Consider the following 115,343-nt stretch of genomic DNA (forward strand, 5'->3'; position numbering starts at 1 on the left):
ATGCCAGATGCCAGACGGTGGCGCCCGCCCGCTACGCCAGGGACAGGGACAAGGACAGGGACGGTGGCGGCTACCGTCCCTGTCTCTGCCTCAAGGGCGGAACCACAAGCGTGTGGGGAAATTCGCGGCAAGGGCGCAGGAAGGTGCTCTGGACAATTTTATTTGTCGGTGGAAGACTGGAATTATGTTGGACGTTGCAGTCATTGAAAATGCCGCCGCCGCCGAAGCGGCGCTGGACCCCATCAGGGCCAAGCTGTTGGCGGAACTGCGCGAACCGGCATCCGCTGCAACAGTGGCTGCACGGATGGGGTTGCCGCGCCAGAAGGTGAATTACCACCTGAGGATGCTGGAAGGCTTCGGTCTCCTGGAGGTTTTTGCGGAACGACGCCGTGGCAATGTCACCGAGCGCATCATGGGTGCCACAGCACTTTCCTACGTCATCTCCCCAGCTGCGCTGCCCGGCGTGGCCCCGGATCCATCGCTGGAGCGCAACCGGCTTTCCGCCCGGTGGATGCTGGCGCTCGCCGCCAAGCTCGTGAGCGATGTGGGCACGCTGATCAGCGGCGCTGACAAGGCACAACTTCGTCTTGCCACCTTCGCCATGGACGGTGAAGTCACCTTTGCCAGCGCCGCGGACAGAGCGGCCTTCACCGCAGAACTTGCGGCCGGCACGGCGAAACTCGTGGAAAAATACCACAGCGAAAACGCAACAGGCGGTCGCAAACACAGGATCGTCGTCGCACTTCATCCCAGCGTCAAAACAACCCCACACATCACAAAATCTGCCGGCACACCCGGCCTCAGCAAGGAGTCATGATGGCCAAAGAATTCAAGATCGTGCATGAAACGGAGATCGAGGGGACGCCGGAACAGGTGTTTGAGGCCGCTCATGGCGGCACGTCCGGGTGGATGTGGCCCATGGAGATCGAGCCGAAACTCGGTGGCGCGGGGCCTTTTGGCAGCACCGTCACCGTGTGGGACCCTCCGCACCGATACTCCAACCGCATGGACGGCGAGGACGGTTTCTTCAACCAACTGGAGTTCGATATTTCGGAGCTACCTGACGGTAAGTCGTGGCTGCGCTACGTCCACAGCGGGGTGTTCTTTGAGGATTGGGACAACCAGTACGACGGCGCCGCCAAACACACCGCCTTCTACCTGCATACCCTGGGCCAGTACGTGCAGTATTTTGCCGGGCGTCAGGCGGCGTTCGCGGACGTTCAGGGACCCGCGGCTTCCGGGGCGCCGGAGGCCTTCGAAGCGGTCAAGCACGCGTTAGGGATTCACGACGCCGGAGCCGGGGGACATATCAGCGTCGCCCTTGCGGGGCTCGGGACCGTGGACGCCGTGGTGGATTACCTTGATCCGAACTTCGTCGGGTTGCGCACCGAGGACGCCATGATCCGCTTCTTTGGACGCAACGCCTTTGGCGCCGTCGTGGGCATGACAATTCACCTCTTTGCCGACGGTGCCGACGCAGAGATGGTCGGCGCTGCCTGGGGATCCTGGCTCAACGGGCTGTACAGCTAGCTGCCCAGCTTCAGGGCCTGCCAGCCACCCGTGCCGATCTGCAAACTGGCGCCCCACGAGTTGCGCAGGACCGGGTAATAGAACAAGTTGCCGTTGGTTGAGCGGGCTAGGACACCATAGCTGCCAGCTCCCACATGTCCGGCAATGCCGGAAATGTGGCTCATGGAACTCCAGCCGGTCCCCACCACTCGGCGGGTTTCACTGATGAATCCGCCGGAACCATTGCCGCGGTAGAGCAGCAGCTGCCCGGTGTTGGTGCGCGCGAGTAGGTCTTGCTTCTTATCGCCATCAAAGTCAGCGGCAAGGATGGTCAAAGCGCCCCAGCCTGAGCCAATCTGCTGTGGTGCGCCAAATCGGGTGCCGTCCACGTTGGGGTAGTGGCGTAGTTGTCCATTGGTGCGGCTTTTCGCGATGATGGAGGGGTACACTTGGCCGGTTTTCCACTTCGTGATGACAATGTCAAACTGCGCCCACCCAGTGCCAATCTTTTGCGCGGCCTTCAGGGTGCCGTTGGCTTGGCCGAAACTGACAGTGAGCCGGCCGTCCGCCCACACCGCGAGCAAGTCCTGGCGGCCGTCGTTGTTGTAATCCACTACGGTTAGCTGCTGAGCCCCGGCCCAGCCTGCGGAGATGAACTTGCTGTTCCACAAGTCACCGCCCTTGGCAGAAGGGTAGGCATAGAGGTTTCCGGCGGAGGTCACGGCGGCAATGTCGCCCGCTGCAAAGACAGGGCCAGAGCTCGGTGCCGGGGTGGGTTTCGGTGCCGCTGTGGTCGGTGCAGGGGTGGGTGCTGTGGTCGGCTTGGGCGTCGCCGGGTACCTGGCCAGGTTTCCTGCGACCACCGTCATGCCGCTCCAACCGGCTTTTGTGGTCTTGACGTAGCCCAGCCCGAAGTCGGTGAATCGCTTATCCATCAGTGCCGCACGGTGGCCTGGGGAATTCATCCACCAGTCAACAATTTGTTCGGCCGTGTTGTTGATGCCGATGATTTCCGAGTACGTGTCAAAGCCGGCCGGGAGGATGGACGTGCCGTAATCCGGGCGATGCAACTTGGCCATGTCCAGTGTGTCGGCATTAATTTGCCCGTTCAGCTTCAGGACCCACTCTTGTGAGCCAGTGCTAATCGCCGTGTTCAGAACCAGTGGGGCTGCGCCGTTTTGGGCCCGGTAGACGTTGGCCCGGGCTAGTACCTTCGCCACAAAAACGTCATTGGCGTTGGGGACGTAGAAGCCGGCCAGTGCGCGGGCCACAGGGCTCTTGGTGGGTTTGGCCGCTGCGGGGTCTGCCGTCATGATGGGCGATGACGAGGCAACGGCCGACTTCGTGGCACCAGCGCTGGGTGTGGCGCCCGCGCCGGGCTCGGCAGCGGCGGCAGGTGAGGGATCCGCCGTCGTACTCGGAGCTGCAGTGGAAGTCGGGGCCACAGAAGAAACGGGTGCCGACGGGCTTGTGGTGTCCGAAGGAGATTGTGCCACGGCAGGGGACAAACTCGAGGCCGCTAGGACGGCCGACGCCGCGACGGCGCACAGGAAACCGGTAATTTTACGCATGCTGAATCCCCCAGGGACTGTGATGGATCGTGGCACCCCGAGACAAGGATGCGTTTTCATAATATCCGGGCCGTCAATATCTACTGATTCGAGTGTCCAGATAACGTACGCTGAGCCGGCCATTTGCTCTCCAATGCGTACGTCATCTGGACACTCACCCGGGAATGAGGGCCGCGTCATGGTTGCATGCAGGCGATGCGTGTGTGAGCGTGGACTTGGCGGCCCACATCCATGGCCGCGGCACTTGATAAAGCAAAGGGGCTTTAGTCATGACAACGCAGATACCCACCACGCACTCACCTGAGGGAACTGTGGCGGACCATCCCATGTGGATTGGCGGAGATCCCGTCATCTCGTTGGGGGAGCAATGGCACGAAGTTCACAATCCCGCACGCCGGGAATCAGTGATTGCACGCGTACCTGCGGGCACCGTCGCGGACGTGGACCGGGCAGTCGAAGCCGCCCGCAAGGCCTTCCCGGCGTGGCGGGCACTGCATTTCACCGGCAGAGCCCAGGCCATGCTTGCCATTGCCGACGAGCTTGAATCCCGGATCGAGGAGTTCGCCCGGCTCACGGCCTTGGACACTGGCAACGCGTTGCGCACTCAGGCCCGGCCCGAAGCCACCAATCTCGTGGCCATGTTCCGCTATTTCGCAGGAGTTGCCGGGGAGGTCAAGGGCACCACCTTGCCCGCAGGTGAGAACCAATTGCAGTACACCCGGCTGGAACCGCTGGGCGTGGTCGCTGCCATCCTGCCCTGGAACTCTCCGCTCATGATTGCCGCGTTCAAGGTCCCCGCCGCGCTCGCCGCCGGCAACACCGTCATCCTCAAGGCCGCTGAGGACGCCCCGCTGACCATCCTGCTCCTGGCCGAGGTCTGCAACAAGCACCTGCCGGCTGGTGTGCTCAATGCCCTGACCGGCAGCGGTTCGGTCATCGGCGAGGCGCTGGCCCTGCATCCGGGCGTGGATAAGGTCTCCTTCACCGGATCCACCGAGGTGGGCCGGCGTGTGGGTGGTCAGGCAGGGGCCCGGCTGGCTCACCAGTCGCTGGAGTTGGGCGGCAAGAACCCTTCCATCGTGTTCCCGGATGCGCTGGCCTCCCACTCGCCCTCCCTGTCTGCCGCAGACGACGACGAACTGTACTCCGGCCTGCTGCTCGCCTCGCGCTTCACTCGTCAGGGTCAAAGCTGCACAGCCGGATCCAGACTGTATGTCCACGAGGATATTTTTGACGAACTGGTGGGCACTCTCAGTTCCCGGCTGAATGCGCTGGTGGTGGGCGACCCCATGGATGAGGCCACCGACATGGGTGCCGTCATTAATGCCAAGCAGCACGGCGCCATCAGCAACTTCCTCGAAGAGGGACGCAGCACTCCCGGCATGAAGGCCGTGATTGGCGGACACGAACCCGAGGAGGGGCCACTGACCGAGGGGTACTACCATGTGCCCACCTTGTTCACAGGGGCCCGCAATGATTTCAGGATTGCCCGCGAGGAGATCTTCGGCCCGGTTCTGGTGGCCATTCCGTGGCGAACCGTGGATGAGGTCGTCGGAATGGCGAACGATAGCAACTATGGACTGGCCGCCTATGTCTGGAGCCACAACCTGGACGACGCGCTCAATACCGCGCACCGGCTGGAAGCAGGCTGGGTGCAAGTTAACCAAGGTGGCGGACAGGTGCCGGGACAGTCGTACGGCGGCTACAAACAAAGCGGCATTGGCCGGGAGGTATCTCTGGAAGGGATGTTGGCCGGCTTCACCCAAACCAAGCAGATCAACGTGAAGCTGCGGGGCGCAGGTGCCTGAGGCCCAGACAGCCGGGCCGCACTCTGAGCTGCCGCACACTCAGCACCAGCCAGAGCTGCCGCTGTTCGGAATCAAGGTCATGGATCTCTCCCGCGCGCTCGCAGGCCCGTATGCGGCGTCGTTGCTCTCAGACATGGGTGCCACCATCGTCAAGGTGGAGAGTATCAAGGGTGGGGACTCGGCCCGCAGCTGGGCACCCTTCGACGGCGATCACTCCTTGTACTTTGACTCCGCCAATCGCGGCAAAAGCTCCATTGCCGTGGACTTTTACACACCGGCAGGCAAGAAAATCCTGTGGGATCTGGCCGTTGCCAGCGACGTCCTCATCGAGAATTTCCGGCCCGGCGTGCTGGCGTCAACGGGGCTCGAGCCGGAACTGCTCCGGGCTGCGAACCCCCGGCTGATCATTGCGTCGGTCACCGGGTTTGGACCTACCGGGCCGCTGAGCCAAACGGCCGGTTTGGACCAGGTGGCGCAGGGCATGAGCGGGCTTATGTCCGTCACCGGCTTGGACGAGGAGCACATGTACCGGGTGGGCGTGCCCATCGTGGACCTGGTCACCGGCATCTACACGGCCTTCGGTATTGCCTCAGCCTTGGCGGGGCGCAAGGAGGGTGGGGCTGGGAGTGCTGTCTCGGCGTCGTTGTTGGAAACAGGGCTCTCGCTGTCCGCCTTCCAGGGCCAGCAGTACTTGAGTACGGGGGAGGTGCCGGTGCCGCGCGGTAACAACCATCCGGTGCTCTCGCCGTACGGGGTCTTCAAGAGCGCCGACATTCCGCTGATTATTGCCGTGGGAAGTGAGAAGCAATGGGTGCAGCTGTGCGCGCTGCTGTGTGCGCCGGAGCTGGCCGAGCACCCTGATTACCTCACGAGCCGACTACGCACCGTGCATCGAGCGGAACTGAAGGAGCTGATCGACGGGCTGCTGGCACGCCAGACCGCGGCGCAGTGGCTGGCCGATCTCAGGGCTGAGGGCATCCCTGCCGGCCCCATTTACAACTACGCGCAGGCTTTTGCTGACCCCCAAGTGCAGCATCTTCAAATGGTGCAGACGGTACGCCGCAGCGACGGCACGGCCCTGCCGCTGCTGCGCGGCCCGGTTTCGATCAATGGCCACGCACCCGTTGTGGCGAAGGCGCCGCCCGCGTTGGGGCAGGACACGCTGGCCGTGTTGGAGGGGCTGGGACTATCGGCCGAGCAAATTGCCGGCCTGCTGGACGCTGGTGTGGTGCACGACGGCGCACCCTCCTCCCAGACCACCGCGCAGGTGCGCGGTGGCTGAGCGGGGGACGGGGACGCTTCGGGTTGAGCGCCAGGGTCACGTGGCGTGGCTGGTGGTGGACAACCCCTCCATGCGTAACGCCGTCACGGCACACATGTGGCAACAGTTTCCGCCGCTACTGACTGAACTGGAGGCCGACGATTCCGTCAAAGTAGTGGTGGTGCGCGGGGCTGGCGAGCACTTTTCTGCCGGGGCAGACATCGCCTCCGTGCAGCAAATCCTGCACAATCCCGCTACGGGCCACAGAGACGGAGGAGATGTCAGCGCCGCTGAGAACGCGCTGGCGCACTTCCGCAAACCCACCATTGCCGCCATTGACGGATATTGCGTGGGCGGCGGCTGGCAGATCGCCGGTGCGTGCGATATCCGGCTCGCCTCCAGCCGTGCCCGGTATGGGATCACTCCGGGCAAGATCGGCATTGTGTATCCGCTCTCCGGCATCAAGCGATTAGTGGAATTGGCCGGCCCCGCCGCGGCGAAGTACTTGTTGCTCAGCGGTGATCTGGTGGATGCCCATGAGGCGCTGCGGCTGGGGCTGGCTACCAAGGTACTAGACGTTGAAGCTCTGTGGGATGACGTGCATTCCTTTGCGCTCCATCTGGCAGCGCGCTCGCAGTTCTCGGCGCAAGGACACAAGGCGCTAGTCAACGCCCTGAGTTCAGGGGTCAGTGCCATGGAGGTAGAGCGGCTCAGCGGCTATTGGCAGGGACAAATGGCCATCAGCGACGACCCTGCCATCGGAGTAGCCGCATTCCTGAGCAAAGAAACCCCGGCGTTCACCTGGCTGCGCCCGGACGAGGGCTGAGCCTCACACCGAAAGTGGGCTAAAACATGCTCTAATGCAAACTTTGCACTTGTGCAAAGTTTGCATTAGAGCATAAAATGTAGTCATGCAAAAAACACCCACCGTGCCGCTCCGTGAGCGAAACCGCCTAGAAACGTGGGCACTGATTCACGACAAGGCCTCGGGGCTTGCCCTTGACGAAGGCCTGGCAAAAACCACTGTGGAGGCCATCGCCGACGCTGCCGGCATCTCCAAGCGGACGTTCTTCAACTACTTCGCCACGAAGGAAGACGCCATCATGGGCACCCAGCCCCCCACGCTCTCGGATGAGGCCGTGGCAGCGTTTCATGCAGACAGCGACGGTGATCTCTTTGGCCGCACGGTCCGGCTGATGGTTGCAGTGATTCGCTCAATGTTCCCGGAAGCATCGCAACAGGCTCGCCGCAAGGCACTCAAGACCAAATACCCGGAGCTGGCCCGCACTGTCTTTCTGCACGTCGCCGCCTCGGAGCTCCTGGTCGAATCAATCCTGGTGGACCGTTATGACGACGCCGATCCTGAATTTGCCCGTGCCGGCGTACCTAGCGGCCGTGACGGAGCGAAGGCCCTTCTGATGCTTGCCGGAACAGCTATGCGCTTCGCATTTAGCCGTGACCCAAGCGCCGTCTCCGCAGGCGAAAGCAAAGCCGTGGATGAGTCCATTGAAATTTTCCGAGAGGCAATCAAAGCAACCTTATGAGCAACCAAACCATTGTTGAAACTCCGGTCGACGCCGGAGAAAAACGAAAAATCGTCCTTCTCTTCGCAGGCCTCATGGTCACCATGCTGCTCGCCTCCCTGAACCAGACAGTCCTCTCGACAGCACTGCCCACCATGGTGGGTGAGCTCAACGGCGTGGAGCATATGGCGTGGGCCATCACCGCATTTATTCTGGCGTCCACCATCATGATGCCGGTCTACGGCAAACTGGGCGACCTGTTGGGCCGCAAGCCCATGCTGCTGTTCGCCATCTCCATCTTCACCGTCGGCTCGGTCATCGGTGCGCTGGCTCCGGACATGGGCACCCTTATTGTGGCCCGTGTGGTCCAGGGCCTCGGTGGTGGTGGTCTGATGATTCTCTCGCAGGCGACCATTGCCGATGTTGTTCCCGCTCGTGAGCGCGGCAAGTACATGGGTATCATGGGCGGCGTGTTCGCGTTCTCCTCGGTTGCTGGTCCGCTGATTGGTGGCGGCTTGACTGAAGGACCGGGCTGGCGCTGGGCGTTCTGGATGAATGTGCCGTTGGCAGTTCTGGCCATTTTCGCCACGATCTTCCTGCTGCACGTGCCCAAGGTTGTGCACGCCACGCGCCCCAAGATCGACTACCTGGGCATGATGCTCATCGCCATCGCAACTACAGCAATTGTGCTGGTTGGCACCTGGGGCGGTTCACAGTATGCGTGGAGCTCCCCGGAGATCCTGGGTCTCGCTGCCGCCGCCATCATCACGGGCGTGTTGTTCGTGTTAGTGGAACGCCGTGCCAGCGAACCGGTCATGCCCATGATGCTGTTCAAGAGCCGTAACTTCAACCTGACCACAATTGCCGGTCTGCTCACCGGGATCGCCATGTTCGGCGTCCTTGGCTACATGCCAACCTACATTCAAATGGCCACAGGCTTCTCGGCAGCCCAAGCGGGCCTGCTCATGATTCCTATGATGGGCTGCATGCTCGTCGTCTCGGTTATTGTGGGCCGTCGCGTCTCAACCACGGGCCGCTATAAAGTTGCCCCGATCGCAGGCTCGGTTATTCTTGCCGTGTCATTGGCGCTCATGGCCACACTCCACGCCGATTCACCCGTCTACCTCATCTGCGTGTACATGGGCATCATGGGCATCGGATTGGGTGCCAGCATGCAAATCATGACTCTGGTGGCGCAAAACTCCTTCCCGTTGAAGTTTGTTGGTACGGCAACTGCCGGGCAGAACTACTTCCGCCAGGTCGGTGCCACGCTTGGTTCCGCCGTTGTGGGCGCCATGTTCGCCACCCGCCTGCACGACCTCGTTGCCGAAAAGATCCCCGGGGGCACGGGCGGCGGCGGTGCAGCGTCCTTCACGCCGCACATTGTCAACACACTGCCGGATCCCCTGAAGAAGCTCGTGATCGAGTCTTACAACGAGGCCCTGGTGCCGCTGTTCCTCTGGATGGTGCCCCTTGCCGTCATTGCCGCGATCATCCTCTTCTTCATCAAGGAAGTGCCGCTGGCCACCAAGCTCGAAGGCGAATCCCAAGTGGACATCTCCACCCCCGAGATGGCCGAGTTTGAAGCTGACGTTATTGAAGCTGATCTGTTGCACGACGCCGGTCACGACCGTGACGTGGCACCGTCCCGGTCCAGCTCGGCCCAGTAAGTGACGGCCCAAGAAGGGCCCAGTAAGAATTGGGCCCGGTAACAATGGGCCAGTGAACAGTCAGCCAGCGCATGCGATGCGCTGGCTGACTGTTGCGGTTACCGGATGGTATCCCCTTCGGCAACGGCCACAGTCATTTAATCGATCGCCATTGGCCGAGACGATTTCCAAGCACATTTCCCACGCTTCTAGAAGTCACGTCCATTGTCTAAGCTCCCTGCCATGTGGCCGCTCTCGCAGCGACCCGTTCATCTCGATACTCGGTGCGGTTCTTTAGCGTTGTTGGTGCGCGGGCTGCGTGTGGGCTCTGAGAATCATCCCCGGTAGACTGGACGCAGCCAGTACATGCCGACGTAATTGAGGGTCTCTTGCCAGAATTTACTGCCCGATTTGCCACCGCCGCCGAGATCGCCGACTGGGACGCGCATGTCACCGCCAATCCCAATGGTGGCAACTTGTTGCAGTCTCAAGCATTTGCGGCCGTGAAGAAGAACTACGGTTGGGACACCCAATTCGTGGTCTTTGAAGGCGCCGGCTACGCCAGTTACAACCTGGTTTTGGAGAAATCCTTCCCCATGTTGGGCAAGCTGTGGTACCTCATAAAGGGCCCCGATACAGCTGATGCTGCTCATGTCCCTGCCATGCTGGCAGCGCTACGGTCCTTCGTGAAGCGGGCCAAGTTGAACGTCTTTGCCGCGAAAATTGAGCCTGACATTGTGGCCTCGGATGAGGCCCGCGCACTGTTCAGTGGAGCCGGTCTGGTCAAGGTTGACGACTTGCAGCCCAATGATCACACCGCAATCTTGGATATCACACCCGAATCCAATGAACTGCTCCGCAAGCTTCACTCCCGCGGCCGCAACGCGGTCCGCCGCGCCATCCGCGAAGGCGTGGAAGTGCGGCGTGCCGAACCCACCGAGGAAACCATGCGGACCCTCTACGGGCTCATGGAGGGCACCTTCGAGGCCAAGAATGCTGGCAAGGCACGTGAGTTTGCCTACTTCCAGCAGTTCTGGACGGAGTTCTGCAACCGAGGTCAAGGCCATTTCTTCTTCGTCTATGAAAACGATGTTCCCTCGGTGGGTGCCTTCGTCATCAACTACGGCTCCAAAGCCACCTACAAGGATGGCGGATCGCTACAGAAGCGTTCTCAGTACGGCGACTCGCACCTGATCCAATGGGAAGCCATCTTGGATATGAAAAAACTCGGAGCGGTCGAGTACGATTTCTGCGGCACGCCGCCCTCGGACCGGCTCAAAGATCCCACTCATCCGCATCACGGCCTTGGACTGTTCAAAACGAGCTTCACCAAGACTGTGACGGATTTCATCGGCTGCTGGGACCTCCCGCTGTCGCCCTGGAAGTACAAGATCTGGACTAGCGTGGGGGAGCGGGTGGCACGCCAAATCTATGTGCGCCGCACCGGAGGAAAGTTCTACTAAAGTATGTGGCGTGGGCCGGTTGGTGCGCCAGCGAGGCGCCAGCACCGCAGCGGGAATAACCGGTCGGGAAATTAACACGTTGGAAGGTAAATTGTGGGAGTTGACCGCTGGAATCCAGCGTCGGGGGACGCGCCAAAAAAAGAAGTACTTCAAGCACTGACCCCTGCCCAGGTTCGGGCCAACGCCACAGCTAAACGCATGCTCCGCAAGCTGGTGCAGGGGGAGGCACCGCCCACGGCGCCCATGCGGATTGTTGACCGGCTGGCTGGCAGTCCTTACGCCAACTTCACCATTCAGGTAGGCCAAGCCGAAGAGTCGGCGCGGAAAACTATAGACTTCGCGTTGCGACTGGCCGAGACCATGTTCCGCTACGGGGCGGGGGCCCTTGAGGTTGAGACCAGCATCATCGCCGTCACGGCAGCACTGGGTTTGCGCCACATTGAAGTTGATATCACCAACCAGTCGGTCATCATCAACTACGCTCCGCGAGATGCCGTGCCCATCACACTTTTGCGTGTGGTCAGGTCCTGGACCAACAACTATGCCGGCCTGGTGGAAGTGCACGAACTCGTCACCGACATTGCCAGTGGTGGCGTTAGCCGGGATGAGGCCTACCGGCGCCTGGACATCATCATCAAAAAGCCCAAGCCGTTCCCGCGGTGGATGGTTTCGGTAGCGGAAGCTGTTTTTGCTGCTGCCGTGGTGGGAGTCATTGGCGGCACGATCTTCGGCGCGCTCGTAGCCTTCGTCACCATCCTTGCTGCGGGGCAAACGGCCCGGGTGTTGGGTAAATGGCGGGTTCCCGATTTCTTTGTGACGGCCATTAGTTCTTTCATTGTCACCATCGTTGCCCTGCTGTGCTTTATGGCGAAACTGCCCTTGAGTCCATCCGTGGTGGTGGCCGGTGGCATCTTGCTCATGCTGCCCTCGGGGAGGCTGGTCTCGGCTGTTCAGGATGCTATTAACGGCTTCCCCGTGACGGCCGCCGGCCGGTTCCTCTCAGCCTTCTTGACCTTCGGCGCTATTGTGGCGGGTATTTCGGTGGCCCTTGTCACCGGTGCAGTGTTTGGGGCTGAGCGGCTCAATGTTGCCGAAACCATCACCGGCTCGCTGCACCTGGTGTGGGTGCTGGTCTTGGTTGCGGTGGCCACGGTGGCTATTTGTATTGCCGAGCAAACTGCCGTTCGTTTGGTACTGCCGACGGTGGCCGTGGCCCTGATCGGCTACCTGGTGTACTACTTCTGCATGTACCTAGGCTTGGGCGGACGGTTTGCGCCAGCGGTCGCTGCCGTGGTGATTGGCATGCTGGCACGCATCATCTCGCTGCGGTTGGGCGCCCCGCAACTGGTGGTGGCCGTCCCGTCGATCATCTTCTTGCTCGTGGGGCTCTCCATCTTCCGCGCCATGTTCGTCATGACGCTGACCCCCGAGGATTCAGTTTCCGGAGCGGTGGGCATCTTTAATGCCCTGATCGTCATTCTGGCCGTGGCAGCTGGCGTGGTCCTGGGCGATAACGCCGCACGGCCCTTCACCCGCAGCAACGGCCAGAAAGACCGCCGCCGCAACCGCCGCCGGTAACGGCCAGTCCTCGGGGAGGCCCAGCGGCACAGGCGGGCGTCCTGGAGCGAGGATGGATTTTGCTCGCGAGGTACGAGCGGGAAAATCTTACTGCTCGCGAGGGATGCCCGCCTATGCCGCCGAGCCCAGCTGGTATTGCCAGTTAGAGAATCTGGCCGATCGGCTCGCGCTTTTCGGCTTGGAAGTTGTCTTCGGTTCGGCCGTAGGCCCAGTATCCCGAGAGGGAGACTTGTGAGCGTTCCAGACCGCGCTGCTTGAAGAGGAGATCGCGCAATGCCTTCATGTATTCACGTTCTCCATGAACAAAAGCGTCAACAGTGCCTTCGGGCCACGGGCCGTTGGCTACCGCGTCCAGCAGGACCGTTGACTCGGCCGGGGTGGCCCCTTCGCGGAACAGCCAGGTGAGTGCAACGCCGTCGGGCTTGTTGACGGGCTGAATGTCAGCGGCCGAATCGACCTCAAGGTAGGCGTGACCGGTGGCTGTGGCGGGCAGCGACTCGATGGCCGCAGCGATGGCCGGCAGCGCGGCTTCGTCGCCGGCAAAAAGGTACCAATCGGCGTCGGGGTTGGGCGTGTAGGCGCCGCCAGGGCCGGTGAAAATAATGCTGTCGCCGGGGATAGCTGCGGCTGCCCACGGACCGGCCAATCCGGAATCGCCGTGCAGGACAAAGTCAATGGCCAATTCCTGCGCGGCCAGGTCCACCCAACGGACGGTGTAGGTGCGTGTCACGGGCCAGTGCTCACGCGGCAGCGTCTCACGCAGCGCGTCCAGGTCCACTGGCTCCGTGTACTCAATGTCGGGATGCAGGAACTGGATTTTCACATACATGTCCGTGGCATCTTTGGGTACAAAATTGGCCAACCCGGGGCCGCCAGCCACGATCCGCACCATGTGGGGGCTGAGAGTTTCCTTGCGCAGTACCTGCAGGGTGTGCTGGACACGGGGTTTGCCGCCCCGTCCAGCAGGGCGGGTGGCAGCGGTATTAGTTGTGGTCACGGTGAGCTCCTAGGTGCCGGGCGCTGGCCCGCGTGGGCGGCGCAATAATTACGCCAAATTAGGTTGTCCTAATGAGTCTAGGTCATTGGGGCAGCGCCCAATCGATCGGGGCGGCTCCTTGCGCTACCAGCTGATCGTTGACGCGGCTGAAGGGCTTGGAGCCAAAGAACCCCCGCGATGCCGATAAGGGGCTGGGGTGCGCCGATTCTATGACATCCGTCCCCTCCAGCAGTGGTGCCAGGTTTTGGGCGTCCTTGCCCCACAACACGCTCACCAGCGGTTTCTTCCGGGTGGCGAGGGTGGAAATGACGGCCTCGGTGACCTCTTCCCACCCACGACGGCGGTGCGATCCGGCCGCCCCTGGCGCCACCGTGAGTACCCGGTTCAGGAGGAGGACGCCCTGCTGGGACCAGGCGCTAAGGTCACCGTGGGCAGAGGCTGGGATGCCGAGATCAGTGGCGAGCTCCTTGAAAATGTTGTTCAGGCTGCGGGGCAGCGGGTAAGCAGATCTGTCCACGGAAAAAGCCAGGCCTACTGAATGTCCGGGGGTGGGGTAGGGGTCTTGGCCAACAATCAGGACCTTGACCTCCGCCAGCGGTGTGCCCAAGGCACGCAGCACTTGGGTGGGGTGGGGCAGGAAGCGAGTTCCGGCGTCGTACTCGTCGTGAAGCATGGCGCCCAGCGCACGCAAGGCAGTTTCCTGCGGGGCCAGAGCCGCGGCCCAATCCGGCGCCATCTGAGAGAGCGGATCGGATGTCAAGGCGGCCAAGGCCTGCAATTGGGTTGCATCCCAGGGAGCTGGGGCCGGCATGTCGAAAAGGCTGGGTTCGCTGTCCATAGTTCCATTGTGGGCCATGGTGGCCGCCGGTTGATTCCTCCACAGCAGGTAGTGATGAGCGTCTTATCCACCGCCTGTTCTTAGAATCCCAAATGACAGGGGTGTGATTCACCCCTTATCATTGACAGTGCGGGCTGGCGATTGCGGCCCGGGTGAGCGAGCGGAACGGAGGGCTATTGTGGCCGAAGCAGTCCAAGCGGAGCACAGCCCTGTGGACCCTGCCGCAGCACCAAAAGACCCGGCAATTCCGGCGGGCCTCAGCACGCGTGAGCAGCAAATGCTGGACCTTGAGCGCCAATGGTGGAAGTACGCCGGCGCCAAGGAGCAGGCCATCCGCGATATGTTTGAGCTCTCAGCGACCCACTATTACCAAGTTCTGAATGCGTTGATCGACTCGGAAGCCGCGCTGGCGTATGACCCCATGTTGGTCAAACGCCTGCGTAGACTACGTACGTCGCGGCAACAGGCCCGGTCCGCACGGCGGCTCGGGAACTAAACGCACGCCTTCGCCACCGAACCCACAAGGATGACACTGCACAATGAGTAATTACCCGCGGGATGAATTCGACGCCATCGAGGAGCACTCGGCGCGTCACGGCGTTCACCGTTCTTCCTTGGATCCCCAGCGGCGCTCATTGATGCCTTTGATGGTTGTTGGCGTCGTGGCACTGTGTGTGGGCCTGCTGGCCTTCTTCATCATGCCGAAGTTTTTCACCACCACCACCACTCCTCCCGTTGCCGAGGTGACCCAGAGTTCCACGGCTGCACCGAGTACGACGGCGGCCCCGGCCACTCCCAGCGCTGCGCCCACAACGGCTCCGGTGGAAACTCCGACTCCGACGCCAACCCCGGAGCCGACGCCCACCGCCGTAGTGGACAAGACCGTTCCAGTTGCCATCTACAATGCCGCAGGAGTCTCGGGCCTGGCCGCAACGTACGCAGGGCGGGTTCAGGCTGATGGTTGGATGGTTTCGCAGTCCGCGAACTGGGCCGGACAGCCCCAAGCCACCTCTGTAATTTTCTACAGTGACGTGGAGCAGAAGGGTAACGCCGAGGCGCTTAGTGCCTTGTTGGGTATCCCGACCTTGCTGGAGACGCCCGAGTTGGGCGTGCCCCTGGCCGTTGTGTTGGGTCCAGGCGCTTAATTTCCTGCTGGTTTTCTTCGGAATCTCTTAGTTGCTGCGCCACGGGGTTTCCTGCTGGTCAGCCACGGGAAAGCTAGGATTCTCGCGGGGGACATGGCGCTGCCGGTCCCTGACAGCGCTAAGCGCTCCCGCGTTCGCCGCAAGCTCATAGTGACGCCTGCGCTTGCACTCTGTGGTGTCGAGTGCTAATTATTGAGTTAGCACTCTAATGTGGCGACTGCTAATTATTAGCCGGTTTTGCCGCCAGAGTATTGAACTTTCCTCACTTGGCGAGGGTTCGCCGCTGGTGTAACTAGATCAGCAGCGGCTAATCCGTCCGTCGCGGGCGCCAGTTGAGGATATAGAAATCGTATAAATGACTGTCCCGAAAGGACTGAAGCCTCCATGGCCAAGCTCATTGCATTTGATGAAGAGGCACGCCGCGGCCTTGAGCGTGGGTTGAACATCCTCGCCGACGCCGTCAAGGTTACCTTGGGCCCGCGCGGTCGCAACGTAGTTCTCGAAAAGAAGTGGGGCGCCCCCACGATCACCAACGATGGTGTATCCATCGCCAAGGAAATTGAACTTGACGATCCTTACGAGAAGATCGGCGCCGAGCTGGTCAAGGAAGTCGCCAAGAAGACTGACGACATCGCCGGTGACGGTACCACCACGGCAACCGTGTTGGCTCAGGCTCTGGTCAAGGAAGGCCTGCGCAACGTAGCTGCCGGAGCTGACCCGCTGTCCCTCAAGCGAGGCATCGAGAAGGCTGTTGCAGCCGTCATCGAGGCGCTGCTTGCTTCCGCCAAGGAAATCGAGACGAAGGAAGAGATCGCCGCTACTGCGTCCATCTCCGCCGGCGACACCGAAATCGGTGCACTCATTGCTGAAGCCCTGGACAAGGTTGGCAAGGAAGGTGTTATCACCGTCGAGGAGTCCAACACCTTCGGCCTGGAGCTCGAACTCACCGAAGGCATGCGCTTCGATAAGGGTTACATCTCCGCTTACTTCGTGACCGACACCGAGCGTCAGGAAACGGTCCTCGAGGACCCGTACATCCTGATCGTGAACTCCAAGATCTCCAGCGTCAAGGACCTTGTTGCAGTTCTGGAAAAGGTCATGGCTTCAAACAAGCCGCTGCTGATCATCGCCGAAGACATTGAAGGCGAAGCACTGGCAACACTGATCGTGAACAAGATCCGTGGCCTGTTCAAGTCCGTCGCCGTCAAGGCTCCGGGCTTCGGTGACCGCCGCAAGGCTCAGCTCGCCGACATCGCCATCCTCACCGGTGGCCAGGTCATCGCTGAAGAAGTAGGCCTCAAGCTGGAAAACACCACGCTTGATCTGCTGGGTAAGGCTCGCAAGGTTGTTGTGACCAAGGACGAGACCACCATTGTTGATGGAGCCGGCGACGCCGAAGCCATCGCAGGTCGTGTTGCTCAGATCCGTGCCGAAATCGAAAACTCCGATTCCGACTACGACCGTGAGAAGCTGCAGGAACGTCTGGCCAAGCTGGCCGGCGGCGTTGCAGTCATCAAGGCCGGTGCCGCAACCGAAGTCGAGCTCAAGGAACGCAAGCACCGCATCGAAGATGCAGTGCGTAACGCCAAGGCTGCTGTCGAAGAAGGCATCGTCCCCGGCGGTGGCGTTGCCCTGATCCAGGCTGGCGTGACTGCATTCGATTCCCTGAACTTGACCGGCGACGAAGCAACAGGCGCCAACATCGTGCGTGTTGCCATTGACGCTCCGTTGAAGCAGATTGCCATCAATGCAGGCCTCGAGCCCGGCGTTGTTGTGGACAAGGTCCGCTCACTGCCCACCGGTCACGGCTTGAACGCTGCAACCGGCGAGTACGAAGACCTGCTGGCAGCCGGCGTCAACGACCCGGTAAAGGTGACCCGCTCTGCACTGCAGAACGCGGCCTCCATTGCTGCACTGTTCCTCACCACCGAAGCCGTTATTGCCGACAAGCCTGAGAAGGCTGCTCCGGCTGGCGGCGGCGGAGATGACATGGGCGGCATGGGCGGTTTCTAACCCCCACGCCCTAGTCTTCAAGCAAAAGGCGCCATTGCCCCGCGGGCAGTAAGATTTCGCAAAACCCTCGCGTCCTAAATAAGGACGCGAGGGGCCCAACACGAGCTTGCGAGTGTTGGGAGCGGACTTACGCCATCCCCGCTACGGGCAATGGCGCCTTTTGCTTGCCCTTGGTGGGGTCAGAGATGGTACCCACTTGGCATTTAGATGTCAGTGGAGTCTGAAAGTATGTAACCTATGACAATTATTGCTGCCGCCGATGGTTCGGCTCTTGGAAACCCTGGTCCTGCCGGCTGGGCTTGGTATGTGGATGACAACTGCTGGCGTGCCGGAGGCTGGCCACACGGCACCAACAATATGGGCGAGCTCATGGCCGTCTTGGATCTCTTCAAGTCCACGGCACACGTGCCGGAAGAACCCCTGCACATCTTGTGCGACAGCCAGTACGTCATCAACAGCGTCACCAAGTGGATGCCGGGCTGGAAGCGCAAGGGCTGGCGCAAGTCAGACGGCAAGCCCGTCCTGAACCTTGAACTACTCAAGGAGATTGACGCGGCGCTCGTTGGCCGCAAGTACACCTTTGAATGGGTCAAGGGCCACGCTGGTCACGATCTCAATGAAGCCGCTGACGACCGTGCTCGCGACGCCGCCACCGCCTACCAAGCCAAGCGCACGCCGAAATCGGGTCCCGGATTCCCCGGTGCTCAGTCCTCAGAAGCTGCCCAGACTGCCAGCGGCTCGCAGACCGCCAGTGTCACCCTGTCCTCTGCCGCTTCTCAGAAGGACGACGCCGGCACCTCCGGTTCGCTCCAGAGCGCACCTGCCCCGGTGCGTGACTTAGTGCCCGCAGCATTTGGGGAATCAGCACTCTTTGGCGATCAAGACCAGCCTGATCTGTTCTCCGTTCTGGATGATGAGCCGGATCCTTCTTTTGCCCCAGGCCCAGCAACGGGCATTGATGCTGTCATCGAACAGGAGCGGGAACTCTTGGATCCGCAGGTCCGCTCCGATCCGTTCCGGGTCGCAGAATTACTGCATCCCGATTTCGAAGAGATTGGGAGCAGCGGCAGAGTATGGACCAGAGCCGAAACCATACAGATGCTGAGCGAGGCACAGTCCGCCGCCATTGACATGGAGGTCATGGCGCTCACTCAGCTCGATACCTCAACCGCCTTGCTGCGCTACCGGAGCAGTTCGCAGGGGCGTTCCGTTTTGCGGAGCTCCTTGTGGAGTCTCGATGGCAAGGCGTGGCGCTTGCGCTTTCACCAGGGAACTCTCGAAGCTTAGAACGAAAGGGATCAGAATGATCGCATTCTGATCCCCTTTATTTTGCTCTCTTGCGTTCAGTTCCCTTTCGTTCCCAACGGTGGCACTCAGACCCTTGCCTTCAGAGGGGTGGTGCTCCGGGCGACGGCACTCAGGCCCTTGGATTCAGAACGGTGCCGCCATATGGCCTTGTGTCTGAAGATAAACGCGGCCGGTGGGTGTCACGGTCCTGGTGACACCGGGGCCGACATTTTCCACTGTCCACCCTGTGTGGGGATCGTCCTTGACGTGATGGCAGTACGGGCATCGGGGACGTAAGTTCTCGAGGCTGGTCTCGCCTAGTGGCCGCACTACTCCGTCGCTAGAGTAAACAAATCTGCTGTATGGAGCAGTGTGGTCTAGTTCGCAAGATCTGGCAGGGCGGTCACAGCCGATTCCGGTGCAAACCGGGTCCCGGAGGCGCACTTCCCGAGCCATGGCCCTTGGAGGTTTTCGGGTTTTTCTGCCAACGCTCACAATGCGTCCCGAATCCGGGTCGGTGAGGAATCTTCGCCAGAATTTTGCTGTGGCAGCCAATTCCTTGGCGTCGTCGAGGGGAATGAGCCCGTAACCGTCCAGTGTGGCTGGATCGTTCGATGCTCCCAAGAGCCTGTCGGCAGAAACCGTGATGTTCAGAACCGCTGGGATGCGTTTCTTGAAATATGGCCCGCATGGCTGCCCGGGAAGAGGGGGCGCTGCAGCTGATTCGTTCGCCTCGGAACCCGAAGAAGAGTGCAGTAGCACCTGGTGGAGCAAATCCATCAGGACATCTGCGCGGTACTCTGCAAGCGAGCGTGACGGCCGCCCCGTAGGCGTGGTCCCGTGGCTGTCTTCTCCATTGGTCTTGGCTGCCTTGGCCCAGTCCTCCAGTGAATTGAAAAGCAGGGTGGCTTCCGTGGCTGGAAGGCGGGCTCCCAAACACGCCATGCCATCTGGCAGGGGAGTGATCCAGACGTCTCGGTTGGTCCGGGCCCTCTGGTGCCGTTGCTCAATGGGTTCGGGATTGTGCCGTTCTGCAATGCCACGAACTTTCCTGGTGAGCGCATTCGGATTGCAACTCATGGCGGAATTGAGGAACTTGTTTTCGATTTCGTGCAGGATTTGCGGCGGCGTGTTCTCGCATCCACGAATTACCGCCCGGACTCGGCGCTGGTCCAAGGAACCATCACTGAACTGGGCAAAGGTGTCAGGTAAATGTTGGACCAGGAGCTCGGCGTCGGTGATCAGATGTTCTGCTGCCCCAGTGCCAATGCCAAACATGGCCATGATCTCAGCCGTGGCATAGCGCGACCGGTCCGGGTGCTTCACTGGCGGATCCTCGCCGAGTACCGGCGGGCGTCGTGTGGCGAATACGTTGATAGCTTTCGCCTGCCGGGCCATGGCCCAGGACGCCTGACGTTCCGAGGCCTGAATATAATTGAGCACGTCTTCATCATTGAGATCTTCAGGGTCCAATTCAGCCAAGGCTGCTGCGCCAAGCTGCGGCGTCCACGCTACGTAATTTTCTTGTTCCTCAGCCGTGAGGGTTGGCAGAAGCCGCTGAACACGCTTGGTCCCACCGTAAACGGGGACCGTGATTGGCCGTGGCAGGATTAGCGGTTCGGCAGATCGCAAGACATTTCGGAGAACCCACTCCGAACCTGCGCCTAGCCTGCTGGCCTTAAGGTTGGCCCAGCACTCTTCCAGAGGTGAGGCGGCTGCGTCTTGGCCACTGAAGGGTTCAGTGCCGCTGAATGGTTCAGAGCATCTTGCGGGTTGAGTACCGTTGGGCTGTGGGTGAAGGGCGGCTGTTGGGGATTCCTTTGCTGCTTCGAAGCTCGCAGCCGAGTTGCTCTCGATTGGTTCCTCGAGATTGAATCCTGAGTCTGACGGTCCGGAAAGGTTGGAATCCTCTGAAGATTCGGACCAGTTTGCCATGTCCATACTTCATTTTATACTAGTAAACTTAGAATGCACATAGTTTTCTGTTATATATATTCTAATTATTTAGGACCGAACACCCAGGAAGCCGGTCTCCGTGTACCTGTCGGTGCGCACCGCTGGCGGCCCACACTGACCTGAAATTTGGCTGCGGCCTCACTTGGATAGCGCACTGCTGGCGGCCCACACTGACCTGAAATTTGGCTGCGGCCTCACTTGGATAGCGCACCGCTGGCGGCAAACGCTGACCGGAAATTTCGCGGAGCCTCACTAGGACAGCGCCCCGCTCGAAGGGAAGAGTTTGCCAAACACATTCCCGGACCGTTCGCATATGGCCGCTAGTCGGAACGAACCTTGCTCAGCGAACTGTGAACATGCGTGTATTGGCGGCCTCTGCCTGGGCGTACTGTGTTGCAGCCATGGACAGGGCGGAGTTAATACTCTCCAATGACGCCTCCACCTTGAGCTCTGTGGCGTGCCACTCCACCATGAGTGTCTGGAAGTTGGTGGCGGCCGTCCCGGTCCACGACGACTGGAGATCCAGGAGATTGCGCTTCATGGCGTCCACCTCGGTGCGGATCCTGTCAATGGACCCCTTGACCGCTGTGCTTTTTAGTGCGAGATCGTCACTGTTGACGTTGAACTGTGCCATGGGAATTACCTTGCCTTTGTTCCTGTTTGCCGTGACTATCACTGGCACGCCCAGCCTAGGAGCTGACTTGGAGGTCGCGAAACCCCCAAAGTGGCATCCGTGGGAAGCGCGAGCTCCGGCCTAGTCTGTGGAGGAATCAACGCCGGAAACGTCGGCGTGATGAGGCAGCTCAATGGACAGCGTGGCTCCGCCACCAGGCGTCTCTTCAACCCTGACAGTGCCTTCGTGGGAGGCCACAATGGCCGAGACAATAGCCAAGCCGAGCCCGCTGCCGCCGGTGTTCCTGTCGCGGGAGGAGTCTGCCCTGTAGAACCGTTCGAAAACACGCGGCGCTTCCTCAGGGGAGATGCCAGGGCCATGATCGCGAATCTTGATGACAGAGTACTGTGTGGCACCCTCCATTCGGGTCCCAACTAGGACCTCAATGGGGGATCCTTCGGGGGTATACCGCAGGGCGTTGCCCATCAAATTCGTGACGACCTGACGTAGTTTCGCCTCGTCGCCTACGGTCGGCGCAGAGGTGCCAGATCCGCCGTCGAGCCCCAAGACTTTAAAGGTGCGCTCACGATCGGAAGCCCTGGCATCCAAGATGGCGTCGTGGCCAATGATGAGCAGGTCAACGGGCTTGAGTTGCAGGGGGCGCTGCTCATCGATGCGAGCCAGCATCAGCAGGTCCTCGACAAGCTCGCCCATGCGCTTCGCTTCACTTTCGATCCGGCCCATGGCCGTGCCCACGTCCTCCGGAGTCTGCAGGGCCCCGTGGCGGTACAACTCGGAGAAGCCACGAATGGTCACTAGCGGAGTGCGAAGTTCATGAGAAGCATCGGCCACAAAGCGGCGCATCTTCTTCTCGGAGGCAGTCCGGGCGGCGAAGGCATGCTCAATGTGGGCCAGCATGGCGTTGAGGGAGCCGGACAATCGGCCCACTTCCGTGGCAGGATTCTCAATATCCACGCGTCGTGACAGGTCTCCTGCGGCAATTGCTGCGGCGGTTTTCTCCACGCGACCAAGCGGCCTGAAGGAACGGGTGACTGTCCAGTACGCGATCATGGTGCCGAGCGTGACCGCGAGAATGGCGACCCCGGCAATGACCACGGCCAGGCGCTCCATGGTCATGTTGAGGGTTTCGTAGGGGAGACCCACCACCACATAGCCCACATATGGGGTGGCGCTCGGGCTCGTCTCCGCGGTGCTGAAACTGAACTTCTGTGGGGCGATCACTGTCACCCGCCAAGCGGCACCGCCGTCGGTGCTGGCCACAGTGAACTTCTTGCCGTTGAGCGACTGTGCCTGGTCCATGGAGTAGTTGGGGAAGACCGGCTTGTCCTGACCAGAGCGGTTTTGATCCGCCAGTGAACCATCCGAAAAATGGAACCCCACGTAGTAGTCAAAAGCAAAGGGTGTCTGGCCCGTGTTCTGCGAGTCCACCGTCCCGTACCCCACAATGGAGCGTTGGAAGGTGGTCAGTTGCGTATCCATCTGGTCTTCCAGAAAGGAATGCAGTAAAAGAAACGTTGTGGCACCCAGCGCCAGCAGTGACACACTGAGCAGGGCACTGATGATGGCCACCAGCTGTGAGCGCAGGGAGGCGTTCTTCCACAACGTAATCAATGTATTAGTGGGCGGCTAGCGCTTGTCGGCCGTCCGCAGCACATAACCGACGCCGCGCTTGGTCTGAATGAGGGCAGGCAGGGAAGCGTCAATGTCCACCTTGCGGCGCAAGTAGGAGATGTAGGATTCCACGATGGAGGCGTCACCGTTGAAATCGTACTCCCACACGTGGTCAAGGATTTGGGCCTTGGACAGCACACGGTTCGGATTGAGCATCAAGTAGCGCAGCAACTTGAACTCGGTGGGGGACAGTTCCACTGTTTTGCCGGCGCGGCGCACCTCGTGGGCATCGTCGTCGAGCTCTAGATCGGCAACGCGCAGTACGGCGTCATCATCTTCCATGGGCTGAGTGCGGCGTAGTACGGCGCGGATGCGGGCTACCACTTCATCCAGGCTGAAGGGCTTGGTGACGTAATCGTCGCCGCCCACTGTCAGTCCGGTGACTTTGTCCTCGGTATCGTCGCGCGCCGTCAGGAATAGGACGGGGAAGTGCCGGCCGGCCGCGCGCAGGCGGCGGGTCACGGTGAATCCGTCCATGTCCGGGAGCATGACGTCCAAGACGGCAAGATCGGGATTGTGTTCCTCCGCAGCGGCCAACGCGTCGCGGCCATTGGCGGCGGCGATGACCTCAAACCCGGCGAAACGCAGGGAGGTTGAGAGGAGCTCACGAATATTGGGCTCGTCGTCTACAACAAGCAGCTTGGCTTCAGGTCCAGTCTTTTTCACCATTTCAGTCTCCGACCATTGGCTGGGAATACGCTGGATATTCCTTGGGTATGTCCTGTCAGCTTACGCCCAGAGAGTTCCCAGCTGCTAGTAGGAAGCCTGAAAAATTTCCCGACGCGGCGAGGGTGTGCACCTGGGCGGTCATTCGGCTGGCGCGGGCCGCTCCGGATCAGGCGCTCCGGACCGCTTGCTCCGGAGCCGTCCGTTCACGGCATTAGTCCTACCAAGGCCGGGCCGCTTTGCCAGCTCCGGCCATTGCTGGAAAGCGGTTACCGCACTAGTCTGGGAACACCGACCACGCTTCCTGAAAGGTTCACCATGCCCTTGGCGTTTTCCACGTTGGGCTGTCCCGGCGATTCCCTTGCCCAGGTCATCGCCACTGCCCATGCTGCAGGTGCCACCGGCCTTGAGATCCGAGTGGCTGACGGCGAGTTCGCCTACCCATGCATGGACGTTGCCGCGCGGACGGCAGTGGCCCGTCAGTTGAGCGTTGCGGGAATCACGGTGCTCTCTGTGGCAAGTTATGTCAAGATTTGTGCGCCCTTTGATGTCACGGCACAGGGCTTAGTGAAGTACGACGGCGAGGCCCTCACCTCGAGTGCCTCCGCAGCCGGTGCTGACGGCCCCAACGGAGCCGCAGCCGACGGCGCCCCCAACGGAGCCCGTGCCCATGACGCAGCCGCCGCAGCTACGGTCGGGGATGATCACGACGCGCGCGGCGCTTTCGATCCGGTCCTCGCGGACTTGTTGGCCGCCGTCGAGCTTTGCGCAGATTTGTCCGCCGGCAACACCCGTGCCGGTACTTCAGATACCGGTACTTCCCAAACGGGCGCGCAGTTGCGCGTGTTTCCGGGGGCCGCACTGGAGCCGTGCGACGATGGAGCGACGCCGTCGGCGGAGATGGCTGCGGCGGACCGGCTGGGTGCGCAGCGACTCAATTTGGCGGCTCAGCGGGCCCGCGAGCTCGGGGTGACGATCCTGTTGGAGACGCACGATTCGCACCCCCGAGCCTGTGACATTGTGCGTATTTTGGCCCATGTTGATGCTGCTGCGCCGGTTAAGGTGATCTGGGATTTAATGCACCCGTGGCGCTATGACGAGGCCCCGGCCCGTACGGCTGAGCTTCTCGCGGACAGCGTGGCCTATGCCCAATACAAGGATGGCGTGCGGATTCCAGGCACCAACACAGTGACGCTCACGCTGCCGGGCGAAGGTGAGTTGCCGTTGCTGGAAATGCGGGATCTGGTGGCTGAGACGTTAGCGGCTCGAGGCATCAGCGATCCGTGGGTCTCCCTTGAGTGGGAGCTCGCTTGGCACCCGGAATTGCCGCCGGTCTCCGAGGCGCTGGGATCGCTCACAAAGGCTCTGGCTTAACCGCTTCAAGGTGATCTATCTGTGGGACGCAGCCACAGCGTGAGGCGAGGGACCCGCCGTCGAACGTGAACTCACAACGGAAGAACCTAGCTCATGGACGCGCGGTGAGGTGGTGCCAAGAGAGATTTCAGGGGAGGTGAGAGTAAATCTCCACCGGCGCCAGAATCCCAGACGTGAAAGCTGTCAAGAGGTTGGCCATGGCGCCGGCTTCCACTCCAACAGGGCCTCCCGAGGACAGCGCGCGCTCCAAAAATTCAATGCCTTCGGCCAGGGGCTTCGCTTCGTGATCAACGGCAAAACCGGCCTGGGCCAGCGCATCGGTGTACGCCAATGGAGGTTGCACAAAGGAAGTGTCTGGCGTGGCTGCCCACGGCAGGGGATATGGCTCAATGTCACCGCCCAGAAGCATGATGTCGTACACGGCAAAGATGCCGCCGGAGCGAAGGACGCGGGCGGCCTCGGCAAAGACCCTGTCCTTGTCTTGAATGTTCATGCCCACATGGAACATGAGAGCCACATCAAAGCTGTCATCATCGAACGGCAATGCCAGAATGCTGCCTTGGCTGAACGTCACGTAGTCCGAGAGTCCTGTGCATTCGGTAATGGAGCGGGCTGCTTCCACGAATTCCGGTGTCAGGTCTACGCCCTGCACGGTTGCCCGAAAATCGTGGGCCACGTGCCGCGAAACGCCACCCAATCCCGAGCCCAGATCGATCACATGACTGCCCGCATTGATACCTGCGCGGGTAGCAACGCGCGTGGTGGAGGCTGCCCCGCCAATATGCAATTGGTCGGCATTCTGCAAGTCTGCTGGGGCGAAGTGTGCTGGATTTCCGCCGGACTTCTTGACAACGTCCAGCAACCGCTCCAGTATATTGCCGCGGCTGTAATGGGCGGCTACTGCTTCTTCGGTGCTCATGACGCCTCCAAATGGTGCACGCGAACGGCGGAGATTCCCCTAATTTTTGATCCTACTCCTGAGTGGGTGCTGCGGAGCAGGGGCAACGCAGCTTAGTTTGCTGGCAGGGGTTCCGGAGCCCATCGGCGAGCGAGGGGCGAATTGCGCCGTATGTGAGCGAGGGTTTGCCCGCAGGGCTAGGAGAGTTCCTTGGCGTCCATGATCCGATAGGCGTAACCCTGCTCGGCGAGGAAGCGCTGACGTTTGGCGGCAAAGTCGGCATCCACGGTGTCGCGGGCAACAACTGTATAGAAGCGAGCCGTCCGGCCATCGGCTTTGGGGCGCATGAGCCGGCCCAGCCGCTGCGCCTCTTCCTGCCGGGAGCCAAAGGCCCCTGATACCTGAATGGCCACGGAGGCCTCAGGTAAGTCCAGCGAGAAGTTCGCCACCTTGGAGACCACCAGTACTGAAATGCGTCCCTGCCGGAACTCGTCAAAGAGCCTTTGGCGTTCCTTGACACTGGTGCTGCCGGTGATCAACGGAGCCTGCAGTGCCGCAGCCAAGCCCTCCAACTGATCCAGGTATTGGCCAATCACGAGAATCTGCTCATTCGGATGGGACGCCACCAGCGCCTGTGCAACTACGGACTTGGCGGGGGAGGTGGCGCACATTCGGTACCTCCCGCCGTCATCCGCTGTGGCATAGGCAAGCCGCTCGGCACGGCTCAGGTCCACGCGAACCTCAACGCAATCGGCTGGCGCAATGTGGCCTTGAGCCTCAATATCTTTCCAGGGGGCGTCGTACCGTTTGGGGCCGATCAGGGCGAATACCTCGCCTTCGCGGCCATCCTCACGCACTAACGTGGCTGTCAGTCCCAACCGTCGGCGGGCCTGAAGATCCGCTGTCATGCGAAAGATGGGGGCTGGCAGCAGATGCACTTCATCGTAAATGAGCAGTCCCCAATCGTGATCATTGAGCAGATCCAGGTGCGTGAACAGGCCGTTGCGGCGAGTAGTGAGCACCTGATACGTGGCAATCGTGACCGGACGTAGCTCCTTGACGGCACCGGAATACTCGCCGATCTCATGCTCGGTCAGCGTGGTGCGCTTGAGTAGCTCTGCCTTCCACTGGCGGGCGGAAATGGTGTTGGTGACAAGAATCAGGACTGTGGTCCCGGACGCGGCCATGGCGGCAGCCCCCACGATGGTCTTGCCCGCGCCGCACGGGAGCACCACGACCCCCGATCCTCCTGCCCAAAAATTCTCCACAGCCTGACGCTGGTACGGGCGCAACGTCCAAGGAGTGGGGGTATTGGGGGTGCTCTCCTTGGTGGGGGCCGCGCTGTCGCTCGGAGCCGTGTGCTGGAGCGCAGTTTCCGGATCGCTTGGCGCAGTGTCCGTGAGTGCAATGAGGTGCGCCGTTCCGTCGACGTAACCGGCCAGATCCTCCGCGGGCCAGCCTGCCTGCAACAGCAGTGCCTTGAGTTCACCGCGGGCCGAGCCGTGAACCACCACCGTCAGCGGGTCAACCCGGGCGCCGAGCAGTGCTGCAACCTTCTTTCCGTGTGCCACTTCCTTCAGGATTAGCTCGTCGTCGCTGCGCAGAACCAGTCCGTGGGTGGGGTCCTTCTCCAGCCGCAGCCGGCCATAGCGGGCCATGGTTTCGGCTATGTCCAGCAGTAATGGATGGGGCACGGGGTAGCGCGAGTAGCTCAGCAGGGTATCCACCACGTGTTCAGCGTCGTGCCCGGCAGCCCGAGCGTTCCATAGTCCCAAGGGCGTGATTCGGTAGCTGTGCATGTGCTCTGGAGCGCGTTCTAAATCAGCGAACGAGGCAAGGGCGTGGCGAGCATCGTCAGCCTGCGGATGCGCCACTTCCAGAAGGATGGTTTTATCGCTCTGGACGATCAACGGTCCATCAGTCATGACGCTCCTTGGCTGGTAGTAGTGCTGCCGCTGGATGGGCTTGCATGGTCAGCTCCGGTGGGCTGAAGGGCAGGGCTCAGAGTTTCCGGGTCCCGCGGTTTCGCTACGGCGGAGATGATGCGGTGAATACTGAGCCGACGCTCCCGTCCCGTAGTTGCTAGCCTGGCCCGCAACATCCCTGCATCTAGTGACACCGGGAGCAGCAGCAACTCCTCGATCTCGCCGTCCCTGTTCACCGCCCGCACGCTGAGGATCCTGCCGCGCTCCAACGCCTGCCGCAATTGTTCCATGACCAGTGCCGGACCTGATTCGCCCACACCATCATTGGCCCAGACCGGCTGACTCCGCAAGCGTTTGATCTGCGCAAGAGCCTCTGACTCGTCATGGACGATGCCGGTGCCTAGCTCCCATAGTTGCGGCGACCACCCCTGAGCTACTGATGGGGACGGTGCTAGTGCTTTGTCCGGGGAAATGCGCGGCTCGGACTCAGTGGATAAGTCACCGTCCGGACGGTTCCGGAACACCTCGGCAATGAGGAACTCCAAGGATTGTGGCACAGCTGTGCTTGAACTCTCTTGGAGAAAATTGAGCAGGAAGGAACGGCTCATGCCGCCGGAGGCCGCGGCCTCGAGTGAGTGCTGGCTAAACCTGAAGATTCCTGCGGCACCGCGCCCCTCTGAGACGGCCATGAGTTTAAGTGTTGCGGTGATCTCGGTGGCCAGGAAGCCCGGTGCGATCGCCGTTAGGTCTCCCTGCAGTACAAAATTCTCAACGGGTTCGGGCAGCAATGGGCGCAGGGTGGCCGTGGCCTCTGCTGGCCGGTTGTTGACGGCCGCGCGGCCAGGGGCACTGATTGCACCAGCGCCGGTGATGCCCAGCCATTCCATTTCCTGCAGTAGTGCCGGAATTTCGTGGCCCAGGGCGGTAGTCTGCCGCGGATGGCGCCAGCTCGCCGCCTCCAAGAGCGTGCGGATGTCTGGTGCTGCGGCATCGGCCACGTGCGGGCTAATGGCCAGTGCTTTCACGTCAGTGGCCGGAGCTGCCATATTGGCAAGAGTGGAAGCGAGCTGACGGCGCCATTGGCGCGCCTGGCGGGGAGGATCGTAGGGGGCCAGGGGCCTGATCTGTGCGGAGGGTGGCCGGACGTTACCTAGCCACGACTGAACCAGGACAAGCCACTGATCGGCCCGCTCCAAGGCTCTCCAAGACTCGGCAGCCGTGAGGTCGTCATGAGCGCGCTGGTCTTGAGTGTGCCAGCCGCGGTCAGCTTCGTTGAAGGACAGGAGCTGCGCGGCCGCGGCCAGCTCGAGGTAGAAGTGCACCGTTTCTACCCCGATATCCAGGGCCTTGGATAGTTCGCGCACCGGGCGGACACCGATGGCCCCACCTCGCAAGGCATGGATTCCAGCCTCGCCCACCACATCCAAGAGCGCGCCCATGGTGCGCAGCAACGTTTCAACAGCACTTCCCACGGCGTTGTCGCGAAGTGCTGGGGAGACAGAAGTTAGCAGTGGTATCGGTGCGTCTGGGAGATCCACAAAAGCGCTGAGGGGAATTGCGTCCGCGGCAGCTGAACCGTCGCCGGAGCCCACGCCCACCTCCGCACCCACGCCCACCCTCAGCGCACCACCATCACTGCCCAGGGCGAGTCCCACGGCGGAGAGGGGCAGAAAAAGGCGAGTGCCGTCGTCGTACTTCTGTATAGGAAGCGCAAGGGGATCCGCACGGAGGATCAGAGCTAGCTCACGAAGCGATTCCAGCTCGGCAGGATCAGCGCAGTGGGCAAGCCCGGCCAGTGTGTGCAGCTGCGGGAGGCTGAGCTGATCGAGGGCGGCGTCGATGCTGGCGGTGGTGGCGAGGCGGCTGGCGAGGTCGGCGAAGTTGGCCACCGGGGGAGTGATCGCGTCGGGGCGCAGGGCAAAGAGCCGGAGTAACTCATGGTCAGTCCGGCTGGCCAGATCGGCGGCGAAGGCAACCAGTGTGCCCAAGGATCTAGAGGCGGCGGCGGGCGGCCACGGAGAACAGGACGCTGGTTCCCATCATGAGAAAGGCCAACGGAAGGGCGATCATGGCGATCCAGTTGAAGCCAGGCCATGGAGTGCCGCCAGCCCATTTGCTGATCAACACCACGATCAGGGCGATCAGGGCGAGAACGGCCATGGCCATGGCGGTGTAGTTGAACAGCTGCCAACCGCGGCTCACACGCTGCGGGGCGGAATAAAGGGGGCTCATGAACATAACGCTAACAGCGGACAGGAAAGGCACAAAGCCGCGCAGTTTTCGCCAACACGGTAACCTAGTACTCAGTAGAGCTGCGCAACCTGCCGCTGCAGGCACCGCCCGCCAGATTCCCGGGACCGGGAACGGCGTAGAGCAACCGCACAGGTATGGAATGCAGTTCTCGACTTTCAACTTTTAAGGGGTAATGACAGTGCCTATCGGCAAAGTGAAGTGGTACGACAACGAAAAGGGTTTTGGCATCATTGCGGCCGACGACGGTCGTGAGGTTTTCCTGCGAGCCAACGCCCTCCCAGCTGATGTCAGTGACATCAAGCCCGGAATGCGCATGGAGTTTGGTGTGGCCGACGGACGCAAGGGCGCCCAGGCAATGGCTGCGAAAATACTTGACCATAGCGCCTCCGTGGCCAAGGCCAAGCGCATGCCCGCCCGCGATCTGGCCCCGATTGTTCAGGACCTGGTTTCGCTGCTTGAGCACTCTGTTGGTTCTCTCAATAACGGCAAGTATCCTGACGGCGACGCAAGCAAAATTGCTGCTGCGCTGCGCAAGGTTGCCGACAACTTCGACGCGTAACGGTGCCCACCATGACCGAAATTCCCAGCACTACAGCTGCCGATGCAGCTGATAATCCCGAAGCGCTGCCCGGTATTCCGGTGTGGCGTGTGGGTAAGCCTGACGCTTTTCTCGCAGCTGATGTGAGTACTGCCCGAGCTGCTTTGGCCACCATTGCCAGCGATTCGGCCATTGGTAAGCACCTCGGCGCGCGCAGTGAAGGTGTTCGCTGCGTGACGCACTTGTTCGAGTCCCACCAGCCCGGGTACTCCGGCTGGGTGTGGTTCGCCTCGCTGAGCCGTATTTCGCGCGGCAAGGAGTCCACCGTCAACGAGGTGGGCATGCTGCCCACCGAAGCATCCGTTTTGGCGCCCGCCTGGGTGCCGTGGGCCGAGCGGGTTCGTCCCGAAGACCAGCAGGACGATGCCGCTGAGCAGGCCGCCGGTACTTCTCCCGAGCGGGATGCGACGGAAGCGCACGACGACGGTGCTGACGCCAGCACTGTTGATTCCGGCGCCTTTGATTCATTTGATTCGGGGGACGTTTCCGGGACCCCTGAAGGTGACGACGCTGACGGTTTCGACGACGCTGATTCTGATTCTGAAGATGGCGCTGACGAGAATAACTAGCTCAACTGCTGCGCTCGGGTCTCACTCACGGTGAGTCGCCTGGGGGCAGATAAAGAACCAAAAAAGTTAAGGCCGCTTCCTTTCCAGGAAGCGGCCTTAACTTTTTGACTCTTGGGAACTAGATGTTCTCAATGACGTAGTCGATGCACTTGGTCAGTGCCGTGATGTCTTCGGGATCGATAGCCACGAAGGTTGCGATGCGCAGCTGGTTGCGGCCCAGCTTGCGGTAAGGCTCGGTGTCCACGATGCCGTTGGCGCGCAGCACCTTGGCAACAGCTGCAGCATCAACCGACTCGTCGAAGTCGATGGTGACAATGACGTTGGAGCGGTCTTCCGGGTTTACCACGTACGGGGTGGCGACGGCGGATTCCTCAGCCCAGGTGTACAGGCGGCCGGCGGAATCAGCCGTACGGGACGAGGCGAAGTCCAGGCCGCCGTTGTCATTGAGCCACTGGACCTGGGTGTTCAAGGTCACCAGCGTGGAGAGCGCAGGCGTGTTGTACGTCTGGTTCAACAGTGAGTTGTCAATGGCCGTCTTGAGGTTCAGGAAGTCCGGAACCCAGCGGTCGGAGGCGGCGATGCGTGCTGCACGCTCAAGGGCTGCGGGGGAGAACAGACCAAGCCAGATGCCGCCGTCGGACGCGAAATTCTTCTGGGGGGCGAAGTAATAGACATCGCTCTCGCTCACGTCAACGGCCAGGCCGCCTGCTGCGGAGGTTGCATCGATCAGGACCAATGAGCCTTCATCGGCACCAGCAACGCGCTTCACGGGGGCAGCAACACCGGTGGAGGTCTCGTTCTGGGGCCAGGCGTAAGCGTCAACGCCGGCTTCGGCGACGGCCACAGGGCGCGTGCCGGGCTCAGCCTTGATGATGGAGGACGCAGCCAAGAACGGCGCGTTGTTGGTGGCAGCGGCAAACTTGGAGCCGAATTCGCCAAAGGAGAGGTGCTGAGCCTTGTTCTCAACGAGACCAAATGTTGCCACATCCCAGAACGCGGTGGAGCCGCCAACGCCGAGGATCACTTCGTAGCCGTCGGGAGCGTTGAAGAACTGCTTCAGACCGCTGCGGACATCGCCTACCAAGTTCTTGACGGGGGCCTGACGGTGGGAGGTGCCCAGCAGGGTGGTACCGGCCGCGGAGAGCGCCGCAACCTGCTCGGGACGAACCTTGGACGGGCCAGCGCCAAAGCGGCCGTCGGCCGGTCGCAGGTTGGCAGGGATGGTGAGGGGCGTGGATTCGCTCACGAGTTGCTCCAAAATTAAGCGATGGAAGGTGTGTATTGAGCCAGGGGCTGTTGCCAATTCTGCCGTATGAAGTCGGTCCAGAGGAAAAATGTCTCAGCAACTGGCGTATTAACACAACTGTGCAAAGCCGAGCGCCGGTGGGTTTCCCGGGACGGGCCGAAGCAGGATAACGTAGACATGATGTCTTATGCCTTAAATCTTGCCCAATAACAGGAGGACGCTGCCGTGGCTGATCTGATCGACACAACTGAAATGTACCTGCGGACCATCCTCGAGTTGGAAGAGGAGAACATTGTTGCCTTGCGGGCGCGTATTGCTGAGCGCTTGCACCACTCGGGCCCCACCGTTTCCCAGACCATCGGGCGAATGGAACGCGATGGCCTGGTGATAGTTTCTGGCGACAGGCACTTGGAGCTGACGGCAGATGGCCGTGACAAGGCGACCCGGGTCATGCGCAAGCACCGACTGGCCGAGCGGCTGCTCTCCGATGTCATTGGGCTGGACTGGGCCTTTGTGCACGAGGAAGCCTGCCGTTGGGAACACGTCATGAGCGAGCGGGTTGAACAGCGCCTGTTCGATCTTTTGGGTCGACCCAAGGAATCTCCTTATGGCAACCCGATTCCGGGTCTGGAGGAGCTTGGTGGAGACGTAGCTCCCCTTTTTGCTGCGGGATTGGTCACACTAGTTGACGCTATGAGCAGCTATGCACCCGATCAAGAAGTCATCATTCACAGGCTGTCCGAAAGGATACAGGTGGAGCCCGAGCTACTGCTCCAATTGGATGAGGGTGGATTACGCCCTGGGGCCCGTATTTCCTTGGAACAAGTGGGGGAATACATCTCCGTGCGAGTCCCCGGTATTGAGGGTGCATTGGAGCTGCCGCCAGAGGTTGCTTCTCACGTTTTTGTCTCCATGAGCTGACAGTTTTCTTGACATAGCACTATTGATGAAACAGGTAACGGAATTATTACGTTTACCGCTCGTACCGTATAGTAATAATCTGACGCCGTAACCAAAGCGTTACCGGACTGCGACACCGAACCTTGCCTTCGCAGCACGGACAGTAAATATTCAGGCAGGGGCGGGGGAACCACTTTTGATGGACTAATTGTCCGTCTTGGGGTGAAGCCCACACTCGAAATGCAATACACGCAAAACGCCTAGACGCAGCTTCATTGCTGACTGCGCCTTGACTACGCGTGTGCCTAAGAGCTTTGGGCCGGGTCAAAAGATACACTCTCTGATCCGAATCCGACAGCTAACTTCGCAGGTGCTTAATCAGAGAGGTTTTTAGTGTCAGAGGTCAAAACACGGGGACGCCGCCGCGCGTCGTCGCCGGCAATGCCTGAGCTTATGAAAGTCCCCGGCAGTCGCCGGGAAGCAATTGCCGCAGAGCGTGCAACTGCCCCATCCAGCATTTCAGTAGCAGCGCTGTTGCGTGCCGGAGCCGCCAGCGGCGCCGGTCAGAAAATGGGCGTTGCCATGGCAGCTACAGGCTTGGTCCTGGCTGTCACACTGCCTTCCGCGCATGTTGCCGAAGACATTCCCCTGGAGGCTTCAGCGGCCGTTTCCGCGGAAACACAGGTCACAGCGGGCTCTGCGATCCCCATTACTTTCGCTACGCCGGATATCAACAGTGCGTTGAACCCGGACGGCCAGCTCAAGGCAACGCTGGAGGTCAACGCATCTAACGTGACCCCGCAGGCCTCCAAAGGCACGCTGTCAGCGCCGCTGAAGACCTTGGTTGAAAGCTCACCCTTTGGTAACCGCATCAGCCCCATTACCGGTCAGATCGATGAGCGCCACACCGGCCAGGACTACGCCACCGCGAGTGGCACAGAAGTACTCGCAGCCGCCGGCGGCACCGTTACCTTCTCAGGCTGGCACGACTTCGGTGGTGGCAACCGCGTAGTTGTCGACCACGGCAACGGCCTCTCCACCTCATACAACCACATGAGCTCCAACGTGGTGAAGGTCGGGCAGAAAGTGGAACGCGGAGACATCGTTGGACTCAGCGGTTCCACCGGCGCATCCACCGGTCCCCACCTCCACTTTGAGGTCATCATTGACGACGAGGTTGTCGACCCCAAGGGTTGGCTTTAATTCCTCCACACCCCCTTCTTGATTACGACTTCGTCACAGGACCGTGACCTGAACGTGACATTAGGAAAATTCTGCTGTACCGTCGTAATCGCGCCAACTTCGAATAAAGCTGGCGCGCATGAGTCGATTGCCTAGCTCTGCCACTACTCATGGTCCGTTCGTATCAATCGTCTGGCAGGGGCGGGGGAACCAATAATCGGGATTCGTGTTTTTTGCGAAACCCTAGGGGTGAAGTCGCAAAGCGTTCAATCGCTGATGAGGAAGCAATTCCTGAACAGTGAGTCCACGTGGAGCGGCCGGGTGACTCCCATCCGAATCCGACAGCTTACCTCGCAGGCTTTGGGAGAGGAATCCTTCTTGGCTTCAATTACTGCCCTCGGGCGCCACCGCGCCGAGGTTGTTAAGACCAGTCCGATCTCCACCCTCACGAAAGCCGTCACTTCCAATGTCGGCGGGGTTGGTCGTCAGGCAGCTGTCATCGCAGCAGCCTCAGGACTGGTACTGACTTCCGGTATCGCCGCAAACGCTGCTACTCCCACTGTGGAGCGCGTTTCGGACGGTGCAACAACGATGAACCTGAACACGGGACTTGCTTCCGGGATCACGGCAGCATCGACGGTGAAGATTTCCTTCGCCACCCCCGCTATCACCTCCACCCCTGCTCCTGTTGTTGAAGAGCCGGTAGTTGTAGAGGCACAGTCCAGCGACGTCCAGGTTGAGGCCGCAGCACCTGTTGCTGCAGCAGCTCCTGAAGCCGCAGCACCTGTTGCTGCTGAAGCCACTCCGGCTGCAGCCCCGACTGTAACAACCACAACCCCTGTGGCAGAAGCCCCTAAGTCAGTTACTCCCAGCGGAGTCGGCGCAATCATCGCCAGCGCCGCACTGGCACAGCTCGGCGTTGGTCAGGACTGCACCGCGCTTGTCCGGAACGCTCTGTCTGCTGCTGGAATTTCCTGGGTTGGCTGGCCCGGTGACTACCTGAACAAGGGCCGGAACATTTCTCAGGGCGAAGCACAGCCCGGCGACTTGATCTACTATGCAGACGGTGGCGTGGGCTTGGCTCACATCGCTGTTTACATTGGCAACGGTCAGGCAGTTCACGGCGGTTACCAGGGAACCACGAAGATTGCAGGAGCTTCCATTCCTGGAGCTTCCGCTCCCGTATTCATCGCCGTGGGTCACTAAGTTTCACCAGCTTTTTGCTCAAAGCCCCGTCATTTGACGGGGCTTTGGCGTTTAAATCTGGGGTTTAAACCTGCATCCGCACTTAGTGCGGCGCACCACTCCTGTCAGGGCAGACCGTCCAGGGCCATCGCTGTCCAATAGATTAGGAGCCAGGGCCTGGAATCTTTGGCATCAGCCAAAGGGCCAGTCCGTTGGGTGATGCTGGCCAGCAGGATTAGTACTCTGCCTGAAACGGCAGCTGTCCGGCAAAAGGTCGGAGGGTTCCTCTACTGCTGCGCCCATCGCGGAGAGCTGCTCCCGTCCTGCAATGCTGAACCGCCACGCAGTGCTGCGCCCATCGCGGCCGAATCTCTCCAGCACGTAGCCCAGATAGTTCTCTTTTGTCTCGCTGATCTGCCATCACGTGGCCATCAGGCATGTACCCCCGGGTGAGGTACTTGAGCCTGCATCCCCAGACGGGGGCTGACAAGGAAGCGTCTCCACCCAGCGGACCGATACGATGGCCACATGACTGAGCATCAAAAAGAACCCCTGCGTGCGCTCATTCTCGCTGGGGGGCTCTCCCGCAGGCTTGGCAGCGTACCCAAAGCTGGACTCATATTGGACGGCCAAACACTGCTGGCACGCACCGTCGATGCTGCTTCCCACGTAATCTCCACCCATAAGAGCTCCATCCTCCGGACGGCAGCCCACCCGAGCGCAGACCTTCGCAGCGCCGTTGAAGGCGCACACGCAGCGCTCGGTGCGGACACAGCGGTGGGAGGCATCGCCGTCGTGGGTCCCGGAGAGAAGATTAGTCGGTGGCTCGAGACTGTCCAACACGCCAGTGGGGTGAAGCGGGTCCAGGAGGATCCGCCGTTTTCCGGGCCGGCTGCCGGAATTGCTGCGGGTGTCGAGGTCTTGGACGGTGACTCTGGTCATGTGTTGGTCTTGGCGTGCGACATGCCGCATGTCGATGAGCTGGCGCAGCTGCTAGCTCAGGAATTGCGCGGCTGTTATCCCGGGCAAGGTGTCATGGCGGTGTCCGACGGGAAGAAGCAGCCGCTGGCAGCCATCTATCCATTGGCGCAGCTGCGGGCTGCGGCAGTTGCGGCGCGGGCGGCGCACCGTTTGGATAACGCGTCGGTTTTCTCCCTAGTTGCTAGTCTGAGCATGAAGGAATGCGCCGTCCCAGCTTCACTGACGGCCGACATTGACACTTGGGCGGACGCCCGCACGCAGGGCATCGCGGCGGGGTCTGCCGGTACGGAAGGCGCACTGTTGGAAAATCATGATGAGCTGTTGGCACAATGGACCCAAAAGTTGTTGGAAGCCTTTGAAATTGGGGACATCGAGGTAGACATTCATGCTGTGCTGAATGTTGCCGGCGTCGCTGCGCACTCGATCGTGCGTCCGGCCGCGCCGCTCACCACGTTCGTGGCGGGGCTGGCTGCCGGGTTGGCAGCGGGTTCGGGCCAGGCTCCGGAGGCTAAGGCCATGAAGGCTGCCCTCGGTTTGGCAAAACAGTTGGCGGCCGCGCAGGCTCCAGCCGTTGAACTCGCCGCCGAGAACTCAGCCGGAAAATAGCGTTTCCATGGGGGAGGGCACCAGCTCCGCGGGGACGGCCAGCTCTACTGCGGATGCTGCCGAAGAATCGGCACTGTCTTCAACAGGGCTGCCTCCTGCCGTGCTGCCCCACACAGTGCTGCCCCACACCTGGCAGGAAGCGCGCGATGTTGCCTGGAATGCGGCCGAACCACTAACGGCGCATCCGGTTCCGCTGTCCTTGGCAGTGGGCCGAATCCTCGCCGCGGACGTATTCTCGGCTCACGCCATGCCGCATTACGCCTCCTCGGCTATGGACGGCTGGGCTGTTACTGGCAGTGCCCCGTGGATTCTGGCCCAGCCGGGCAGCCGGCTGTCCCCGGGCCAGGCCGTTCCCATTGTTACCGGCGGTCTGATTCCCATGGGTGCCAAGGCCGTGTTGCGCAGCGAGTCGGGTGAGCTTTCCAAGGACGACGACGGCCTGCCAGTTTTGATTCTTGGCGCCGGCGCCCGCCCGGGGGAGCCGAAGAACGGACAACACATCCGCCCCGCCGGCCAAGAAGCGCCGGAACGTGAATTGCTGATCAAATCCGGCACCACCTTGAATCCTGCCCATGTGGCATTGGCGGCGCTGGGAGGTCTCGACGAACTGCGTGTGCTTGGCCGCCCTGCCGTCAAGATTGTATTGACAGGCGATGAGGTGGTTGCCGCAGGAATTCCCGAACCCGGATTTGTGCGCGATGCGTTCTCCCCGCAGCTGGGTGCCGTGGTCGGCATGATGGGTGGCACGGTGGTAGGTCTGCAGCGCGCCGCCGACACCCTTGCCTCCATGCTGGACGCCCTGGCCGACGACGAGGACGATCCTGCCGACGTGGTGGTCACTACCGGCGCCACCGGACATTCCAGCGCCGACTTCCTCCGCGAAGCCATCCTCTCCATGGGTGGCACCTTCCACGTTCCGCACATCGCCATGCGCCCGGGCCACCCAACGTTGCTGGCCGAACTACCCGACGGGCGCTTCGTCGTGGGCTTGCCCGGCAACCCGCTGGCAGCCATGGTTGGGCTCATGACCCTGGGCGCACCGCTGCTGGCCCGACTCGGGAGCCTGCCGATGCCGGCACTCACCGAGGTACCTTGTGGCTCACCCATCAAGGAAAACACAGGGCTCACCCGCATCATGCCCTATCGTCTGGTCTATGGCCTGGCCTCGCCGTGCGCCCACACCGATTCAGCCATGATGCGCGGTCTTGCAGCGGCCGACGGCGTCATGGCCGTGCCGCCGCACGGAGCCAAAATGGGGGAGCCGCTGCCCGCAATGGTCCTGCCATGGAAATGAGTGCCGGCTCGGAGCTGGTCTTTACCTGCCCCGACGGCCGGGCATTGCATGGCACTGTCTTTGACGTGCCCCGCGGCGTGGAACGGCGGGGCACCGTTGTCATCGCCTCTGCCACGGCTGTCAAGGCCACTTACTACCACCGCTACGCGGCGTTCTTGGCGGCAAACGGTTTTACAGCCATCACCTTCGACTACCGGGGGATTGGCGAATCCCGGGGTGGTTCACTGCGTGGGCAAAAGATTCGCTGGTACCAGTGGGGCTGCCAGGATATTGACACCGTCTTGGCCTGGGCCATGGAACGCTCGGACGAGTTGCCCGTGAACTTCGTTGGCCACAGTTTCGGAGGGTTCGGTGTGGGACTGGCGGAGCATGCGGCCGGGCTCTCACGCATACTGACGGTCGGCGCCCAGCATGCTTACTGGGGCGATCTCACACTGCGGCGTAAGGCCGGGCACTGGGGACGTGCCGCGGTGATGCTGCCGCTAGTTGCCGTGATGGGGTATTTTCCGGCCAAGCGACTGCGTCTCATGGAGGATCTGCCCGCTGGGGTGGCTCTTGACTGGGCACGATCCCGCAAGGACTTCCCAACGGCAGCCTCCGGCTCCGTGCGCGATTCCTTGCGAGCCCACCAAGCTGCTGTGCGGGCCCCCATCTTGGCATTGGCGCCCAATGATGATGAATACGCCACCCTTCCCGCCATGAATCGGGCGCTTTCCTACACGCCCAACAGTCCCTCTCGCGCGATCCATCTGCTGCCGGCAGATTACGGGGAGAGCGCACTGGGACATTTTGCGCTGTTCCACGGCCGCTACCAGGACACCTTCTGGGAGCAGACCCTGGACTGGCTGCGCGGCCGTATCTGGCCCCCGGTACCAAACTCTGCGCCGCCGCATCGATCCGTGAGATAAGGCTGTTCTGCGTGGTGAGAGGGACCTTTTCTCACGGATCGATGACCAGAGGGTGCTTCGCAGTCATGTGAAGTCCTTGCGGACATGCAGCTGACCGAGAAGTGAGCGCCTGGCTAGATTCGCTGGATCGTCCCACCCTCCGAGAACCAGCATTCGGGCTATTTTGGTGACGGCTACCAGCCCACCATTGCCCATGTCGTTCTTGTTAATCACGCTTTGGTGCCATCCAAGGGAAGTGGTGAGGAAGTTCCTGTCATGGTCCTTGGATTGTTGCTCCAGACTTAAATGATGGCCGCCATCATATTCGGCACAGGTGCGGTAACGCGGGCATGACAAATCCGGAGCAACTTGGGGAGTCCCCGTGGCGTCCTTGATTTCATAGTTGCACATGAACTCAGGAAGGGCCCAACGCTGGATAAACAGCCTGAGCTGGCTCTCAGGTGCTGAATCCGAGCCGACCCGGACCAGCTCCATCGCTGCCACCAACTTCCGGATTCCGCGCAGTCCGCGGTGCTGAGCAATGTAGGCGCGCAGTTCACTGATTTCCACCAACGGGAGCTTTGGCGGGCCAAAACTACGGTTGTGGGCGCAGACAATTTGGTCTGCAACGGCCACGAGTTCATCAACGGAGAGCTCGGGTGCAATATCTAGAAGTGTTCGTTGCACGGACGTGACTGGAATGCCCTGTACTAAGGCGTAGTCAGTTGCCGCCAAGGATAATTCGTGGCCGTAAACCCGGTTGCGCTGTGGCCTGCCCAGTCCCAGGTTCTTGGATACGTGAATGTCTTCCATGTTCATGTACCGGAACGGGAGCCGAAACTCATGGAGCTTGGCTGCCGTGATGTGGCTGATCAGACTTGTGGGAGTCACGGAGGCGATTGCCCTGCAGCGCTCAATCAGGCTGACATCCGCCGGGTGAGGCAGGCGGACGTCTCGGTACGGCGTCGAAAGGTCTGATGCTCGAGTTCGGCCGCGAGTAACACCCGCCTGCCGCGCTTGAGGGAGCGTGAATGGTCTACCAACAAGGTGGAGGGGAAGCGGTTTTGGAGTTCTCATGTTTCCATTGACGGTCTTGTCCGCGTTCCAATCCACCATGGTTGGTGGATTTGTGAACAGAACGGCGGAGGGCGGCCCTGTGGAGGAAGCAACGGGGCCGTCCGGTGGGCGTCATTGCGGCGTGCAGGGAGGAAATGCCGCTTCGCAGCCATCGATCCGTGAGAAATGGTCGCTTTGATCCGTCAAAGCGACCATTCCTCACGGATCGATGAAACGGCGGTCAGCCCACGGGCTCACGGACCGATGAAACGGCGGTCAGCCCACGGGCTCCAACCGGATGACCACCGACTTGGACGTGGGGGTTCCGCTGACATCAGCCTTGGAATCGAGCGGGACCAGGACGTTGGTTTCGGGGTAGTACGCGGCGGCGCAACCTACCGGGGTGGAGTAGGCCACGACGCGGAAGTTGGGGGCGCGGCGGTCCACACCGTCCTTCCATTCCGAGACCAGGTCCACCATGGTGCCGTCGGCTATGCCGAAGGAATCCAGGTCCTGCTGGTTCACAAACACCACGCGGCGCCCGTTTTTAATGCCGCGGTAACGGTCATCCTTGCCATAAATGGTGGTGTTGTACTGGTCGTGAGAGCGCAGGGTCTGCAACAGCAGCCGGCCTTCGGGCACCCGCGGGTACTCCAACTCATTGGCCGTAAAGTGGGCCAGCCCGGAATGGGTACTGAAGGACCTGGAATCTCGCGGACCGTGCGGCAAGACAAAGCCGCCAGGTACGTCGATCTTCGCCTCAAAGTCCTCGAATCCGGGGACCACAGCCGCAATATGGGAGCGGATCAGGCTGTAGTCGCCAGCCATCGCGGCCCAGTCGGCGAGGGGCGCACCCGGGCGGGTGCCGCCGTCGTCCGTTTCAAAGAGCAGCTGCGCGAGACGGCACACAATGGCCACCTCGGAGAGCAAATTATCCGACGCCGGAGCCAGCCGTCCGCGCGATGCATGCACGGCGCTCATGGAATCTTCGACCGTGACTCGCTGATCGCCGCTGGTCTGAGCATCACGCTCAGTGCGGCCCAAGGTGGGCAGGATCAGGGCAGAACGGCCCGTAATAAGGTGGGACTTGTTCAGCTTGGTGGAGATCTGCGCCGTCAGGGAGAGCTTATTCAGTGCGGCTTCGGTGACAGACGAATCCGGAGTGGCACGGACAAAGTTGCCGCCCATGCCCAGGAAAACCCCTGCCAGACCGTCACGCATAGCCTCGATGGCGGCCACCGTGTCGAAGCCGTGGGGGCGGGGAGAGGAGAAGGCGAATTCGGCATCGAGGGCGTCGTGGAAGGCATCCGGCATGCGCTCAAAGATGCCCATGGTGCGATCACCCTGGACGTTGGAATGGCCGCGGACCGGGCACACGCCGGCGCCGGGCTTGCCGATGTTGCCCTGGAGCAGCAACACGTTGACCACATCGCGGAGCATCGCCACCGAGTGTTTGTGCTGTGTCAGGCCCATAGCCCAGCAGACCACGGTGGCCTTGGACATGATGAGGCGTGCCCCGGTGGCCCGGATTTGCGCCTCGGTGAGCCCGGTGGCCGTGACAATCTCGGCCCAGCTGACGTGTTCCAGCTGTTCCAGATACTCGCCCAGACCGGTGGTGTGGGAGTCAATGAAGGCGGTATCGAACACGCGTCCGGCATGCGGGGAGCCGGGGCGGCGCTGTTCCTCGAGCAGAAACTTGCCCAAACCTTGGAACAGGGCTTGGTCGCCACCGAGCTTGATCTGCAGGAAATCGTCGGCCAGATCCGTGCCGCCGCCCACCAGACCGCGAATGGTCTGCGGGTTCTTAAAGTTCATCAGCCCGGCTTCTGGCAGCGGGTTGACAGCCACAATCACAGCACCGTTTTGCTTGGCCTTCTCCAGCGCCGTGAGCATGCGGGGGTGGTTGGTGCCCGGATTCTGGCCCGCAATGAGGATCAACTCGGACTGGTAAATATCCTCCAGCGACACCGATCCCTTACCAATGCCAATGGTCTCCGTCAGGGCCGAACCGCTGGACTCGTGGCACATATTGGAGCAGTCGGGCAGGTTGTTCGTGCCGAGCCCGCGCACCATCAGCTGGTAGAGGAATGCGGCCTCGTTAGAGGTGCGCCCAGACGTGTAAAAAATGGCCTCATTGGGGTCCTTGAGCGCCTTGAGCTCATCCGCCAAAATCCCTAGCGCACGCTCCCACGAGACAGGGACGTAGTGCTCGCTGCCTTCGGCGAGGTACATGGGATCGGTCAGACGGCCCTGCTGGCCCAGCCGGAAATCGTCCCATTCGCGCAGCTCGCTAACGCTGTGCTCTGCAAAGAACGACGGCGGCACACGCCTGTTAGTTGCCTCCTCGGCAACAGCTTTGGCACCGTTTTCGCAAAATTCTGCCTTGTGCCGCTTATCGGATTCGGGCCAAGCACAGCCCATGCAGTCAAAGCCGTCTTTTTGGTTGACTTGCAGCAAGGCTCGTGCAGCGCGGAAGGGGCCCATCTGCTTGAACGAGATATCCAAGGAGTGAACAACGCCTGGAATACCTACGGCCTTCTTTTTCACACTTCCAACAGAGAGTTTTTGTTCGTCAATGTTTTCGTGGGGCGCTTTGCCAACCATGAGTGTCCCTTCATCGTGGAGCATCTACTGTTGATCTTAGACGCTTTAGTTTTTTGAAAGGACTTACATGGGACGGCTCATCCGCCGGGTCAAGGCCACCAAGATCAACATCACCGATGGTCGCCGAGTTGTACGCGAGGAAGCATTGGCCGTAGAGGAGCCCCTCGAAATTCGTTTAGGGCACGAGTCCTTCACTGTCACCATGCGCACCCCGGGCGATGATTTCGACCTGGTGGCAGGTTTCCTCGTCTCGGAAGGGATCATCTTTGAACCCGAACAGCTGATTTCGCTGCGATTCTGTGCCGGCGAGGACGAAAACGGGCAGCAGACCTTCAACGTGGTTGAAGCCCAGCTGCGCCCCGATGTGGCCATGCCATTACCGGCCGCCCAACGCCATGTGACCACCTCCAGCGCGTGCGGGATTTGCGGTACGGCCTCCATCGACGCGGTGCACAAGTCATCGCACTTTAGAATCGCCGCGCCCGCGGATGAGATCCTCCTGTCAGCATCTGTCCTTGCAGCGCTGCCTGACACGCTGCGGGAACAACAGAAGTTGTTTGAAAAGACGGGCGGCGTCCACGCGGCGGGGCTGTTTGCTCCGGATGGGGAGCTCCTCTCATTGCGCGAGGACGTGGGCCGGCATAACGCCGTGGACAAGGTGGTGGGTGCCGCCTTCAGGGAAAAGCAGCTTCCTCTGGCCAATACCATTTTGCAGGTGTCGGGAAGGGCCTCGTTTGAGCTCGTTCAAAAGGCAGCGATGGCAGGGGTGCCGATGCTCGCGGCCGTGAGTGCGCCGTCGTCCCTGGCCGTTGAACTGGCCCAAACCGCGGGGATCACTTTGGTGGGTTTCAGCCGCGGCAGCACCTTAAACGTGTACACGCATCCGGGGCGCGTAGGATGACGCCACAGTTGAAAGTCCGGTAGCTGTGGTCTGTAGTTTGTGGACCAGGGGTTCTGCGGGCTGAGGAGGAGAACTACATGCCGAAAAGTTCAGGTTCGGTCCGTGCGCTTTCGATCGGTGCACTGCGAGGCGCCATTCGCGCGGTCGCCGCACTGCCGGAAGCGGTTCAGCAGCTGATCGCCGGCAAGCCCATTGAGATTGATGGCCAACGGTTGTATACGGAAATACAGATGGCGTTGCGGCTGCTCAATACGCTCCCGGAATCGGAAGATCTCTCCTTGGCGCAAGCACGGGAACAGACCGAGGATGCGGCCCTGTTGCTTGGCTTGAATACTCCGGTGGGGCAAGTGCGGAACATTGCTATTCCGACCCGTGCAGGCTCGGTGGGTGCCCGCGTTTACATCAATGATCCAGCCGCCCCGGTGGACGCTGCCGTGGTCTACTTTCATGGCGGAGGATGGGTGGTGGGTGGCCTCGATTCCGCGGATTCGGTGTGCCGCTACATTGCAGCCCAGGTGAACGTGGCAGTGATTTCGGTGGACTATAGGCTGGCGCCGGAACATCGCTTCCCGGCCGGGCTCGAAGACGCCATTGACGCGTACAAGTGGGTGCGGGCACAGCAGCAATGGGGCGAGGTTGTTGTGGTGGCCGGTGATAGTGCCGGCGGTACCCTCAGCGCGGCGGTATGCGCCGAGACGCTTGATGTGGGTGCGCCGGATTACCAACTGTTGTTCTACCCAGCGACGGATTTTTCGAGGAAACGACGCTCGTATGAACTGTTCGGCGAAGGCTTCTTCCTCACCAGCAGCAAAATGGATTGGTACCGGGAGCGTTACCTGAGCGACCCCGAGCAAGCCACCGATCCTCGGGTCTCACCCCTCCTGGCCGAGCTGGCCGGACATCCGCCAGCGCACGTGGTGGTCGCGGGGTTTGACGTGCTGCGCGATGAGGGGCTGGCCTACGCCAATAAGCTTGAAGCGGCCGGAACTCCTGTCACGCGGCAGATCGCTGCCGGACACGTCCATGCCTTTGTCAATGTCCTGGGCGTTGGCAAGACCGGACGCCGGGAGCTCGGTATTGCTGTTGACGCTCTGCGAGCGGGGGTTGCCGCGATTCGCAGGTCCAGGATTGAATCTTAGAACGTTCCGCGGCTGTACCTTGAAATCGCTGAACCTTGAAATTTCGGTGGATTTCTCGGTAACCCGGTTAGTGCGCCCCGGTGGCGAATTCCCTGATCTGATCCACAGTGGGTGTGACGGGGAGCCCTAACGCTGAGGGCCGGATGCCGTTTTCCTCATCACCCTCAGTGAAGACGTAGTAGGACACTGAGATGGTGCCCCTAGTGGAGCCGGAGGTGTCGGCAAAGGTGTGCAGAGAATCGGAGAGCACCGATTCCAAGGAGGCATTCGCGGAGGCAGTGATACGGACTGTGATGCGTGTGCTCATCCCGTTGTTGGTGTTGTAGTTGGTGCTGACGTGAACTACCCCGGGGACGTCGGCCAGTGCGGCGTCCATGTCTTTGACAAAGGATGCACCACCATTGGAGCAGGCGGCCAGAAGTGCTGCGAAGAGTCCCATAAGAAGAACCATACGCAATCTGCGAGCTTTTATACCCATGGTGGATTTACCTCCGGCCTACGGGGATGTCTACAGCGCTCACTCTGTCGGGATCGTTGCTGAGGAAGACATCCATGGATGGATCTTGTTCGTACGAGCCTATGCCAGGGTACTTCGAGGTGTTGGCCAAATCATTCTTGTATAGGTCCGTTGCATGATTGGTGGAGACATCCCGGACGTCCTGGACCAAATTGCCAATAGGCGACGGCGCATAATGCAGGATGTTGCCCAAAGCATCACGTGGCGGGTCATCCATGGTGACAACTGTGACATTGGGCGGAGTGCCCGGCATGTTGAAGTTGGTGTCCAGCCCACCCAGATCGAGCTTTGGAACAAGATCGCCCTGGTGCTGCGCTTCAAGCACGTGGACGCGCGGGTCAATGTCCACACCGTTCACGGGGGAACCTACTGTCACCACATTGGTGACGTTGTACCGATCCATGAAACCGGGGTCAGAGGCAAGGGCTGCCGCGATCATGCCGCCCTGGCTGTGTCCAGCCAGCAAAACCGGTGCGCCCGGTGGAATGCCTGCCTGTTGCATGGCCAGCTCGATGGCCCTTTGGGCGGAGCTGGATTGACCCGCCATGACCATCAAGTTGCTGGTCAGGTCTCTGCCCTGCCCGCTGCCGTTGATCCCCCACGTCTCGGTGCCGGGGATGTTGACAATGTAGGCCATGCTGCCGTCAGGCTGTTCCACACTGACGACCCGCACATCCCCGTCTGGTGTGCCCGGGGTTCCTGCCACGTTGTAGGCGTCCTCGACACCGCCAAAGATGGAACTAATGGAGTTGGGAAGCTGTAACTGGTGATCGGAACTATCGCTGACAGGTTGCGGTTCCCCAGCATAGGGCTGTCCGTCCTCGAAAAGATTGAGGTTGACGTGCCCGCCGGTAAGGACGCTCACTCCGGTGCTGAAGCTACTTCCCAGAACCAGACCGGCCGAGGCCACAATTCCAGCCAGCGAGGGTGGATTGCCGTCCAGCCACTGGCCGGCCATGCCCAGAAAATGACTCAAATGCCCGGCACCCGTGGTGGCAGCCTTATTGATAGCGGAAAAATCAATCTGCTGAGCAATCCAGCTGAGCCCGTCCTCAACCGCATTAACCACGTTGTCAGCGGCGTCATGGACGCCGTCCACAACGTTGCCCACGCCATCAGTGACGTCATCCCACAAGTCGCGGCCGGCGTCGACGATGTCATCCCACAGGCTGCCACCGCCCCCGGTATCCACAGCGCTGGCGCGTTCCTGCTCAGCAATTTCACGCAGCAGTTGGGTTGCCGCGTCCTCCAATTCCCGGGCCGTGGTGCTCAAGCGTTTCCTGTTCGCCGGCCACTGTGCGCGGAACCGCTGGCTGTCCGGGCCGTGCCATCCCGTGCGAGCAACCGTATGGCCGAGAGAGGCTCCCGCCTGCTCCAGTTGGGCGGCCGATTTTTTCAGTATCTTGACGAGCTCGCGGCAGTCCGCGGGATCCAGCCCCTGCATCCCCGTGCTCACTGGGCGTCTCCCTCAGTAGCAGCCGGAGCTGCAGCCTCAGCCGCTGCCAGGGCGTCGTGTGCTCCGACCACCGCGAATACCAGCTCGTGGGCAATGTGTCCGGCGGGCACCTCGGTCAGTCTCACTTCCTGGGCTTCGCCGCTGGCGTCTGGGCTGGATGGTGTGGAGCGGGTGGTCACCGAATAGAGCGTCTGGCCCTGTACCGACCACATGCCGGAGAAAACCCGTGGCGGAAGCCCGGGCGCTACAGTGGTGACGCTGAGCGTGATGTTTGCGTCCTCGGCAGGAAGCGACGCTGGCGGGGTTCCTGCGCCAATGACCACCGACGGCTCGGAGTTCAAGGTCGCGGCTTGAGCACCAGCACGGACAACGTCCAACGGAGGCAGCAATCGGGACACCGCGCCCCACACGTTCTCCTCGTTGAACAGCGTGATTTCCATGCTGTCCTCGCTACCGGTGATGGTGGTGCCAGCCGGACCCTGCTCAGAGATATGCCGCTGGTGGACGGCCAGCCCGCGCCCGGCCCGCAGCCCCACAGCGCTGGTGGTACTGACACCGTTGTACGTGCCCCGCGCCGTCACCGTGATGGGAGCCGTTAGAAGAAGTGCGACGGCGCCCGTCCACTGCCGCGTGACCTCACCTGGCAGCGGGGACATATTCAAAGTATGCAGTTCTGCCCAGCCAGCAGCTGTGGCCTCTTCGCTGAGGCTAGCGGGGGCTTCGGTAGCCTCTGCGGGCCCGGTGGTGGGAAGTCCCAGCGTGGCGCTGGTTGATTCGCACAGCAATGTCCAGGCGGCGGTGCTCATCTGCACACGACGCAAAATGATGGGGCGTGCCGTGGATGATTCAGTCATGTGTTTCCCCTGGGTCAAGGTCGTAATATGTGCCGGCTGGAACCTCCAGCCGGCACGTGAAGCAACTTTGTACCAAGATATGTCATGTCGTGCGCCGTTGGCGATGGGGTGGCCTCCCCATCGGATGCAGGGCCTAGATTTCGTGAAGCAGGCGCCGCACGAACGCCTGTGTGCGTTCTTCCTTGGGGTTGCGCAAGACCTGACTGGCCGGACCGCGTTCCACCACCACGCCGCCGTCCATGAAGACCACCTCATCGGCTGTCTGACGGGCAAAGGCCAGCTCGTGGGTCACGATCACCATGGTCCACCCTTCGTCAGCGAGTTCCTTAATAACGGCAAGGACGTCATCCACCAGCTCAGGATCAAGGGCCGAGGTGGGCTCGTCAAACAGAAGCAATTGCGGCTTCAGCGCTAGGGCGCGCACAATACCAACACGCTGCTGCTGGCCACCGGAAAGTTCAAAGGGGTAAGCATCGCGTTTGTCCGCCAGGCCCACGCGCGCCAGCAGCTTTTCGGCCTCGGCCACAACCTCAGAGCGAGGACGCTTCTGCACCTGAACCGGGCCCTCGATGACATTTTGCAGGACAGTCTTATGCGGGAAGAGGTTGTAGTGCTGGAACACCATGGCGCTGCGGTCACGCAACGCCGCAACCTCAGCAGCCCGGGCTTTTTTTGAGGCCGCGGCATCACCGAAGTCAACGGTGAGCGCTTGTTCAGTGGAGGCGTCCCGGGCACCTACGGTGACTTTTCCGGCGTCGGGCATCTCAAGTCCATTAAGGGAACGCAGAATGGTGGTCTTGCCCGAACCTGACGGGCCAATGAGTGCCACCACCTTGCCGCGGGGGACAACGAGATCGATGCCGCGCAGCACGGTGTTGCTGCCGAACGCCTTGGTCAGGCCACGAACTTGCAGGACTGCTTCAGTATCAGTGGGCAACATAGCGGTCCAACCTCTTTTCCACACGGGTCTGGGCAGTCGACAAAACGAGGCAAATGACCCAGTAAATGAGAGCAGCCTCAAGGTAGAGCAGCATGAATTCCCGGCTGAAAGCGGCCACCTGCTGGGCTACGCGGAACAATTCGGTGACCAGAATCAGCGACGCCAGCGAGGTGTCCTTGACGAGCGAAATGAAGGTGTTGGACAGCGGCGGGACGGACACGCGGGCGGCCTGGGGCAAGATGATCCGCAGCAGCGTCTGATTGCGTGACATGCCGATCATGTGCCCAGCTTCCCACTGGCCGCGGGGCACCGAAAGGATAGCGGCGCGAATGATCTCGGCCGCGTAACCGCCCACATTCAAGGAGAAAGCGATGATGGCGCTGGGCCAAGGATCGAGCTTCACCCCGATTGCGGGCAGCCCGTAGAAGATCACGAACAGCTGTACCAACAGGGGAGTGCCGCGGATGATCGAGACGTAGGCCCGGCCCACGCCACTGGCCAGTTTGTTCGAGCTAATGCGCATGACAGCAATGATCAGCGCGATCAGCAAGCCCAGTACAAACGAGGCCAGTGACAGTGGAATGGTGCCCTTGATGGCGCCCAATAGCATGGGGCCTAAGGAACTCCAGAAGAGATTAAAGTCCATGGCTGAACTCTAGCGGGTTCGGAACCGTCGCTTACTTGCTGAAGTCTTCGCCGAAGAACTTTTCGCTTAGCTTGGTCAAAGTGCCATCTGTGCCGAGATCCTTCAGCGCCACGTCAACGGCGTCTTTGAGGGCAGTGGAGCCCTTGCGGAAGGCGATGGAGGCATCGGAGGATTCATCAGTTGTTGCGACGATCTTCAAACCCGAGTTAGACGTGCTCTTGAAGTAGTCATCAACCGTGAGCTTGTCATTGACGCTGGCATCAACACGGCCTTCTTGCAACAAGGCGGCAGCCTGGGCCCAGCCTTCAACGGCTTCCACCTTGGCGCCCTTGGAGGTGGCCAGCGCGTACCAGTTACTGGTCAGCGACTGGGCTGTGGTCTTGTCCTTGAGATCGTCAAAGGACTTGATGTCCGTGTTGCTTTCCAGGGTAACGAGGACGCCACGGGAAACCGTGTACGGGGTGGACAGCTCATACTGTTCCTGGCGTTCGGGGCTGACCGTCACCTGGTTGGCGACGGCGTCAAAGCGACTGGCTTCCAGACCGGCAAAGATGGACTCAAACTGTGTTTCTTCGAACTTGGCCTTCACACCGAGCTTGTCGGCAACAGCCTTGGCGACCTCGACGTCGTAACCGGTCAGATCGCCGGCGCCGCCTTCGTGGTAGCTGAACGGCTTGTAGGTGCCCTCGGTAGCGAACACGATCTCGCCAGCTTCCTTCACGCTGCTCAGGGACGTGTCCCCGCCAGTAGAGGTACCCGTATCCGAAGTGCCGCCGCACGCCGCCAGGACCAGCGAAGCTGCTGCAAGTAATCCGACGACTCCAAAGCTGCGACGATTCATTTCTATGTTTCCTTAGCTGTTGCTGATGCTCAATTGTGAATTGCCGCGGAGGTTTTAACTCGCGGCGGGTCCGTCTTTGGACGCTACCACTGTGGAACCACAAAACGAGTGGCAATATTTCCTTCCAAGTAGCCACAATGATGTTGGTGATGTGGATCTCGTGCCCAAGACGTGCCTGCAGCGTGCCTGCAGCGGAATCGGACCACGGGAATTCCCAAGGCCGGGCCGGGCGTTTAGGCTTATAGCTTGCCCACTTAATGATGAGGAACACACGCATGAGTATGGAAGGCGCGGCCTGGAGCTCACTTTGGAGCACCATGCGCTCGGACAAGTCCAATGGCGCAATCTCGAAGGACACCCTGCGCCGAACCATCCTGTTCGCCAAGCCCTACAGCCGCAAGTTGTTGGTCTTTGTGGTGTTGTCGGTTATCTCGGCGGCGCTTGCGGTGGCCACTCCGGTGTTGGCTGGCCAGGTGGTGGATGCCATTGTGGCGAAATCTGCCGTGGATGTGGTGGTGCGGCTGGCAGGCCTCATTGCGATCGTGGCGGTTTTGGATGCCGGGCTCTCGCTAGTGATCCGCTGGATTTCTGCGAATCTGGGTGAGGGGGTCATCCTGGATCTGCGTACCGCCGTGTTCGACCACGTGCAGCGCATGCCCATCGCCTTCTTCACCCGAACCCGCACGGGCGCGCTGGTGAGCCGACTCAATAACGATGTCATTGGCGCCCAGCAGGCGTTTTCCGGCACGCTCTCAGGCATTGTTTCCAACTCTGTTCAGCTGGTGCTGACGCTCATTGTCATGCTGAACACCTCGTGGATGGTGACGCTGCTAGCCCTGGTGCTGCTGCCGATCTTCCTCATGCCTGCCCGCCGCTTTGGCCGCCGACTGGCTGGGTTACGCCGCGAGGCCGCCGACCTGAACGCCGATATGAGCACGCAAATGACAGAGCGCTTCTCCGCCCCCGGAGCCACCTTGGTCAAGCTGTTTGGCCGCCCCGCCGAAGAGTCCCGCGAGTTCGCCTCGCGCGCCAACCGGGTCCGCGACATTGGCGTGCGCACCGCGATCATGCAGTTCGTGTTCTTCACGGCGCTCATGTTGGTCTCCTCCCTGGCACTGGCGCTCGTGTATGGCTTGGGTGGCGCTCTAGCCATCGGTGGCACGCTTAACGCGGGCGACGTCGTCGTACTGGCCCTGCTGTTGACGCGCCTCTACGCTCCGCTCACCGCCCTGGCGAATGCGCGCGTGGACATCATGAGCGCCCTGGTCTCCTTTGACCGGGTGTTTGAGATTCTCGATCTGAAGCCGCTGATTGCCGAAAAGCCCGTGCCGGTGGTGCTGCCAGCGGGTCCGCTTGCCGTGGAATTCTCCGACGTCCGCTTCGCCTATCCGTCGGCTGACAAGGTCTCGCTCGCCTCGCTCGAAGATGTTGCCGTGCTGGACACGCGCGGCGGTGAGGACGTGCTGCACGGGATTTCCTTCCGCGCCGAGCCCGGCCAGACCATTGCGCTGGTGGGTTCCTCGGGGGCTGGCAAGTCAACCATCGCGCAGTTGCTCTCTCGCCTGTACGACGTCGATTCCGGCACCGTGCGCTTGGGGGGCGTGGACGTGCGGGAGCTGTCCTTCGATGGCCTCCGCGCCGGCGTTGGGATGGTCACGCAGGACGGGCACCTGTTCCACGAATCCATTCGCTCCAACCTGCGCCTGGCCAAGCCCACCGCCACAGATGCGGAGATTTGGGATGTACTGAACCGGGCCCGGCTCTCGGCCTTCGCGGAGGCGTTGCCCGACGGTCTGGATACCGTGGTGGGGGAGCGCGGCTACCGGCTCTCCGGCGGTGAACGTCAGCGTCTGACCATTGCGCGCCTGTTGCTGGTGCAGCCCGCCGTCGTAATTCTTGATGAAGCCACCGCCGCTCTTGACTCCACGAATGAGGCCGCCGTGCAGGCCGCGCTCGGCGAGGCTTTGGAAGGCCGGACGGCTCTGGTTATCGCGCACCGGCTCTCCACCATCCGTTCCGCCGACATGATCCTGGTCTTGGAGGCTGGGCGCATTGTTGAGCGCGGCACGCACGATGAGCTCATTGGCGCCGGTGGGCGCTATGCGGAACTGCACGACACCCAGTTTGCCCAGGCCGTGGCCGCCGTTGCGGACGCCGAGGTGCCGGAAGGCAACTAGGGCTTCTATCAGCAAGGCGGCCCTGCCTCGGGCCAAGTGGAACTTTAAGGATGTATCTTCTGTGGGACAGCAGTGTTTCCTGCACCACCTGAAAGGTACTACATGTCGTTCATTGCATCCGGAGCCGAAATTCTCGGGGATTTGGTGGCCATTCGCCGCGATCTTCACAGGAACCCGGAAATTGGCTTGGATCTGCCCCGGACACAGGCGAAGGTCCTTGCCGCCATTGACGGGCTGGATCTGGAAATCACGCTCGGTCAGGAAACTACTTCTGTGGTCGCCGTGCTACGTGGCGCCGCGCCTGGGCCCACCGTCCTCCTGCGCGGCGACATGGACGCCCTGCCCGTCAAGGAATTGACAGGGCTGGACTACGCCTCAAGCAACGATTACATGCACGCCTGCGGGCACGATCTCCACGTGGCCGGCTTGGTGGGAGCCGCCCGCCTGCTGGCCGCCCGCCGCGACGAGCTCGCCGGCAATGTCATCTTCATGTTCCAGCCCGGCGAGGAAGGGTACAACGGGGCCGGCGTCATGCTGGGTGAGGGGCTCCTTGACGCCGCGGGGGAGAAGCCAATTGCCGCCTACGCCATCCATGTGGGGCCGGGGCCTAGAGGTGTATTCATGACCAAGCCGGGCCCCATCCTGGCCGGTGCCAACGAATTGCACATCACCGTCAACGGGGTGGGCGGCCATGGTTCACAGCCGCACAGCGCCAAGGATCCCGTCCCGGCGCTGCTGGAGATCGGTACGGCCCTGCAGACCATGGCGACCCGAAAATTCAACGCCTTTGACCCGGTCATCATCTCGGTTACCCAGCTGTCCGCCGGCGAGGGGCTCAACGTCATTCCCGAATCGGCGTCATTGGGAGCCACCGTGCGGACCCTGTCCAAGGCTTCCACTGACAAGCTCGCCACGGAATCCAAGCGGCTGGCCGACGGCATTGCCGCAGCGCACGGCTGTACCGCCGACGTGAAATTCGTGGTCACCTACCCGGTCACCCGAAATGATCCAAGTACGACGGCGGATACCCTCACCACCCTGCGTGCCCAGTTCGGGGAGGAGCGTGCCGTGGACATGGAAACAGCCATCATGGGGTCGGAGGATTTCTCGCTCGTGCTGGAGGAAGTTCCCGGTACATTCGTGTTCCTGAACTGCTCACCTGAGGGGCTGGACTTGGCCACCGCCGAGTTCAATCATTCGCCACGCGTTCTGTTCGACGACGGTGTCCTTGGCGACCAGGCTGCAGCTCTCGCCCAGCTCGCCTACAGCCACCTCGGTCCGCAGCAAGGCTGACTTCCTCGTCGCCGTCGTACTTCCTGCAAGGTAGCCTCGACTAGTTGCTCAGCCGGGGGAGGACGTACTCGGTCAGTAGCGGGGCGAGGTCGTCAAAGTCCGCGGCGGCGTCTAGATACATCCAGCGCAGTTCTGCGATTTCGGCTGCCGGAACTACCGAATCGGCGTTCCATTTCCCGGGGGCTGTAAAGACTGTCGCCTCAATGTCAGTGTTGGCTTCGTTGGCGGCGGTGCCGTGCCAAACACCCATGAGTTTGAGGTCTGCGGCGGCGATCTCCAGGCCCACTTCTTCGGACAGCTCCCGAGACCCGGCTTCTGCTGCGCTCTCGCCCAGTTCGGGCTTGCCGCCAGGGTGCATGAACTTGTCGGTGCCGTTCTTGCGGACTGTGAGGAGCCGTCCGTCGTGATCGTAGATGCAGACGGCGGATACTTTCAGGACGTTTTTCACGTGTTCAATCCTATCGGGTGCATGCTTCTACACTGTTCCGCTGTGCCCCTCCGCGCCCGCCCCGCCCGCGAAGATGCAGTAGTTGCTAATGATTGCGAGAAACATTAGCAACTACTGCATCTTCACGGGCTGTGGGGGAGAGGTCAGTGGTGGGAGCGGGTAGTGCGGTTGGGGCGCGAACACTAGACCGGGCGGGGCGCGAACATGATGATGCTGACGCCAGCCAGAGCCACGAGGGCGCCGATGATGTCCCAGCGGTCGGGCGTGAATTTGTCCACGATCATGCCCCAGACAAGTGAACCGGCAATGAAAACCCCGCCGTAGGCGGCCAGCACCCGGCCAAAATTGGCGTCTGCCTGCATGGCTGCAATGAAACCGTAGGCGCCCAGCGCAATAATGCCCAATCCGGCCCACCACCACGCTTTGTCTTCGCGCACGGCCTGCCAGATCAGCCAGGCACCGCCAATTTCAGCCACAGCGGCAAGTGCGAACAGGATAATTGTTTTGGCGATACTCATGGATTCATCATCCCCTGCCGCTGAGGGAGAGGCACCGCCCATGCAGCATCATGATCCAAACCAGGGGACTGTCTTGTGCTGCACTGGTGTCGCGTTGTCCGTCGGCTGGATCTCAAGTTCAAACGAGGAGACGGCACCGGCCAATTCACGCAGTGACACCCGGTTCACGCCCGGGGCGCACGGCAGGTGCAGGCTGTTTTGTGGTTCGGCAGCGTCCTCGTCCTGAAATTGTGCCGCCATGGTCAGCTGCGTATAACTCGTCAGCCGCAAGCCGGCGGCGCCCACCCGTAGTGTGCCAGACGCCTCCCGGACAATCCTGCCAGCACCATGCCGGTTCACCAGCTGGAATGGTTCATTGGCAGCGTCGTCTCCTGGATAGGCGATGAAGGCGTTGCCAAAGTTCATTTGCTCAACGAACCGGTCCAGGAGTTGTGACAGAGTCCAGTCTGCCCCAACGAAACCGTCATAGTGCTCCGGGGAAACCAGGACCAGAAAACCGTCCTCGTCAAAAGGGAAGAACACGTTGAACGCCAGGGACTGGTTCATGGACTTGAGTCTAGCGTGGCCAGTATTTTCTACTGTCAGCTGACGGAGCGTCGGGAAGAACAGCCCAATCGCTGAGGGAGCGTCCGTGGAAATACCCCAATCGCTGATGGAGCGTCCGTGGTGGTCAGGGCTTGGGGAGAGCCTTGCGCCTGCTATCCACGGCCAGCAGTAGCAGCGCTAGCAAGATGGGGCCGTAGGTGAACAGAGCTGACCAGCCCAGGGTCTCGCCCAGAAAGAGTGAAACGCCCATCAGTAGGACCGGCTCTACGTAGCTCAGCAGTCCAAACAATGACAGCGGCAGCCACTTGCTCGCCAGCAAATATAGGGCCATGGCAATGCCGCCGAGAATGCCGATGGACCAAGCCGCCCACAGCCCGTTAGTGCCACCGCCGGAGCCCATACCGTGAGGGCCGGCCAGAATGAAATACGCGCCAACGGGCAGTAAGACGAGCAGCTCTGCCGCAAACGCCGGCAGATGATCGAAGCCAATCTTGCGTCGCAGCACAAAGTAAATGGGGTAGCCCAGACACACCACGAGTGTGGGCCAGGCCAGTCCGCCCGCGGAGAACGCCTCATGGGCAACTCCCACGGCAGCGGCAGCAACGGCCAATTTACGTAACGGGCTGAGTTTGTCGGCAAAGAACACCCGCCCGGCCAGCACCATGGTCAGCGGCAGTAGGAAGTAGCCGAAGGACACAGATAGTGCCACACCATTCAAGGGTGCCCACATGAAAAGCCACAGCTGGACCCCGACAATCCCGGCTGCTAGTAGCCCAGGCAGAAGGAGCGCCGGCCGACGTCGAACTTTAAAGAGAAGGTTCCGGAGCTCAGCACGCGCCCCGGGAAGAAACGGGAAGATCGCACCCAGCGTGGCAAGAGTTAGGACCACGCGCCAGCCAAAAATTTCCTCGGCGCCCCACCCCGGCAACAGCCCGGCGATCAGAAAGATGACGGCGAACAGGAACGAGGCAACGAGGGAGGTAGCTACGCCGCGCCCGGCATGAGTATGGGAGCTGGGGGAAGTGAGTCCGGAATCCATGGCCGTGCTCTCTTTCTCACAGGCGCCCTCTCACCTGCGCCGGAAATATCCGGCGCGGCCGCGATGTGTGCGGGCATGAAAAGTGCCCCCGCCGGGGATCGAACCCGGATCTGCCCTTTAGGAGAGGGCTGTCTTATCCATTGGACTACAGAGGCGCGTCCCCAAGCCTAGCGGAACAGGCAGTCAAGCAAAAAACGGGAGGGGTCAGGCCTGCTCGGGCGCGGGCTTCTTGGGGCGGCCCAGGAACAGCGCGACGCCGATCGCCAGCAGTGACGCAATTAACAGCATCCAGGATGCCGTGACCAGCCCTGACGCCAGAGACACGGCTCCGGAATCAAGGGTTTCGGCGCCGAGCATGGAATCCACGGCCGCGTTGGCCCACAGGGATATCGCGGCAAAGGCCAGCGGCAACACCCAAAGCGTCCAGCGCAGCGCCTTCTTGGCCACGTTGCTGGCAATGACTGTCAGTGCCGTGATGGCGAAAATCAGGGCAAACAACGTCCCGGCGGTTTTGCCCACATAGTTCAGCTGGCCCAGTGCATCGGCGTTCATGGCCAGGCGCAACGCCTCAACATGGTCTGTGCCAAATCCAAAGACGAACGACTGCGGCATGGCCAGACCGTCGGCGAGGTCCTTCATCTGATTCAGCGTCAGCAAGTGGAAGTACGCGAACAAGAATAAACTGGCCACGGAACCGGCAATCAGGATCAGATTCGCGTTGCCCTGCGCCTTCGCCGGAGTACGCGAGGTGCTGGTGTTGACGATGGGCGCGCGGGCGCCAGTGGCAGCCTTGCCATGCAGGGCGGCGCGCTGTGCGGGAGTTTTAGCCATGATCTCATTATCGCCCAGATTAGGCTTACCCCATGGCAAACCTTGAGAATTCAGCGCCCAGCGACAGCGAATTGGCGGCGAAACTCCTCCGCGAGGCCGGCGCCCTGGCCCTGTCCATCCGCTCCGAAGGCATCGACGCCCTGCACGCCGGGCGCCACATCAAGAGCAACGCCGCCGATTTTGCAACGGCCGCCGACCTCGCCGCAGAGAGCCACTTCTTCAATGCCCTGCGCGCCGCCCGCCCTGAGGACTCCATTTTGGGCGAGGAAGGCGCCGGCCACGTGGGCACCTCGGACCGCACGTGGGTCATCGATCCCGTCGATGGCACCTATAACTTCACCAGCGGCTCTACTTATTGGTGCTCGGCGCTGGCTCTGGTCCGTTCTTCGTCCCTCGCCACCGATGAACGCACCCCTGAAGGTTCGACGCCGGACCCGCTCACCCGCGCTGAGGTGCTGCTGGGAGCCGTGTTCCAGCCCGAGGAAGACAAGCTGTGGATGGGTGGCACCGGCGTTCCGGCCACGCTGAACGGGCAGCCGATCCACACCCTTGCGCCAGCGTTGGTGGGGTCGCTGTCTGCCGGAACCTACATCCACCCCGGGTGGCTGGCCCAACCCCGAGCCGCCGTGCCGTGGCAGCGGGCAGCCGAGCTGCCGGCCACGCTGCGCATGATGGGCTCCGGTTCCTGCGATCTTGCCCGGGTGGCGCAAGGCGAGCTGGGCGTGTGGTTCCAACACAGCGTGCCATCCTGGGATTGGCTCCCTGGCAAAGGCATCGTGGAGGCGGCGGGTGGGGACACCGCCGTCGTCCATGTCAATGGATTGGACTGGCATGTTGCTGGCCCTGCACGTGCCGTGACGGAGCTTGCCGCAGCGCTAAGAACTGCAGAACTTCCGGCGTAGCTGGGGGCGAGGAGCCGGGGCCTGACGGGCGAGCTGGGGGAGCGCGTGGGAATGTCAGTGGGGCGAACTACACTGGATTGCACCATGGATATGTTGTTTGACCCTTACCCCCAGAAGCCCAAGCCCACGATGAGTGCAGGTGCCGGGCTGCCCGCGTGGCAGCCTTTTGAGCAGGAAGATCCCGGCGCCGACATGCCGGAATTCGCCGGAGCAGCCCCTGCCTGGGAGCGGCACGCGCAGCCGGAGGAGCCTTCGCAGCGTCGCTGGCCCGATCCTGCCGAACTACTCGAGGGCATGAATCCGCAGCAGGAAGCCGCAGTAGTCCACACGGGCTCACCGCTGCTCATTGTGGCCGGTGCAGGCTCGGGAAAAACCCGGGTACTCAGCCACCGCATTGCGTATTTGTTGGCCACGGGGCAGGCGCATCCGGGGCAGATTCTGGCCATCACCTTCACGAACAAGGCCGCCGCGGAAATGCGCGAACGCATCGAGGCACTCATTGGGGACGCGGCGAAGAGCATGTGGATTTCCACGTTCCACTCGTCGTGCGTGCGGATTCTGCGCCGCGAGGCCAAGACCATCGGGCTGAATTCCAACTTCTCCATTTATGATTCGGCCGATTCGCTGCGCCTGATTACCTTGGTGGCCAAGGGGTTGGATCTGGACCCGAAGAAGTTCACGCCGAAATCGATCATGCACAAGATTTCAGCACTGAAAAATGAACTCATCGACGACGATGAAAACTCCATGAACACCAATTTCAGCGACCCCTTCGCGGCGGCCGTGGCCGAGGTTTACAAGGGCTATGCCCAGCGTCTGCGCCAGGCCAACGCCATGGACTTCGATGACCTGATCGCCCAAACGGTGTATATGTTCCGCGCCTTCCCGGGTGTTGCTGACTACTACCGGCGCCGTTTCCGGCACGTCTTGGTGGATGAGTACCAGGACACCAACCACGCCCAATACGCGCTGGTGAAGGAAATTGTGGGCACCGAAGCCAGCGGCGATGTGGCTCCCGCCGAGTTAACTGTGGTGGGCGATTCCGATCAGTCCATTTACGCGTTCCGCGGCGCGGACATCCGCAACATTGTGGAGTTCGAGCAGGACTACGCCAACGCGGCCACCATCAAATTGGAGCAAAACTACCGCTCCACACAGAACATCCTCAGCGCCGCCAACGCCGTGATTTCGCGCAACCCCAATCGCCGAGAGAAGCGGTTGTGGACTGCCGAGGGCGACGGCGAGAAGATCGTGGGCTATGTGGCCGAATCCGAGCATGAGGAGGCCCGGTTCATCGCCAAGGAGATTGACAAGCTCCAGGACGAGTCCGATCTGCGCCCCGGCGACGTTGCCATTTTTTACCGCACCAACGCCCAGTCACGCGCCATTGAGGACATCCTGGTCCGCGTGGGCCTGCCCTACCGCGTGGTGGGTGGCACCCGTTTCTACGAGCGCAAGGAAATTAAGGACGCCCTCGCCTACTTGCGTGCTCTGGTCAACCCGGACGACGACGTCAACTTGCGCAGGATTCTCAACGAACCCAAGCGCGGGATTGGCGACAGAGCCGAAGGTGTTGTCGCGGCGCTGGCCGAACGCGAGCGGATTTCCTTCTCGGCGGCCATGGCCCGTGCCGATGAAGCTCCTGGCATTGCCTCCCGCTCGCTGAACGCTGTTAACACCTTTGCCAAGATGATGGGTGACTTGGCCGAAATCGCTGCAACGTCCACACCTGCCACGGCGCTGGAAGCTGTCTTGGAACAAAGCGGCTACCTCGAAGCGCTGCGCACCAGCACCGATCCGCAGGACGAATCGCGGGTGGAAAACTTAGCTGAGCTGGTCGCGGTGGTGCGTGAATTTTCGCAAGACAACCCGGAGGGGACACTCGGGGAATTCCTGGAACAGGTCTCTCTAGTGGCTGACGCAGACCAGATTCCCGATGCGCCCGGTGGCTCCGAGGCTGAAGCTGCGGCTGCCGTCGCTGAGGCCAAGCGGCTGGGTGTGGTCACGCTGATGACCTTGCATACGGCCAAGGGGCTGGAATTCCCTGTGGTGTTCTTGACGGGGCTGGAACATGGTTTGTTCCCGCATTCGCGTTCCGCAACAGACCCCAAGGAACTCGCGGAGGAGCGGCGGTTGGCCTACGTGGGGCTCACCCGCGCCCGCAAACGGCTGTACATCACCCGTTCGGAAGTACGCAGTTTGTGGGGCCAGAGCCAGTACAACCCGGCCAGCCAATTCATCGATGAGATTCCGGCCGAACTGATCGAGTGGAAGCGTGAAGGTACCTCACGGGTGGCCCCGGTGGCGGGAAACTTCGGATCCAGCCGCTACTCCGGCTCCTCATGGGGGGCAGGAACGGCCGTGGGTGGCCGCGATTCCGGGGCCCTGCCGCCGAGCATCTCCGCCCGCACGGCGGCCGGACGCGTGGAACCGCAAAAGGAAGTCATTTCCGTCAGTGTGGGGGACAAGGTCAACCACACCAGCTTCGGCAACGGAGTCGTACTGGAAATCAGCGGCTCCGGCGATAAGACCGTGGCCAAGGTGCGCTTTGAGATTGGTGAAAAGCGATTGCTGCTGCGCTATGCGCCGCTGGTGAAAGAAGAGGGTTAGCGGATGGGAAGTGCTCTACGCAGACCTGGCGCTTTGTTGGCAGCCGTGCTGGCAGCCGTGCTGTGCCTGGCCTTGTCAGGGTGCATCACCGTGCCGAATCCAGCTCCCGCGCCCACTCTCAGCCAAGGCCCCACGGATCCGCCCGGCTATGTGGAGCGCTTGAAAGCCACACCCGTGGACAAGCCCACGGATGCGCCGGATAGCTCCGAGCTGCCGCAGTTCGTCACTGATTCACGCAACATTGCCTGTGTTTTCACCACCTCGCAGGCCGGTAACCTGAATCAGCCGTGGGAGCCCAATAACTACGGAGACCGGGCCAACGAGGCGGCCCCAATCATCCCCGTGGCCCACTGTGAGATGGCTAGCTACCCAGCCCCTGCCCAGGGTGACATTGCGGATAATTGCGCAGGCACCAACATCGGATACCTCGGCGGCACAGCCCTGTTGTACCCGGACCGAGCCGTTTACGGCGGATGCCGGGCGGGGGTTACGGCTGTGGAAGCGGCTTTCGGCATCGACGGAACGGCCAACCAAGACATGGCGAGCATTCCAGTTTTAGCCCCGGGTCATGCCATGGAGGCTCAAGGTTATCGCTGTGCTCCCTTGGATGACGGTGTTGCGTGCGCCAACTTGGCCGCCGGGGTGGGATTCTTCATTGCAGCCGGAAAATATGAGCTCTTCGGGCCCGGCACCAAGGAAAAACCTGCGGAAAGTTCCAGCGCAAAACCTCAACCGCAGGCCACGGAAACGACTAAGGCCGCGAGCTAGCCCGGTTCTGAGTAGCTCAGGGAAGGCTCGGCTGCGGCTCACTAACGGGCCACTGTCGGGCCAGCGCAAGGGGCGGAAGCCGCGGAAGGAGGGGCACGCCGTCGTACATCTCCTGTGGCCAATGTGAGCCGAATAACCCGTTAACACTGTGGTGTATTAGTCAAATATGTGCTTGCGGTGTGAGACGGTAATGTGTGAAAGGGGCTAATACCCCCAAAATCACTACTTCGACGCAGAAGGACACTAATCCGTGGACCTGTTTGAATACCAGGCGCGCGACATGTTTGAGGCTCACGGCGTTCCCGTGTTGGCCGGCATCGTGGCGCACACCCCTGAAGAAGCAAAGGCAGCAGCCGAGAAGATTGGCGGCGTAACCGTCGTCAAGGCACAGGTGAAGGTCGGTGGCCGCGGTAAGGCTGGCGGCGTCAAGGTAGCCAAGAACGCTGAAGAAGCGTTTGGGTATGCCTCTGACATTCTCGGCATGGACATCAAGGGTCACACCGTCAACACGGTCATGATCGCACAGGGTGCAGACATTGCCGAGGAGTTCTACTTCTCCGTACTGCTGGACCGCGCCAACCGCAACTACCTGGCCATGTGCTCGGTAGAAGGTGGCATGGAGATCGAGGAGCTCGCCGTTGAGCGCCCCGAGGCTCTGGCCCGCGTTGCAGTAGATCCGGCCGTCGGCATCGATGCGGCCAAGGCCGACGAGATCGTAGCGACCGCAGGCTTCAACGCCGAGCTGGCTCCGAAGGTTGCCGCTACCATCATCAAGCTGTGGGACGTCTTCGTCAAGGAAGATGCAACCCTGGTTGAGGTCAACCCGCTGGTTCTCACCGGCGCGGGCGACATCGTGGCTCTGGACGGCAAGGTCTCACTCGATGAGAACGCTGACTTCCGTCACCCGCACCACCTGGAACTCGAAGACGCAGCTGCTGCTGACCCGTTGGAGGCCAAGGCTAAGGCTGCGGACTTGAACTACGTCAAGCTCGACGGCGAAGTCGGCGTTATCGGTAACGGTGCCGGCCTGGTTATGTCCACGTTGGATGTTGTTGCTTACGCTGGCGAAAACCACGGCGGCGTCAAGCCCGCCAACTTCTTGGACATTGGCGGTGGAGCATCCGCAGAGGTCATGGCCGCTGGTTTGGACGTCATCCTCAATGACCCCCAGGTTAAGAGCGTTTTCGTCAACGTCTTCGGTGGCATCACTGCGTGTGACGCTGTTGCCAAGGGCATCGTTGGCGCACTGGCCGAGCTCGGCTCAGCTGCTAACAAGCCGCTGGTTGTCCGCTTGGACGGCAACAACGTTGAAGAAGGCCGCCGCATCCTCAACGAAGCCAACCACCCGTTGGTAACCCTGGCCGCCACGATGGACGAGGGCGCCGACAAGGCTGCCGAACTCGCCAACGCTTCAAAGTAGAGGTTTAGAAAACTTATGTCTATCTTCTTGAACAAAGATTCCAAGGTCATCGTCCAGGGCATCACCGGCGGCGAAGGCACCAAGCACACCGCCCTGATGCTCAAGGCTGGCACCCAGGTTGTTGGCGGCGTCAACGCACGCAAGGCCGGCACCACGGTTGTTCACGGCGACGTTGAACTGCCCGTCTTCGGTGCAGTCACCGAAGCCGTTGCCGCTACCGGCGCCGACGTCTCCATCGTGTTCGTCCCCCCGGCATTCACCAAGGACGCCGTCGTTGAGGCCATCGAAGCCGGCATTCCGCTGGTTGTTGTCATCACCGAAGGTGTGCCGGTACAGGACGCTGCTGAGTTCTGGGCACTGGCTCAGTCCAAGGTTGACGCTAACGGTGAGCAGATCACCCGCATCATCGGCCCGAACTGCCCCGGCATCATCACCCCGGGTGAAGCACTGGTTGGCATCACCCCGAACAACATCACCCAGAAGGGCCCGATCGGCTTGGTCTCCAAGTCCGGTACCTTGACCTACCAGATGATGTTCGAACTGCGCGACCTGGGCTTCTCCACCGCGATCGGCATCGGTGGCGACCCCGTCATCGGCACCACTCACATCGACGCACTCGCTGCGTTCGAAGCTGACCCGGAGACCAAGGCCATCGTCATGATTGGTGAAATTGGTGGCGACGCTGAAGAGCGCGCAGCCGAGTACATCAAGGCTCACGTCACGAAGCCCGTTGTTGGTTACGTTGCAGGTTTCACCGCTCCTGAGGGCAAGACCATGGGCCACGCTGGCGCCATCGTTTCCGGCTCCGCAGGTACGGCTCAGGCCAAGAAGGAAGCCCTCGAGGCTGCCGGTGTCAAGGTTGGCAAGACGCCTTCCGAGACCGCAACCCTGCTGCGCGAAGTTTTCGCAGCTCTGTAATTCTTCTGTACTAGAGAGGCCCCGTGGATTCTATCCGCGGGGCCTCTCTGGCGTTTTGGGTGCTGGGTCTGGGTCTGGTGCTCGAGTCCGACGGAGCCCCGTCGAGACCGACGCAGCGCTACGTCTGACTCGACGGCGCTCCGTCGGTCTCGGCGAAGTGGGCGTGCGGGAACGAGTGCGGGCGCCGGTGGAAGTGGGGAGTGGTTGGCCGGGTGCCTCGCTGCGCCGCTGCCGGTATGCCGCCGGAGCTCAGATGAGCCGCGCCAGGCCCTCAAGCCCTCTGGGAACCTGAACTTTTAAGCGGGCCAGCACATCCTGCAGGTCTGCGGTTCTGTCTTGCTCCGGTGGCAGTCTTGCGGGATTGATGGCGACTCCGTCGGCCCAAGCCTTAATATCGGGTTCGGAACCGAACGCCATGCCTGCTATTGCGCCGCGGAGGGTCATGAAGGCCCAGTCCGCAAGGGTGTTTGGATACGGAGTGGGCGGGCAGAGCCGGTTCTTCTCCGCGTCGTCACTGCGGGTGGCCTCCACATATCCGGCGAGAGCCGCCCCGAAGCATGGGAAACCTGCCCGGATGGGTTGCAGGGTGATGGCTGTGCGGCCCCAGAGGGGAATGGTGGGCGGGTATTTCAGGCCAGATGCCGCGCAGTGCACCACGACGGCGTCCTTGGCAATAGCGAGCGAGCCGCCATCGAGCGCGATGCGTCCTGGCTCAACCCGGCGGACATGCCCCAGCCGCACCACGTGCTCAATGGTACGGAGCAGCTTGAGCTCCCACGTCGCCAGCGTGGGCGTTTTTGCCATGGTCGGTGTCACCGATCGGTCGATTCGAATCATGATGCCGGAGTCCTCTAGCCGCAGGAACAGCTCCTCCAGTGTTGACGCCGCCGCAGCTGTCTCCATAATGCGGGCGGCTGCGCCTAGGAACAACGCTGGATCTGGTTGAATCATTGCCCGGTTGAGCATCCAGGGCTCCCGCGGCCTGATCCAGCAGATGTTTCCAGCATCCACGCCGCGAGTCAAAAGCCAGATGCAAGTGTCTGTGGCTGTTTTGCCTGAGCCGACCACCACGTATTCGCTGGAGGCCTCGTCGAGACGGGCGAGGCTGTTGACAGTGATGGCGTGGGCGCCAGTCGCGACGTCGAACGGCGGCGGCGTATCGGCCGGAATGCTGGGGGAGAGGTACCGCGCGTCGACAACCCGGCACTTCGGCGGCACCTCAAACCGCTTCCCCGAGATGCGGGAGACAAACTGACGGTCCGCCGAATACTCGCAATTGGCGAAGAACTCGACGCTGCCGGTATTCAACATCTGCTCGTTCAGGATGTGGCCGTAATAGGAACAAATCTCGGCCACGTCGGCCCGCTCGTGCAGGCCCGCCTCGGGCCCGTGGCGCTGAACTCGTCCGCCGCCCAGCAACGTGGATGCGACACCGTAGAAGGCGGACGCTTGATGCAGTCGGACGAATGGATAATCATCGAGCCAGTGCCCGCCAACCCAGTGGCGGCGGTCCACCAGAGCTACCCGAGCATTGGAGTGGTCGATCAGCGCATCGGTGAACGCCATGCCCGCGGCACCTGCCCCGACCACGAGGTAGTCTGCTTGCACTACACGCGTCATGGACTAATCCAAGCACCGGGGCGGTGACTGAACAATGGATTCCGGAGTATTTCTGCAAAAGCAGGCACACAGGAAGGATCCCCGAAAGGCGCAGGAACGGGAGACGGCGCCCGGGCGGCATTGCACCCCGAAAGTTTCTCCATAGCTGGCTGCGCCATCCACGGTCTCCGCAATCGAGCGTTGGCTTCGGCCTGTGTTGTCAGCTGGTCCGCGATCGATGCATGGACATATTTGGGGACCGCACGTGGGGCACTCCCGATTAGGGAGCTCAGTACTAGGCAGCGACCGTTAATGTCGCTGGCCCATGGGCTGGTATGCGCCCACGGATCAGGGGCTACTACTGACGCCCGGCTAGGCCTGGTGCTCGAGTCCGACGGAGCCCCGTCGAGACCGACGCAGCGCTACGTCGGTCTCGACGGCGCTCCGTCTGACTCGACGAGCGCGGCCGGGTGGCGCTACGTGGCAGGAACCACCGCGTGGAGCTGGGGGAGTGCGGTGACCAGCGGCGCCAGCTCGGGCAACTGGGCCGCTTCGGCGAGGGCGCACTCGAGAGCCTCGTCGTGGACAGGCCGCGCCATGACTAGGAGCTCGGATCCCGCGGGCGTGAGTTCGGTGTAGATGCCGCGGCGGTCATCCGCGCACAGAATCCGCGTGAGCAGGCCGCGATCCTCCAGCCGGTTGACCAGGCGTGTGGTTGCGCTTGGGCTCAGCGCCGTAGCCCTGCCCAATTGCTGCATGCGCATATGCCAGCCATCTTGCCGCGCCAAGGCATCCAAAACTGTGAACTCAACAACGGAGAGCTTGGCTGCATTCTGCAGCGACTTTTCCATGCTGGATTCAATCAATCCGTGCAGAGCCGCCAGAGTTCGCCACCCCTGGGCGCGAACTTCGACGGCGTCGTCCTTGATGCCCATGGACCTTCCCTTCCCGAGATTACGTGCTTTGTAGCACAAAAGCATTTAGTTGCTTGCGCGCTATAGTTGCGTGTGCAACAATTTATAACGCGTCTGCAACTAATAGTTTACGCATATTGCAAGCAGTACCCAAGTCTCCCGAAGGAATATCATGCCTCTTGGCCTCATTGCACTGGCCCTGGGTGGGTTCGGCATTGGACTCACTGAGTTTGTCATTATGGGCCTGCTGCCTGAAGTCTCAGCCGATTTCAATGTCAGCGAAGCCACCGCCGGCTGGCTCATTTCCGGCTACGCGCTCAGCGTTGTCATAGGCGCACTCTTCCTCACCGCCGCCGTTACCCACCTTCCGCGTAAGCCCGTGCTGGCCTCACTCATGGTGCTTTTCATTGCAGGAAACCTGTTGTGTGCCATTGCGCCCGATTACAGCACCATGATGATTGGCCGCGTCATCGCCGCCCTCTGTCACGGAGCGTTCTTCGGCATTGGCGCCGTGGTGGCCGCCGACATGGTGGCACCCAACAAGAAAGCTGGTGCCATCGCCATCATGTTCACGGGCCTCACCGCGGCCAACGTCCTGGGCGTGCCGTTGGGTACCTTGCTCGGCCAGCACGCCGGATGGCGCTCCACCTTCTGGGCCATCACGGCGGTCGGCGTGATTGCCTTGGTCGGCATTTTGCTCCTGGTCCCCAAAATTCGCCACGAACGCAGCGCTGGCCTCCGCGGTGAATTGCAGGCCTTCAAATCGCGCCAGGTCTGGCTTTCTATTGCCGTGACCGTGCTCGGCTACGGCGGCGTGTTCGGCGCCTTCACCTACATTGCCTTCACCCTGACCAATGTCTCCGGATTCGACCCGAGCTCCGTGCCGTGGCTGCTGATTCTCCTCGGCGTAGGCCTGTTCATCGGCAACACCCTCGGCGGCAAGGCAGCTGATAGGAACGTCGACAAGACGCTCATGGTGATCCTGCCAGCCCTGGTTGTCATCCTCGCCGTGTTCGCGCTGACAGCCACCAACCAGCCCATGACCATTGCGTCGCTGTTCCTGATGGGTGGCATTGGTTTTGCTACCGTTCCCGGCTTGCAGATGCGAGTCATGAAATGGGCGACGGCGGCACCCACCTTGGCGTCCGGCGCCAATATTGGCGCGTTCAACTTGGGCAATGCCTTGGGTGCCTGGTTGGGCGGAGTCACCATTACTGCCGGACTCGGCTATACCTCGCCCATCTGGGCTGGTGCGGGGCTGACCCTGCTGGCCGTGGGTGTCATGGCTTTCGCTGCTGTCGACGGCCGCAAAAGCGACGCCAAAAAGCTCACCCGTCCATCCGCCGTCGACCATGCTTCGCAGCATGAGCCCGCTATTCCAGCGGCACTGTAGTACCCACTGATTTCCCGTACCATCAATGAAAGAAGAGCACATCATGACTTCCATTCCCACCATCACCCTGAACAATGGCGTGGCCATGCCGCAAATCGGCTTCGGCGTATTCCAAGTCCCCAATGATGAAACGCAGGAGGCTGTGACGGCCGCCCTGGCCGCCGGTTACCGCAGTATCGACACGGCTGCTGTCTACGGAAATGAGGAGGGTGTGGGCCGCGCGTTGGCCGCATCGAAGCTGCCACGGGCGGAATTGTTCATCACGTCCAAGGTATGGATTTCCGATCTCGGATATGCCGAGACACTGGCTGCTTATGATGCGAGCCTGGCCAAACTCGGTCTGGAATACCTCGATCTGTACCTGATTCACTGGCCTGCTCCGGCAACGGATGCGTATCTGGAATCGTGGAAGGCACTGGAGGAACTGCTGGCGGCTGGCCGGGTGCGGGCGATCGGCGTCTCAAACTTCCTGCCTGAGCACCTTGAGAAGGTCATTGCCCTCGGTGGAACCGTTCCGGCGGTGAACCAGGTGGAGATCCATCCGGCACTGCAACAGCGGGCCATCTCTGATTTTGACGCAGCGAACGGCATCGCCACCGAGGCATGGAGCCCGCTGGCCCAAGGTGCGGTGCTGAGCGATCCAGCAGTGCTGGCCATTGCCGAGGCGCACGGAAAAACACCCGCTCAGGTGGTCCTGCGTTGGCATATGGAGCAGGGACGGATCATCATTCCGAAGTCTGTCACCCCGGCTCGCATCGCCGAGAATCTGAACATCCTTGACTTCGAACTCACTGATGCAGATCTCGCTGCGATCGATGCCCTTGAGCGCGATGGCCGCACAGGCCCGAACCCGGCCGACTTCAACGGCTAACTCGAACTGTTCCGCCGGTGGATGTGGAGCCGACGTGGCAAAAATGCTGCCGTTTGACGTTTTCGCTAGTGTTTGAACTCTAGCGAAAACGTCAAACGGCAGCATTTTTTCGTCGGAGGCGGCGCAAATGGTCACGCCAGAGCCGTTTAGGCGTCCGGCGGCACCATGGGCAGGCCCTCGGCTTCCCATCCGCTCATGCCGCCAGCCAAGGTATCGGCGTTGAAACCGAGCTCGGTCAGGGCTGCTGCGACCCGTCCGCTGCGACCGCCACCGTGGCACACGGCAATGACGCGGCGGTTCTTATCGAGTTCTCCGGCACGCTCAACCACTGAGCCGGCAGGAATGTGGACCGCGTCCTCGATCATGCCCGTTGCCAGTTCGGGGGTTTCGCGGACGTCAATGATCTGAACGTCGGGGTCCGCTGCCATGATGTCGGAGGGGGTGATTTCTTGCATGAGTGCTCCCGAAGGTGAGGTCGACGCGCAGGCAATGCCCCGGCGTCGAACATTAAAGTGATACTCCCACCGTAGCCGGAACGCCGCCTTCCGGAGACGCGCCGCCACTGGACTCGCGGCTAAGCTGAAGGCGTGAATGCACCCCTGGCGCCTCAGGCCCGCACTGTTGAGATTGAAGATCTGGACCGCTTTGCTGAGCTGGTTGCCGGCGGTGCGACGTCCATGCGTGGCTGGCATTTCCAGTCGGTGGATCTGCGCGAGAGCTCGGCCGCGCTCGTGCAGTTGCGTGCTGCGGGCGCTATTTTCATGGGCTGCAGCTTTGCTCGCGGAATTGAGGAGTTGCTGCGTGGGCGCGGAGCCCTGATTTTCCCCGCGCTGGAGCACCTGCCGTTCAACGCCTACCGCGGCCACCTGTACACGGGCGCCGAACTGTTCGCCGGGATTGCTACCGCTGAGTACCAGGACGTGCCGGACTCCAGCATCTATCAGTGGAGCCTGCAGGCCCGGCCCTCCCTGCACTCCACGCTCGCCACAGCCATGCACGATCACGCCATAACCGACGCCCTCGATGATTTTCTCGCCAAGCAATCCGCGCCGATGGTGGGTGTCATGGGCGGACATGCTGCGGGGCGCGGGACGGACGCCTACGCTCAGGCGGCACAGTTGGGGCGGGCCCTGACCCATGCCGGATTTCTGGTGGCGACCGGAGGTGGTCCCGGTGCCATGGAGGCTGCAAACCTGGGTGCCTACCTCTCCACGTACGACGCCGGGACCTTAGAAAGTGCCCTGCTCACCTTGGCTGCCGTCCCCGGCTTCCAGCCCTCGGTCACCGATTGGGCGCGGGCGGGGATGTCGGTGGTGGAACGGTATCCGGATGGGGCCCAGACTCTGGGGATTCCAACCTGGTTTTACGGGCACGAGCCGCCCAATGTATTCGCCAGCGCCATCGCCAAATACTTCACTAATGCGCTCCGCGAAGCGATCTTGCTGGACCGCTCACGTGGTGGGATCGTGTTCCTGCCAGGTGCGGCGGGGACTGTCCAAGAAGTGTTCCAAGACGCTTGCGAGAACTACTACGCCGCCGAGGGGGCCGTAGCACCGATGGTGTTGGTGGGGCGTCACTATTGGAACGTAGAAGTCCCCGTACTGCCGTTGTTGCAGCCCCTTGCCAAGGGCCGAATCATGGCGGACTTTGTACATGTGGTGGATACCGTGGAGGAAGCCTGTCAGGTTTTGACGGGCTAGTCCTGTCAAGACGCCCGTGATTTCGACGCCCGCGCGCCCGAGTGTCCAGATAACGTACGGTTTCTGGTGGTTTTCGGCCTCATAACGGCATTATCTGGACACTGACCGCCGGGTCAGGGCCGGACGAGCGCCTGACCGCCGGGTCAGGAGCCGATGAGCGCGTGAATTACCCGATCACGCCGCCGAACGCCAAGCCCAGCAGGTAGGTTGCCGCGGCGGCGCCCATGCCGATAGCCAGCTGGCGCAGTCCGCGCCACAGCGGCGACGCTCCGGAGAGCAGGCCCACCACGGCGCCGGTGCCCATGAGTGCAATGCCCACCAATACGCAGGAGAGTAGCAGCGAGCCGATTCCCGTCATGCCAAAAAGGAACGGCAGGATTGGAATGATGGCGCCAGAGGCGAAGAAGCAGAAACTGGATCCGGCAGCGCCCCACGCAGTGCCCAGTGTTTCGTGGTCGTCAGGGGATTCAAAGTTCTCCGGCCGCAACGACAGGCTGGGATCGCAATCGCAGGTGAATGCTCCCATGCGTTCGGCTGCACGATGCTCGGCGGCGTCGCGTGACATGCCGCGGGCCAGGTACACCAAGACGAGTTCGTTGTTTTCCAGATCCAACGACTGCGCGGCCGTCAGGGTGACCTGGGTGGGCTGCGAGGCGTCGAGGAGTTCGCGCTGGGAACGGACCGAGACAAATTCGCCGGCACCCATGGACAGTGCTCCTGCCAGCAGGCCTGCGATACCGCTGAACAACACCACTTGGCTGGAAACTCCCGTGGCGGCCATGCCGACCACCAGCGAGAGATTGCTGACCAAGCCATCGTTGGCACCAAAGACGGCTGCCCTGAAGGAGCCGGACAAACGGATGCGCCCGCGTGTGGCCAAGCCGCGGACCACTTCCTCATGGATGGATTCATCGGCTGCCATGGCGTCGGTGGCATCAACATCGGTAGCGTACGGCGAACGGGACTCGGAGCGTTGCGCCAGCGCCAGGACAAAAACAGAGCCAAAGCGCCGGGCCAGCAAGCCCAGCATTTGGTTGCGGAATGACGCCCGGACAGGAGTGCCCGCATGCTCGCCCAAGAGGTCCAGCCAGTGCCGTTCATGGCGACCTTCAGCTGCGGCCAAGGCTAACAAGATGGCTTTCTCTTCACCGTCACGGCGTTTGGCCAAGTCCCGGTAGACGGATGCTTCGGCTCGTTCATCGGCCAAATATTGGCGCCACCGCTTGATTTCAGCGGGTGTGGGTATTCGTTCGGGCATGGGGTGCTCCTCTAAGTCAGCACTCACTGTAGCCCGGATTTCCAAGGATTTTCAGCCGGTGATCCTCCTAAAAAGGTTTAGGTATGCCGGAAAATTGCCCCAAAAAGTAACAATGTGAAAGTACTTGACGATGCGGAAAGTACTTGCTTATAGTTATGTCAGAACTTCAAGCAGCAACACCAATTAAGCCAAGGAGCTCCCCATGAATGCCATTCACAACGCCACGACCGAGCAGATCACCACTGCCAAGAACGACGGAACCCGCTACATGTGGATGGGCTTCACAATGGGACTAGCCTGCATGGTTGCACTCTTCATCGCAGGCCTTGTCACTGGTAGCGCCGGTATGACTGTTATGGCAGCCAGTACGGCAGCTGTTCTCGCCGCCGTCTGGACCTCCACCGCGGTCGCAGCGAAGAGCATCGCGAAGAAGAAGGCAGTGAGTGCAACCGGCGCCTAAGTGCCGGGGCCGCATGACCAGTGCCCCAGTAGTAGAGGGCCTCACTCGGCAGAATCATTCCGGCAGTATCGTCACCCGGACGCCAGTTCTCGCCTATGCTGAAACTTCAATGGCCGCGCGAGTGGTCCGGCTTGGAAAGGCGGCACCGCGGCATGGAAATCCTCTTCCCCCAGATGTCCGGAGACCTCACCGAACCCGGTGTCCTGCTCGAATGGCGGGCCCCCAATGGCAGTACCGTGATTGCCTACCAAATCATCGCCGAAGTCACTGTTGACAAGTTCGACGCCGAGATCAACTCCCCGGTGGGCGGTACCTTGGAGTGGCTGGTCGAGGAGGGTGACGAGGTGGCTCAGGGCGCACCAATCGCCCTGGTCCGTTAGGCGCGCTGGGCGTTAGGAGCCCGCGCAGCCAGCCCACCAAACTAACACCGCGGCTAAATTCTGGAAGGCCATACTCGGACAGTCCGAATTTGCCAGAACTAGTAGGCGAAGAGGCGAAAGCCCACGTTGCGTCCGGAGCGCACCCCTGTCTGCGCCACCGTAACCACCAAGGTTCCCAGCTCGGGAATCCACCTGGCCGGCCTGACCGCCTGAGTCAGTGCGACGGCAAGCTGTTCCGGCTCCTGCGTCCCATAAGTGTGGTGTCCGGTGGGCGTTTGAAAAGTGACGGCGCTGCGGTGGAAGTCCACGGCGGGCAACACCGGAATCCCCGTTGACTGCTGCGGAGCTGTTTGGCGGGGACGGGAGGTGATAGGGGTGCGTAAAGACATCCAAAAGACCTTTGCTTGCTCTTGCCTGCGGAGGTTTCCACCGGCCGCTTCTTCATCCGAACCACCCGTGAAGCATGGGGTTGGTGTGCGGCCAGTCGGAGCTTGGCGCCGCATCTCATGAAGCTTTCTCTAGAGTACTTCTTTAACGTCCGACGGCGGTGGGGCGACGTAATAGATTACGTGGGCCCACCGCCGTCGTGCTTGGGAAAAGTGTTACTTCACCAAGGTGGCGCCCTCGTCATCCGGGTTGGTGTCCGTGGCGGCCGCAGCGAGGCGATCGTCCCACGCCTTGCGGATATGTGCCGGGGTGGCCGGGGTCAGCAACGAGACCACAATGTAGACGATCAGCGATGCGCCGAGGCCAAAGTAAATCGGCTCATTGGCATAGATACCGTCCGCGCTGGGGATGATGGCCGTGGCGTACAAAACCAGCATGATCAGGGTCAGGGCGCAACCCACGGCCATGGACCAGGCGGCTCCGAGGCCCGTGCCGCGCTTCCAGATGAGGCCGCCGATGATGGCGACAAGCAGCCCGCCCACCAGGATGTCGTAGGCGATGGTCAGGGCAAAAACAACGTCGCTGACCACGATGGAGATTACGATGACCAGCACGCCCAGGATCAGGACGTACCAACGGTTGGCGCGGACATCATGCTCGGGGTTGGAGGTGTCGGAGGCGTCGATGGTCTTGCCGAACCAGCTGGCGACGAAGGGGACAACGTCCTTGCGAGCCACTGTCGCGGCGGCAATCAGCGCCCCGGAAGCAGTGGACATCATGGCGGCCACGGCGGCGGCCATGACAATGCCGCCAATACCGATGGGCAGCAGGTACGTGGCGACCTCGGCGTAGACAGCGTCCTTGCCTAGATTTGCGACGTCAATGTTGGGCAGTGCCACGAAGGCGGCCATGCCGATCATGGCGCCGGCAACACCGTAGAGGATGCAGTAGATGCCGGCCGTGGCGCCGCCCCAACGGGCAACCTGCGGATCCCGGGCGGTGAAGACGCGCTGCCAGATGTCCTGCCCGATCAACAGGCCCAGGGTGTAGACCACAAAGTAAGTGATGATGGTCTGAACGCCGATGCCATCCCACTGGAAGAAGCTGGCGTCAACGCGCTCCTTGATGCCGGCCAGGCCGCCGGCAGCGTTCCAGGTAAAGGGCAGCATCAGGAAGAAGATGCCCACAGTCTTGATGACGAACTGCACCTGATCGGCCAGCGTAATGGACCACATGCCGCCAATGGTGGAATAAATCAGCACAATGACACCGCCGATTGCGATGGCCAGCCAGCGGTCCAAATTGAACAGCACCATGAAAATGGTGGCGTAAGCGCCCGTGGAGGTAGCCGAAATCATGATGGTGTAGGCCAGCATGACGATGCCGGACATCTTGGTGGTTTCCTGGCCATAGCGCAGGCTCAGCATCTGCGAGACAGTGTAAATCTTCAGCTTCTGCAGGGTCGGGGCGAACAGTAGGCTCAACAGCAGCACGCCGACGCCGATCGCCACTACCAGCCACATGCCGGAGATGCCGAACTTGTAACCGAGCCCTACGCCACCCACTGTGGAGGCGCCACCGAGGACGACGGCGGCCATGGTTCCGGTGTAGAGGAAGGGGCCCAATCGGCGTCCGGCGACCAGGTAATCGCTATTGTTCTTTGTCCGCGATTTCCCCCACCAGCCAAAGGCAAGCATGGCCACCAGATATAGGATGACGATGGCAATATTTAAGTCCACGTGGTGCTCCAATATGCGAATTGATGTGAGATGCCCAGAAGTGTGGATGAGGATCCCGACGAGCAAAATTGCCCTTTAGGCAACGTTTGTTGTCTATTAGGCTAAACTGTGATTGCGGTTACAGTCAATGTACGCATGAAATTCTGGACACCCTTGAGGAGCCGTCGTGAAAGCTTTAGCCCTAGAACCTAGTTCCGGGCCGGTTGCCATTGGTTCGCGCATCCGTGCTGCACGGCAGGATCAGCGGCTCACCATTGAGCATGTAGCTGAGGCTACCGGATTGACGAAGGGCTTTCTGAGTCGGGTTGAGCGCGATCTCACCTCGCCCAGTGTGGCCTCGCTGGTCACGATGTGTCAGGTGCTTTCCATTTCCATTGGTGATTTGTTTGCTGTTCCCGAAACGCATTTGAGTCGCAAGGGTGAGGGCCCGCGAATCTCTCTAGGTGGCGAAGGGATCGTGGAGCGCCTCTTGACCTCACGCTCGGAGCGGCGGCTACAGGTGCTTGGGGCCACCATTGAGCCCTATGGGCGCGGAGAATCGGAACTGTATGCCGTGGACTGTGACGTTGACGTGCTGCACATTATTAGTGGTGAGCTGACGCTCATCATGACCCAGGACTCCTACGATCTCAAGGCCGGGGATACGCTCTCCTTCCCGGGTCGCGAGCCGCACAGCTGGGAAAACCGCACGCCTCTTCCGGTGGAAGCGCTGTGGATTTTGGTTCCCGCCGCCTCGGGCTCAGGAGCGAGCTAGAACGCGATTATTGTGGGCTGATTACCGGGCGGTAATGTATGCGTGAGTCACTTCACATAGGAGACTGCACTGAAGGGGACAGCCTTGTCAGAGATCACGCCCACGACGGCCGCAGCAGATGCGCTCACTGCGCACGCGGGAGAGGGGCCGGACGCGCACGCGATCATGTCGTTCTTCGGCTCCGGCGCGAACGACGCCGCCTTCAACGCCTGGGTCACCGAATCCACCGCACACTCCAACAGGGGCAGGGTGGAAGGGGTCCTGGCCATCCTTCCGCTACTCTCGATGCTGGTCATTTTTGGTCTGTTGGACGGGCTGACGCAGCAGGGACACTGGAAGCTGTCCTTTGGCATCATTGGCGCCGTGACGGCCCTGATTGGCGTGGCTGCGTGGTTCATGGTGCGTGATTCCCCGGCCATGGCGGTCAGCGGTGACAGCTACCTGCGGTCAATCATTCACGGCCTGGGCCCCTCGGTGATGCGGGCCAATCCCCGCCTCTACTGGGCGCTAACCGCCTGGCTCGTGGTGGGCACGTGCACTCAAGTGTTCCTGCCGTACCTGATCATTTACATTCAGCGCTACCTGAGGATCGACGGCTACGCGATCATCTTGGCAGTGGTTCTAGTGTCGGCGGCCGTCCTGAGTATTCTCGGCGGCCGCGTCATTGACAGGATTGGCAAGCTGATCTCCGTGATGCCTGCCGCCGCTATTTTGGTGGCAGGTCTGGTGGGCATGTTCTTCGCCCGCGGCATGGGCCCGGTCATGGTGGCTGGCACGGTCATGATGGCTGGTTTCATGCTGACGACGGCGGCCATCTCCGGTTTGGTGCGTGACTACACGCCACTGGATCGGGTGGGCAACGTCCAGGGCCTGCGGATGATTTTCGCCATTATGGTGCCCATGGTGGTGGGCCCCTTTGTGGGTGCCGCCGTCATTGCAGGGGCTGCGGAAACTTATGTTGATCTGGGCGTAATGAAGTCAGTTCCCACACCGTGGATCTTCCTGGCCGCTGCTGTGATTGCCGTGTTCACCATCATTCCGGTGCTGCGGCTGCGCCACAGCGCGGTGCCCGAGGGCTCCGAGGCGGGCGGCACGGCGGCTGGCGCATGAACGAGTACCTGCGCAGGGAGCGCAAGGATGGCGCGCGCCCGGATCGTTTCACCGTCTGGGGCGAAGCCTTGGACCCGGAAGCAGTCCTGCAGGAATACCCGCGCCCGCAATTGGTGCGCGATAGCTACCTCAACCTCAATGGCCTGTGGCAGTACGCCATCTCGGCCCAGCCCGGAGTAGCGCCCGGTGCGCACACCAGTGCAGCGTCCACTACAGCGCCCGGCGATGTCGCCGACGGTCAGATCCTGGTGCCGTTCTCTCCGGAAACCCCGCTGTCCGGGGTGGGGCGTCAGCTGCAACCGGGGGAGGAACTGAAGTATTGGCGCAGCTTCACCATGCCGGAGGGCTTTGTGCAGGATAAAGTCCTGCTGCACTTTGGCGCCGTTGATCAGCGCTGCCATGTTCGGGTCAACGGCGTTGAGGTGGGCGGCCACGTGGGCGGCTTCCTGCCCTTCACGCTCGACATTACCGACGCATTGCGCCGTGGCGAGCACGGCTGGGCCGGGCCGCACGCGCTGGAGGTAGCTGTCCAGGACGACAGCGATACTTCCTATCATTCACGCGGCAAGCAAAAGCTCAAGCGCGGCGGGATTTGGTACACGGCGCAATCGGGTATCTGGCAGACGGTGTGGCTGGAATCGCTCGCGGGAACCCATGTGGAGAAGCTGGTGATCGTCCCTGACCTGGCCGGATCCGCCGTCGAACTTACAGTGGTGGGTGCCAGCGGTACGGCCACCGTGGTGATTACGGACGACGTCGGTGAGCTCACCACTGTTGAGATGGACGCGAACGTGCCCACCCGCATTCCGTTGGCGCGGAGTCATCCGTGGTCGCCCGAGGACCCGTTTCTCTACGACGTTGCGGTGCGGCTGGGTGAGGACCAGGTGAGCAGCTATTTTGGGCTGCGGTCCTTTGGGATGGGTCCCGATGCGGACGGCCACCTGCGGTTGCTACTCAATGGCGAACCGTACTTTCACGCGGGGCTGCTGGATCAGGGCTACTGGTCGGACGGATTCCTCACGCCGCCCTCGGATGAAGCGCTGGTGTATGACATTGCCACGGCGAAACGGCTGGGATTCACCATGCTGCGCAAACACATCAAGATCGAACCGCTGGGCTGGTATTACCACTGTGACCGGTTGGGGATGCTGGTGTGGCAGGACATGGTGAGCGGCGGCACCGATTACAAGGCGCCCATCATCACGGCGCTGGCGTTGTTGCCGATCAGGCTCAAGGACAGTCATTACGAGAGATATGGACGGGCCTCGGCGCAGGGGCGGGCTGAGTTCATGGCGGAATTGCATCAAACTGTCGAGCTGCTGCGTAACGTGGCCTCGCTGGCGGTGTGGGTACCGTTCAACGAAGCGTGGGGCCAATTTGATGCGCTCGCAGTCACCGATGAACTGCGTCGGCTGGATCCCACCCGGACCATTGACCATGCCAGCGGGTGGCATGACCAAGGCGGCGGGGACCTGAAAAGTCTCCATGTGTATTTCACGCCCTTCACGCTGCGCAAGCGGTGGAAGAAGGATTCCCGGGCCGTGGCGCTAACGGAATATGGCGGGTACAGCTTGCGGATGGCCGGGCATGATTTCAGTGACCGCGAGTTTGGTTACCGAAGGTTTCGCAGCGCGGCCGATCTCGGTGCGGCGTTCGTCAGGCTCCATGAGCGCGAGATTGTGCCGGCCATCGCGAAGGGGCTCGCCGCCGTCGTCTATACCCAACTAAGCGATGTGGAAGATGAGCTTAACGGGCTTCTCAGCTACGACAGGCGCGTGTCCAAGCTGCACGATCACCTGGTGCAGGGTTTCACAGCGCAACTAGTTCTGAATCCGCCCGCCCCACTTTCACCTGATCCCGAAACGAGGAACGCCATGAGCGCAGGCATGCTGGTTGAAAACGAAATTACCTCCCGAGTCGCCTTGACCCTGCCCAACGGCAGACTGAATCCGGCAGCCATTGGCTGGAGCCGCACGCCACTGCATGACACCTCCGGGATTGGCCGCGGGATGCAACGATGGGGGCGAAACAAGCGCTGGGAGTACTGGGCGATCACCTCGCCGACCCACATTGTGTCCTTGACGGTGTCCTCGTTGGATTATGCCGCGGTGCATGAACTGTGGGTGCTTGACCGCGCCACAGGAGTTTCCATCGGTACCAATGTGACGGGCGTTCTCGGCGGCAGCGCCACGTTGCCGGCGTCGTTGGGGGATGGCTCCGCGCGGGCCAAGACAGGCAAGTTGCAGATCGACATTGCCGAGGTGCCCGGCGGGACGCGGCTGCGCGCTTCCACACCCCGGGTCCGCCTGGACATCATGGCCGCACGGCCTGCGGAGCACGAATCACTGGGTGTTGTGGTGCCCTGGAACAGCCGCCAATTCCAGTACACCGTCAAGGATGTGGCCCGCCCGGCCAGCGGCACGCTTTCAGTGGACGGGGTCATGGTTAGCCTGGAGGCGGGAGAATCGTGGGCCGTGCTAGACCATGGACGCGGCCGGTGGCCCTACTCGATGCACTGGAATTGGGGTGCTGGATCCGGGGTCACCGATGGACGAACCATTGGCATTCAGCTGGGCTCCAAGTGGACCGACGGCACCGGTGCCACCGAGAACGCGCTGCTGGTGGATGGCCGCTTGCACAAGATCGGCGAAAACTTGACCTGGGATTACAGCACCACCAACTGGCTGGCCCCGTGGCACATCCACGGCGCAACGGCGGATCTGGTGTTCACGCCGTTCTATGACAAGGTCTCCGCAATCAACTTGGGCGTGCTGGGCAACAACACGCACCAGTGCTTTGGCCACTACGACGGCGAAATCGCCGACAGCGACGGCAACCGCATCAAGGTGGTAGGCATTCTCGGCTGGGCCGAGGACGTGCACAACCGCTGGTAGTCCCCACGCCCTCCCTGACTTCGTGCCTCGGCCAGGGAACCCTCGGGCGCGTGGGCCCAACGCCACACCCTTAGCCGACGTGCCTCGGCCAGGGAACCCTCGGGCGCGTGGGCCCAACGCCACACCGTTAGCCGACGTGGACCCACGGGCGGTGCATGAGATCCGGCTCTGCCTCACGGAGAACTTCCCTGGTCACTGGCGCAATTTCACCCTCACCAATGAACAAGAACTTGAGCAAATTGGTGATGGGATTGCCCTCATTCCAGCGGAAGTAGATGTGCGGAATGAGGCCGGTGGTGTCGCGAACGTGCAGCAGCACAGCGGCAATGGTGTTGGGGACGTTTGAGGCATGAACCTGCAAGATGTTGAAGCCGTGCCGGGTGATGCCATGAATTTCCAAGGCCGTTTCAAAGTCCGAGGAATCATCCACGATGACTTCCAGGAACAAGACATCTTGCGGATTTCCCATTGCGTTGACGTAAGAGGCGTGGGCCAGTTTGCGCCGGTAGGCTGCGGCACTTTTGGTTTTGGGATCGTGGGAAATGATCCTGATGGTGTCCTTGTTGATGGATGCCACAAAGCTGATGGCTGCCTCGTCCATGCGAATGGAGGTGGCGCGTAGTTCAAAGGCCCGCCGCATGCGTGAGAGCAGGCTCACCACCACAATCCCCAGAATAAACAGGGCGGCAATTTTTAGTCCGTCGGGCCGCTCAATGGAATTGGCGACGGTGGTGTAAATGAAGGCGAGCGAGACTGCGCCGAAACCAATCGCCCGCTTTTTCTCACCCTTGCGTTTGGCTGAGAGGGTCACGGCGATCGCAGCCGAGGTGATGAGCACCAGCACCCCTGTCGCGTAGGCACCTCCCTGGGCATCGACGTCGGCCTTGAAAATGATGGTGATGAGAACTGCGACGGCGGTGAACACCAGAACCAGCGGTCGCACAGCTGCCGCCCATTCCGGGGCCATGCCAAAGCGGGGCAGGTAGCGGGGGACTAGGTTGAGCAGTCCGGCCATGGCGCTGGCACCGGCGAACCAGAGGATGGCAATGGTGCTCAGATCGTAGGCGGTACCGAAGCCCTCACCGAGGAGGTCGTGGGCCAGGAAGGCTAGTGCACGGCCATTGGCGTCGCCGCCGGGCTGAAATTCGGCCGCCGGAATTAAGATGGTGGTGGCCAGCGAGGACGTGATGAGGAAGGTGCTCATGATGAGTGCCGCCGTCGTCAGTAGCTTGTGAGCGCCCTTGATGCGGCTCTCCGGGTTCTCATGAGTATCGCTAGCGCGGCCCTTGATTTGTGGCATTACGGCCACACCGGTTTCGAAGCCGGAAAGGCCCAGAGCCAACCGGGGGAAAACGAGCAGGGCCACGGCAACAATCATGAAGGGGCTGCCGTGTTGGGTGGTCAAGGCGCCCCACCAATCGGCCGTCAGGAGGGGACTTTGCGTCACTTTTGCCAGCGCCACGGAGATGACTATCAAGTTCATGGCAAGGAAAACGGCCACCAAGACCACGGCAATGCTCATGGCCTCCTTGAATCCGCGCAAGAACACGGCAGCCAGTCCGGCGATCAGTATGAGGGTGATGCCGATGTTGTGACCCTGCAGAAAGGCGGGAGCGAACGGGTTTTCGATGATGTGAGCTGTGGCATCGGCGCTGGAGAGGGTAATGGTGATCATGAAGTCTGTGGCGGCAAAGCCCAGCAGTGCCAGGACAAACAGTTTTCCCCACCATCGCGGCAGGAGGCGTTCGAGCATGGCGATGGAACCGGCGCCGTGGGGGCTCTCCCTAGCAACCCGCTTGTAGACGGGAAGGGCACCGAGCAAGGTGACAAGCACCAGAACGATCGTGGCCAACGGTGCCAAAACGCCTGCAGCCAAGGCGGCGATGGCCGGCTGGTAGCCCAGTGTTGAAAAGTAATCCAGGCCCGTCAGGCACATGACCCGCCACCATGAGGCCGGATGGTGGTTTTCAGTTGGCCGGCCGTGAGGGCCCTGACGTTTACCGGAGCTTTCCGGCAATCCCTCGAGTAGCCAGGGTTTCAGGGCTGCTTTTCCCCGCGGTTTCCCTGGTGCCCCAGCCTTTGATGGAGCTACTGTTCGGGATCTCACATGCGGCCTTTCTGTTCTTGGCCGTCCACTGGCGGCTTATGGAGACTAGCACCGGCCCAAGCTGAAAGAACCCTGTCTTGACGAAATCTTTACGCACCCTCTTGTAGGAGCACCCGGGTGGCGAGTTGCCGTGGCCAGTAATTGCTGGATGGTGGACGGCTGTTCGGAATGCGGCCCCGGGGGTAGTTGTTGCGATTCGCCACCGGTGCACCGGCATCGAATCGCAACAACTACCCCCGGGGCCATAGAAATTGTCCTAAACGGCGGCGAATGGCAACAACGGCCCCGAGAAAGCGCGTGCGTCGCGTCCTTTTATCAGGCGGCGGGATCCACACGCAAAGGTGGGGTGGGCACCCGGGTGACGGGTCCGGCGTCGTGCATGGAAAGTATCCTTTATGAAACATTTGGTTCACATTGGTCAACAACAGTTGTACGATGGTGAACAACTGCCGGATGTGACGTAGATCTACTGTTGCGCTCGATGTGCTGAAAACTGTTATTGAGATGAGGACGACCATGAAAGAGATCCGTATCCAGGCCAACGGGAACCTAGGCCCGATCGATTCCGCCCAAATTCCGCGCTATGCCGGTGCTGCGACGTACGCGCGACTGCCTCGACTGGACCAGGTAGCCAAGGCCGATGTTGCCGTGGTGGGGGTCCCCTTCGACAGCGGAGTGTCTTACCGCCCGGGCGCCCGTTTCGGCGCCAATCACGTCCGCGAGGCATCCCGCCTGCTGCGTCCCTACAATCCGGCGTGGGATGTTTCCCCCTTCGAAAACTGCCAAGTTGCCGATGCTGGCGACATGGCCGTGAACCCCTTCAATATCAATGAAGCCATTGAAACCATCCAGCAAAACGCACTGGATCTGACCTCCGACGGCGCCAAACTCCTGACCATCGGTGGTGACCACACCATCTCCTTGCCGCTTCTGCGCGCCGCCGCAGAGCGAGCCGGTGAGCCCGTGGCCATGCTGCACTTTGATGCCCATCTGGATACCTGGGACACGTACTTTGGCGCCGAATACACGCACGGTACCCCGTTCCGCCGCGCCGTCGAGGAAGGCATTCTGGACACTGAGGCCATCTCGCATGTGGGCACCCGCGGCCCGCTGTACGGCAAGAAGGACCTTGACGACGATCACCGTTTTGGCTTCGGAATCGTTACGGCAGCAGATGTCTACTACCAAGGCGTTCTGGAAACTGTGGCCAAAATTCGGGATCGCATCGGCAAGCGCCCGCTTTACATTTCCGTGGACATCGACGTCCTGGACCCCGCCCACGCACCCGGCACCGGTACACCTGAAGCTGGCGGCATTACGAGCCGAGAACTCATTGAAATCATTCGTGGCTTCCGTGGCATGAACCTGGTGGGCGCTGACATCGTGGAAGTGGCACCGGCTTATGACCACGCCGAGATCACTGGCATCGCCGCCAGCCATGTGGGCTTTGAACTCGTCACCTTGATGGCTGACAACTTCCGTGAAGGCGACCGCTTCGGTACCCCCAACGGCTATGCTGCACAGGCCCTTGACGCAGAAGCGCGGCGTAGGCCGGCCGGGTTCCGTTCCCCAGCCGGCACCGAAAACACCACTAACCTCGAAGGCGGCAGCAAATGAATCCCCAGCAGCTCCCCAACCTCGTAAGCTCGGCTGGGGCCCCGCGCGTCAGTGAGCCCTCGGTCGGGGACCCCTCGCTGCCGGAGGCCCCTCCACAGCGCAACGGCGGAGACCTCGTCGTCGAAACTCTCACGGCCTTGGGCGCCAAGACGGTCTTCGGCATTCCCGGCCAGCACGCACTGGGTCTCTTCGATGCGCTTAGCCGATCGCCCCTGCATTTTGTTTCTTCACGTGTGGAAAACAACTCGGCCTTCGCTGCCGACGGCTACTCCCGTGCCACGGGAGAGGTGGGAGTGCTGTTCCTCTCCACCGGCCCCGGGGCGTTGACTGCTCTAGCAGGATTGCAGGAAGCATATGCCACCGGCGTGCCCATGATTGTTGTGGCCAGCCAGATTCCGTTGGAGGGACTGGGCGCCCGGCGCAAGGGAATGTTGCACCAGCTCGATGACCAGAAGGCGTCAGCAGCCAACGTCACTAAGAGCCAGCGGCTCATCCAGCATGCCTCCGGCATCCCTTCTGCCATTCAGGATGCCTGGACCGAAGCCGTATCCTCCCCTCAGGGGCCGGTGTGGGTGGAAGTGCCTCAAAACGTGTTGCTGGATCCCATCTTCGTGCCGGCTGTTGAGGATGCGTTGGCTGAACCGTTCGACAATCCGCCGCGCGTGGAGCTCGTCCGGGAAGCTGTGAAATGGCTGACCGCGGCCAAGCGGCCCGTCATTGTGGCCGGTGGCGGCACCCGCCGCGGCCGCGCCGAAAAGCAGCTGCTCTCCATCGCCGAAAAGCTCAACGCACCCGTGGTTTGCACCCCCGGCGGTAACGGTGCGTTCCCCTGGAACCACGAGCTGTCTCTGCAGTCGTGGATGGAGGACCGCTACGTCACGGAGGTGCTCGAAGACGCTGACGTGCTGGTGGTTATCGGTTCCTCGCTGGGAGAGGTGGCCAGCAATTACTTCACCATGGAGCCGCGCGGGCGCATCATCCAGATCGACGCCGAACCCCGGGTCTTGGAATCCAACCGCCCCGCGCTGGGTATCCGGGCCGATGCCGGACAGGCGCTCCGTGCTCTCGATGAGGTCCTTGACGCATCGCTGCGGGACGACGCCGATTGGCACGGAGCCACGCCGCAGGCCGTCGTGGCAGAAACCTTGGCGAAGGTGCAGGCGCGCCTGGACAGTCAGGATCTGGGACTGGAACGTAAATTTATGGCAGATATCCGGGACGCCGTCCCGGCGGACATGCAGACCTTCTGGGATATGACCATCTCCGCCTACTGGGGTTGGAGTTGCTGGGATGCCAAGGACGGCCAGTTCCACTCCGCTCAAGGTGCCGGTGGCCTTGGTTACGGCTTCCCGGCGGCGCTTGGCGCAGCGCTGGGTCTGCAAAGCCAAGGAAAGTCGCCGCGTGTTTTGGCTGTGGCCGGCGACGGTTCCTCCATGTACTCCATCTCCGAACTGGCTACCGCCCGCCAGCACAACGTACCCGTCACCTGGCTGATTGTGGACGACGGCGGCTACGGCATCCTGCGCGAATACATGGTGGACACCTTCGGTAAGGCCACCCACACCGAACTGGCGCGGCCGGACTTCGTGAAGCTTGCAGAGGCTTTCGGTGTGCCGGCGCAGCGGGTGGCACCCGAGGGTGTGGGGGACGCGCTCAAGGCGGCCTTCGCTGCCGACGGTCCCAACGTCGTCGTGGTTGAGACGCTTTTGAAGATGTTCGGGCCTACTCACCTAAACATTTAACGGGTCAGCCGCCATCCGCCGCGCACGTCCCCGCTTTCCGCGCATGCAGGTAGATGCGCGAAAAGCGGGAACATGCGCGGCGGCGCTGAGGGGTGTGGGTGGCGGCCGATAGAATGGTTCCCATGAGTTCCGCTGTGGGGTCCGCCGCCCGTCCGTTCCAAGTTGACCTGCACGGCGTTGTTGACCTGCTGAGCCGTCACATTTATTCCGGGCCGCAGGTCTATCTCCGTGAGCTGATCCAAAACGGGCGTGACGCCATAGTCGAACGCAGGAAATCCGGCGGCGCCGAGGCCGAGGGGAATGCTGGGCGGTGGGAGATTCGCATTTTCCCGTCGAGCCCGGACAATCCCGAGTTCCGCATTGATGATGACGGCGTGGGGCTGAATGCCGACGAAGTGGCGCAAATGCTGGCCACCGTGGGGCGCAGTTCCAAGCGCGACCTCTTTGACATGCCGCGTCAGGACCTGCTGGGCCAGTTCGGAATTGGCCTGCTCTCCTGTTTCATGGTGGCCGATGAAATTGTGGTGGTCTCCCGCAAAGCTGGCGAAAGCGCTGTGCGATGGGTTGGATCGGCGGCTGGTACGTTCAGCATAACCGTGCTGGACGGTGACGATCTGCCCGTGGGAACCAGCGTGAAACTGCGGCCCCGCGCCGATGACGCCGAGCTATGCGGCCGCAAAAAAGTCACGGAACTGGCTACTCGCTATGCCCAATACCTGCCCGTTCCCATCCTGATCGCTGACGGCACCGGCGGCTTCGACACCATCAATCAGCCGCCGGTTTTCGCCCTGGCTGGGGACGAGCGAACTGAGCACCGCAGCGCATTAATGGAGCTGGGAACTGCCCTGATAGGCGCCCGGCCGCTGGATGCCATTGAGCTGGGCAGCCCCGCCACCGGCACCCGCGGCACCGCCTTCATCCTCCCGTTCACCCCGCCGCCCTCGGCCCGGCCGGCGCACGCCGTCTACCTCGGCGGCATGTTGGTGGATGAGCGCAGTCAGGACTTGCTGCCGGAGTGGGCGTTTTTTGCGCGCTCCGTGGTGGATTCCACGGGACTGAAGCCCACGGCGTCCCGCGAATCTCTTGTTGCCGATGAAGCGCTGGAGGTGACCCGGACTGAGTTGGGGGCGGCGTTGCGTGCCTGGGTCATCCGCATGGGCGCCGGGAACCCGAACAAACTGGCTGAGTTTGTCGCCATCCATCACCTGGGCCTGAAGTCGCTTGTGGCGTACGACGACGAGCTTGCCTCCTTCTTGACCCGTTGGCTGAGCGTGGAAACCACTGCCGGACGAATGACCATTGAAGAGTTGGTGTCCCGGCAAAAGCACATCCGCTACACCGAATCGATCGAAGAGTTCGGCCAGATTGCCGCGATCGTGCCCACCGAATCGCCGGTAGTCAACGGTGGCTACGTGTATGACGCCGAGATCATTCGCCGCCTGCCCTTCCTTTTTGAGGGCACCAGCGTGGAAAAGGTAGCGCTGGCATCACTGCTGGATTCGCTCGCGGTCCCGGCATTGGCTCAGCGGGCGCCGGTGCTGGCCTTTGAACAGCGTGCCAGTGCGGTCCTGAAGTCCTTTGACGTTCAAGTGAGTGTGCGCAGCTTTGCCCCGGCAGATGTCTCCGCCCTCTATTTGGCCGACGATGCCGTGCTTCGCGGGCTGCAGCGCAGCGCCGCTCGACGGGTGTCCAACTCGCTGTGGAACGGGGTGTTGGCCAAGGCAGAAAAGTCGCGGGAGGCCGCCGTCGAACTTAATAGCCAGATGGCCAAGGCCACGTTGTGCGCCAATTGGGACAACCCGCTGATCCGCACGCTGGCACAAAGCCCCGATGAGGCCGTGTTCAACCGAACCATGAAACTGCTCTACGTGCAGGCCATGCTCGCCGCCCACCTGCCACTCGGCGCTGCCCAGCGCAGTCTGCTCACCGAATCGCTCAGCGATCTGGTGCAACTGAGCGTGAACCACTAAATTATCCGCCCCGCACAGCTTGCACGGGCGCCGCAGCAGGCCAGAAGCCCGGCCAAGTCCGTCCACTTTGAGGAACGAAAATGAAGACCACCGCCGAGCTTGAAGAGCTCATCAGCCAAGCCACGGAATCCATGTGGGGGCCAGATTTGAGCGCTCTTTTGGAGACGGCGCTGGCACTCGCGGTGGAGCAGGGCGATGAATCCGGCGAATACCGGGTACGCCTTGTTCTAGGCAACAACGCCCAGATGATGGGGGATACTGACAGGCTACTGACCAACTTTGCGTGGTGTCTGGCCAAGCACGACGACGATCCGCTCACCTTCCCGATGGAACCGGATGAGGGCAGCGATCTGATGTGGCAGTTCAAATGGATGGTGGGTGTCCTAGGAGCTGATCCTCGGTTCTCCACGGAGCAGATTGCTGCCGTCCTAGCCGACATGGATGACCACTTTAGGAAGGCCAATCTGGGGCTCTCAGGGGTGGCCATGGCGCGCTTTGAATCGGCGTTCCACAACGGTCACCTCGATCAAGCACGAGCAGCCTTCGCGGCTTTGACCTCCACGGAACGGGACAATTATTCCCATTGCGACGCCTGTGTGCGGGCCGTGGCCATGGATTACCACTTCAGTATCGGGGAGCAGGCTGCGGGTGTGCGCGCGTTCACCGAGATCATGGCGGGCGGCTTCAGTTGTGGTGAAGAACCTGAACACGCCATCTCCGTTGCCCTGTTGCCGCTCCTCCGCGCGGGCGATATGGACGGCTTGGCTTCGCTGCATCGGCGCAGCTACCGGGAGGCCCGCGGCAATGCCGACAACGTGGGCATCATCGCCAATCATGTGGCGTTCTGTGCCGCCACGGGCAATGAGGCGCGGGGCGTGGCCCTGGCCGAACGGCACCTGGCCTGGCTGGCTCACGATCCGCTCTCACACCGCAAACACTTGAACTTCCTGACCGCTTTGGGCCTGCTTCTGGAGAAGGTCGTAGCGGGTGGAAACGGCGAAATTCCCATCCGGGGAACGGACAGCACCTTGCTCATTCCCTTCTTTGGGCAGCGTAGCGACGTTCTTTCTGCGGCCGAGTTGGCGCCGCTGTGCTGGCAGGCCGCGGAAGCGCTGGCCGCGGACTTTGACGCTCGCAATGGCAACGATTGGCATGCTCGGCAGGTTGGCGCACGCAAGGATCTGGTGACCGCGACTTATCCCTTGTCTCTGGGAGCCGAGACCTTCGGCAGCCCAGAACCACGTCCAGTTGCTGAGCCGCGCAGCACCGAACAGTGGCGTGTCCGTGCCATGGACCTGTGTGCAGCGGGACTCTACGATGCTGCCCTGGCCGCCTATGCCAGCGGTGTGCGCGGAACGGAGAACCCGCGCGAGTTGGCGGCTCTGCACCGTAGTGCCATCACCATTCATGGCCAGATCCCGGGGGAGAAAAACCAGGAATTGCTGCGCGAGTGCGTCGCCTTGCGTGCCGCCGCCCTGCGTGACGCAGGGGATCCGGAGCTGGCGTCATTGGCTGAAAGGGCCGACGCGCTGTTGACTGGCCCGGACAACAGCGAGCGCGACGATGAAAAGCTGGCGCTCATCAACTCCGAACTTCTGGCATTGGCGGAGCATCCCGAGGCGCTGTGCTTACTCAATGCGGAACTGGCACACATTCTGGTTGGTCAGGACAAACTGGAGGAAGCCCGCACCGCACTGGTATCTCTGGAGCAAGCCATCAATGACTGGGCGGCTTCTGCGCATGGAGGGGCTGCCGCCGCTCAAGCTGGCAGCCCCCGTGCTGCCGGCCCTGCCGCTGCCGTCAGAGCCGCCGCGCATCCATCCGCGGAAACCATCGCACGAGCCTGGTCGCAGTATGCCTCGCTGATGTTGCACCTGGCAGTCGAGGGCGGCGACGCGGATGAAATGAACGTCTGGTTGGACAAGAGCCTAGAACACGAAACCTCGGTGGTGCGCCGGGCATCGGCGTTGGGACTGCGGGCCCGTCTGGCGGCACAACGTGGCGAACTCGCCAGCGCTCTGGCTGACGCCGAAGAATCCACTGACCTGCTGTTGGGCTTGGGAGCGCGCGAATCCGTGGCGCAGTCAATCCAGCTCACGGCCGCTATTTTGCAAGACTTGGGCCGGACTGACGAGCTCCGCTCACGCCTGCGTTTTGGCATCCAGCAGGCCCAACTCGCGGAGTCTCCCTACGTTTTGGGCTTGGCATACTCGCTGGCTAAAAACCTGGTGGACCACGGCTCTGACGAGGAAGCCATTGAGGTCCTCGATGAGACTCTGAACAATTCCGGCATCGACATTGGCGACCACGACCGCGGCGAACTCTACGATCTCCTCGGCACGTCCTTACGCAGCGCCGGCGAACCAGGTGGGGCCTTGAACGCGTGGACCTTGGGCCTTGACTGCTTCGAAGCAAATGGTGAAGCGGACCGGGTGGCGCAACTGCACATGGCCATGAGCTCCACCTACCAGGAAGCTGGCCATTTTGAGGCCGCAGCCCAAGAAGCCCAATCCGCCGTCGACGTGCTGACTGCCGCCCTTGCTGTTGATCGAGAGAAGGACGAGCTGCCAGGCATCGATCAGCCGACCTTGATAGCTGCCCACATGCAGCTCGCTGAAATGTTGAGCACGGGTGGTGCCGACGGTGCAACGGAGACAATAGAAACTGCCAAAGCCCTGGCCATCGCGGCGAAATCAGAGGTCCAGACGGCTGAGATTCAGCTTATCCGGGCGCGCCACCTGTTCCGAACAGGCGAGGTTGATGCGGCCGTGGCACAAGCTCTGCAAGCATCCAGTGCCTTGGAACTGCTCGATGACGCACGGCAACAATCGGTGCTTGCGCTGTTGCAAGCCGCTCACATGTTGGATAACGCCAAACGCCATGACGATGCGGTAGCTATTTACCACGCTGTTCTTGGTGCCTTGGAGGGCGATCGCCAGGGCCAGGAGATCGTGCGCCACCAGCTGGCTGACTGCCTCGAAGCTGCGGGGCGAAGCGCCGAAGCCGCGAGCGTCCGTGCCGAGGCGGAAGAAGACCGCCAGCACGGCTAGCAGCCGCCCCATAGTGATGCGGCCTAGACTAGTTCGCATGTCCGATATTTATGATGCGCAGCTGAGTCCCTCCAAGTCCGAGCTACTCCAGGCGTGGTTGCCGCAGCAGCCGTGGTTCAGCGGTGACGCGTCGACTTTGGTGCGTTTGGGGGCTTTTCGCTTCGACGATCCGGCCGGTGAGGTTGGCATCGAGACGCATGTCGTCGCCGTCGACGGTAAGACGTATCAGGTGCCGCTGACCTATCGCGGTGCTCCGTTGGAGGGCGCCGAGGAGTTTTTGGTGACCACAATGGACCACTCGGTTCTTGGCCCGCGCTGGGTCTATGACGCCACGGGTGACCCCGTGTATGCCAGCGAACTTGCCGCTACCATCCTCACGGGGAAGCCGGTGGCCGTGCAGTATTTGGTGGTGGGGGATGCCCGGGAGGCGCTCCCCGAGACCATAGCGGTGAGCAGCACGGAAACGCCCAGCGCTGATCTGCCTGAGTTGCGCTTCGGAGCCCCGCACACCGTTGCGGGAGTCACCAATATTCCGGCAGGAGAGGTAATCTTTGCCGTTCTTCATGAGTTGGAAACCACGGGAACCAGTCAGCCCGGGCACTCGCTGACGGCCCAGTGGGAGGGGCAGGGCATGCCCGCCTTGTTGGCCACGGCGATCAAGGTCTGAGGCTGAACCGCGGACAAGACAGCCGCAGAAACCGGGAACATGCCGGCGCCCGAGCCTAGGCCCATGACGAAAGCCCTGGGCGTCCTCTTTTCGGTCCTGATGTACGCCACTGCCTGTGTTTTGCTGTTTGTCCCTGCCGCGTGACCGGTGTCACGGCGGTACGGACTGCGGCCATGGCGGGTTGTGGTCATGGTGAGCAGTGCCGTGACCACGGTGTGCCGGGTGTGTTTGGTGCAGTTTTCTTCTAATCCTGACCACTTCCCAACGTCAGTACTTAGCGCTACTATGTACTTGTAGTTAGTAATACTAAGTAGCTGAAGGGAGTGTGCAGTGGGAAAGCAAATGACAGAGATGCTCAAGGGCACTCTGGAGGGTATTGTTCTGGCAATTCTGGCCACGCGGCCCGCTTACGGCTATGAAATCACCGCGCAACTTCGGGAGCAAGGCTTTGATGACATTGCCGAAGGCACCGTATACGCGCTATTGGTGAGGATCGAGCGCAACGGGATGGTCGACGTCGTCAAGGTCCCCTCTGAAAAAGGCCCGCCGCGGAAGGTGTATTCGCTGAACCAGCAGGGCCGGGAACAACTTGAAGAATTCTGGACAACATGGAACTTTGTGGCTGCGAGGCTGGAAAAGCTCCATCAAGGAGGAGAGCAATAATGGCTGCAAAATGGATCGAGCTGGTCACCGGATCACTCGAGCAAAAGAAGCAATACAAGGCAAACAAGGCTCGCATGCAAGCGTTGCCAGCCCCCTACCCCGCCGCTGTCGAGGCTATTGAGCGGTACCTGATGTACTTCGGCTCCATCACCAAAGGCGACATTCTGCTAGCCATGTTTGAGGACCTCGGCGACCTCTTCGAGCAGGCGGCGGCGGATGGCACCCCTGTCCGCGCCATTGTGGGCGAAGATCCCGTTGAATTCACGGAGGCGTTTCTGGCGAATTACTCCGAGGGGCAATGGATCAAGAAGGAACGCCAGCGCCTGATTGATGCCATTGACGGCATCGCGGAAGCCTAGAGGAGCTCGCCATGACACCGCTTGCGCCCCAGGGAATTGCTATCTCCGTGCAGGGTCTGGAGAAGTCATTCAAGGATGTCCACGTGCTGCAAGGCGTGGATTTCGAGGTGGCCAAGGGCAGTATTTTTGCCCTGCTAGGGTCCAATGGGGCCGGCAAAACCACCATCGTGAAGATCCTTTCCACACTACTAAAGTCCGACGCCGGGGCTGCCGCCGTCCTTGGATTCGACGTCGCCTCCCAGCCGGGTAAGGTCCGGGAATCGATCAGTCTGACAGGGCAGTTTGCTGCGGTTGACGAAATACTGACCGGGCGGGAAAACCTTGTTTTAGTGGGCAAGCTGCGGCATGTGGCGGATCCTGGTGCCGTGGCTGATGGCCTTCTGGACCGTTTTTCGCTCTCTGAGGCAGGCTCCCGCAAGGTGGCTACGTATTCCGGTGGCATGCGCCGCAGGCTGGATATTTCCATGAGCCTGATCGGAAATCCGCCGGTCATTTTCCTTGATGAGCCAACCACCGGGCTTGATCCCCAGGCCCGCATTGAGGTGTGGGCCGCCGTCAAGGAACTTGCTGGCCACGGCACCACGGTGCTGTTGACCACGCAGACACTGGATGAGGCCGAACATCTTGCGGACCGGATCGCGATCCTCCATGAGGGACGCATCATTGTCAACGGCACACTGGCAGAGCTGAAGGCGCTGCTACCGCCCGTCAAGGTTGAATACGTTGAAAAGCAGCCCACCCTCGAGGACGTTTTCTTCGCCCTTGTTGGCGGGAACGGCCACAATGGCAGCGCCGGAATTCCACGCGACACCACCACAACGGACTAAGGATCCATCATGAGCAATCATTTCTTTTCCGACACCTCCGTCCTGCTCGGACGGTCCCTGCGGCACATCACTCGCAGCATGGACACCGTCATCACGACCACGATCATGCCCATCGCGTTCCTGCTGCTCTTTGTCTACGTCTTTGGGGGGGCCATCAACACGGGAAGTGACTCCTATGTGAGCTACCTGCTGCCGGGCATTTTGATCATCACCATTGCCTCGGGCATTTCCTACACCTCGTTCAGGCTTTTCCTGGACATGCAGAGCGGCATTTTTGAGCGATTCCAGTCCATGCCAATTGCCCGGTCCTCGGTGTTGTGGGCACATGTGGTGACGTCCCTTGTAGCAAACTCAGTCTCGGTGTTTGTTGTGGTTCTGGTGGCAGTCATCATGGGGTTCCGTTCGGGGGCTGGACTCTCGACGTGGCTGGCCGTAGCCGGAATTCTGCTGCTGTTGACGCTCGCGTTGACATGGATCGCCGTCATTCCGGGGCTCACGGCTAAATCGGCGGACGGAGCGAGTGCTTTTGCCTATCCGATCATTTTCTTGCCGTTTATCAGTTCGGCGTTTGTCCCAACGGAGACCATGCCTGGCCCGGTGCGCTGGTTTGCCGAAAACCAGCCCGTGACCTCCATCGTGGATTCGATCCGGAACCTACTGGCCCAGCAGCCAGTGGGTAACGATATTTGGGTGGCGCTCGCCTGGTGTGTGGGCATCTTGGTGATCGCGTATATTTTCGCCATGGTGGCCTACCGGAAAAAGATCGCGTAGCAGTTTTTCAATCCCCGGCCCCGCGTCTCCACCAGACGCTTCCTCACGTTTCGGGGTGTTTTCGCGGACGCTCCCTCGATCCCGAGTTCCCTAGTTCGCCGTGCTCGGGGCACTAATGGCAAACGTCCCTGCCGCGGGTTTGTGTGGGTGGCTTACACCAGAGGGTCCGGCTTGGCGCGGGGGAGCAGGGCCGCGTAGGTGCAGGCGGCTGCTGTGAATAACAGCAGGAAACCCAACAGGCCCATAGCCACCGAGTCGCCTGAGACCTCAGCGGGGTCCAGGCCCACGGTGCTGAGTATTGTTGCCAGCGCCACCCCAATCACGCCGTAGCCCAGTGACACGAAGCAGACAACCACGGCTTTCTGGGTGGGAAACCAGTGACCGTCCCGGAAGAACCCAAGGGCCAGTGCCCCGCCAATAAGGAACGGGAGAATGGCGGCGGCGAAGATGACAGCCATGATGAGCGCCGTCGAACTGTAGCCAACGCCATCGGGCCCCACATGCCGGGCAATGTGGCTGGGGATCAGTGGCCGGAGAGTGAGGAAAAGCGCCACGGCCAGGATCAGCGAACAGGCCGGGCTCACGATCAGTAACGGCACCGCTCTAGTTTGCTCTTGAGCTACGTGGCTCTTGCTTGAATTCACAGTCAATCTGTCCCCTCAGATTCCAATCCCGAAATGGATTGCAGTAACCAATGTATCGACGCAGAGTCGGGGAGTCGAAACGTTCCGTGCCGGGGATGCCCGTGAAGGTTGTAGCGCTAGCGACGGCTATCTGATTACGATTGCGCTATGACACACACCACACCAGCTCCCGTGATCTATCTCAGTTTCCCCGGCACCGCGCGTGAAGCACTCACGTTCTATGCCGACATCTTTGGCGGGGAGCTCATGCTGCACACGTATGAGGAATTCAGCCGCAGCGATGGTCCCGGCCATGCGATAGCCCATGGAATGCTCCTGGGTCCGGTCTCCTTGGCGGGGTCGGATGCTGCCACGGGACAGAAAACGGTTCGAATGGAAGGGGCCATGCTCTCCTTGCTTGGTACCGCGGACGCAGATGTCCTTCAGGAGTGGTTCGCCAAACTGGCCGTGGGTGGAACTGTTGTGGACCCCCTAGCTGAAAAGCCATGGGGAGCCTGCGACGGGCAAGTCGTTGACCGTCACGGCCTGCATTGGCTCATCGGGTACGAGCATTGAGCATCCGGGGAAGGTAGCTCGCTAGCCCCAGCGGTTCCAAAAGTTGAACGTGTTCAAAAGTCGTGCTTTACTCAGAACTGAACACGTTCAAAAGATGGGATGCGACATGGCCGGACAACAGTTGGACAGCAAGAGCGAGCAAACCAAGGCGCTCGTGCTGGAAACTGCCCTGAGGATGTTCCGCAGCAAAGGATTCGCCAAGACCACCATGCGGGCCATCGCAACAGAGGCCGGCGTTTCCCTCGGTAGCGCATATTACTACTTTGCCTCCAAGGACGAATTGGTTCTGGAGCTGTACCGGGAGTCCGTTGCCGAACAACGCGCAGCGGCATCGAAGGCATTGGACGGTGTGAGCGGTTTGAGCGACAGGCTCAAGGTCGCTTTGCGCGCCGGCGTGGATGCCCTCACTCCCTATCACGGCTTCGGTGGCACGTTCATCAGTAGTGCTCTGCCTCCGCAATCGGCCACGAACCCTTTCGGTGAGGCGTCGAGCCAAGCGCGGGAGGACGCCGTCGGAATTTTCAGTGAGGTCATCGACGGAGCCAAGGTGCCACAATTCCTCCGTGCTGAGTTGCCGGAATTGTTGTGGCTGGCCTATATGGGGGTGGTCCTATTTTGGGTGTACGACCGCTCCGAGAATCAGCGCCGCACGCGAACCCTGATCGATGGGGCAGCGCCGCTCATCGCCAAGCTGATTGCGTTCTCGCGGCTGCCGGTAGTCAAACCGCTGGTCGAGGAAGCGCTCGCGCTCAAGGCAAAGGTGCGGTCGTGAAAATCGTCGTCATCGCCGGGGCTTCCGGATTTATTGGCGTGCATTTTCGTGCCGGGTTCGCCGCCGAAGGCTGGCAGGTGCGCACCGTGGGTCGCAACGCCTCAAGCGCCGACGCCGTGTGGGGCGACACTGCTGCCATCACCGCCGCGCTCGAGGGTGCTGATGTACTCATAAATCTGGCCGGAAAATCGGTCTCCTGCCGCTACACCCCGGCCAACAAGGCTGAGATCGTGCGGTCCCGGACGGAGACCACCGCCGAGCTTGGCCGGGCCATTGCCGCCTGCGCCGCGCCGCCGCGCGATTGGTTCAACGCCAGCACCGGCACCATTTACAGGGATGCCCGGGACCGGTCCCAAGACGAGGACGACGGCGAACTTGGCTCCGGTTTTTCCGTCGATGTAGCACGGGGCTGGGAAGAAACGCTGGCGGCTGCCGAAGTTCCAGCCACACGAAAAATCCCGCTGCGCATGACGATTGTCATGGGTCCGGGCGGCGGCGTCATGCGCCCCTTCAATAACTTGGCGCGGCTGGGGCTCGGCGGGCGCATGGGAGATGGTGGACAAAAATACAGCTGGATTCATGTCCAGGACCTCTTCCGGGCAGTTCTGTTCCTCTATGAGCGACAGGAGATCACCGGGCCCGTCAACATCGCCGCACCCGAAGCGGTGACGAACGCGGAGTTGATGGCGTGCGTGCGCCGCGCAAACCGGGCACCGTTCGGGGTCCCCACACCGGCATGGCTACTGAAGATGGGGGCTGTGCTGATCCGAACCGAAACCGAGCTGGTGCTCAAGAGCAGGTGGGTCCGGCCCGGGAAGCTGGAGGATGCAGGCTTCACCTGGCAGCACCCGGAATTGGAAGGTGCACTCGCCGATATCGCCGGGCGGCGCGGCGTACAAAAAGGTTCGGTGGGTTCACTATGACTGGAATTGGCAACGAGAGCGGTCCCGGGATCCACGGTCCCGGCGCTGATCACACGGAAGCCGGCCCCTACACGCCGGAGCAGCTGGCCCGATGGGGGAAACAGGACGCGTTCCGCATGGAATACGGGATCCCGGCAGTGCTGACCGGCTGGTTCGTGACCTTCATATTGTTCTGTGTGGGGGTGACTGTGGCTGCCGGTGTCATCTCAGCGGGCGATGCCTCAGAGTGGGTCGTGCTGCCGTACACGCTCATGTTCGGGTTTCCCATAGCGCTTATCGTTGGTTTGCCGCTGGCACTTTTGATTGCGTGGCCGCTGCGGAGAGTGCGCAATCAAGGGCTCCATGTCCTAGCCTTCGCGCTCGGTGTCGGGGCGGTCTTCGGTGTGCTTGGCATGCTCTCCTATGATGCGGAACTGCTGTGGACGGCAGGGTTGCTGGCCGGCTGGGCTGCCGCTAGCGCGGCGATTGGCCGGGCGACTGTCATCCAGATGGTGGCCCGCAGGAACTAGGGCCGGTCTCGAGCACGGAAGGGCAGCTTTATCCGGGGGTAAGGATAATTCCGCTAGGCTCACAGCAACAGAGCTCCCTCGCCTTCTGCGAGCCCCTCGACTGTGATTGGACCACCTATGTCAGCCGTCTCCACCCTGAAAATCACGACGCGGACCCTTGAGTTGGCGGAATTGGGCCACGATTCGTCAATGCCCTCGGTGCAGCCGCTGCTGGAGCCGCCATATGCGGTGGGTGAGGACATTCCGGAGGAGATTGCGGCAGGGGTGCGCTGGGGCAAAGTGCGCAACATTTACCCCTACCCCATGCAGGAGAGCTACTCGCGAGAGACCCACGCAACGGAACTGACCGCCGTCGTGCTTGAAAATAAGCATCTGAAGGCTACCTTCCTGCCGCAGCTGGGCGGGCGGCTGTGGGAACTGAGCGACAAAGCCTCGGGCAAGGAGCTCCTGCATACGCCGGACAGGATTCAGTTCGCTAATCTGGCGCTACGCAACGCTTGGTTCGCCGGCGGGATTGAGTTCAACATTGGCACGCGCGGGCATTCGCCCACCACCTGCGTGCCGCTGCACACGGCAATTGTGCGCACGCCGGAGGGGCAGGACGTCCTGCGGATGTGGGAGTTCGATCGCCTTCGCGAAGTGGTGTTCCAGATCGACGCGTGGCTACCGGCGGACTCCACAGTGGTGCTGGTGTCCGTGCGCATCCGCAACCCCAATGACAAAACCGTGCCCATGTATTGGTGGAGCAATGCGGCTATTCCGCAGTCGCCGGCCACGCGCGTGATTGCTCCGGCAACGCACGCCTACGCGACCGACTACGACGGTTCCATGACGCGCGTTAATCCCACGGCATTTCATGGCGCGGATGCCACCTGGCCCGTGCGGAACACGCAGGCGGCGGATTTCTTCTTCGACATTGCCCCTGAGGAGCGGCGCTGGGAAGTAGCCGCGGACGCTGACGGTGACGGGTTGGCGCTGATTTCCTCGGCACAACTGCGCGGCCGGAAGCTGTTTGTGTGGGGTGAAGGCGTGGGCGGGCACCGCTGGCAGGAGTGGCTTTCACCTTCTGGTTCTGGCGAGCCGAGGCGCTATGCGGAGATCCAGGCTGGCCTGGCCCAGACGCAGTTTGAGCACGTTCCCATGCCTGCCGGGGCCAGCTGGCAGTGGATTGAGGCGTACGGCAACGCGGGCCTTGATCCGGTGCTCGCCGCGGGGGAGTGGGACGCCGCCGTGGCTCTTGGTGCCCAGCGCGTGGAGGCTCTGATCTCGGAGCAGGGTATTTCCAAAGCCCTGTCCGACGCCGGACGCTGGGCTGATCTGCCGCCTTCCGAAATGGTGGTGGCTGGCAACGGTTGGGGTGCTTTGGAGCGGTTCCGTCGCCAACATTCCACCCTTGACTGGATCGATGAGGCGGGCACGCCCTTTGGAGTTGAGACGCTGACGGCGGATCAGGCGCCGTGGCTGGAGCTGCTCAACGCTAACGCCAGAATTGTGGAGAAACCCTTTGAAGCGTCCGCTGCCGAGGTGCCGAACCAGCCCTTTGGCGGGGCGTCCTCCTATGTCCGGGGGCTGGATTGGGAAGACTTGCTCACTGCCGGCCGGAATGCCAGTGCCGAGGGCGCGTTCCATCACGCCGTCATGGTGCATGCCCGGGCGTCCTCGTCTGTGGGGGACCAGGGCGTGGTTGCGTCGTTGTATCGGCAGGCACTTGAGGGGAACTTTGCGGCAGGAGAGCCCTTGAGCGCGCGCAGCCGGGCGTTGGCACACCGTGGTTTGGGGTTGGCACTGATTGCCGCCGCTGATGTTGCCGGTGGTCTGGCCGAAGTGGTGGCAGCCTGCGCCGCGGATCCGCTCTGCCGCGAGCTGTTGATCGAGGCCATGACACTGACTCAGGACAACGGGGAGCCCGCTATGTCACTGGAGCTTCTGCGCCAGACATCGGAATCGTTGGCTGGGCTCGGCAGAGTCCGGTTTCTTGAGGCCAAGGCGCTCGCCGCACTGGGAGAGGACGCCGCCGCGGCCGCGATTCTCACAGCCGGAGTGGAAGTGGCCGATCTCCGCGAAGGCGTCAACTCAATCTCCGAGCTCTGGTTGCAGGTCTGTCCGGGGCAGGACGTTCCGGCGGAGTACCAGTTCACTATGAAGTAGCCCGATGCTCAACGCAAAGATCACACCGCCTGCTCGGCGAGAAATTCGGCGAGGGACTGCGGTTTGCGTCCCGTGAGCTCCTCAACAGAGGTGCTCAGCTTTGCCATGGCGCCCGATTCAATGGAGGTATAGGTGGATACCCACGCGTCGTACTGCCATTGCGGAGCGTCCCAGGCTTTACGGGAATCGTAGGCTTCCTCCACCGTTTCGTTGTGAAAGCTGATGCTGCGCTGCAATCCGGCACTGAGAATAGCCGCAATCTCCGCCATGGTGAGAGCCTCTGGGCCGGTGAGTTCGTACGTCCGTCCAGCATGCGCGGCGGGGTTCTGGAGGATGGCGGCGGCCGCGGCGGCTACGTCGCGGCGGGAGACCAGCGCGGCCCTGCCGTTCCCCGCCGGGCCGCGGATGACGCCGTCGTCCCCTACCATCATTGGCATGAAGTCTAAGTAAAAGTTGTCCCGCAGAATCGTCCACGCCGTGCCAGAGCCGCGCAGGTGCTCCTCCGTGGCGAAATGGTCGCGGGCCAGTGTGAAGACGGCATCCGGGGCGGCTGCTACAAAGGAGGTGTAGACAATGTGCGCCACGCCGGCAGCTGCCGCACCGTCTATGAACGCCTTGTGTTCGTCCAGCCGGGTGGCGCTTTCCGCGGCGGAGACCATGAGAACCGTGTCAATTCCCTTAAGCGCATATTCGACGCCGGAACGGTCACCGAACGCTGCCACGGCCACCTCCGCCAATGGAAGTTCCGGTGCTCGCTCTGGGTTGCGGACAATCAGTCGCTGGGGGAGCCCCGCGGCAGCCAGTGTCCGGGCCGTGTGGCCGCCAATGAATCCGGTAGCGCCAGTGACGGCGATGCTTGGAAGTGTCATGGCTCCAGTACATCCTTGGGCGCGGAGATTGTCGAGGACGCGTTGCTTAAAAACCGCCGGAAAGTGGTGCGGCGTCGCTTAAAAACCGCCGGAAAGTGGTGCCGCGTCGGGAGGGCGGGTTGACAGGGGGTTGTGAGCGGTGTCATAGTCGTGCTTATGAACTTGTCAGACAGCTGGACAGCAGGACAGGGGCCGATTCTTCGAGTCAGCGCCGCCGAAGCCGTCTTCACCGCCATTCGGACGGCGATTGAGGCCGGCGCCCTGAAGGTCGGCACCAAACTCAGCTCTGAAACTGCGCTCGCAGCCCAATACGGTGTGAGCCGGTCCGTGGTCCGTGAGGCCTTGCGCTCCTGTACCGCGCTGGGCCTGACCGAAACTCACACCGGCAAAGGCACCTTTGTCATTGCCAACCGCGCCTCCAACGATCTTGTTCTGGGGCAGTTCTCGGCCCGCAGCCTCATGGAGGCCCGTCCGCACATCGAAGTGCCGGCCGCCGAATTCGCCGCCACCCGCCACAGTCCCGAGCAACTCGAGGAAATGCGCGGCATCCTGGCTCTCATGGCCGAAGAAGACGACCCTGAAATTTGGGTCAGCCTCGACGCCAGTTTTCACGCCGCCATAGCCCGCGCCAGCGGCAACGGCGTGTTCCAACGAGTGGTCGAGGATATCCGTGGTGCCATGGTGAACCAGTCCGAAACCATTAACCTCATCACCGGCCGCACGCGCCAATCCGATGTGGAACACCTCGTCATCCTCGACGCCATCGAACGCCGCAACAGCACAGATGCGGGGCTCGCCATGGCCACACACCTCTCCGCCGTCGACACCGCACTAAGCCGCATCATGGGAGCCACACAAGCATGAACCTCACCGAATTTCCGGCCCACGCCCCGCTTGCCGTGCAGACGCGCGGCGAGCTCGTGGAGAGCGTCCACTACGGCTCACTCATTGCCCTAGCGTCCGACGGCGTGAGCCTGGTTTCGCGCGGAGAGCCCACCGCCCGCGTGTACCCCCGTTCCGCGTTGAAGCCGCTCATGGCCGTGGCCATGCTGCGCGCTGGCTTGGAGCTGCCCGATGAGCAGTTGGCGCTGGCCGCGGCCAGTCATTCCGGGGCGGCCGGGCACCAGAGCACCGCCGCTGCCATCCTCGCAGCAGCCGGCCTCACCCCGGCGGATCTTGGTAACTCCACGGATCTGCCCTACGGGGTGGCTGAGCGCGCGCAGTGGCTGGCGGCCGGAAACGGCCCCACGCACTTGGCCCAAAACTGTTCCGGCAAGCATGCCGCCTTGCTGGCCACCTGCGTCCATAACGGCTGGCCGGTGGAGAGCTACCTTGCCGCGGAGCACCCGCTCGCCGCCCTGATCCGCGCCACCGTGGAAGATCTGACCGGTGAAAGCATCACCGCCGTCAGCACCGACGGCTGCGGCACTGAGGTGTTTGGCCTGTCTCTCATCGGCATGGCCCGCGCCTTCGCCCGCATGACAACGGCGCAGTCAGGCACCCCGGAACGCCGCGTTGCCGACGCCATGCGTGCCCACCCGGACATGGTGGCTGGCCACGGCCGCGACGTCACCGCGCTGATGCAGGCAGTTCCCGGGCTCCTGGCCAAGGACGGCTTTGAAGGCATCCAAGTGATTGCCCTCGCCGATGGCAGCGCCGTGGCCTTGAAAATTTCCGACGGCGGAGACCGGGCCCGCATGCCAGCGGCCACTCCGGCGCTCATCGCCTTGGGGATCGATCCGGACCTGCTGACGGATTTCAACCGCCTCCCCGTCTATGGTGGCGGGCACTCGGTGGGCGAGCTTCTGGGGCTACCAGTCCGCAACTAGCCTCACCCCCGGCAATCTATCCAGCACACTGTCTTTCCCACGAACTGTTGATCCGCACGTCTGAGTGCATGTTTTGTAGCGCAATGAAGCGCCATCCCAAGGAGAATCATGACTGAAACTTTGGCCACCACGGCCGTGTCCAATCCCGTCAAATACCGCAGCGAGCACGATCTCATTGGTGACCGTGACATCCCCGTGGACGCCTACTGGGGCGTGCACACCCTGCGTGCTGTGGAGAATTTCCCCATCACCGGGATCCCGCTGAGCAACAACACGCATCTGGTCAACGGTTTGGCCATGGTCAAGCAGGCCGCCGCGCAAACCAACCATGAGCTCGGCTTGCTGGACGATGTCCGGGCCGGGGCCATCATTGCGGCCTGCCAGGAAATTATCGCAGGAAAACTGCACGAACAGTTCGTGGTGGACGTCATCCAGGGAGGTGCCGGAACGTCGTCGAACATGAACGCCAATGAGGTCATCGCCAACAGAGCACTGGAAATTCTGGGCCACAGCAAGGGCGAATACCAGCACCTGCACCCGAACGACCACGTCAACCTGAGCCAGTCCACCAACGATGTTTACCCCACGGCTGTCAACGTGGCAACCATCTTCGCGGCAAAATCGCTGGTGGTCGCCATGGAATACCTGTGCGATGCCTTCGCTGCCAAGGCGCTGGAATTTAGGACCGTGGTGAAGATGGGCCGCACGCAGCTGCAGGACGCCGTGCCCATGACGCTCGGCCAGGAGTTCAATACCTACGCGGTGACCATGGGGGAGGACCGGGCCAGGCTGGCCGAATCCACCCTGTTGGTGCATGAGATCAACCTTGGCGCGACGGCGATCGGCACCGGACTGAACGCTCCGCGCGGATACGCGGAAGTGGCTTGCCGCCACCTCGCTGAGATTTCCGGACTGCCGCTGACCACCTCCGTTGACCTGATTGAAGCCACTCAGGATGTGGGAGCGTTTGTGCACCTCTCCGGTGTACTCAAGCGTGTGGCCGTGAAACTGTCCAAAATTTGCAACGATCTGCGACTCTTGTCCTCCGGTCCGCGCGCTGGCTTCGGCGAAATTACGCTGCCGGCCGTGCAAGCAGGATCATCCATCATGCCGGGCAAGGTCAACCCTGTCATCCCGGAAATGGTGAATCAGGTGGCCTACGAGGTGGTTGGTAACGATGTCACCATCACCATGGCAGCCGAGGGCGGGCAATTACAGCTCAACGCCTTTGAACCCGTCATTGTTTATAGCTTGACCAAGAGCATGCGCCATCTGGAGGCGGCCTGCATCACCTTGGCCGATAAGTGCATCCGCGGCATCACCGCCCACGAGGACAAGCTGCGCGCACAAGTTGAGCACTCCATTGGCCTGGTCACCGCACTCAACCCGCGCCTTGGCTACGCCACCTCCACCGCTATAGCGCTGGAAGCATTGGCCAGCGGCCGCGGGGTGGCCGAGCTGGTGCTCGAGCGCAAGCTCCTCACAGCAGAGCAGCTCAATGAACTGCTACGCCCGGAATACCTCGCCAACCTCAGCGAGCTACCTTCGGGCAACTGAGCTTTTGCGTAGCCGCGCACCCTACAACAGCTCTGTGCAACCGGCTCCGTGCAACCACGCAGCTCCCCGCGATAATTCGGTGGCCCGCAACGGCGCGCTTCACCTCTGAACAAAAGGACCCAACATGCGTCACCAGGAACAAAGCGATACCTCTGATTTAGTTCAAGACCAGCCCAGCTCCGCGTTGACCGCTGAAGATGCTGGGCTGCACAAGGGCCTGAAATCCCGCCAAATTCAAATGATTGCCATTGGCGGGGCCATTGGCACCGGCCTCTTTATGGGTGCCGGTGGCCGCTTGGCCGGGGCAGGCCCGGCGCTCATGTTCAGCTACGCCATTTGCGGCTTCTTCGCGTTCCTGATTCTGCGTGCCCTCGGCGAGCTGGTCATTCACCGGCCGTCGTCCGGATCGTTCGTCTCCTATGCGCGGGAGTTCTTCGGCGAAAAGGCGGCGTTCGTCTCCGGCTGGTTGTACTGGCTCAACTGGGCGATGACAGCAATTGTGGACATCACCGCCGTCGCCCTTTATATGCACTTCTTCGGCAAATACCTGCCCTGGATTGACTCCGTTCCGCAGTGGGTGTGGGCGCTGGCCGCGCTCATGCTGGTGCTGGGACTGAATCTGGTCTCGGTGAAGGTCTTCGGTGAGATGGAGTTCTGGTTCGCGCTGATCAAGGTTGTGGCGTTGGTGACGTTCTTGCTGGTGGGCACCTACTTTGTCATCTTCGGGACCCCCGTGGAGGGGCATGAAGTTGGCTTCTCGCTGATTGCGGACAACGGCGGATTCTTCCCCAATGGGCTACTTCCGGTAGTGGTGGTGATGCAGGGCGTGGTGTTCGCATACGCATCCATTGAGCTCATTGGTACGGCCGCGGGGGAGACGCAGAACCCGGAAAAGATCATGCCCAAGGCCATCAATACAGTCATTATCCGTATTGCGGTCTTCTACGTTGGCTCGTTGGTGCTGCTGTCATTGCTGCTGCCGTACACGGCCTACAAAGCGGGGGAGAGCCCGTTTGTTACCTTCTTTGGCTCCATTGGGGTGGAGGGTGTGGACTCCATCATGAATCTGGTGGTGCTCACGGCAGCTATGTCGTCACTGAACGCCGGCCTGTACTCCACCGGGCGGATCTTGCGCTCCATGGCCATGTCCGGCTCGGCTCCCAAATTCACCGCGAAACTGAACAGCCGCGGTGTACCGTACGGTGGCATTCTGCTTACTGCCGGCGTGGCAGTTCTGGGCGTGATTCTCAACGCTGTGGTGCCTGCTGAGGCCTTCGAGATTGTGTTGAACATGGCTGCCTTGGGCATCATCGCTTCCTGGGCCATGATCGTGCTGTGCCAGCTGGCGCTCTACCGGCTGACAAAAAAGGGACTGGCCATTAGACCCTCGTTCCGCATGATCGGCGCACCCTACACGGGGTACCTGACGTTGGCATTCCTGCTGGCCGTGCTGGTCCTGATGGCGTTCGATAGCCCCGTTGGCACCTGGACCATCGCCTCGATAGTGGTCATTGTGCCGGCCCTGGTCATTGGCTGGTACTGCGCACGCGGTCGGATCAATGCCATTGCCGCCAGCCGCGACGGTTATACGGGAGCCCATCCGGTCATTGCCCATCACAGTGCCGCTACCGCAGCCCGCGATACTGCCGACGGTGCCGGGCGCGGCTCGCGAGACTAAGGTTGCGCGCCGGGGCCGGGGCCGGGGTGTCCGGCCCCGGGAATAACTCTGGAATCGCCGCTGTTGACCACAGTAGATGCAAACGCATGAACTTAGGAGTAATAATGCAGCGTACGGTAGTGGTCATTTCGGCAGGTCTCGGCGTTCCTTCATCCACCCGGATGCTGGCCGATCAAATCTCCGCAGATGTGCAGCAGCGGCTGTCCGCAGCCGGTGCCGATCCCATCATTGACGTCATTGACCTGCGCGATTACGCCACCGACATTGCCAATAACATGGTGTCCGGATACGCCGGCCCGGCCCTGGCCGATGTTATTAAGCGTGTTGAAGCTGCCGACGCCATGATTGCAGTGACTCCCACCTTCAGCGCCTCCTACAGCGGTTTGTTCAAGTCCTTCTTTGACGTTTTGGACCCGAAGTTCTTGGACGGGATGCCTGTTGTCTTTGGGGCCACGGGCGGGTCATCGCGCCACTCGTTGGTACTGGATATGGCTATCCGCCCGCTCTTTAGCTACCTGCGTGCCCACACGATGCCCACTGCTATTTACGCTTCCCCCGAGGATTGGGGCGGATCGGGCACCAATACGCTCGAGCGTCGGATCGGGCAGGCCGCCGCAGAACTGACCACGGTCTTGATGGGCCAGCAGGAATCAGCCACCGGAGCCGCAGGGGCCGTGCTGATTGATCACAAGGCCAAGAGGGCCCAACGTGAAGTCTCCGAAATGACGTCGCTGCCGTTTGCGGAACTTCTCGCCCAAACCCAGCGCCGATAACCCAGCACCGGTAACTTAGTGCCGCGCTGAATGCCTGCAGCACCCGCGAGAGCGGCACTCGTGAGAGCCGGATCAGCCTAGAAAATGGGCTGGTCCGGCTTCACTGTTAGCGGCAGCGCATCCAGCTTGTCCAGGACCACGGCGAGTGCGGTGCGGTACAGGTCCGGATAAATTTCAGGGCTGGCGTGGCCGGTGTGCGGCACATCGTAGGCGAAGTGCGGATTGCGCGGCATGAGCCTCTCCCAGCCTTGCTTGGCCAGCTTGGCATCGACAATGAAATCTTCGGGATCGTAAATGAGCCCGATCCCGGTACTGGTGGGCACGCCGCCGTCGTACTGGCGGGGGAACGCCTGCAAGAACGTGGCCTGAGTGGTGCTCAGGATCAGCGAATTGTTGTTCTGGTCCAACGAGCTAGCGACGCCGCTACGGGCCGCGTCATACATTCCCTGGCCATTGGGGTTGCTCAGCCCGCCCCAAAGCCCCGCGCCTAGGCGGCCCAAAAGTCCCAGATAGGGCACTACTTTCCCTGCGATGGAGATGTATTCCTTGCCTGGGTCCAAGGTGTCAGCCACGTTGGACGGGCTCGAACCCATCACGATGAGCCGCACCTTGACGCCAATGTCGGTCAGCAGCGAGGCCAGAACCACGGCCGCCATCCCACCGAAGCTGTCCCCATAGAAGTACACGGTGTCGATTTGGCGTGCATACACATCGCGTTGAATGGCGATGAAGAGCTGAGCCACGTCGATGCCCTCATTGGAGTAGCCAATGTATGAGGCGGATGCGCGCTGGTTCATGGCGGGCTGGAGCGCTGCGAGTTTGCGTCCGGCGTCGCGGTAACTGACCCGGAATCCTCCCAGCAGGTACCAGGTTTTGCCGGGAAAACGTGCTGCCGCAGTTAAATTTTCTTCATTGTCAGGGGTGGTGATGCGGTACTGGCTGCGTTCGGTAAGGTGCGCATCCAGGGCAATGTTGGCCTGGAACCCGGTGGTGATGGCGCCCGCACCCATGGTGAGAAAGAACAGTCGGCGCGGAACATCGGGAATTTGGTGCGCAGGCTTGCCCGTGGTCGCGGGTTGCTCGGGGGTGCCGGCGGCCGGCTTGCTGCGGTTACGTGCTGTGCTTGCTGTCATGGCGGATCATCATTATTCTGTCACGCTTCGTGGCCATGCTTTGTCTGCCGTGCGGGCGGCGTCTTGGTCAACGTTCGACGGCGTATCTCACCGTGGGTGCCTCCTCGCACGTGCCGCTGGGGTCAAGTCGCTGGAGGGCGACGTGCCGCGGAGGAGTGGGCGTAATAGCTGCGATATTATCTGTGTGATAGCAGCCCCAACGATAGAATCCTATAGGATTTAGACTATGAAGCCATTGACAGCCCCCCACGCCATTAGCCGCCAGGTTTTGGCTGATCACGTCTATGACGAGATTTTGGAATCTCTGATGGATGGGCGCCTGATGCCTGGGGATGCAGTGAGCATTGACGGGACCGCCCGTGATCTGGAGGTCTCTCCTACTCCGGTCCGCGAAGCCTTGGCTCGTCTGGAACATACCGGGCTCGTGCAACGCGCTGCCCTGAAAGGTTACCGCGTAGCACCACTGTCATCCGCCGCGGAAATGGCCCAATTGATGGAAGCGCGGCTGGTGATTGAACCAGTTAATACTCGGCTGGCTGGCGAGGTCATGACGCCAGAGACCTTGGCCGCTCTGGAGCAGTCCATTCATGATTTGGCGACGGCGCCGCGCGGGCCATCGTTTGCAGAGTTTAGGGATTATTTCGACGCGGATGAGCGCTTTCATCGGCTCATTGCGGAAAATGCCGGGAATCCGTTTTTGCTCGCTGCGTACAACGCCCTCGGTGGCCAGGTGCAGCGTTTTCGGCTCTTCAGCGGCGTGGGTATCACTGATGCCAACTTCGCCATTGCAGAACACCGAGCCATTTTTGAAGCCTTCCGTGACGGAGACGTCGAGGGCGCAGCCGCCAAGATGACCGAGCATGTCTCCAACGTTCGCGCCCGAGCCATGGCTGACGCGCCAGCTGAATCATCAGCAGAGTAACCACAGCACAACCAACAACCAGCTGCCGGCAATCAGCAAGTCGTAATCACAAGGCGCCCGCCCCTCAGGCACTCAGCTCGTCGCCTTGCACAACCACGGGCCGCCCATAGCCACGCGCCCAAGCGCCAGCCGCTAGGCCGGCATGCCCGCTAGTTGACGCGCAATAGTCCGTTGCTGGCGGGCTTCGTTGTACCCAAAATCAGCCCCAAAGCCACGCGTCGCAGACCCACCCTGCGCATCACTGGCCTCAGCGCGAGCCTTTGCAGTGGGTTCCGTACGGATCGGCCGACTCCATGTCTGGTGCACGCCCGGCATTATTTCGTTCAAATACTCCCGGATGAATGTGACGCTTGACATATCGGATTTCTTTCACGATAGTAGATCCTATAGGAAACAGGATTCATCACAAGGGAGTGAAACTATGGCTTACACAGCCGAAAATTGGCCCATCTCAGCGGCCCTGCTGCAGTTCTCAAACACCAACGCAGCTGGCGTTCACATCAACGAAGCAGATTCGTCAGCTTGGGTGGAAGTCTTTCAGGAAGTTAAAGATGCCGGCTTCGCCAACGCAGATTTGACGGACAGCTGGGTTCGCCCCGGCGAGCTCAGCGAATCACGACTTGCTGAATTCAAGGCGGCTGCAGATCATGTAGGCATTGGTATCCCGGTCATCTCCGCTATCCGCAGCAGCGTCATCGAAGAAGCCAACTGGGAAGCCAACCTGGCCTACAGCCACCGCACCATTGACGCCGCAGCGGCGCTCGGTTGCGAAGTTGTCTCCGTAGGCCTGCACCAGGCGCTGACAGCAGAGCAGCAGAAGCAGTTGTGGTTCTGGACCGTTCAGGGCCACGTGGATCCGGTGGGTGACACCGCAACCTGGAACAAGGCAGTTACTCGCCTCCGCGAACTGGGCCAGCACGCAGCCGAGGTTGGCGTCTTGCTCTCCTTGGAAATGTACGAGGACACCTACTTGGGCACTGCGGATTCTTCCGTTCAGCTGGTTCAAGACATCGACCTGGCCAATGTGGGCCTCAACCCGGACATTGGCAACTTGATCCGCCTGCACCGCCCCATCGAGGACTGGCGCGAAGTGGCTGCCAAGGTCTTGCCGTACTCCAACTACTGGCACGTCAAGAACTACATCCGTGATGAGAATGTGGCCCGCGGCCAGTACGTGGCCATGCCGGCCCCCATGGAAAGCGGCTTGATCAGCTACCGCGAAGCCTTCAAGATTGCCATCTCCGTTGGCTACCAAGGCATCATCTGCACCGAGCACTACGGCGGAGACGGCCTGAGCGTTACGGCACGCAACCAGGAATACCTCCGTTCGCAGATCTTGCCGAAGACCGATGGCTACGCACTAGGCACCAGCCAAGTAGCGCAGGGCCGCCAAGCTCCTGCACCGGCAGCCTCGCTGCTCACCGTCTAAGGCATTCGCTAGGCCGTTGGCAGGAGCCGGGGAAATCCACCCCTGCCAACGCCAAAGCATAAGACTGAAGAAGGAATCATGACTCAGATATTCGACAATCCCGCTGAATTTGCGCACGATGCCCTGGACGGCTTCGTGGCCGCGAATCGGCAGTACGTTGCCCGCGTTGATGGCGGCGTGGTCCGCTCGACCGAGATGAACCAAGGGCAGGTCGCCTTGGTTGTTGGTGGCGGCTCCGGACACTACCCGGCCTTTGCTGGCCTTGTAGGCGCCGGACTCGCAGCCGCATCAGCCTGCGGAAACATGTTCGCCTCACCGGCCGCAGGGCAGATTTACCGCGTGGCAAAAGCCGCCAACATGAACGGTGGCGTGCTGCTCAGCTACGGCAACTACGCCGGCGATGTGCTGCACTTCGGCCAGGCCCAGGTCCGACTCAACGCTGAGGGCATCGAAACTCGCACCGTTGTGGTCACCGATGACATTGCCAGTGCACCCCTCAACGAGTGGGAAAAGCGCCGTGGCATTGCCGGGGACCTGACAGTGTTCAAGGTTGCCGGAGCCGCCGCCGAAGCCGGGTTGAGCTTGGATGAGGTGGAACGCCTTGCCATCAAGACCAACTACCGCACCCGCTCATTGGGCGTTGCCTTTGACGGCTGCACCCTGCCGGGTGCGCAGGAGCCACTGTTCCACGTTCCTGCCGGAATGATGGCGTTGGGCCTGGGCATCCACGGCGAGCCTGGCATCTCCGAACACCCCATGCCAACGGCGTCCGAGTTGGCGCAACTGCTGGTCTCGCGTCTGCTGGCTGACAAGCCTGACGACGCCGGTACCGAGGTTGTGGTGATCGTCAATGGTCTGGGAACCGTCAAATATGACGAGCTGTTCCTTCTATTTGGCAAGGTTGAAAAGCTCCTGAGTGAAGCAGGCCTGAGCGTTATTGAGCCCGAGTGCGGGGAATTGGTGACCAGTCTGGACATGTCCGGCCTGTCTCTGACCCTGCTGTGGCTCGACGACGAACTTAAGGAATACTGGGCGGCACCTGCCGACACCCCCGCGTTCCGTAAGGGCACATCAACTCCTCGTGCACAGCGCAGCGTTGCTGCTCACGTCGCAGCAGAGGCAGTACAGCTTGAGGTACCCACCCCGGCCGCGGCTGCGTTGGGACTCCAAGCGGTGGGTGCCGTTGGTGCCATTCGCGGCGTGGTCATGGAACACGAAGAAGCCTTGGGAAACCTTGACGCCATTGCTGGCGACGGCGATCACGGCATCGGCATGCGCCGTGGCGTTGACGCCGCCAGCGCCGCCGCGCAAAAGCGCGCCGAGGTTGATGGTGGCGCATCAGTTGCTTCGGTCTTGACCGCGGCCGGCGAAGCCTGGTCAGAGAAGGCCGGCGGCACCTCGGGCGCGTTATGGGGAACGGCGTTTATCGCGGCCGCAGCTGCTCTTGGTAATAGGGAGTCATATTCGCCTGCTGACGCAGCCCTTGCCGTCGCTGCGTTCACTGACGCCATCACCACCTTGGGTAAAGCCGAGCCGGGGGACAAGACCATGGTGGATTCCATGATCCCGTTCCGGGACGCATTCCTGACGAACGTAGCGGCTGGCAACTCAGTGGTCGATTCACTCAAGGATGCCGCCGTTGTTTCCAAGAACGCCGCAGCAGCCACGGCCAATTTGCGCCCCTTGAAGGGCCGCGCCCGCCCGTTGGCAGAAAAAAGCCTGGGGCACCCTGACCCCGGAGCCATCTCCTTCGGCTTGATCGTAGAGCGCTTGGGCCAACATTTTGAGAACGAACTAATGGAAAGTGGGACACGAGCATGAGCTCCACGGAATCAACCGGTTACCGGATCATCGTCGGCAATGACGAGGCTGGCGTGGAATACAAGAACGCATTTGTAGCACTACTTGAGGCAGACCCTCGTGTCCACTCAGTGCAGGACATTGGCGTCGGAGCGAACGACAACCGGGCCTACCCGCACATTGCCGTCGATGCAGCACGTATGGTGGTTGACGGAAAAGCTGACCGGGCGCTACTGATTTGCGGTACCGGTTTGGGCGTCGCCATTGCAGCCAACAAGGTCCCCGGCATCCGTGCCGTCACCGCACACGACAGCTATTCGGTGGAACGCTCCGTGCTGAGCAACAACGCACAGGTACTCACCATGGGTCAGCGCGTTATTGGCTTGGAGCTGGCCAAGAGGCTGGTCACCGAATGGCTTTCCTACACTTTCGATGAAACTTCTGCCTCGGCGGACAAAGTCGACGCAATTTGCTCCTATGAACCGAACTACACGAAGGCCATCTGATCATGAGTAATACAGTAGAAAACACAGAAACACAGCTGCAGTTCGCCGTCGTAGGTTCCGGCTACATGGGTGGCGGCATCGCCCAGGTTCTGGCACTGGGTGGAGCCCGCGTGGCCCTGGCCGATGTCTCGGCAGAGATTGCCGCAGCAAACTACGAGCGTCTGCTGGTGGAATCAGACCAGTTTGTTGCTGACGGTTTGTTCCCCGCCGGCTCCACCGAGAAGCTACGCAAGAACCTGTGGCCGGCCAAGGACATTGAGGAAGCAGTCGCCAACGCGGACTTCATTGAAGAAGCCGTCCCGGAAGTCATTGCCATCAAGCATGCGACCCTGGCTCGTATCAGCGCCGCTGCCCGCCCGGACGCCATCATTGGCTCCAACACCTCCACGATCTCCATCGCCGATTTGGCTGAGCCCGTGATCAACCCGGAGCGTTTCTTGGGCGTTCACTTCTCCAACCCCTCGCCGTTCATCCCTGGTGTGGAAATCATCCCTCACGCTGAAACCTCGGCAGCCACCGTTGGCGCAGCCCGTGACATGGTCCACTCAACCGGCAAGCAGACGGCTGTTGTCAAGGACGTCACCGGCTTCGTGTTGAACCGCCTCCAGTACGCGCTGTTCCACGAGGCTGCCCAGCTGGTTGAGCAGGGCATCGCCACGGCGGACGACGTCGATACCCTGGTCCGCACCACCTTCGGCTTCCGTTTGCCGTTCTTTGGCCCCTTCGCCATTGCCGACATGGCCGGCCTGGATGTTTACGACTTCTGCTACAAGTCCTTGCAGACCGGATTCCCCGAGCGCTTTGCCACCCCGAAGATCCTCAGCGATCTGGTAGCGGCCGGCAAGTTGGGCACCAAGACCGGCTCCGGCTTCCTGGATGTCCCCGCCGAAAAGACGGCAGAGCTCATCGCGTACCGCAACAAGGCTTACGTAGCCATGTCAGCGTTGCTCGAAGATCTCGGCCCGGCTCCCATCCACTAACTGGCATCAGCCACCCACATTCCTAGGAGAAGCTATGTCTGAAACCGCCGGAAAATTCCCCGCAGAACGTACCGCCATCATCACCGGAGCCGTCTCCGAACGCGGTATTGGCCGGGCAACCGTCAACTACCTGGCTGAGAATGGCTGGAACATTGGCATCATCGACTTAGATGATGCAGCCTGCAAATCAGTGGCCGCAGCAGTCGCCGCGGAGTTCGGGGTCAAGGCGCACGGTGTTGGTGCCAACATCGGGGACGAGGCCTCCGTTCGTAAGGCCATTGACGAGCTGGAGGCAGAACTGCCGCAGATCGTGGCACTCGCCAACGTTGCCGGTGTCAGCTCGCCGGTGGGGTATTTGGAAGTAACTCCCGAGGAATGGAACCGGGTGCTGAACATCAACCTCAACGGTGTTCATTACGCCACGCGCCGTGTTGCCGAATCCATGGTGAAGAACCACATTGGCCGGATCGTGAACATCTCCTCCGTGTCAGCACAGCGTGGCGGCGGAACGTTCTCCAAGACGGCCTACTCCGTTGCGAAGGCCGGCGTCATTGGTTTGACCCGGTCAACCGCACGTGAACTGGGCCCCTTCGATATCACCGTCAACGCCATCTCACCTGGCCCTATTGATACTGACATCATGGGCGGCACGCTTTCGCAAGAACGCAAAGACGAACTGACCCAAGACCTCGTCGTCAACCGTGTGGGAACCACGCGGGACATCGCAGCAGCTATCCACTTTTTGATCAGCGAAGACACCGGATACATCTCCGGTCAAACGTTGAACGTGGATGGCGGACTCTACATGCACTAGGAGCTTTGATGAATAACCAGAATTCCGTCAAGTGGACCTTGGCCCGCAAGTTGTACCTGGCCGTAGGGATCGTCATCTGTGGTGTTGCCATTGTCTTGATGACCTACCCGCGCTAACCCAGACCGTAGGCGTTCTTAAATTTGAAAGTTTGACTCAACGAGGAGTTTCGCATGGCAACATCACCCACGCAGGAGACCGTAGCAATAGAGTCTCCAGCGCTTAAATCAGCAATTAAGAAGGCGACCTTCCGGCTCATGCCGATGCTGGTCATCCTCTACATCGTGGCCTTCCTGGACCGCACCAACGTTGGCTTCGCAGAATCAGCCTTGGAAATGGACCGCGGCATCACCGCCGGAGCCTACGCTCTCGGTGCCGGTATCTTCTTCATTGGTTACGCCATCTTTGAAATCCCCAGCAACTTGATGATGAAGAAGGTGGGTGCCAAGTTCTGGCTAGCTCGCATCGCCATCACCTGGGGTATTGTCTCGGCCTGTTTCGCCTTTGTTCAAGGAGATACATCCTTCATCGCGCTGCGCTTCCTGCTCGGTGTGACCGAAGCCGGTCTGTTCCCCGGTGTCATCATGTACCTGGCCGAATGGTTCCCCAACAAGCACCGCGTGAAGATGTTCGCCATCTTCTACCTGGCACAGCCGTTCTCCCAGGTCATCGGCTCGCCGTTGTCCGGATGGCTCATCAACATTGGTGACCAGGTTCCCGGCGTTCACGGCTGGCAGGTCATGTTCTTCGTTGAAGGTTCACTGGCCATCATTGCCGGTATCTTTGCCTTCTTCCTCCTCATCGACGGGCCACAGAAGGCCAAATGGCTCCGGCAGGATGAGAAAGATGCGCTGACAGCGGCCATGGAGCAAGAAGACACCATTAAGAAGGAGTCCGGCCCGTCCGGTGTCAAGGCAGCATTGACCAATGGCCGTGTCTGGTACTTCACCATCATCTACTTCTGCCTCCAGATCGCCGTTTACGGTGTGACCTTCTACCTGCCGCAGCAGGTGGCGCAGTTGACCGGACAAAAGGTGGGCCTGAGCGTTGGCCTCCTCGCAGCAGTCCCGTGGTTCTTCGGAATGTTCGCCTGCATCTTGATCGGCCGTTACGCCACCACGGTTATTCGCCGCCGCGTGCTCGGTACCTGGCTCTTTGTTTCCACAGGCATGTGCATCCTTGGTTCGGCCTGGGCTGGTGCCAACCACCTCCCGGCAGTGGGCATCATTTTCATCACGCTGGCGGTATGCAGCTTCCTCGCCATTGGTCCCATCACCTGGTCATATCCGACGGCGTTCCTCACCGGCACAGCGGCGGCTGCAGGTATTGGGCTGATCAACTCCTTGGGTAACCTGGGCGGATTCGTGGCACCGATCATGCGTACCAACATCAATGAAACCTTTGCTTCTGAATCAGGGGCCATGGGGATTGTGGCCTTGGGCATCCTGCCCTTCGTGGCTGCGCTCATGATGTGGGGCACCCGCCGTTTCAAGACCAAGGCTGATGACCTGCTCGAGAAGTAAAACGAACAAAAAAAGCAGCAACTCGTTAGTGAAAGTAGAAATATCGTGACGGCGCACCATGCAACAGACAGCTTGCCCACCGCAGTAGCGCCACCTCTCTATATAGGTGTCAGCAGCAAAATGTACATGGGCTACGCAGACAGCTTGCGCTGGCTGCAGGAGTTGCGTCACGAAGTGGACACCCGCCCGGCTCTTGCAGCCGGGCGGGTGGTCCCGTTTGTCATCCCGTCCTTCCCGGTGCTGCCGGCCGCGGCTGCCATCATTGAGGGCTCGCCACTGCTCCTGGGTGCACAAAACTCCGGTTGGGCCGATGGTCCGTGGACCGGAGAAGTAGCCCCGTCCATGCTCGCCGAGCTGGGCGTTACCCTGGTGGAGCTGGGGCATGCCGAGCGGCGTCGTCATTTTCATGAAGACAACGCCATGGTGGCGCAAAAAGTGGCAGCAGCCTGGGCCGCGGGCATGACACCGTTGCTGTGCGTGGGAGAGCTGGAGCATGCGGAGCCGGCAGTAGCTGCCCACGTGGTTTTCGAGCAGATTGCCGCAGCGGTGGGGGATTGGGACAGTGCCGCGGACCTGGTCATCGCCTATGAACCGGTATGGGCCATTGGTGCACCGGAACCAGCCAACCCGGCCTACATTTCCGCAGTTGTTCAGGCCCTGCGAGACCTTCTGGCGCAGCATCAACTAGCCGCGCTACCCATCATTTACGGAGGCTCGGCCAAGCCCGGACTCCTCCCCGAACTGAACGGCGTCTCCGGGCTCTTCTTGGGACGATTTGCCCACGAAGCCCGCAACTTTGGGGCCGTGCTCGATGAGGCCCTCGCCGCCCAATACGGCGCTCTTGACGTCAACTAGACTT

101 protein-coding genes, 1 tRNA gene and 3 riboswitches are annotated in these 115,343 nt (G+C 61.3%); of the genes, 66 read left to right on the top strand and 36 right to left on the bottom strand.

From position 1 onward, the window contains the following. The first annotated feature begins 184 nt into the window (after positions 1-184). Together CXQ93_RS00510 and CXQ93_RS00515 are read left to right on the top strand one after the other, a co-directional pair. Positions 185-817 carry a helix-turn-helix domain-containing protein gene (locus CXQ93_RS00510; RefSeq protein ID WP_104108551.1) on the top strand — a complete coding sequence of 211 codons (633 nt, stop codon included), beginning with the start codon at positions 185-187 and terminating at the stop codon, positions 815-817. Beyond that, the gene (locus CXQ93_RS00515; protein ID WP_219817304.1) at positions 814-1,530 is read left to right on the top strand and encodes an SRPBCC domain-containing protein; all 717 of its coding nucleotides are present in this window, start codon (positions 814-816) and stop codon (positions 1,528-1,530) included. Before CXQ93_RS00510 ends, CXQ93_RS00515 begins: the two co-directional genes overlap by 4 nt. Here CXQ93_RS00515 and CXQ93_RS00520 read toward each other — a convergent pair. Then, a complete protein-coding gene (locus CXQ93_RS00520; protein WP_181035995.1) occupies positions 1,527-3,080 on the bottom strand; it encodes a CAP domain-containing protein in 1,554 nt (517 codons plus the stop codon). The two genes, CXQ93_RS00515 and CXQ93_RS00520, sit on opposite strands and share 4 nt — an antisense overlap. Before the next feature lie 269 nt (positions 3,081-3,349). On the opposite strand from CXQ93_RS00520, the gene CXQ93_RS00525 reads away from it, so the two are divergent. From CXQ93_RS00525 to CXQ93_RS00555, 7 genes are all read left to right on the top strand, one after another. Continuing rightward, the gene (locus CXQ93_RS00525; RefSeq protein ID WP_104108554.1) at positions 3,350-4,888 is read left to right on the top strand and encodes an aldehyde dehydrogenase family protein; all 1,539 of its coding nucleotides are present in this window, start codon (positions 3,350-3,352) and stop codon (positions 4,886-4,888) included. After that, entirely contained in the window at positions 4,881-6,170 is a 1,290-nt protein-coding gene (locus tag CXQ93_RS00530) for a CaiB/BaiF CoA-transferase family protein (RefSeq protein WP_258068499.1), read from the top strand. The genes CXQ93_RS00525 and CXQ93_RS00530 overlap by 8 nt, the downstream gene beginning before the upstream one ends. Further along, positions 6,163-6,975, top strand: a complete 813-nt coding sequence (locus CXQ93_RS00535; RefSeq protein WP_219817305.1) for an enoyl-CoA hydratase/isomerase family protein — start codon at positions 6,163-6,165, stop codon at positions 6,973-6,975. Before CXQ93_RS00530 ends, CXQ93_RS00535 begins: the two co-directional genes overlap by 8 nt. An 85-nt stretch (positions 6,976-7,060) precedes the next feature. Continuing rightward, positions 7,061-7,693 (top strand): TetR/AcrR family transcriptional regulator, encoded by a 633-nt coding sequence (locus CXQ93_RS00540; protein ID WP_104108556.1) that lies wholly within the window; start codon positions 7,061-7,063, stop codon positions 7,691-7,693. Continuing rightward, positions 7,690-9,342 carry an MDR family MFS transporter gene (locus CXQ93_RS00545; protein WP_104108557.1) on the top strand — a complete coding sequence of 551 codons (1,653 nt, stop codon included), beginning with the start codon at positions 7,690-7,692 and terminating at the stop codon, positions 9,340-9,342. The genes CXQ93_RS00540 and CXQ93_RS00545 overlap by 4 nt, the downstream gene beginning before the upstream one ends. Before the next feature lie 368 nt (positions 9,343-9,710). Further along, the gene (locus tag CXQ93_RS00550) at positions 9,711-10,784 is read left to right on the top strand and encodes a peptidoglycan bridge formation glycyltransferase FemA/FemB family protein (RefSeq protein ID WP_104108558.1); all 1,074 of its coding nucleotides are present in this window, start codon (positions 9,711-9,713) and stop codon (positions 10,782-10,784) included. Between the two features lie 93 nt (positions 10,785-10,877). Further along, on the top strand, positions 10,878-12,362 hold the full coding sequence (locus CXQ93_RS00555; protein WP_258068500.1) for a threonine/serine exporter ThrE family protein: 1,485 nt from the start codon (positions 10,878-10,880) through the stop codon (positions 12,360-12,362). A 142-nt stretch (positions 12,363-12,504) separates the two neighbouring features. Here CXQ93_RS00555 and CXQ93_RS00560 read toward each other — a convergent pair whose 3' ends face one another. Beyond that, the gene (locus tag CXQ93_RS00560; RefSeq protein WP_258068501.1) at positions 12,505-13,359 is read right to left on the bottom strand and encodes a siderophore-interacting protein; all 855 of its coding nucleotides are present in this window, start codon (positions 13,357-13,359) and stop codon (positions 12,505-12,507) included. Between the two features lie 82 nt (positions 13,360-13,441). After that, entirely contained in the window at positions 13,442-14,197 is a 756-nt protein-coding gene (locus CXQ93_RS00565) for a uracil-DNA glycosylase (protein ID WP_104108559.1), read from the bottom strand. Between the two features lie 211 nt (positions 14,198-14,408). On the opposite strand from CXQ93_RS00565, the gene CXQ93_RS00570 reads away from it, so the two are divergent. The 4 genes from CXQ93_RS00570 (at position 14,409) to CXQ93_RS00585 (ending at position 18,642) form a co-directional block, all read left to right on the top strand. Then, on the top strand, positions 14,409-14,693 hold the full coding sequence (locus CXQ93_RS00570; RefSeq protein WP_258068568.1) for a DUF3263 domain-containing protein: 285 nt from the start codon (positions 14,409-14,411) through the stop codon (positions 14,691-14,693). Positions 14,694-14,736: 43 nt separating this feature from the next. Continuing rightward, complete coding sequence (locus CXQ93_RS00575; RefSeq protein WP_104108561.1) at positions 14,737-15,342, top strand: LytR C-terminal domain-containing protein; 606 nt, start codon at positions 14,737-14,739, stop codon at positions 15,340-15,342. 384 nt (positions 15,343-15,726) lie between these two features. Next, positions 15,727-17,355, top strand: coding sequence for a chaperonin GroEL (gene groL, locus CXQ93_RS00580; RefSeq protein ID WP_104108562.1), 1,629 nt, complete (start codon positions 15,727-15,729; stop codon positions 17,353-17,355). 237 nt (positions 17,356-17,592) lie between these two features. Further along, entirely contained in the window at positions 17,593-18,642 is a 1,050-nt protein-coding gene (locus CXQ93_RS00585; RefSeq protein WP_104108563.1) for an RNase H family protein, read from the top strand. A 144-nt stretch (positions 18,643-18,786) separates the two neighbouring features. Here CXQ93_RS00585 and CXQ93_RS00590 read toward each other — a convergent pair whose 3' ends face one another. The 4 genes from CXQ93_RS00590 to CXQ93_RS00605 all read right to left on the bottom strand — a co-directional run bounded on the left by CXQ93_RS00590 (position 18,787) and on the right by CXQ93_RS00605 (position 23,569). Continuing rightward, entirely contained in the window at positions 18,787-20,085 is a 1,299-nt protein-coding gene (locus tag CXQ93_RS00590) for an HNH endonuclease signature motif containing protein (protein WP_181035996.1), read from the bottom strand. Positions 20,086-20,938: 853 nt separating this feature from the next. Next, positions 20,939-21,232 carry a WXG100 family type VII secretion target gene (locus CXQ93_RS00595; protein WP_062292032.1) on the bottom strand — a complete coding sequence of 98 codons (294 nt, stop codon included), beginning with the start codon at positions 21,230-21,232 and terminating at the stop codon, positions 20,939-20,941. A 120-nt stretch (positions 21,233-21,352) separates the two neighbouring features. Beyond that, positions 21,353-22,843: a cell wall metabolism sensor histidine kinase WalK gene (locus tag CXQ93_RS00600; protein ID WP_104108565.1), complete on the bottom strand. Its 1,491-nt coding sequence runs from the start codon at positions 22,841-22,843 to the stop codon at positions 21,353-21,355. 15 nt (positions 22,844-22,858) lie between these two features. Next, on the bottom strand, positions 22,859-23,569 hold the full coding sequence (locus CXQ93_RS00605; RefSeq protein WP_038470827.1) for a response regulator transcription factor: 711 nt from the start codon (positions 23,567-23,569) through the stop codon (positions 22,859-22,861). 318 nt (positions 23,570-23,887) lie between these two features. On the opposite strand from CXQ93_RS00605, the gene CXQ93_RS00610 reads away from it, so the two are divergent. Continuing rightward, complete coding sequence (locus CXQ93_RS00610; RefSeq protein ID WP_104108566.1) at positions 23,888-24,943, top strand: sugar phosphate isomerase/epimerase; 1,056 nt, start codon at positions 23,888-23,890, stop codon at positions 24,941-24,943. Positions 24,944-25,070: 127 nt separating this feature from the next. Here the strand turns inward: CXQ93_RS00610 and CXQ93_RS00615 are convergent, their stop codons facing one another. From CXQ93_RS00615 to CXQ93_RS00630, 4 genes are all read right to left on the bottom strand, one after another. Next, positions 25,071-25,862, bottom strand: a complete 792-nt coding sequence (locus tag CXQ93_RS00615; RefSeq protein WP_104108567.1) for a class I SAM-dependent methyltransferase — start codon at positions 25,860-25,862, stop codon at positions 25,071-25,073. 176 nt (positions 25,863-26,038) lie between these two features. Next, positions 26,039-27,766, bottom strand: coding sequence for a DNA repair helicase XPB (locus CXQ93_RS00620; RefSeq protein WP_104108568.1), 1,728 nt, complete (start codon positions 27,764-27,766; stop codon positions 26,039-26,041). Then, positions 27,763-29,754: a helicase-associated domain-containing protein gene (locus CXQ93_RS00625; protein ID WP_104108569.1), complete on the bottom strand. Its 1,992-nt coding sequence runs from the start codon at positions 29,752-29,754 to the stop codon at positions 27,763-27,765. Before CXQ93_RS00625 ends, CXQ93_RS00620 begins: the two co-directional genes overlap by 4 nt. Positions 29,755-29,758: 4 nt before the next feature. Further along, entirely contained in the window at positions 29,759-29,998 is a 240-nt protein-coding gene (locus tag CXQ93_RS00630) for a hypothetical protein (RefSeq protein WP_146073121.1), read from the bottom strand. Positions 29,999-30,197: 199 nt separating this feature from the next. On the opposite strand from CXQ93_RS00630, the gene CXQ93_RS00635 reads away from it, so the two are divergent. Beyond that, positions 30,198-30,578 carry a cold-shock protein gene (locus CXQ93_RS00635; RefSeq protein ID WP_062294029.1) on the top strand — a complete coding sequence of 127 codons (381 nt, stop codon included), beginning with the start codon at positions 30,198-30,200 and terminating at the stop codon, positions 30,576-30,578. A gap of 11 nt (positions 30,579-30,589) precedes the next feature. After that, entirely contained in the window at positions 30,590-31,186 is a 597-nt protein-coding gene (locus CXQ93_RS00640) for a DUF3027 domain-containing protein (protein ID WP_104109137.1), read from the top strand. A 118-nt stretch (positions 31,187-31,304) separates the two neighbouring features. Here CXQ93_RS00640 and serC read toward each other — a convergent pair whose 3' ends face one another. Continuing rightward, the gene (serC, locus tag CXQ93_RS00645; protein WP_104108571.1) at positions 31,305-32,432 is read right to left on the bottom strand and encodes a phosphoserine transaminase; all 1,128 of its coding nucleotides are present in this window, start codon (positions 32,430-32,432) and stop codon (positions 31,305-31,307) included. 225 nt (positions 32,433-32,657) lie between these two features. Here serC and CXQ93_RS00650 point away from each other — a divergent pair, with 225 nt between their 5' ends. From CXQ93_RS00650 to CXQ93_RS00675, 6 genes are all read left to right on the top strand, one after another. Beyond that, positions 32,658-33,353: a metal-dependent transcriptional regulator gene (locus CXQ93_RS00650; RefSeq protein ID WP_104108572.1), complete on the top strand. Its 696-nt coding sequence runs from the start codon at positions 32,658-32,660 to the stop codon at positions 33,351-33,353. Positions 33,354-33,459: 106 nt separating this feature from the next. Next, positions 33,460-33,721, top strand: a riboswitch (cyclic di-AMP (ydaO/yuaA leader). 52 nt (positions 33,722-33,773) lie between these two features. Continuing rightward, positions 33,774-34,535, top strand: coding sequence for a M23 family metallopeptidase (locus tag CXQ93_RS00655; protein ID WP_181035997.1), 762 nt, complete (start codon positions 33,774-33,776; stop codon positions 34,533-34,535). 151 nt (positions 34,536-34,686) lie between these two features. After that, positions 34,687-34,888: riboswitch (cyclic di-AMP (ydaO/yuaA leader) on the top strand. Between the two features lie 4 nt (positions 34,889-34,892). Beyond that, positions 34,893-35,720 (top strand): C40 family peptidase, encoded by an 828-nt coding sequence (locus CXQ93_RS00660; protein WP_258068502.1) that lies wholly within the window; start codon positions 34,893-34,895, stop codon positions 35,718-35,720. A 507-nt stretch (positions 35,721-36,227) separates the two neighbouring features. Next, positions 36,228-37,286 carry an NTP transferase domain-containing protein gene (locus CXQ93_RS00665; RefSeq protein WP_104108575.1) on the top strand — a complete coding sequence of 353 codons (1,059 nt, stop codon included), beginning with the start codon at positions 36,228-36,230 and terminating at the stop codon, positions 37,284-37,286. Between the two features lie 7 nt (positions 37,287-37,293). After that, positions 37,294-38,580, top strand: a complete 1,287-nt coding sequence (locus CXQ93_RS00670) for a molybdopterin molybdotransferase MoeA (protein ID WP_104108576.1) — start codon at positions 37,294-37,296, stop codon at positions 38,578-38,580. Beyond that, positions 38,571-39,488: an alpha/beta fold hydrolase gene (locus CXQ93_RS00675; protein WP_104108577.1), complete on the top strand. Its 918-nt coding sequence runs from the start codon at positions 38,571-38,573 to the stop codon at positions 39,486-39,488. The genes CXQ93_RS00670 and CXQ93_RS00675 overlap by 10 nt, the downstream gene beginning before the upstream one ends. A 63-nt stretch (positions 39,489-39,551) precedes the next feature. On the opposite strand, the gene CXQ93_RS00680 is transcribed toward CXQ93_RS00675, so the two are convergent. Further along, positions 39,552-40,358 (bottom strand): hypothetical protein, encoded by an 807-nt coding sequence (locus CXQ93_RS00680; RefSeq protein WP_181035998.1) that lies wholly within the window; start codon positions 40,356-40,358, stop codon positions 39,552-39,554. A gap of 441 nt (positions 40,359-40,799) precedes the next feature. Further along, positions 40,800-43,127 carry an FdhF/YdeP family oxidoreductase gene (locus CXQ93_RS00685; RefSeq protein WP_104108578.1) on the bottom strand — a complete coding sequence of 776 codons (2,328 nt, stop codon included), beginning with the start codon at positions 43,125-43,127 and terminating at the stop codon, positions 40,800-40,802. Positions 43,128-43,194: 67 nt separating this feature from the next. Here CXQ93_RS00685 and fdhD point away from each other — a divergent pair, with 67 nt between their 5' ends. Beyond that, positions 43,195-44,028 (top strand): formate dehydrogenase accessory sulfurtransferase FdhD, encoded by an 834-nt coding sequence (fdhD, locus tag CXQ93_RS00690; protein WP_104108579.1) that lies wholly within the window; start codon positions 43,195-43,197, stop codon positions 44,026-44,028. Between the two features lie 77 nt (positions 44,029-44,105). Continuing rightward, positions 44,106-45,167, top strand: coding sequence for an alpha/beta hydrolase (locus tag CXQ93_RS00695; RefSeq protein ID WP_104108580.1), 1,062 nt, complete (start codon positions 44,106-44,108; stop codon positions 45,165-45,167). A 67-nt stretch (positions 45,168-45,234) separates the two neighbouring features. On the opposite strand, the gene CXQ93_RS00700 is transcribed toward CXQ93_RS00695, so the two are convergent. The 6 genes from CXQ93_RS00700 to CXQ93_RS00725 all read right to left on the bottom strand — a co-directional run bounded on the left by CXQ93_RS00700 (position 45,235) and on the right by CXQ93_RS00725 (position 50,421). Further along, complete coding sequence (locus tag CXQ93_RS00700; RefSeq protein WP_104108581.1) at positions 45,235-45,606, bottom strand: hypothetical protein; 372 nt, start codon at positions 45,604-45,606, stop codon at positions 45,235-45,237. Positions 45,607-45,652: 46 nt separating this feature from the next. Then, a complete protein-coding gene (locus CXQ93_RS00705) occupies positions 45,653-47,140 on the bottom strand; it encodes a hypothetical protein (RefSeq protein ID WP_146073122.1) in 1,488 nt (495 codons plus the stop codon). After that, on the bottom strand, positions 47,137-47,994 hold the full coding sequence (locus tag CXQ93_RS00710; protein WP_104108583.1) for a hypothetical protein: 858 nt from the start codon (positions 47,992-47,994) through the stop codon (positions 47,137-47,139). The genes CXQ93_RS00705 and CXQ93_RS00710 overlap by 4 nt, the downstream gene beginning before the upstream one ends. A gap of 133 nt (positions 47,995-48,127) precedes the next feature. Then, entirely contained in the window at positions 48,128-48,934 is an 807-nt protein-coding gene (locus CXQ93_RS00715; protein ID WP_104108584.1) for an amino acid ABC transporter ATP-binding protein, read from the bottom strand. Further along, positions 48,921-49,580, bottom strand: coding sequence for an amino acid ABC transporter permease (locus CXQ93_RS00720; RefSeq protein WP_104108585.1), 660 nt, complete (start codon positions 49,578-49,580; stop codon positions 48,921-48,923). The genes CXQ93_RS00715 and CXQ93_RS00720 overlap by 14 nt, the downstream gene beginning before the upstream one ends. 31 nt (positions 49,581-49,611) lie before the next feature. Next, the gene (locus CXQ93_RS00725) at positions 49,612-50,421 is read right to left on the bottom strand and encodes a transporter substrate-binding domain-containing protein (RefSeq protein WP_104108586.1); all 810 of its coding nucleotides are present in this window, start codon (positions 50,419-50,421) and stop codon (positions 49,612-49,614) included. 275 nt (positions 50,422-50,696) lie between these two features. Here CXQ93_RS00725 and CXQ93_RS00730 point away from each other — a divergent pair, with 275 nt between their 5' ends. Both CXQ93_RS00730 and CXQ93_RS00735 read left to right on the top strand, forming a co-directional pair. Then, positions 50,697-52,598: an ABC transporter ATP-binding protein gene (locus CXQ93_RS00730; protein ID WP_104108587.1), complete on the top strand. Its 1,902-nt coding sequence runs from the start codon at positions 50,697-50,699 to the stop codon at positions 52,596-52,598. Between the two features lie 102 nt (positions 52,599-52,700). After that, the gene (locus tag CXQ93_RS00735) at positions 52,701-53,891 is read left to right on the top strand and encodes a M20 family metallopeptidase (RefSeq protein ID WP_104108588.1); all 1,191 of its coding nucleotides are present in this window, start codon (positions 52,701-52,703) and stop codon (positions 53,889-53,891) included. Between the two features lie 40 nt (positions 53,892-53,931). On the opposite strand, the gene CXQ93_RS00740 is transcribed toward CXQ93_RS00735, so the two are convergent. The 6 genes from CXQ93_RS00740 to CXQ93_RS00765 all read right to left on the bottom strand — a co-directional run bounded on the left by CXQ93_RS00740 (position 53,932) and on the right by CXQ93_RS00765 (position 57,273). Beyond that, positions 53,932-54,339, bottom strand: a complete 408-nt coding sequence (locus CXQ93_RS00740; RefSeq protein WP_104108589.1) for an NUDIX domain-containing protein — start codon at positions 54,337-54,339, stop codon at positions 53,932-53,934. 182 nt (positions 54,340-54,521) lie between these two features. After that, entirely contained in the window at positions 54,522-54,857 is a 336-nt protein-coding gene (locus tag CXQ93_RS00745; protein WP_104109138.1) for a YnfA family protein, read from the bottom strand. Positions 54,858-54,905: 48 nt separating this feature from the next. Further along, positions 54,906-55,403, bottom strand: coding sequence for a hypothetical protein (locus tag CXQ93_RS00750; RefSeq protein WP_104108590.1), 498 nt, complete (start codon positions 55,401-55,403; stop codon positions 54,906-54,908). Positions 55,404-55,527: 124 nt separating this feature from the next. Then, the gene (gene rarD, locus CXQ93_RS00755) at positions 55,528-56,442 is read right to left on the bottom strand and encodes an EamA family transporter RarD (protein ID WP_104108591.1); all 915 of its coding nucleotides are present in this window, start codon (positions 56,440-56,442) and stop codon (positions 55,528-55,530) included. A gap of 83 nt (positions 56,443-56,525) precedes the next feature. Further along, positions 56,526-56,597 (bottom strand) — tRNA-Arg (locus CXQ93_RS00760). 49 nt (positions 56,598-56,646) lie between these two features. Continuing rightward, positions 56,647-57,273 carry a hypothetical protein gene (locus CXQ93_RS00765; RefSeq protein ID WP_104108592.1) on the bottom strand — a complete coding sequence of 209 codons (627 nt, stop codon included), beginning with the start codon at positions 57,271-57,273 and terminating at the stop codon, positions 56,647-56,649. 32 nt (positions 57,274-57,305) lie between these two features. Here CXQ93_RS00765 and CXQ93_RS00770 point away from each other — a divergent pair, with 32 nt between their 5' ends. From CXQ93_RS00770 to sucD, 5 genes are all read left to right on the top strand, one after another. Continuing rightward, the gene (locus CXQ93_RS00770; RefSeq protein ID WP_104108593.1) at positions 57,306-58,175 is read left to right on the top strand and encodes an inositol monophosphatase family protein; all 870 of its coding nucleotides are present in this window, start codon (positions 57,306-57,308) and stop codon (positions 58,173-58,175) included. 90 nt (positions 58,176-58,265) lie between these two features. Next, positions 58,266-60,785 carry a DNA helicase PcrA gene (gene pcrA / locus CXQ93_RS00775; RefSeq protein WP_374953377.1) on the top strand — a complete coding sequence of 840 codons (2,520 nt, stop codon included), beginning with the start codon at positions 58,266-58,268 and terminating at the stop codon, positions 60,783-60,785. 3 nt (positions 60,786-60,788) lie between these two features. After that, the gene (locus CXQ93_RS00780; protein WP_104108594.1) at positions 60,789-61,553 is read left to right on the top strand and encodes a hypothetical protein; all 765 of its coding nucleotides are present in this window, start codon (positions 60,789-60,791) and stop codon (positions 61,551-61,553) included. A 250-nt stretch (positions 61,554-61,803) separates the two neighbouring features. Further along, positions 61,804-62,973 (top strand): ADP-forming succinate--CoA ligase subunit beta, encoded by a 1,170-nt coding sequence (gene sucC / locus CXQ93_RS00785; RefSeq protein ID WP_104108595.1) that lies wholly within the window; start codon positions 61,804-61,806, stop codon positions 62,971-62,973. Positions 62,974-62,988: 15 nt separating this feature from the next. Beyond that, positions 62,989-63,891, top strand: coding sequence for a succinate--CoA ligase subunit alpha (sucD, locus tag CXQ93_RS00790; RefSeq protein ID WP_062291944.1), 903 nt, complete (start codon positions 62,989-62,991; stop codon positions 63,889-63,891). Positions 63,892-64,140: 249 nt separating this feature from the next. Here sucD and CXQ93_RS00795 read toward each other — a convergent pair whose 3' ends face one another. Both CXQ93_RS00795 and CXQ93_RS00800 read right to left on the bottom strand, forming a co-directional pair. Then, positions 64,141-65,511, bottom strand: coding sequence for an NAD(P)-binding protein (locus CXQ93_RS00795; RefSeq protein ID WP_104108596.1), 1,371 nt, complete (start codon positions 65,509-65,511; stop codon positions 64,141-64,143). A gap of 455 nt (positions 65,512-65,966) precedes the next feature. Beyond that, a complete protein-coding gene (locus tag CXQ93_RS00800; protein WP_104108597.1) occupies positions 65,967-66,425 on the bottom strand; it encodes a MarR family winged helix-turn-helix transcriptional regulator in 459 nt (152 codons plus the stop codon). A 151-nt stretch (positions 66,426-66,576) separates the two neighbouring features. Between CXQ93_RS00800 and CXQ93_RS00805 the strand changes: the two genes are divergently transcribed. Together CXQ93_RS00805 and CXQ93_RS00810 are read left to right on the top strand one after the other, a co-directional pair. Next, entirely contained in the window at positions 66,577-67,797 is a 1,221-nt protein-coding gene (locus tag CXQ93_RS00805) for an MFS transporter (RefSeq protein WP_104108598.1), read from the top strand. A gap of 43 nt (positions 67,798-67,840) precedes the next feature. After that, complete coding sequence (locus CXQ93_RS00810; RefSeq protein WP_219817306.1) at positions 67,841-68,668, top strand: aldo/keto reductase; 828 nt, start codon at positions 67,841-67,843, stop codon at positions 68,666-68,668. A 146-nt stretch (positions 68,669-68,814) separates the two neighbouring features. On the opposite strand, the gene CXQ93_RS00815 is transcribed toward CXQ93_RS00810, so the two are convergent. Next, positions 68,815-69,123 (bottom strand): rhodanese-like domain-containing protein, encoded by a 309-nt coding sequence (locus tag CXQ93_RS00815; protein ID WP_104108599.1) that lies wholly within the window; start codon positions 69,121-69,123, stop codon positions 68,815-68,817. A 132-nt stretch (positions 69,124-69,255) separates the two neighbouring features. Between CXQ93_RS00815 and CXQ93_RS00820 the strand changes: the two genes are divergently transcribed. After that, positions 69,256-70,368, top strand: a complete 1,113-nt coding sequence (locus tag CXQ93_RS00820) for an LOG family protein (RefSeq protein ID WP_104108600.1) — start codon at positions 69,256-69,258, stop codon at positions 70,366-70,368. A 166-nt stretch (positions 70,369-70,534) separates the two neighbouring features. Here the strand turns inward: CXQ93_RS00820 and CXQ93_RS00825 are convergent, their stop codons facing one another. Next, positions 70,535-71,626: a VIT1/CCC1 transporter family protein gene (locus CXQ93_RS00825; RefSeq protein ID WP_104108601.1), complete on the bottom strand. Its 1,092-nt coding sequence runs from the start codon at positions 71,624-71,626 to the stop codon at positions 70,535-70,537. A 202-nt stretch (positions 71,627-71,828) separates the two neighbouring features. Here CXQ93_RS00825 and CXQ93_RS00830 point away from each other — a divergent pair, with 202 nt between their 5' ends. Further along, positions 71,829-72,086, top strand: coding sequence for a hypothetical protein (locus CXQ93_RS00830; RefSeq protein ID WP_104108602.1), 258 nt, complete (start codon positions 71,829-71,831; stop codon positions 72,084-72,086). 152 nt (positions 72,087-72,238) lie between these two features. Then, on the top strand, positions 72,239-72,466 hold the full coding sequence (locus tag CXQ93_RS00835; protein ID WP_104108603.1) for a biotin/lipoyl-containing protein: 228 nt from the start codon (positions 72,239-72,241) through the stop codon (positions 72,464-72,466). A 98-nt stretch (positions 72,467-72,564) separates the two neighbouring features. Here CXQ93_RS00835 and CXQ93_RS20340 read toward each other — a convergent pair whose 3' ends face one another. Further along, positions 72,565-72,855 (bottom strand): hypothetical protein, encoded by a 291-nt coding sequence (locus CXQ93_RS20340; protein WP_146073123.1) that lies wholly within the window; start codon positions 72,853-72,855, stop codon positions 72,565-72,567. 12 nt (positions 72,856-72,867) lie between these two features. After that, a riboswitch (SAM riboswitch) is annotated at positions 72,868-72,978 on the bottom strand. 90 nt (positions 72,979-73,068) lie between these two features. Beyond that, positions 73,069-74,550: a sodium:solute symporter gene (locus CXQ93_RS00840; protein WP_104109141.1), complete on the bottom strand. Its 1,482-nt coding sequence runs from the start codon at positions 74,548-74,550 to the stop codon at positions 73,069-73,071. Positions 74,551-74,758: 208 nt separating this feature from the next. On the opposite strand from CXQ93_RS00840, the gene CXQ93_RS00845 reads away from it, so the two are divergent. The 3 genes from CXQ93_RS00845 (at position 74,759) to CXQ93_RS20835 (ending at position 79,350) form a co-directional block, all read left to right on the top strand. After that, positions 74,759-75,346 carry a cupin domain-containing protein gene (locus CXQ93_RS00845; protein ID WP_104108604.1) on the top strand — a complete coding sequence of 196 codons (588 nt, stop codon included), beginning with the start codon at positions 74,759-74,761 and terminating at the stop codon, positions 75,344-75,346. 84 nt (positions 75,347-75,430) lie between these two features. Beyond that, a complete protein-coding gene (locus tag CXQ93_RS00850; protein ID WP_258068504.1) occupies positions 75,431-76,456 on the top strand; it encodes an MFS transporter in 1,026 nt (341 codons plus the stop codon). After that, a complete protein-coding gene (locus CXQ93_RS20835) occupies positions 76,453-79,350 on the top strand; it encodes a DUF2804 family protein (protein WP_219817307.1) in 2,898 nt (965 codons plus the stop codon). Before CXQ93_RS00850 ends, CXQ93_RS20835 begins: the two co-directional genes overlap by 4 nt. 127 nt (positions 79,351-79,477) lie before the next feature. Here the strand turns inward: CXQ93_RS20835 and CXQ93_RS00865 are convergent, their stop codons facing one another. After that, positions 79,478-81,457, bottom strand: a complete 1,980-nt coding sequence (locus tag CXQ93_RS00865; protein ID WP_373418239.1) for an APC family permease — start codon at positions 81,455-81,457, stop codon at positions 79,478-79,480. Positions 81,458-81,973: 516 nt separating this feature from the next. On the opposite strand from CXQ93_RS00865, the gene speB reads away from it, so the two are divergent. The 9 genes from speB to CXQ93_RS00915 all read left to right on the top strand — a co-directional run bounded on the left by speB (position 81,974) and on the right by CXQ93_RS00915 (position 93,123). Continuing rightward, on the top strand, positions 81,974-83,074 hold the full coding sequence (gene speB, locus CXQ93_RS00875) for an agmatinase (protein WP_104108607.1): 1,101 nt from the start codon (positions 81,974-81,976) through the stop codon (positions 83,072-83,074). After that, the gene (locus tag CXQ93_RS00880; protein WP_104108608.1) at positions 83,071-84,816 is read left to right on the top strand and encodes a thiamine pyrophosphate-binding protein; all 1,746 of its coding nucleotides are present in this window, start codon (positions 83,071-83,073) and stop codon (positions 84,814-84,816) included. Before speB ends, CXQ93_RS00880 begins: the two co-directional genes overlap by 4 nt. Before the next feature lie 122 nt (positions 84,817-84,938). Next, on the top strand, positions 84,939-86,786 hold the full coding sequence (locus tag CXQ93_RS00885; protein ID WP_104108609.1) for an HSP90 family protein: 1,848 nt from the start codon (positions 84,939-84,941) through the stop codon (positions 86,784-86,786). 80 nt (positions 86,787-86,866) lie between these two features. Then, positions 86,867-89,836 (top strand): lipopolysaccharide assembly protein LapB, encoded by a 2,970-nt coding sequence (locus tag CXQ93_RS00890; RefSeq protein ID WP_104108610.1) that lies wholly within the window; start codon positions 86,867-86,869, stop codon positions 89,834-89,836. A 37-nt stretch (positions 89,837-89,873) separates the two neighbouring features. Continuing rightward, positions 89,874-90,503 carry a hypothetical protein gene (locus tag CXQ93_RS00895; RefSeq protein ID WP_104108611.1) on the top strand — a complete coding sequence of 210 codons (630 nt, stop codon included), beginning with the start codon at positions 89,874-89,876 and terminating at the stop codon, positions 90,501-90,503. A gap of 330 nt (positions 90,504-90,833) precedes the next feature. Continuing rightward, the gene (locus CXQ93_RS00900; RefSeq protein WP_104108612.1) at positions 90,834-91,166 is read left to right on the top strand and encodes a PadR family transcriptional regulator; all 333 of its coding nucleotides are present in this window, start codon (positions 90,834-90,836) and stop codon (positions 91,164-91,166) included. Beyond that, positions 91,166-91,525: a DUF1048 domain-containing protein gene (locus CXQ93_RS00905; RefSeq protein WP_104108613.1), complete on the top strand. Its 360-nt coding sequence runs from the start codon at positions 91,166-91,168 to the stop codon at positions 91,523-91,525. The genes CXQ93_RS00900 and CXQ93_RS00905 overlap by 1 nt, the downstream gene beginning before the upstream one ends. Before the next feature lie 11 nt (positions 91,526-91,536). After that, a complete protein-coding gene (locus CXQ93_RS00910; RefSeq protein WP_104108614.1) occupies positions 91,537-92,352 on the top strand; it encodes an ABC transporter ATP-binding protein in 816 nt (271 codons plus the stop codon). Between the two features lie 9 nt (positions 92,353-92,361). Continuing rightward, a complete protein-coding gene (locus tag CXQ93_RS00915; protein WP_104108615.1) occupies positions 92,362-93,123 on the top strand; it encodes an ABC transporter permease in 762 nt (253 codons plus the stop codon). A gap of 152 nt (positions 93,124-93,275) precedes the next feature. Here CXQ93_RS00915 and CXQ93_RS00920 read toward each other — a convergent pair whose 3' ends face one another. Continuing rightward, positions 93,276-93,722 (bottom strand): hypothetical protein, encoded by a 447-nt coding sequence (locus CXQ93_RS00920; RefSeq protein WP_104108616.1) that lies wholly within the window; start codon positions 93,720-93,722, stop codon positions 93,276-93,278. A 192-nt stretch (positions 93,723-93,914) separates the two neighbouring features. On the opposite strand from CXQ93_RS00920, the gene CXQ93_RS00925 reads away from it, so the two are divergent. The 5 genes from CXQ93_RS00925 (at position 93,915) to CXQ93_RS00945 (ending at position 98,674) form a co-directional block, all read left to right on the top strand. Continuing rightward, positions 93,915-94,322 carry a VOC family protein gene (locus tag CXQ93_RS00925; RefSeq protein ID WP_104108617.1) on the top strand — a complete coding sequence of 136 codons (408 nt, stop codon included), beginning with the start codon at positions 93,915-93,917 and terminating at the stop codon, positions 94,320-94,322. Positions 94,323-94,428: 106 nt separating this feature from the next. Continuing rightward, a complete protein-coding gene (locus CXQ93_RS00930) occupies positions 94,429-95,094 on the top strand; it encodes a TetR/AcrR family transcriptional regulator (RefSeq protein WP_258068505.1) in 666 nt (221 codons plus the stop codon). After that, a complete protein-coding gene (locus CXQ93_RS00935) occupies positions 95,091-96,017 on the top strand; it encodes a TIGR01777 family oxidoreductase (RefSeq protein ID WP_104108618.1) in 927 nt (308 codons plus the stop codon). The genes CXQ93_RS00930 and CXQ93_RS00935 overlap by 4 nt, the downstream gene beginning before the upstream one ends. Further along, complete coding sequence (locus tag CXQ93_RS00940; protein WP_104108619.1) at positions 96,014-96,526, top strand: hypothetical protein; 513 nt, start codon at positions 96,014-96,016, stop codon at positions 96,524-96,526. The genes CXQ93_RS00935 and CXQ93_RS00940 overlap by 4 nt, the downstream gene beginning before the upstream one ends. A 117-nt stretch (positions 96,527-96,643) precedes the next feature. Then, the gene (locus tag CXQ93_RS00945; RefSeq protein ID WP_258068506.1) at positions 96,644-98,674 is read left to right on the top strand and encodes a DUF5107 domain-containing protein; all 2,031 of its coding nucleotides are present in this window, start codon (positions 96,644-96,646) and stop codon (positions 98,672-98,674) included. A 20-nt stretch (positions 98,675-98,694) separates the two neighbouring features. Here CXQ93_RS00945 and CXQ93_RS00950 read toward each other — a convergent pair whose 3' ends face one another. Then, positions 98,695-99,543, bottom strand: coding sequence for an SDR family oxidoreductase (locus CXQ93_RS00950; RefSeq protein WP_104108620.1), 849 nt, complete (start codon positions 99,541-99,543; stop codon positions 98,695-98,697). A 156-nt stretch (positions 99,544-99,699) separates the two neighbouring features. On the opposite strand from CXQ93_RS00950, the gene CXQ93_RS00955 reads away from it, so the two are divergent. The 5 genes from CXQ93_RS00955 to CXQ93_RS00975 all read left to right on the top strand — a co-directional run bounded on the left by CXQ93_RS00955 (position 99,700) and on the right by CXQ93_RS00975 (position 105,380). Further along, the gene (locus tag CXQ93_RS00955; protein WP_104108621.1) at positions 99,700-100,407 is read left to right on the top strand and encodes a FadR/GntR family transcriptional regulator; all 708 of its coding nucleotides are present in this window, start codon (positions 99,700-99,702) and stop codon (positions 100,405-100,407) included. Then, positions 100,404-101,372 carry an asparaginase gene (locus CXQ93_RS00960; RefSeq protein ID WP_104108622.1) on the top strand — a complete coding sequence of 323 codons (969 nt, stop codon included), beginning with the start codon at positions 100,404-100,406 and terminating at the stop codon, positions 101,370-101,372. Before CXQ93_RS00955 ends, CXQ93_RS00960 begins: the two co-directional genes overlap by 4 nt. A gap of 108 nt (positions 101,373-101,480) precedes the next feature. Continuing rightward, complete coding sequence (locus tag CXQ93_RS00965) at positions 101,481-102,929, top strand: aspartate ammonia-lyase (RefSeq protein WP_104108623.1); 1,449 nt, start codon at positions 101,481-101,483, stop codon at positions 102,927-102,929. 124 nt (positions 102,930-103,053) lie between these two features. Further along, positions 103,054-104,607 carry an amino acid permease gene (locus CXQ93_RS00970; protein ID WP_104108624.1) on the top strand — a complete coding sequence of 518 codons (1,554 nt, stop codon included), beginning with the start codon at positions 103,054-103,056 and terminating at the stop codon, positions 104,605-104,607. Positions 104,608-104,708: 101 nt separating this feature from the next. Next, entirely contained in the window at positions 104,709-105,380 is a 672-nt protein-coding gene (locus CXQ93_RS00975) for an FMN reductase (protein ID WP_374953378.1), read from the top strand. A 77-nt stretch (positions 105,381-105,457) separates the two neighbouring features. Here CXQ93_RS00975 and CXQ93_RS00980 read toward each other — a convergent pair whose 3' ends face one another. After that, complete coding sequence (locus CXQ93_RS00980) at positions 105,458-106,513, bottom strand: hypothetical protein (protein WP_104108626.1); 1,056 nt, start codon at positions 106,511-106,513, stop codon at positions 105,458-105,460. A gap of 226 nt (positions 106,514-106,739) precedes the next feature. Here CXQ93_RS00980 and CXQ93_RS00985 point away from each other — a divergent pair, with 226 nt between their 5' ends. The 8 genes from CXQ93_RS00985 (at position 106,740) to CXQ93_RS01025 (ending at position 115,339) form a co-directional block, all read left to right on the top strand. Continuing rightward, a complete protein-coding gene (locus CXQ93_RS00985) occupies positions 106,740-107,435 on the top strand; it encodes a GntR family transcriptional regulator (RefSeq protein ID WP_104108627.1) in 696 nt (231 codons plus the stop codon). Positions 107,436-107,856: 421 nt separating this feature from the next. Further along, positions 107,857-108,864 carry a sugar phosphate isomerase/epimerase gene (locus CXQ93_RS00995; RefSeq protein ID WP_104108629.1) on the top strand — a complete coding sequence of 336 codons (1,008 nt, stop codon included), beginning with the start codon at positions 107,857-107,859 and terminating at the stop codon, positions 108,862-108,864. Positions 108,865-108,942: 78 nt separating this feature from the next. Next, positions 108,943-110,685 (top strand): dihydroxyacetone kinase family protein, encoded by a 1,743-nt coding sequence (locus CXQ93_RS01000; RefSeq protein WP_104108630.1) that lies wholly within the window; start codon positions 108,943-108,945, stop codon positions 110,683-110,685. Beyond that, positions 110,682-111,170 carry a ribose-5-phosphate isomerase gene (locus tag CXQ93_RS01005; protein ID WP_104108631.1) on the top strand — a complete coding sequence of 163 codons (489 nt, stop codon included), beginning with the start codon at positions 110,682-110,684 and terminating at the stop codon, positions 111,168-111,170. Before CXQ93_RS01000 ends, CXQ93_RS01005 begins: the two co-directional genes overlap by 4 nt. A gap of 2 nt (positions 111,171-111,172) precedes the next feature. After that, entirely contained in the window at positions 111,173-112,150 is a 978-nt protein-coding gene (locus tag CXQ93_RS01010; RefSeq protein ID WP_104108632.1) for a 3-hydroxyacyl-CoA dehydrogenase family protein, read from the top strand. Between the two features lie 34 nt (positions 112,151-112,184). After that, positions 112,185-112,964, top strand: a complete 780-nt coding sequence (locus CXQ93_RS01015; RefSeq protein ID WP_104108633.1) for an SDR family NAD(P)-dependent oxidoreductase — start codon at positions 112,185-112,187, stop codon at positions 112,962-112,964. A gap of 170 nt (positions 112,965-113,134) precedes the next feature. After that, positions 113,135-114,484 carry an MFS transporter gene (locus CXQ93_RS01020; protein ID WP_104108634.1) on the top strand — a complete coding sequence of 450 codons (1,350 nt, stop codon included), beginning with the start codon at positions 113,135-113,137 and terminating at the stop codon, positions 114,482-114,484. Between the two features lie 45 nt (positions 114,485-114,529). Beyond that, the gene (locus CXQ93_RS01025; RefSeq protein ID WP_258068508.1) at positions 114,530-115,339 is read left to right on the top strand and encodes a triose-phosphate isomerase family protein; all 810 of its coding nucleotides are present in this window, start codon (positions 114,530-114,532) and stop codon (positions 115,337-115,339) included. The last annotated feature ends 4 nt before the right edge of the window (positions 115,340-115,343 follow it).

The organism is Arthrobacter sp. N199823, assembly GCF_002929705.1.
In the GTDB taxonomy this organism is placed as follows: Bacteria; Actinomycetota; Actinomycetes; order Actinomycetales; family Micrococcaceae; genus Specibacter.

Coding starts and splice junctions, on each gene's coding strand:
- CXQ93_RS00700 (WP_104108581.1), bottom strand. CDS start 45,606: ATGGGACTCTTCGCAGCACTTCTGGCCGCCTGCTCCAATGGTGGTGCA.
- CXQ93_RS00695 (WP_104108580.1), top strand. CDS start 44,106: ATGCCGAAAAGTTCAGGTTCGGTCCGTGCGCTTTCGATCGGTGCACTG.
- CXQ93_RS00800 (WP_104108597.1), bottom strand. CDS start 66,425: ATGGGCATCAAGGACGACGCCGTCGAAGTTCGCGCCCAGGGGTGGCGA.
- CXQ93_RS00910 (WP_104108614.1), top strand. CDS start 91,537: ATGACACCGCTTGCGCCCCAGGGAATTGCTATCTCCGTGCAGGGTCTG.
- CXQ93_RS00960 (WP_104108622.1), top strand. CDS start 100,404: ATGAACCTCACCGAATTTCCGGCCCACGCCCCGCTTGCCGTGCAGACG.
- CXQ93_RS00830 (WP_104108602.1), top strand. CDS start 71,829: ATGAATGCCATTCACAACGCCACGACCGAGCAGATCACCACTGCCAAG.
- CXQ93_RS01005 (WP_104108631.1), top strand. CDS start 110,682: ATGAGCTCCACGGAATCAACCGGTTACCGGATCATCGTCGGCAATGAC.
- CXQ93_RS01020 (WP_104108634.1), top strand. CDS start 113,135: ATGGCAACATCACCCACGCAGGAGACCGTAGCAATAGAGTCTCCAGCG.
- CXQ93_RS00905 (WP_104108613.1), top strand. CDS start 91,166: ATGGCTGCAAAATGGATCGAGCTGGTCACCGGATCACTCGAGCAAAAG.
- CXQ93_RS00940 (WP_104108619.1), top strand. CDS start 96,014: ATGACTGGAATTGGCAACGAGAGCGGTCCCGGGATCCACGGTCCCGGC.
- CXQ93_RS01015 (WP_104108633.1), top strand. CDS start 112,185: ATGTCTGAAACCGCCGGAAAATTCCCCGCAGAACGTACCGCCATCATC.
- CXQ93_RS00615 (WP_104108567.1), bottom strand. CDS start 25,862: ATGAGCACCGAAGAAGCAGTAGCCGCCCATTACAGCCGCGGCAATATA.
- CXQ93_RS01000 (WP_104108630.1), top strand. CDS start 108,943: ATGACTCAGATATTCGACAATCCCGCTGAATTTGCGCACGATGCCCTG.
- pcrA (WP_374953377.1), top strand. CDS start 58,266: ATGTTGTTTGACCCTTACCCCCAGAAGCCCAAGCCCACGATGAGTGCA.
- CXQ93_RS00915 (WP_104108615.1), top strand. CDS start 92,362: ATGAGCAATCATTTCTTTTCCGACACCTCCGTCCTGCTCGGACGGTCC.
- CXQ93_RS00885 (WP_104108609.1), top strand. CDS start 84,939: ATGAGTTCCGCTGTGGGGTCCGCCGCCCGTCCGTTCCAAGTTGACCTG.
- CXQ93_RS00730 (WP_104108587.1), top strand. CDS start 50,697: ATGAGTATGGAAGGCGCGGCCTGGAGCTCACTTTGGAGCACCATGCGC.
- CXQ93_RS00945 (WP_258068506.1), top strand. CDS start 96,644: ATGTCAGCCGTCTCCACCCTGAAAATCACGACGCGGACCCTTGAGTTG.
- CXQ93_RS00970 (WP_104108624.1), top strand. CDS start 103,054: ATGCGTCACCAGGAACAAAGCGATACCTCTGATTTAGTTCAAGACCAG.
- CXQ93_RS00725 (WP_104108586.1), bottom strand. CDS start 50,421: ATGAATCGTCGCAGCTTTGGAGTCGTCGGATTACTTGCAGCAGCTTCG.
- CXQ93_RS00510 (WP_104108551.1), top strand. CDS start 185: ATGTTGGACGTTGCAGTCATTGAAAATGCCGCCGCCGCCGAAGCGGCG.
- rarD (WP_104108591.1), bottom strand. CDS start 56,442: ATGGATTCCGGACTCACTTCCCCCAGCTCCCATACTCATGCCGGGCGC.
- CXQ93_RS00720 (WP_104108585.1), bottom strand. CDS start 49,580: ATGGACTTTAATCTCTTCTGGAGTTCCTTAGGCCCCATGCTATTGGGC.
- CXQ93_RS00985 (WP_104108627.1), top strand. CDS start 106,740: ATGAAGCCATTGACAGCCCCCCACGCCATTAGCCGCCAGGTTTTGGCT.
- CXQ93_RS00890 (WP_104108610.1), top strand. CDS start 86,867: ATGAAGACCACCGCCGAGCTTGAAGAGCTCATCAGCCAAGCCACGGAA.
- CXQ93_RS00880 (WP_104108608.1), top strand. CDS start 83,071: ATGAATCCCCAGCAGCTCCCCAACCTCGTAAGCTCGGCTGGGGCCCCG.
- CXQ93_RS00675 (WP_104108577.1), top strand. CDS start 38,571: ATGGAAATGAGTGCCGGCTCGGAGCTGGTCTTTACCTGCCCCGACGGC.
- CXQ93_RS00665 (WP_104108575.1), top strand. CDS start 36,228: ATGACTGAGCATCAAAAAGAACCCCTGCGTGCGCTCATTCTCGCTGGG.
- CXQ93_RS00620 (WP_104108568.1), bottom strand. CDS start 27,766: ATGACTGATGGACCGTTGATCGTCCAGAGCGATAAAACCATCCTTCTG.
- CXQ93_RS00835 (WP_104108603.1), top strand. CDS start 72,239: ATGGAAATCCTCTTCCCCCAGATGTCCGGAGACCTCACCGAACCCGGT.
- speB (WP_104108607.1), top strand. CDS start 81,974: ATGAAAGAGATCCGTATCCAGGCCAACGGGAACCTAGGCCCGATCGAT.
- CXQ93_RS00825 (WP_104108601.1), bottom strand. CDS start 71,626: ATGCCCGAACGAATACCCACACCCGCTGAAATCAAGCGGTGGCGCCAA.
- fdhD (WP_104108579.1), top strand. CDS start 43,195: ATGGGACGGCTCATCCGCCGGGTCAAGGCCACCAAGATCAACATCACC.
- CXQ93_RS00630 (WP_146073121.1), bottom strand. CDS start 29,998: ATGAGCCCCCTTTATTCCGCCCCGCAGCGTGTGAGCCGCGGTTGGCAG.
- CXQ93_RS00745 (WP_104109138.1), bottom strand. CDS start 54,857: ATGAGTATCGCCAAAACAATTATCCTGTTCGCACTTGCCGCTGTGGCT.
- CXQ93_RS00565 (WP_104108559.1), bottom strand. CDS start 14,197: ATGGACAGCGAACCCAGCCTTTTCGACATGCCGGCCCCAGCTCCCTGG.
- CXQ93_RS00595 (WP_062292032.1), bottom strand. CDS start 21,232: ATGGCACAGTTCAACGTCAACAGTGACGATCTCGCACTAAAAAGCACA.
- CXQ93_RS00795 (WP_104108596.1), bottom strand. CDS start 65,511: ATGACGCGTGTAGTGCAAGCAGACTACCTCGTGGTCGGGGCAGGTGCC.
- CXQ93_RS00810 (WP_219817306.1), top strand. CDS start 67,841: ATGACTTCCATTCCCACCATCACCCTGAACAATGGCGTGGCCATGCCG.
- CXQ93_RS00520 (WP_181035995.1), bottom strand. CDS start 3,080: ATGCGTAAAATTACCGGTTTCCTGTGCGCCGTCGCGGCGTCGGCCGTC.
- CXQ93_RS00545 (WP_104108557.1), top strand. CDS start 7,690: ATGAGCAACCAAACCATTGTTGAAACTCCGGTCGACGCCGGAGAAAAA.
- CXQ93_RS00780 (WP_104108594.1), top strand. CDS start 60,789: ATGGGAAGTGCTCTACGCAGACCTGGCGCTTTGTTGGCAGCCGTGCTG.
- CXQ93_RS00610 (WP_104108566.1), top strand. CDS start 23,888: ATGCCCTTGGCGTTTTCCACGTTGGGCTGTCCCGGCGATTCCCTTGCC.
- groL (WP_104108562.1), top strand. CDS start 15,727: ATGGCCAAGCTCATTGCATTTGATGAAGAGGCACGCCGCGGCCTTGAG.
- CXQ93_RS20340 (WP_146073123.1), bottom strand. CDS start 72,855: ATGTCTTTACGCACCCCTATCACCTCCCGTCCCCGCCAAACAGCTCCG.
- CXQ93_RS01010 (WP_104108632.1), top strand. CDS start 111,173: ATGAGTAATACAGTAGAAAACACAGAAACACAGCTGCAGTTCGCCGTC.
- CXQ93_RS00840 (WP_104109141.1), bottom strand. CDS start 74,550: ATGCTTGCCTTTGGCTGGTGGGGGAAATCGCGGACAAAGAACAATAGC.
- CXQ93_RS00770 (WP_104108593.1), top strand. CDS start 57,306: ATGGCAAACCTTGAGAATTCAGCGCCCAGCGACAGCGAATTGGCGGCG.
- CXQ93_RS00930 (WP_258068505.1), top strand. CDS start 94,429: ATGGCCGGACAACAGTTGGACAGCAAGAGCGAGCAAACCAAGGCGCTC.
- CXQ93_RS00815 (WP_104108599.1), bottom strand. CDS start 69,123: ATGCAAGAAATCACCCCCTCCGACATCATGGCAGCGGACCCCGACGTT.
- CXQ93_RS00995 (WP_104108629.1), top strand. CDS start 107,857: ATGGCTTACACAGCCGAAAATTGGCCCATCTCAGCGGCCCTGCTGCAG.
- CXQ93_RS00655 (WP_181035997.1), top strand. CDS start 33,774: ATGCCTGAGCTTATGAAAGTCCCCGGCAGTCGCCGGGAAGCAATTGCC.
- CXQ93_RS00585 (WP_104108563.1), top strand. CDS start 17,593: ATGACAATTATTGCTGCCGCCGATGGTTCGGCTCTTGGAAACCCTGGT.
- CXQ93_RS00640 (WP_104109137.1), top strand. CDS start 30,590: ATGACCGAAATTCCCAGCACTACAGCTGCCGATGCAGCTGATAATCCC.
- CXQ93_RS20835 (WP_219817307.1), top strand. CDS start 76,453: ATGAACGAGTACCTGCGCAGGGAGCGCAAGGATGGCGCGCGCCCGGAT.
- CXQ93_RS00980 (WP_104108626.1), bottom strand. CDS start 106,513: ATGACAGCAAGCACAGCACGTAACCGCAGCAAGCCGGCCGCCGGCACC.
- CXQ93_RS00575 (WP_104108561.1), top strand. CDS start 14,737: ATGAGTAATTACCCGCGGGATGAATTCGACGCCATCGAGGAGCACTCG.
- CXQ93_RS00735 (WP_104108588.1), top strand. CDS start 52,701: ATGTCGTTCATTGCATCCGGAGCCGAAATTCTCGGGGATTTGGTGGCC.
- CXQ93_RS00715 (WP_104108584.1), bottom strand. CDS start 48,934: ATGTTGCCCACTGATACTGAAGCAGTCCTGCAAGTTCGTGGCCTGACC.
- sucD (WP_062291944.1), top strand. CDS start 62,989: ATGTCTATCTTCTTGAACAAAGATTCCAAGGTCATCGTCCAGGGCATC.
- CXQ93_RS00685 (WP_104108578.1), bottom strand. CDS start 43,127: ATGGTTGGCAAAGCGCCCCACGAAAACATTGACGAACAAAAACTCTCT.
- CXQ93_RS00805 (WP_104108598.1), top strand. CDS start 66,577: ATGCCTCTTGGCCTCATTGCACTGGCCCTGGGTGGGTTCGGCATTGGA.
- CXQ93_RS00515 (WP_219817304.1), top strand. CDS start 814: ATGATGGCCAAAGAATTCAAGATCGTGCATGAAACGGAGATCGAGGGG.
- CXQ93_RS00670 (WP_104108576.1), top strand. CDS start 37,294: ATGGGGGAGGGCACCAGCTCCGCGGGGACGGCCAGCTCTACTGCGGAT.
- CXQ93_RS00765 (WP_104108592.1), bottom strand. CDS start 57,273: ATGGCTAAAACTCCCGCACAGCGCGCCGCCCTGCATGGCAAGGCTGCC.
- CXQ93_RS00525 (WP_104108554.1), top strand. CDS start 3,350: ATGACAACGCAGATACCCACCACGCACTCACCTGAGGGAACTGTGGCG.
- CXQ93_RS00955 (WP_104108621.1), top strand. CDS start 99,700: ATGAACTTGTCAGACAGCTGGACAGCAGGACAGGGGCCGATTCTTCGA.
- CXQ93_RS00965 (WP_104108623.1), top strand. CDS start 101,481: ATGACTGAAACTTTGGCCACCACGGCCGTGTCCAATCCCGTCAAATAC.
- CXQ93_RS00895 (WP_104108611.1), top strand. CDS start 89,874: ATGTCCGATATTTATGATGCGCAGCTGAGTCCCTCCAAGTCCGAGCTA.
- CXQ93_RS00950 (WP_104108620.1), bottom strand. CDS start 99,543: ATGACACTTCCAAGCATCGCCGTCACTGGCGCTACCGGATTCATTGGC.
- CXQ93_RS00540 (WP_104108556.1), top strand. CDS start 7,061: ATGCAAAAAACACCCACCGTGCCGCTCCGTGAGCGAAACCGCCTAGAA.
- CXQ93_RS00925 (WP_104108617.1), top strand. CDS start 93,915: ATGACACACACCACACCAGCTCCCGTGATCTATCTCAGTTTCCCCGGC.
- CXQ93_RS00750 (WP_104108590.1), bottom strand. CDS start 55,403: ATGAACCAGTCCCTGGCGTTCAACGTGTTCTTCCCTTTTGACGAGGAC.
- CXQ93_RS00710 (WP_104108583.1), bottom strand. CDS start 47,994: ATGACTGAATCATCCACGGCACGCCCCATCATTTTGCGTCGTGTGCAG.